Source organism: Amycolatopsis sp. 195334CR (genome assembly GCF_017309385.1).
In the GTDB taxonomy this organism is placed as follows: Bacteria; Actinomycetota; Actinomycetes; order Mycobacteriales; family Pseudonocardiaceae; genus Amycolatopsis.
In genome coordinates, this window is sequence record NZ_JAFJMJ010000001.1 from 1,971,303 (window position 1) to 2,081,607 (window position 110,305).

The window sequence follows — 110,305 nt, forward strand, 5'->3', positions numbered from 1 at the left end:
ACGGCCAGGAGGACCGCTGCGTGCTGCCGCGCACGGTCACCGCCTCCGAACGCTGGCTGGGCCCGGACTCGGTGCTGGCCACGCTCGCCGGCGTCGGCCACTACCCGCACCTGGAAGCCCCTCAGCGCACCACCGAAATCCTGACCCAATTCCTGACCAAGCGCTGAGCCGAGCCGACCAGCGCTAGGCCGCGCAGGGGCCGGTGCTGACGGCGGCGCCGTAGCCCGAAGCGGCCGCCACCTCCGGCGCCACCTCCGCGGCGGTCAGCGTGAAGCCGGTGTCCGGGTCCTCGACCGCGGCACCGAAGACCACACCGATCACCTCGCCCTGCGGGTTCACCAGCGGACCACCGGAGTTCCCGCTACGGATCCCGGCGCGCACGGTGAACACGTCCCGCTGCACGGTGTTGGTGTCGTAGATGTCCGGTCCGCGCAGGGTGATCTGCTGCCGCACCCTGGCCGAGGTCGCGGTGTACGGGCCGTCGAGCGGGTAGCCGAGCGCGATCGCGTCGTCCCCGGCGCGGGCCGGCTGGTCGGCGAACTCCAGCGGTTCGGCCTCCAGCCGCGGCACGGCGAGGATCGCGACGTCGGTGGCCGGGTCGAAGTGGACCACCCTGGCCGGGAGCTTGCCTTCCGGCGTCTCGACCGCGGTCTCATCAGTGCCCGCGACCACGTGCGCGTTGGTCATCACCCGCTGCGGCGCGATCACGAAGCCGCTGCCCTCCAGCGCGCGCGAGCACGCGGGCGCGTTGCCCCTGACCTTGAGCACGCTGCCGCGCAGCTGGCGCACCACGGTGCTCGCCTGCAGGTTCTCGTCGGGCGGCGCCACATCGGCCTTCGGCGCCTGCTGGAACGGGGCCACGATGGACGGGAAGCCGGACGCGTCGAGCAGTTTGCGCAGCTCGTTCGGCAGGCCCTGCGCCGAATCCGGCATCACCTGGTCGACCCCGCCGAGCACGGTCGAGTTGTTGATCGCCTTGGACAGCCCGGGCAGGCCGGCCACGCTGGTCAGCGGCACCGCGATCAGCCAGGCGACCACGAAGACCACCAGGCCCTGCACGATCGCGCCGAGCGTGTTGTCCACTCCGGACAGCTTCGGCGAGCTGATCTTGTTCCGCAGCTTGCGCCCGGCCCACACGCCGAGCGTTTCCCCCAGCGCGACCAGGAACACCACCACGCCGACCACCACCGCCACGCGCAGCGCGGGGTTGTCGAACAGGTCCACGATCAGCGGCGCCAGCCGGATGCCGAGCACGGCCCCGGCCAGCACCCCGAGAAAGGCGGGCAGCGCGACGAGCACGCCCTGACGCGCACCGGAGATCGCCGCCAGCACGGCCAGCAGCACCACGAGCACGTCGACCCAGTTCACGATTGCTCCCTCTCCCTGGAGCCACCGTTGTACACCGCCCGAGCCCGCGCCGCGTGCGCGGCCAGTGCTTCATCGAGATCCCGTACGTCGGTTTTGTCCCACTCCCGGTCCCAGCCGCCGAGCCCGAGCACGGTGGCCAGCAGGCCCGCGGTGAAGCCCCACACGAACAGCCCGTCGACCTCGAACACCGGTCCCACCCAGTCGTATCCCTTCCGGCGCACCTGGAACCGGTTGGCCGGGTCGAGCAGGTCCACGACCGCGACCCGCGCCACCGCCGCGGTCTCCCCCGGATCTACGGCGTGCACCGGGGAAGGGTTCACCCAGTGGGCCAGCACGGGGGTGACGGAGAACCCGGACACCGGCACCCACAGGTCCGGCAGCACGGCAACCGGGCGCACACCGGACGGCAGCACCCCGGTCTCCTCCTCGGCCTCCCGCAACGCGGTACCGACCGGACCGCCGTCGCCCTCGTCGGCGCCACCGCCGGGGAACGCGACCTGACCGGCGTGCGAGCCGAGCGTGTCGGCCCGTCGCAGCAGCAGCACGTCCGGGCCGCGCGGCCCCTCGCCGAAGAGCACCAGCACCGCCGCAGGGCGCGTCTTCGTGCCCCGCGGCGGGCGGAACCGGGTGAACGCCGACGCGTCCACCTGGCCGCTCGCGGCGACGAGCCCGCGCAGCCACTCCGGCACGCTCTCGGTGTCGACCAGCGGCCCCTGTTCGCTCATGCGGAGTACCTCGCGACGGCTTCGCGCACCTGCCCCACATCGGCGAGCAGGCGCGGGTTGTCGATGAACCGGACCTCACCGCCCGGGGTGACCAAATAGGACGCGGGCAGCGCCGGCGGCACCTTCAGCGCGGTGCGCACCGGACCGGTCTGCCCTTCTCCGTCATACACGGCGGGCAGGCGGACGCCCAGCTCCGCGAGCAGCTCCAGGCCGTCCGACGGGGAGCTGGCGACCTGGACGGTGAGCACCCGCGCGGCCCCCGGCTCGGCCGCGTAGGCGGCGAGCACCGGCAGCTCGGTGCGGCACGGCTGGCACCAGGTCGCCCAGATGTTGACCAGCGTGGGGCCGGACCCGAGCGCCGCCGCGAGGTCCAACTGGCCGCCGTCGCCGAGGCATTCGGTGCCCACGCCGACAAGAGCCGGGCTCGGCTGACCGGTGGTGCACGCGGCCAGCGCCGCCTTCGCGCGCGCGGGCCCGAGGTCCTCGCTCGGCGCGGCGCCCTGGTTGCGCGGCAGCACCGCGACGATCACCGCGAGCACCAGCACCGCGACCGCCAGCGCCCATTTGGTCGCCGTGGTCAAGACTTCGTCACCATCGCCAGCAGGTGTTCGCGCTCCTCCCCCTTGACCAGCTTCGCGGCCTCTTCGAACTCGGTCGGCCCGGCGCCGTAGGACGGGCAGTCGCGGGCCAGCGGGCAGGCCCCGCAGGCCGGTTTCCTGGCGTGGCAGACGCGCCTGCCGTGGAAGATCGTCCGGTGGGACAGCATCGTCCACTCCTTGCGCGGGATCAGCTCGCCGATCGCGTGCTCGACCTTCACCGGGTCGTCCAGCTCGGTCCAGCCCCAGCGGCGGACCAGCCTGCCGAAGTGCGTGTCCACGGTGATGCCCGGCACACCGAAGGCGTCCCCGAGCACCACGTTCGCCGTCTTGCGGCCGACGCCGGGCAGGGTGACCAGGTCCTTCTGGTTGCCCGGCACCTCGCCGTCGAACCGCTCGACCAGCGCCGCGCCGAGACCCATCACCGAGTTCGCCTTGGCCCGGAAGAACCCGGTCGGCCGGAGGTATTCCTCGAGCTCGGTGCGGTCGGCGCCGGCGTAGTCGGCGGCGGTGCGGTAGCGGGCGAACAACGCCGGGGTGACCTGGTTCACCCGCACGTCGGTGGTCTGCGCCGAGAGCACCACGGCGACCAGCAGTTCCAGCGGCGTGGTGAAGTCCAGCTCGCAGTGCGCGTCGGGATACGCCTCGTCGAGGCAACGTTTCATCCGTCGCGCGCGTCTCACCAATGCCAACCGGCTTTCGCCGTCGACGGAACGGGCGGAGGCGCCACCCTTACGGGGGGCTTTACGGGCTTCGGGCGGCACCCCGATAGCCTACGGGCGCCATCAGTTCAGGCGCGAAAAGGACCGAGCCGCAAGCGAGGATCTGAAAGCTATGACCGTCTGGTTCGTTATCGCGGTACCGCTCGTGATCATGTTCTTCGCCCTGATCATGGAGCGCGTGGAGAGCCGCCTCCGGCATGTCGCCGTGCAGGAGGAAGAGGTCGAACAGTTCCTGGAGCAGGCCCAGCCCAACGAGATCAGGGCGCTGCACGGCCACGGGATCGGGCGCGCGCTGGAGCTGTTCCGGCTCCGCCGGCTCGGCGGACGGGCGGCCAAGCTGCGGCCCCGGAAGGTGCGGAGTTAAGCTCTGCCGCCGACCGAGATCGTCTTACTCCTCTCGTCCCAGCGACGAGCGGTGTCCGGGTGAACACCGATCGCCCTGGCTTCGGCGAGCCATGAGGCGATCTCGCTGGCACGCCCTACACTGCACGCAAGTGATCGGCGACACGCTCATCCGTCCTGGACCGCGGGTCGCCACCGATGAGGAGGCACGAGGTGGACGAAACCCTGGCCCGCGCGGGCATCTTCCAGGGGGTGGAACCTGCCGCAGCTGAGGCGCTGGCGCAGACCTTGGAGAGCGTCGAGTTCCCCCGCGGCCACGTGATCTTCAGTGAGGGCGAACCCGGCGACAAGCTCTACATCATCCAGTCCGGGAAGGTGAAGCTCGGCCGCAAGTCCGCGGACGGGCGGGAGAACCTGCTCCAGATCATGGGCCCGTCGGACATGTTCGGCGAACTGTCGATCTTCGACCCCGGCCCCCGCACCTCCAGCGCCACCACGGTGACCGAGGTGCGCGCGGTGATGATGGACCGGCCTGCCCTGCGCCAGTGGATCTCCACCCGGCCCGAGATCGCCGAGCAGCTGCTGCGCGTGGTCGCGCGGAGGCTGCGCCGGACGAACAACATGGTCGCCGAGCTGATCTTCACCGACGTTCCCGGCCGCGTCGCGCGGGCCCTGCTCCAGCTGGCCCAGCGCTTCGGCAGCCAGGAGGCCGGCCTGCTGCGGGTCACCCACGACCTGACGCAGGAGGAGATCGCCCAGTACGTCGGCGCCTCGCGGGAGACCGTGAACAAGGCGCTGGCCGACTTCGCCCACCGCGGCTGGCTGCGGCTGGAGGGCAAGAGCGTGCTGATCCTGGACCCGGAGCGACTGGCTCGACGGGCTCGCTGAGCTGACGCAGCATGAGGGGCCGGGCGCCACCCCCGACGTGGCGCACCGGCCCCTCATGCTGTGCGCGGACCATCCCCCGACGATCCGCGCTCCCCGCCCTCCGGTCGCAGGCCCCGACCCTTATGCCGGAGGGAGCAGAGAAGTCATATGCAGTTCTGGCTATCCATCCACCATGAACGGCCTACCGGCCTCACATCAAGGCCGTTCACTCTCAAGGACGCCAACCGCCGTAGTTTGTTGCGCCGTTTCGCGCAAAAACTTCGGGTTGTTACCCAACCGAGACACGAACGGCCCAACGCGGTGGCGTGGACCTTGTCCATCTTGCCCGTTCAACGCCCCGGCCGCCGGATTCATTCCCGTCTCGCCCCGGCCTCGTGGAAGATTTCTGGTCACAGCTTGGTGACGAAGGTCGCCAGGAAATAAGTGGTACTGACGTACCAGTCGGCGCATACTGGTACGCATGTCCCACTCTGCCTCCGGCGGCACCACGCTGGCCGACTACCGCAGCGCGCTGACCGCTCCCGGCTCGCGCGGCCCGGTGTTCGCCTCCGTGCTGGCCCGCCTGCCGATCGCGATGATCGGCATCGCCGCACTGCTCTACGTGCAGCGGGAGACCGGCTCGTTCGCCGCCGCCGGACTGGTCTCGGCCGGTTCGCTGGTGGGCGTGGCGGCCGGTTCGGTGGTGCAGGGACGGCTGATCGACCGGTTCGGCCCGACGCGGCCGCTGCTGATCACCACGGTGCTGTTCGCCGTCGCGGTCACCACGCTGATCACCTTCATCGAGGCCGGTGCGCCGACCGCGCTGCTGGTGCTGCTCGCCGGCGGGATCGGGATCACCGAGCCGATGGTCGGCTCGGCCTCGCGCGCGCTGTGGGGGCGGCTGGTGCCCGCGGGTCCGGCCAGGGCCGCCGCGTACTCCTACGAGGCGATCAGCATGGAGGTCTTCTTCATCCTCGGGCCCGGGTTCGCCGGTGCGCTCGCGGCCGCGCCGTGGGCCGGTACCGGGCTGGTGGTCGGCGCTTCGGTGATGATCGCCGGTTCGACGTTGTTCGCGCTGAGTCCGGTCGTCCGCGCCTGGGGCGCGATGCCGTCGTCCGGCCGCCGCCCGCTGCTGGGCGCGCTGGCCAGCCCCGGCATGCGCACGCTCGCCATCGCCGCGCTCGGGTTCGGTGTGGTGATCGGCTTCGTCGAGGTCGCGGTGCCCGCCTCGGCGACCAACGCCGGGCACGCCACGATCGGCGGGCTGCTGCTGTCGGCCTGGTCGGTCAGCTCGGTGGTGTTCGGCGTGGCGTACAGCCTGCGCCCGTGGCCGCGGTCGATGGGCCTGCGGTTGCCGGTGCTGCTGGCCGCGTTCGGCGCGATGGTGGCGCTGCTCGCGGTGCCCGGTTCGCTGTGGGGGCTGGCGCTGGCCATGCTGGGCGCGGGCGCGCTGATCACACCGCAGTCCACCGCCCACTCGGCGGCGATCGAACTGGTCGCGCCGAAGGGCACCGCCGCGGAGGCGTTCGGCTGGGTGATCACCGCGGTGACGCTGGGGCTGGCGTTCGGGCAGTCGGTGAGCGGTTACCTGGTGGAAGCGAGCGGGCCGCCCGCTTCCTTCCTCGCCGCCGGGGTGGCCGCGGTCGCGCTGGCGGCCGTCGTGTGGAGCCTGCGCGGCACGATCCGCCCGGTCACCACCCCCGCCCCGGCCGAACTGGTCACGGCCGCCGCCTAGGGTGGCAACGCAGTGAATGTGGCTTTCACTGCGTCTGACGCAGTGAAAGCCACATTCACTGCACCGGGCTCACAGCGTGCGGAGGTAGTCCAGTTGGGCGCGCACGCTGTGTTCCGCGGGCACCCACAACGCCCGGTCCACATCCGCGTAGACCAGTTCCACGACCTGCCGGGGCGTGGCGTCCGGCCCCAGTTCACGCAGCGCCCCGCGCACCTGGTCCAGGCGTTGTTCCCGGTGCGCCAGGTACTCGCGGGCCGTCGCGCGGAGGTCCGGGAGTTCCGGGCCGTGCCCCGGGAGGCCGGGCGTGCCCTCGGGCACCGAGGCCAGCAGGCGCAATGAGCCCAGGTACGCGCCCAGGTCGTCCAGCACCGTGGTGCCGCGCCCGAGGATCGTGTCGCCGGTGAGCACCTCGCCGCCGACCCGGAACGACACCGAGTCCGCGGTGTGCCCCGGCGTGTGCAGCACGCCGATCTCCAGCCCCGCCACCGAAAGGACCTCGTCCGCCTGGAGCGGTTCGCCGTCCTGGCAGAGCGAAGCGTCGAACGCCCGCACCGGCGCGGAGACCTTCGAAGCCAGCCAGGGCGCCCCATCGGCGTGGTCCGGGTGGTGGTGCGTCAGCAGGATCAGCGCCAGCGGGGCCGACGCGGCCAGCAGTTCGAGGTGCTCCCGATCGTCGTAGCCGGGGTCGACGACCACGCACGACGAAGCACCCGGCGCACGCAGCACCCAGCTGTTCGTCCCCTCCAGCGTCATCGACGACGGGTTGTTCTCCAGCAGCACCGAGGCGGTCGGTGAGACCTGGCGCAGCACACCGTAGGCGGGATGGGTCACGACGGCTCCAGCACGATCCGGGCCCGGTCGCCTTCACGGACCAGGGTCGGCGTGATCTTCTTGATCGAGCGCTCCGCCGTCAACGCCTCCCGCACGCTGGCGAACTCGCCGATCTCGGTGAGGGTGAACCAGGTCGGCGGCATCAGCGTGCTGCGACCGGCCGCCGCGTCGCCGAGCGCGTCGGCGGCGAGCTGCCAGCCGGAGGCGTCGGCTTCGGTGGTGGCCCCGTCCGCGCGCTGGCCCTCCGGCAGCGCCGCGACGAAGAACCTGGTGTCGTACCGCCGTTTCTCCTGCGGCGGGGTCACCCAGTTCGCCCACGGGCGCAGCAGGTCCGCCCGCAGGGTCAGGCCCGCTTCGGCCAGGAACCCGGCCAGCGACTGGTCCCGCGAGATCAGCCGGTCCCGCACGCCGGCGAATTCGGCGGTGTCCGCGACCACGCTGGTCTCGGTACCGGCCAGCAGCACGCCGGACTCCTCGAAGGTCTCCCGCACGGCGGCGCACACCAAGGCGCGAGCGAGCGACTCGGAGCAGGAGAACTTCGACGCCCACCACGCCGCGTCCGGACCCGCCCAGCTGATCGACGCGTCCGCGTCCCGCTTGTCCACCCCGCCGCCGGGAAACACGGTCATCCCGGCGGCGAAGGCCATCGCGGCCACGCGGCGCTGGAGGAACACCTCGACGCCCGCGCCGCCTTCGCGGAGCAGGACCACCGTCGCGGCGTCCTTCGGAGTGGCCGGTGGCCCCTCCGGGGTCGGCAGGTCCGAAGAGGACGTCAGCGGCATCTGGGTCAGGTCGACGATGACCTCGTCAGGTAGTTCGGCCACGTCCCGCAACATACGTCACGGAGTCAATGCCGTCTCCGGAAGCGTTTCAGGCGCCGGAGAAACCGTCCACCCAGCGCCGGTTCTCCGGCCCCCGGCCCGCCCCGTTCAGGCGCAGCCTGGCCGCTTCCGCCCGCTCCCGCTGGGCCAGCTCCGCGTGGAGCTCCCGGAGGAGCTTGCGGTCCCGGTCGCTGAGTTTTGGGTCGTTCAGATCCAGCTCGGGCAGCTCGACGACGTCCCCGCCGGGCAGCTTCGCCGAAGCGATCGCGCGCCCGGTCTCCGGGTCTTCGGCCAGCGCCCGCCGCAGCTGCGCGACCTCGGCCGAGCTCATGTCCGTGGTGCTCTCCACGCCGCTGGAGTACTCGGCCTGGTGGCTGAGTGCCTCCTGCCGTGCGGCGGTGATCGCAGGAGGCTCAGCTTTTCCCACCGGGGCCGGCTCGGGCGCCGGGTCGGGTCGCTGGACCTCTTCGGTGCGGTGCTCGACCGGGGCCGGGGGTTCCGGGGTGCGCCGGTCGTCGGCCAGCTCGTGCCGCGGCTTCGACGCCTCGGCGGGTGCCGGGGCCGAGGCCACCGGGGCCGGCGCGTGCGACGCCGCCTTGGCGGGCGGCGGCACCGAGGGCGCCTGCCCGCCCGACGGCGCGGTGCCGGCGTGCCAGGCCCGGTTCGCCGAGGTCATCGCGTGCTTGTAGTAGCCGGTGCGGTCGGCGCCGGGGCCGGTCACCTCGACCACCGACCGGATGCCCACCCGCCGCAGCGCGGTGTCCACCCGGAAGGCGACCGCGGGCGGGTGGCCCTCGGGGCCGATCTCCACCAGCACCACCCGCTGCGGGAGCGGGCCGGGCACGCTGCCGGCCGGCGTGTTGCGCCAGACCGCGTGCACCGACCGCAGGTCCGGCAGCACCTGCAGCGCCCGGTCCAGTGCGTCGGCGATGCCGCGCTCCGGCTCGTTCTCGCCGGTGAACCGGTGCGATACGTCGGGCTCGTTCTCGTCGATGAGCACCTCGTCGACCAGTGTGGCGTCCGAGCGGCTCATCTCCAGGATCAGCGCGAGCTCGCGCTGCTCGACGGAGCGGACCGGGATCTTGCCGGCGATCAACGCACCGGCGGTCAGCTCCGCGGCCTCGTCGAGGCGCGAACGCGCGACCAGTTCCCGTGCCTCGGACAGCGCACTGTCGTCGAGGCGGCCGGCCATGGCGAGCAGCAGGTTGTGCAGCCGGAGCGGCACACCGAGCCCGTCGTGGGCCTCCACCATCGCGATCTCTCCCTCCAAGCTCGCTGGAGGAGCGAGCCGTTACGCGGCGACGAGTCGGTGCCCGGCGTCCACGGCGCCCACGCAGACCAGTTCGGAGTTCGCCAGCGCGGCTCGGTGGTACTCGGGGAGCTCGAACCGCGGCGGAAGCACTTCGATGCTGGGTTCCTCGTCCCCCAGCACACGCAATACCCGCTGCAGCTCACCGGTCAGCCGCGGCATTCCGGACACCGCGCTCACCAAGAGGACCCTCTTGGGCTCGCGATCACCCGGAGTGCCGTTATGCCGCCAGCTCGCCCGCACCTCACCCACGTCTGGGCGACCACGCAACGTTGCGTGCACGACCACGGACACAGAGTCGACGGAGTTCACCCGATCGGGGGCACTCTTCGTGAATGTGTACCGGTTCTCGCTGCCGTCGTCCACCCCCAGCGTGGAACTGACCTGGTGCCAATCCGCGCCGTGCGGAATCAATCCAGCCACGAGCAGGCGATACTCCGGCTGGTCCAGGTCGATGCTGTGCTTCAGCAAAGATCTTGGAATGGTCCGCGCGAGGGTGGCCATCGCGCCCTCGGCGAGCCAGTCCCGGAAGCGCCACAGCGTCTTGTCCGGCAGGCGCCCGGCCAGCCGGAGGAGCAGCTCGTGCGTCGCCTGCTCGATATCGGGGTCCATCACGACACCTCCACGATGACTTCGATCTCCACCGGCGCCCCCAGCGGCAGTTCGGCCACGCCGACCGCGGACCGGGCGTGCACCCCCGCCTCGCCGAAGATCTCGCCGAGCAGCTCGGAAGCGCCGTTGATCACGGCGGGCTGCCCGGTGAAGCCCTCGGCGGAGGCGACGAAGCCGACCACCTTGACCACGCGGGTGATCGAGTCGACGCCGGCGAGCGCGTGCACGGCGGCGAGCGCGTTCAGCACGCAGGTGCGCGCGTGCGCCTTGGCCTCCTCGGGGCTGACCTCGGCGCCGACCTTGCCGGTGGCGGCGAGCTTGCCCTCGACGAACGGCAGCTGACCGGAGGTCAGCACCTGCGAGCCGCTGCGCACCGCCGGCACGTAGGCGGCCACCGGCGCGGCCACCCCGGGCAGCTCGATGCCCAGTTCGGCCAGCCTGGCACTCCAGCTCATGCTCAGCCCTTCTCCCGCTTCAGGTAGGCGACGTGCTGCTCGCCGGTCGGGTTCGGCAGCACGGTGACCAGTTCCCAGCCGTCCTCGCCCCACTGGTCGAGGATCTGCTTGGTCGCGTGGATCAGCAGCGGAACGGTGGCGTACTCCCATTTGGCGCTCATGGCCGCGAGCGTAACGACCCCGTCCAGACCGGCGGGGACGAACCCGCATTCGGCCAAGATGGTGAATCTTCGCCGACATATGGTCAGAATGTGTTTCACTTCACACCTACTCACGAGTAGATAGGAAGTGAAGATGCGGACAACGAGGTCCCTGGGCGCTGTGGCCCTGTCCCTGCTCCTGCTGATCGGGCTCGCCCCGGCCGGGCAGGCGGCGCCCCGGTACTTCGTGCCGTGGACGCTCGCCGCCGCGGTGCCCGCCCAGCTCGCGAATCCCGGCGGCCCGCCACCCGGCGCGAACGACTGGTCCTGCCGCCCCGGCGACGAGCACCCGAACCCGGTGGTGCTCACGCACGGCCTCGGCGCGAACCAGACGGTCAACTGGCAGACCTTCAGCCCGCTGCTGGCCAACGAGGGCTACTGCGTGTTCTCCCTGACCTACGGCGTGCCCGGCACGCCGAACCCGATCTACCAACCGGGCGGGCTGCTCCCGATGGAACAGAGCGCGGCCCAGCTCGGCGCGTTCATCGACCGGGTGCTCGACCGCACCGGCGCGACCAAAGTGGACATCCTCGGCCACTCCGAGGGCACGCTGATGCCCAGTTATTACGTGCAGTTCCTCGGCGGTGCGGCCAAAGTGGACAAGTACGTCAGCCTGACCCCGCTGTGGCAGGGCACCACGCTGGCCGGTCTGTCCACCCTGTACCAGTGGGGCCAGGTGCTCGGGCTCGAGCCGGTGGTCGACGGGGTGCTCAACCCGATCTGCGGCTCGTGCCCGCAGTTCCTCAAGGGCTCGGACTACCTGGCGAAGCTGCACGACAGCGGCACCTTCGCGCCGGGGGTCGAGTACACGAACATCGTCACCAAGTACGACGAACTGGTCCTGCCCTACACCAGCGGACTTGGCACCGGGCCGAACGTGCACAACGTCGTGCTGCAGGAAACCTGCGGACTCGACTTCGCCGAGCACGCCGGGGTCGCCGCCGACCGCAACACCGCCGGTCACGTGCTCAACGCGCTCGACCCGGCCAACGCCGGGCCCGTGCCGTGCGTACCGGCGGGCCCGCTCGGCAGCTAGGTGTCACGAATGTGGCTTTCGAGACGCGAGACGTCTCGAAAGCCACATTCGTGACACTCGGCTAGGTTCGACCGGGTGGAGACCTGGCGGATAGTCGCGGCCGTGCTGCTGGTCCTTCCCGGGCTCGTGGCGGTGCCGGTGATCATGGCGAAGGTGCGTGATCGGACACAGTCCTCGGCGTCGGTGGCCGTCTCCGGCGCCGTCTCGGTGACCGCGCTCGCCGTGCTCACCCTGCTGGTTCTCACCGTGCTGCCGCCGATCCCGAGCTGGGTGGCGGCCGTGACGGTGGTCGCCGCGGTCGGCGTTCTGCTGCTCACCGGGTAGTAGCTCAATTAGGCTGGCGGGGTGACCACACCCCTGGCCGGCTGGACCGACGAACTCGCCAGAGCCCGGCTCCACTTCGTCACCGGCAAGGGCGGGACGGGGAAGACCACGCTCGCCGCCGCGCTGGCGCTGGCGCTCGCCCACGGCGGCCGCCGGGTGCTGCTGGTCGAGGTCGAGGGCAGGCAGGGGGTCGCCCAGCTCTTCGACACCGAGCCACTGCCCTACGCCGAGCAGCGGATCGCCTCCGCGCCGGGTGGTGGTGAGGTCCGCGCCCTGCACATCGACGCCGAGGCCGCGCTGCTCGAGTACTTCGAGATGTTCTACAACCTGGGCTTCGCCGGCCGGACCCTGCGCCGGATGGGCGCCATCGAGTTCGCCACCACGCTCGCGCCCGGCCTCCGCGACGTGCTGCTCACCGGCAAGATCAAGGAGTGCGTCCGGCGCACCGAGTCCGACGGCCGCTACGCCTACGACGCGGTGATCGTGGACTCGCCGCCCACCGGCCGCGTGGTCAAGTTCCTCGACGTCACCAAGGCGCTCACCGACCTGGCCAAGACCGGCCCGATCCGCGGCCAGGCCGAGGGCGTGGTCCGCCTGCTGCACTCCGGCGAAACCGCCGTCCACCTGGTCACCCTGCTCGAAGAGATGCCGGTGCGCGAGACCGTCGAGGCGGTCGCCGAACTCGACGGCGCCGACCTGCGTCCCGGTGCCGTACTGGTGAACAGGGTCCGGCCGCCGCGGCTGCCCGCCCGCTCGGTCACCGCCGCGGCCGACGGCCGGGTGGACGCCTCGCGCGTGCGTGCCGGGCTCACCTCGGCCGGGCTGGAACTGGGCGAGGAGACCCTGGACGCGCTCGTCGAGGAGACCGTCGAGCACGCCATCCGGGTGGCCGCCGAGCAACGCGCCCGCGAGCAACTGGCCGAGGCCGACCTGCCGACCGTCGAACTGCCCGACCTGACCGACGGGGTGGACGTGGCCGCGCTCTACGACCTCGCCGAAGCACTGCTCGAGCAGGGGGTGCGCTGACGTGGCCGAGACGCTGGACATGGACGCCCTGATCGACGACGAGAACACCCGCGTGATCGTCTGCTGCGGGTCGGGCGGCGTCGGCAAGACCACCACCGCGGCCGCGCTGGCCCTGCGCGCGGCCGAACGCGGCAGGCAGACCGTGGTGCTCACGATCGACCCGGCCCGGCGGCTGGCCCAGGCGCTGGGCCTGCGCGAACTCGGCAACCACCCGCGGCAGGTCAGCGTCGACGGCTTCGAGCCCAAGGGCGAGCTGTGGGCGATGATGCTGGACATGCGCCGCACCTTCGACGACATGGTGCGCGTGCACGCCGGCCCGGAACGCGCCGAGCAGCTGCTGGCGAACCCCTTCTACCAGACCATCTCCACCTCGTTCTCCGGCACGCAGGAGTACATGGCGATGGAGAAGCTGGGCCAGCTCGCCGCCACCGGCGACTGGGACCTGATCATCGTCGACACCCCGCCGAGCCGGTCGGCGCTGGACTTCCTGGACGCGCCGACCCGGCTGTCCACCGCGCTCGACGGCCGGATGATCCGGCTGCTCACCGGTCCGGCGAAGGCGGGCAGCTGGGGCCTGCGCAAGGTGGTCGGCGCCGGGTTCAGCATGTTCGCGAAGGCCGTCTCGACGATCATCGGCGGCCAGCTGCTGACCGACGCGTCGGCGTTCATGCAGGCCTTCGACACCATGTTCGGCGGCTTCCGCGAGCGGGCGCGCAAGACCGCCGAGCTGCTGCGCTCGCAGGGCACCGCGTTCCTGGTGGTGGCCGCGCCCGAGCCGGACGCCCTGCGCGAGGCCAGTTACTTCGTCGAGCGGTTGTCCGAGGAGTCCATGCCGCTGGCCGGGCTGGTGGCGAACCGCACCCACCCGGTGCTGGCCGAGCTGTCCGCGCCGAAGGCGCTGGCCGCGGCGGACTCGCTGGAGCGCGCGGCCAATCCGGCACCGCTGGCGGTGGCCGTGCTCCGGTTGCACGCGGACCGGGTGGCGCTGGCCGAGCGCGAGCGGCGGCTGCTGGCCAGGTTCACCAAGGCCCATCCGGGGGTCCCCGTGGTGGGGGTGCCCGCACTGCCGAGTGACGTGCACGACCTCGACGGACTGCGTGACATCGGGGACCGCCTCGCCGGCGGTTAACCGACCCGCGCGGCTTCTTCCTCGTCGATCCCGGCGAACTCCCGTTTCGCCGTCATCAGCAGTTCCTGCCAGGACGCCACGTCCGGGCGGCGGCGCAGCAGCGCGCGGCGCTCCCGTTCGGTCATGCCGCCCCACACCCCGAAGCTGATCCGGCTGTCCAGCGCCTCGGCCAGGCATTCCGTGCGGACCGGGCACCCCATGCAGACGAGCTTCGCGCGGTTCTGCTCGGCACCCCGGACAAAAAGCTCGTCCGGATCGGTGTCCCGGCAGGACGCGTGGACTCGCCAATCCGACTGGTTGTTTTCCATGCCCCCAAGCTCCCTACCTGTTCGATCCCCGCAGGCGGGCCTCCCCCGGGGTGCAGCATAGACACCCCCAGGTGGCCGCGAGCCGGGCTCTCCCTCTGCTCACGTCGACCCGGGGCCCTCCCTTGGCCACCGGTACCGCCGAACCGACTAGTCCACCTGGTGGAGGACTAACCCATCCGTTGGCTCTTTCCGTGAGTTGTGACGGACTGTATTGGCCATCGGTTCCCCCGCCAAGTTGCCGGTGGTCTTTCGTTACCTCTGCACACGCCCGGCGGAGGTCACTGGAGCCACACGCGGCACGCGTAGGCTGGGGCCCGTGCGGAAAGCGGACGGACTGTTCAAACTGCTCGGCCTCTGCCTGCTCGCGGGGGTGCTGGTAGCCGGGGTGCTGTTCCCCGTCGCCGGTGCCGCCGGGGTGGTCTCCAACCAGGCGAGCGAGACCGTCGACAGCATGTCGTCGGATCTCGCCACCGACCCTCCGCCGCTGGTCACGACGGTGACCGACAAGGACGGCAAGCCGATCGCGACGCTGTACTCGCAGTACCGGATCCCGACCGCGGCGAACGAGATCTCCGACGCGATGAAGTACGCGCTGATCTCGGTCGAGGACCGCCGGTTCTTCGAGCACCGCGGGGTGGACTGGAAGGGCACCATGCGCGCGGCGATCTCCAACGCCAGCGACGGGGACACCCAGGGCGCGTCCACGCTGACCCAGCAGTACGTGAAGAACTACCTGATCAACGTGGTCTACCGGGACAACAAGGTCGGGCAGGAAAAAGCCCAGGAAGCTTCCATTGCCCGGAAGCTCAAGGAAGCGCGGATCGCGATCCAGCTCGAAACGAAGATGAGCAAGGACCAGATCCTGGCCGGCTACCTCAACGTGGTCGAGTTCTCCCGGCAGATCTACGGCATCGGCGCGGCCGCCAAGGCCTACTTCAACAAAACGCCGAAGGAACTCGACGCCAAGGAATCGGCGTTGCTGGCCGGCCTGGTGAACAACCCGATCATGTTCGACCCGTGGAAGAACCCGGAGCGCGCCACCGAGCGCCGCAACCTGGTGCTCGACCGCATGGTGGACAACGCGAAACTGGCCCGCCCCGACGCCGACCGGCTCAAGGCCGAACCGCTCGGCGTGGTCGAGGGCGCCCCGACCAAACCGGCCGCGAACTGCACCGGCGCCGGTACCGAGAACGGTTTCTTCTGCCAGTACGTCGAGGACTACCTGCTCAAGAGCGGAATGTCCAAGGACGACCTCTACACCGGCGGGTACACCATTCGCACCACCATGGACCAGAAGGCCAACCACGAGGCCAAGGTGTCCGCGGAAACGCAGGTGAAGAAGAACCAGAAGAACGTCGCGAACACGCTTTCGTTGATCAAGCCGGGCAAGGACCGCCACGAGGTGGTGGCGCTCGCGGCGAATCGCGACTACGGGACGGACGCCAGTCGCGGGCAAACCACGTACGCCCTGCCGTCGGGCATCTACAACACCGGTGGCGCGGGCTCGAGCTACAAGATCTTCACCGCCGCGGCGGCGCTGGAAAAGGGTGTCTCCGGCATCTACAGCACCATTCAAACCCCGGGTTCCTACACCTCGAAGGTGTTCACCGGTGGTGGTCCGCAGTGCCCGACGGTGGCCCGCGGTACCCGCGCCTATTGCCTTACCAACGCCGGTGAGGGTTATGGCGCTTCGATGAGCCTGCAGAACGCGCTGGCCACCTCACCGAACACCGGTTTTGTCATTCTCGAGGAACAGACCGGAATGGGGCCGGTGGTGGAAATGGCCAGCCGGCTCGGCATGCGCGAGACGATGGCCAGCAACCTCGGCGGTGGCACGGTGAAGCCGGAATCCTCGGAATCCGGCGAGAACGTCAGCCAGAGCACCTTCTTCGGCCCGAGCGAGCGGTCGCCGGGGCAGGGCTCGTTCACCCTCGGCCCGAGCCCGACCTCCGGGCTGGAGCTGGCGAACGTCGCGGCTACCATCATGAGCGGCGGCGTGTGGTGCCCGCCGACGCCGATCGCGCAGGTGCTCGACCGCGACGGCAAGCCGATCCCGATCAAGGAGCAGGGCTGCGAGCAGGTGATCGAGGAGCCGCTGGCGAACTCGCTGGCGATCGGCATGAGCAAGGACGACATCGCGCCGGGCACCTCGGCGGGCGCGGCGCAGGGCGTCGGCTGGACCCGGCCGATGATCGGCAAGACCGGCACCACCCAGGGCAACGGCTCGGCCACCTTCGTCGCCGCCACCCCGCAGCTCGCCGGCGCGGCGATGGTGTTCCGGCCGGAGGGCGGCCGGGGTGGTATCTGCGACGGTGGCGTCGGGAACGTTTACACCTGTGGCAACGGCACCATGTTCGGCGGCAAGACCCCGGCCCGCACCTGGTTCGGGGCGATGTCGAAGATCCTGGAGGGCCAGGAGGCCCTGCCGCTGCCGCCGTCCGACCCGCGGTTCGAACGCGCGGGACGCCGATAGGTGGCAGGACTAGGAATCGCGGTCGAGTCGTCCCGGCGGCCGCCGATAGGCCGCTTGGACGACATCGTCACCCGGGCAGGGCGTTGACACCGTATTGTGGATGACGTGAGCACGCAGGGTAGCACTGGGAACAACGGACAGCAGGGCAAGCGGATCCGCAACCTCGCACTGGGCACGGTCGCCGTCGGCGCCGCCGGGCTCGGGTACGCCGCCGGTATCGAGCGCAGGCGCTGGACCCTGCGCACCGAGGAAATCCCTGTGCTGGCACCGGGTTCGCGCCCGATGAAGGTGCTGCACATCTCCGATCTGCACATGGTGCCGGGCCAGCGCTCCAAGCAGGAGTGGGTGGCCGCGCTCGCCGAACTGAAGCCCGACCTGGTGGTCAACACCGGCGACAACCTCGCCCACCGCCAGGCCGTGCCGTCGGTGCTGCGCGCGCTCAACCCGCTGCTGGAGGTGCCCGGCATCTTCATCTTCGGCAGCAACGACTACTACGGTCCCAAGCCGAAGAACCCGGCGCGGTACCTGATGCCCAAGGGCCGCAAGAAGCTCATCCACGGGCTGCACCTGCCGTGGCGGGACCTCCGGGCCGCGCTCATCGAGCACGGCTGGCTCGACCTGACCCACGTCCGGCGCACCATCGAGGTGGCCGGGCAGCAGGTGTTCGCCGCCGGCGTCGACGACCCGCACCTGCACCGCGACCGGTACGCCGACATCTCCGGCCAGGCCGACCGCGGCGCCGCGCTGCGCATCGGTGTGACGCACTCGCCGGAGCCGCGCGTGCTCGACCCGTTCGCCGCCGATGGTTACGACCTGGTGCTCGCCGGGCACACCCACGGCGGGCAGCTGCGCATCCCCGGGTACGGCGCGCTGGTCACCAACTGCGAGCTGGACCGCAGCCGCGCCCGCGGCCTGTCCCGCTGGGGCGCGAACATGTGGCTGCACGTTTCCGCTGGTCTGGGCACGTCACCGTACGCGCCGGTCCGGTTCGCCTGCCCGCCGGAGGCCAGCCTGCTCACCCTCGTCGCACGCGACCAGCAGGCGGCCAAACCCCAGAAGGCCACCCGCCGCGAGGCCCGTACCGACGTCCGCTAGACTTCTCCACGACCCAGTAAGCAGTACCTCGGGGTGTGGCGCAGCTTGGTAGCGTGCCTCGTTCGGGTCGAGGAGGTCGTGGGTTCAAATCCCGCCACCCCGACGTGTGAAGGTGAAGGCCCTGTGTTCGCAGAAAGCGCGAACACAGGGCCTTCACTACGTTGTGCTCTCTGGGGGTCGGACCCCCAGACCCCCGCCAGGGGGCTAGCCCCCTGGACCCCCATAGGTGGGGGTGAGGGTGGGCGTGGGCGGGTGCAGGTGGGTCAGCAGGTGCCCATGTTGGCGGCTTCTAGGGCGAAGTCGGTGACGCGGCCTTGGTCGAAGGCGAAGCGGTAGTAGCGGTCCGGGTGGCCCGGTACTGGGGTGCGCATCACGTTGGGCACCGGTGGGACTGGTTCCAGGTGGGGGTATGCCTTGCGTACCTGGAATTCTCGGGTGCCTAGGGTGACGCCTTCTGGGGTGTGCGAGGTGCTGGTGCCGCCGATCATGACCAGGCCGATCGTGGGGTCGGCGAAGACGCCGCTGCCGACGTTGGTTTGGCCCTCGTTCGGGTGCAGGTAGTACAGGTGGCACCTGTTCGTGGCGTCCTTGTCGATCAGTAGGCCCGTCGACTCCGCGGCGGCTTCGGGTTGGTTCAGGTGTAGTGACTTGTAGCCGCCCGGGCCGAGTACGGCGCCTCCATCCGCTGGGGTCACCAGCAACCCCGAGGCCAGTAGGGCGGTCAGGCCGGTTGTGATCGCGCTCATCCCTGTCTCCCTCCGTGTGGATAGGGAGACGTCTCCGATCAGCGCAGGTTGCTTATTGACCGGTGTGGGTGATAGTTGGTTAGCGAGTGGCGACCACGTCCACCCAGCACTGGCTGAACTGGCCGTCTCCCCCGCGCGACCACACCCAGGCGCTCCGGGCGGCGCTGGCCAGCTGCGGGTGGTCCGCCCCGGCCGACTCCAGCCCGGCGATCAGGCCGTTCTCCACCTCGCGCGACAGCTCCCGGTAGGTCAGGTCCGCCCGGTGGCGCACGTGCTCGCGCACGTCACCGAAACCCGCCCGCGCCACCGCGGCGGCGATCCCGCGACCGGCGAAGGGGTCCCCGCCGTCGCGCCGCCGGAGCAGGTAGTAGCCGCGCAGCGCGGCGACCACGTTCGCCGTCTTCGGCCGCAGCTTGGCCCGGCTCCAGTCCGGAGTGGACAGAGCGAGCACGCCACCGGGCCGCAGCACCCGCCACAGCTCGGCCAGCACCGCGTCCGGCCGGGCCACCGTCTCGAACAAGCCGTGCGCGAAGGCCAGGTCGAAACCGCCCTCCGGCAACGGCAGCGCGTACTCCGAACCGGCCACGAAGTCCACAATGGACGAGCCGACCGCGTAACCGGCGGTCTCGCCGACCGGGCCCGGCACGTGGTCCACCCCGACCACCCGCAGCTCGTCGGCCGCCGAGGCCAGCCCGTGCGTGGTCACCCCGGTACCGCAGCCGAGGTCGAGCACGCGCATGCCCGGCCTGATCCAGCGCAGGGCGAACGCCGTCCGCTCGGCGCCGACGCGCGCGGACACCTCCGAGAGCTCGAACGGGGGCCGTCCCGGCGCGAATGCCTCCTGCACCCCGCACACAGTACGGCCAGCACGACCCCGGTTGGCGAAAAAGATTCCCGAACCCCGGGGTCCCCACCCCGATGGCCCAAGCTGGCAGGATCGAGCCGTGAGCACCCAGTACCCGCCCGCACAGGTCCCCGACCGGCTCTTCGACGACGAGGCGGCCGAAGCGCGGTGGCGCGCCCGCTTCGGCGCGCCACGGATGTCGGTGCCCGAGTGGGCCATCGACGCGCCCGAAGCCAACATCTACGTCTCCAACGCCAGCGGCGTCTGGGAGGTCTACGCCTGGGACCGCGCCACCGGCGCGCACCGCCGGGTCACCGACCGGCCCAACGGCACCATGCACGCCGTGCCCTCCCCCGACGGCCGCTGGATCTGGTGGTTCAACGACACCGACGGCGACGAGTTCGGCTCGTGGGTGCGCCAGCCGTTCGACGCGGAGCCCGGCGCGGCCACGCCCGCGATCCCCGGTGTGCACGACGGCTACCCCGCCGGGCTGGACATCGGGCACCGGATGGTGGTGGTCGGCGTGTCCACCGACGACGGCAGCGAGCTGTTCGCGCACACCGGCGGTGAGACGAGGACCTTCTACCGCCACGCCGACGACGCCGGGGTGGCCGGGCTGTCCCGCGACGAGACGCTCGTCGCCATCTCACATTCCGAACACGGTGACTCCCGCCACCCGGCGGTCCGCGTGCTGCGCACCGAGGACTTCACCGCCGTCGCCGACAAGTGGGACGGCGAGGGCAAGGGCCTGACCCCGTTGGAGTTCTCGCCGGTGTCCGGCGACCAGCGGCTCCTGCTGCTGCACGAACGCCGCGGCCGCGAGGAGCTGCTCGTCTGGGACGTCGCCGCGGACACCGAGACCGAGTTGAAGCTGGACCTGCCGGGCGAGGTCAGCGCCGGCTGGTACCCGCAGGCCGACGCCCTGCTCGTGGTGCACTTCCACCAGGGCCGCAGTTCCCTGTTCCGGTACGACCTCTCCACCACCGAGCTGTCCTCTTTGGACACCCCGCCGGGCCGGATCGGCGGCGCGGGCGTGCGCCCGGACGGCACGGTCGAGTACTCCTGGTCCAACGCCGCGAAGCCGCCGGTGATCCGCGCGCGGACGGCCGACGGCGCGGAGAACGTGCTGCTCACGCCGCCGGGTGAGCGTTCGCCGGAGTCGGCGCCGGTGGTGGACGCCTTCGTCGAAGGGGTCGGCGGGCGCATCCACGCGCTGGTCTCGCGGCCGGTCGACGCGCCGGACGGCCCGCTGCCCACGGTGTTCGCGCTGCACGGCGGCCCGCACGCAGCCGACGAGGACCGGTTCTCCGCGTACCGCGCGGTCTGGCTGGACGCCGGGTTCGCCGTGGTCGAGGTGAACTACCGGGGCTCCACCGGGTACGGCTCGGCGTGGCGGGACGCGATCGAGGGCCGCCCCGGGCTGACCGAGCTGGAAGACGTCGCCGCGGTGCACGACTGGGCTGTCGAAAGTGGACTGGCGGACCCGGAGAAGTGCGTGGCCAACGGCGCTTCCTGGGGTGGGTACCTGACCCTGCTGGCGCTGGGCACGCAGCCGTCGCGCTGGGCGGCGGGCGTGGCCGGGGTGCCGGTGGCGGACTACGTCGCCGCCTACGAGGACGAGATGGAGCAGTTGCGCTCGTTCGACCGGGCGCTGTTCGGCGGTTCCCCCGACGACGTGCCCGCGGTGTACCGCGAGTGCTCCCCGATCACCTACGTGGACGCGGTCGCCGCGCCGGTGCTGGTGCTGGCCGGGGACAACGACCCGCGCTGCCCGATCCGGCAGATCGAGAACTACCTGGACAAACTGGACGCGCGCTCGGCGCCGTACGAGTTCTACCGCTACGACGCCGGGCACGGCTCGCTGGTCATCGCGGAGACGGTCAAGCAGAGCTCCATCGAGGTGCACTTCGCCCTGCGGGCCCTCGGCCTCCGCTGAACGCTATGAGTGGGGCATTACTTGCAATCAACGCAAGTAATGCCCCACTCATAGCATTGGCCCGGGGGGTCAGGCGGCTTGGGCCTGCCACATCCAGTGGGCCTCTTCGAGCTTGTTGGTGATCTCGATCAGCAGATCCTGGGTGACCAGGTCGCTCTTGTCGGTCTCGTCGATCCGCTTGCGCAGGCGCTGGATCAGGTCGGCGAGGATGTCCACGATGGCGGCCACGGTCGCCTCGTCGGACTGCCAGTTGTCCGGGAAGTCCGCCAGGCCGGAGCTGGCGACCACGGTCTTGGCCTTGCCGTTCGGCGAGACCCCGATCGCGTTGGCGCGCTCGGCCACCGAGTCGGTGTAGGTCCGCGCGGTGTCCACCAGCTCGTCGAGCTGCAGGTGCACGCTGCGGAAGTTCTTCCCGACCACGTTCCAGTGCGCCTGCTTGGCGATCAGGGACAGGTCGATGAGGTCGACCAGGGTCGCCTGCAGCGCGTTGCCGGTGACCTCCTTGTCGCTCTCGCTGAGCGGACTCTTGATCGGCGCGTTGGCCATGGGTTGGTGTCCTCTCACTTCGTGGTGGTGGCGGTGACCTTGACCTCGATGTTGCCGCGGGTGGCGCTGGAGTACGGGCAGATCTGGTGCGCCTCGGCGACCAGTTCGTCCGCCTTGCCCTGCTCCATCCCGATCAGCTTCGCGTCGAGTTCGACGGTCAGTTCGAACTTGCCCTGGTCGTTCTTGCCGATGCCGACCCTGGCGGTGATCTCGGAGTCGCCGAGGTCGGCCTTGTGCTGCCGGGCGGCGACCTTGAGCGCGCTGTGGAAGCAGGCCGCGTAACCGGCCGCGAACAGCTGCTCCGGATTGGTGTGCTCCCCGCCGGGACCGCCGAGTTCCTTCGGCGTGGCGAGGGTCTCGTCGATGATTCCGTCGGTCGAGGTGACTTCGCCGTCGCGACCTTCGCCGCGGGCGATCGCCTCGGCGGTGTAGAGCGCCTGGACCATCGTCGCCTTCCTCCGTTGTCCGGTGTCCACCTGGTATAACGCCAGGCGGCCGGAGTTGCATGCCGGGTCATGACGGGTGTCACCCGTCCGGTTACCCCGGCACCGGAAGATCAATCAGCGGCCGGCGCGGAACCGCGCGAACTCCACCACCTGGCTGCCGATGGTGCGCAGCGTGAACTCCGCCTTCTCGGAGGAACAGCCGCCGCTCTCGTCGAACTTGACCTCGGCGGAGTTGATCGCGCCGCCGAGCGGCGTGGGCCAGCCGCGCAGCGAGTGCGTGATCGTGCGCAACTGGGCGAGCGTGGCGACCGAGGCCTGCCAGCCGAAGGCGATCGAGGCGAGGCCGACCGCGCGGCCGTCGAGGTACGGGCGCTCGTCGCCGCGCAGGTCCTCGATGTAGTCGAGGGCGTTCTTGACCAGGCCGGACAGCGCGCCGTGGTAACCGGGTGAGGCGATGATCACGCCGTCGGCGGTGCGCAGGGTCTCGACCAGGTGGGCGGCTTCCGGGCCGCGGTCGACGTCGGTGGCGTCGTAGAAGGGCAGCACCAGGTCGGATCCGGTGATCGCGACGGTCTCGGCGCCCGCGCTCTCGGCACCGGCCAGCGCCAGCCGGAGCGCCCGCTCGGTCTGGGAGCCGTCCCGCAGCGAGCCGCCGACGCCCACCACCTTGATGGCCATCCCCATCACCGCGCCTTCCCGTCCCCGACCAGCCTGACACCCTTCACTCATTCGAGGCTAGTCCCTCCACTTAACTGGAGGACCAGTCATTCCACCGGAGTTCCCCGTCACACCCGCCGCTTGGCCCCGAGGGCTACTGACGAGTAGCCTCATACCGCCAGTATCTCGGCCGGGAGGAAGCTGATCATGACCGTGCCCGTGCAGATCCGCGTGCAAGCCGCCGCGGCCCAGGCCCTCTACGCCCTGCCGACCCCGGTCAAACGGCTGATCGCCGGGCGCCCGATCCGGCTGGACGGGCAGGAACTGGCGCTGGACGCGCAACTGCTGCTCCGGCTGCAGCAGCTCACCGGCGCCGAACTCGCCGGACAGTCGGTGGAACGCTCACGCGCCGAACTCGACGTGTCCCGCCACCTGGTCAGCGGCAAGCCGATCCAGCCGGTGCACACCCGCGAGCTGCTCATCCCCGCGGAAGCCGGTGGCATCCCGGCGACGCTGTACACCCCGGAAGGCCTGCCGGAACCGTCCGGCCTGCTGGTGTTCTTCCACGGTGGCGGCTGGGTGGTCGGCACCAGGAACAGCCACGACAACACCGCGCGCTTCCTGGCCAAGCACGCCGGGGTGCGGGTGCTGTCGGTGGAGTACCGGCTGGCCCCGGAGCACCCGTTCCCGGCGGCCGCGGACGACGCGGTGACGGCCTTCGACTACGCGTACGCCAAGGCGAGTGAACTGGGCGCGGACCCGGCGCGCATCGCGGTCGGCGGGGACAGCGCGGGTGGCAACCTGGCCGCGGTCACCGCGCTGGTGACCACCCGGCGCGGCGGCCCGGCCCCGGCGTTCCAGCTGCTGCTCTACCCGGGGGTGGACATGAGCACCCGGCGGCGGTCGCGGGAGATCTTCGGCAACGGGTTCTTCCTCACCGACGCCCAGATGACCTGGTTCGCCGACCACTACGCACCCGAGGGCGTCGACCGGACCGACGTGCGGGTGTCGCCGCTGCTGGCCGAGGACCTCAGCGGACTGCCGCCCGCCTACCTGGCCACCGCCGGCTTCGACCCGCTGCGCGACGAGGGCGAGCTGTACGCGGAGAAGCTCGAAGCCGCGGGCGTGCAAGTGGCGCTGCACCGGCAAGAAGACCTGATCCACGGATATGTGAACTTCCTCGGCATCGGCCGCCGTTTCCGCGAGGCAACCGCCGAAGCGGCGGGTGCGCTCCGCCTCGGATTGAGCAAGAAGAAGAATTGAACAACCGTAATCCCGGCGCGGGATTTCTCCCGCGCCGGGATTACGGATCCCCCCGATTCATCGGGTCGGATTCCAGCGTGTTCTGCGGTGGGATCAGGGTGCGGGCAGTGCGGGCACGGCGGGTACCGCGGGCACCGGCAGCGGCACGGCCGGGATGGCGGCGCCACCGAGCAGGCTGCCCAGCAACGTCGACAGCGTGGTCAGCAGCGACTGGAGCAGACCCTGGACCAGGGTCAGCGGGTCCGGCAGCGGGGGCAGCCCCGGCACCGGCGGCACCTGCCGCGGTTCGGTGCCCGGCGTCTTCAGCACCCGGGACACCTCGGAGTTGTAATCCCGGGCCACACCAGCGGTTTCCTGGGCTTCGGACTGGATCGTGTAGCGCTTGCCGTCGGCGAGATCGGTGAGCAGCGGATCGAGCTGGCCGACCGCGCCCTCCGTGCCCGCCACGTCCCCGGCGTAGGCGACCCTGGCGAGCTGGTCGCGCAGTTCGAGCACCTTGGCGCCGGCGGCCTGGGTGCTCGAGGCGCCCTTGCCGTTGTCCAGGACGCTCGCCGCGGCGACTCCGGACGAGGCCACCGCCAGCAGACTGCCGACCGCGATCGCGGCAATCGAGCGGGCAATAATGCCTTTCATTTCCTACCTCCGGCCTCTGAATGTCTCAGACCTGACCCGGTAATGGATACCAACCGTGTTGGCCCATGGCCACCCGATCACCGGCGAAGCAGTTTTTCCAGCGCTCACTTGATGAATTTGTTTCACCGGAATTCGCCCGCAAGTGATGACGCTGAAGAGCTTGAGCCTCGCTAGGTTGATCATCCGGACGGCGCCGGATCGCCACGCACAGCCACCGGGCCACCCGTTCGAGGCGCCCGGCCACCCGATGGACCTAATTGGATGATCAATTCCCGCCATCACCCCGTGGTGCAGGCGTGTCGGCTAGACCATCGGTGCAGCACTCACCCACGTTCGTCGCAATCTTCCCAGCCGTCCCAGCGCCGGGTGAGCCCGAACGAGGGCGGCCCGGCGGAGTCCGTTGTGGACTCCGCCGGGCCGCGTGTGGTGGGAGCGTCCGCCCGAGGGCGGGGGTCTACTGCCGGAACGCCGCGGCGACCTTGTCGCCGAGGTTCTTGTCCACGTTGCGCCAGTACTCGAACACGCGCTCCAGCACCGGCTGGGACACCTCGTTCGACGCGTGGCCGATGATGTTGTTCGCCAGCCGCTCGCGCTGCGCGTCGTCCATCACCTCGCGGACCAGGGTGCCCGGCTGGCCGAAGTCGTCGTCCTCGGCGTGCAGCTTGTACGCCGAGCGGATCACCTCGTCCTCGACGCCGTACGCGGAGGCCGTCTCGCTCGCGTCGGCGTGCGGGCCGCCGAACGAGTTGGGCGCGTAGACCGGGTCACCCGGGTTGCTGTACCGCATCTGCCCGTCGCGCGAGTAGCTGTTCACCGGGGACTTCGGCGCGTTGACCGGCAGCTGGGTGTAGTTCGCGCCGATCCGGTACCGGTGCGCGTCCGGGTAGGCGAACAGCCTGCCCTGGAGCATCTTGTCCGGGGACGGGCCGATGCCCGGCACCAGGTTGGCCGGCTCGAAGGCGGCCTGCTCGATCTCGGCGAAGTAGTTCGACGGGTTGCGGTCGAGCACGTACCGGCCGACCTTGATCAGCGGGTAGTCGCCCTGCGGCCACACCTTGGTCAGGTCGAACGGGTTGAACCGGTAGTCCGCCGCCTCGGCGTAGGGCATCACCTGGACGTGGAGCGTCCAGCTGGGGTGGTTGCCCTTCTCGATGTTCTTGAACAGGTCGCGGATGTAGAAGTCGGCGTCCGCGCCGGCGATGCGGTCGGCCTCGTCCTGGGTCAGGTAGCCGATGCCCTGGTCGGTCTTGAAGTGGTACTTGACCCAGAACTTCTCGCCGCCGGCGTTCTCCCACAGGTAGGTGTGCGAGCCGTAGCCGTTCATCTCGCGCCAGTTCGACGGGATGCCGCGATCGCCCATCAGCCAGGTCACCTGGTGCGCCGACTCCGGGCGCAGGGTCCAGAAGTCCCACTGGATGTTGTGGTCGCGCAGGTGGTTGTCGGCGCGGCGCTTCTGCGAGTGGATGAAGTCGGGGAACTTGATCGGGTCGCGGATGAAGAAGACCGGGGTGTTGTTGCCGACCAGGTCGTAGTTGCCCTGGCTGGTGTAGAACTTCACGGCGAAGCCGCGCGGGTCGCGCCAGGTGTCCGGCGAGCCGTTCTCGCCGGCGACCGAGGAGAAGCGGATGACGCTCTCGGTGCGGGTGCCCGGCTGGAACAGCGCGGCCTTGGTGAACTGGCTGACGTCCTCGGTCACCTCGAGGAAGCCGAACGCGCCACCGCCCTTGGCGTGCACCACGCGCTCCGGCACGCGCTCGCGGTTGAACTGCGCGTTCTTCTCGATGAGGTAGTGGTCCTGCAGCAGGATCGGGCCGTTGGCGCCGAGCGTCAGCGAGTCGTTGTCGCTGGCGACCGGGATGCCCACGTTGTTCGTGGTCGGCTTCGTCACGCCGATGCCTCCTCTTGGTGGTGGGTGCAGTCCGGGCAGAGCCCCCAGAAGACGACCTCCGCCTCGTCGACGCGGAAGCCCGCGGTCGCGGACGGCTCCAGGCACGGGGCCTCGCCGTGCACGCAGTCGACGTCCTCGGTGCGGCCGCAGGTGCGGCACACCAGGTGGTGGTGGTTGTCGCCGGTCCTGGTCTCGAACCTGGCCGGGTGCCCGGCCGGTTCGATCCGCCGGACCAGCGCGGCCCCGGCGCAGGCACCGAGCACGTCGTAGACGGCCTGGGTGGACACCGAGCCGAGCCGCTCGCGCACCCCCGCCGCGACCTGGTCGGCCGTGGTGTGCGGGTGCTCCGCGAGCCACTCGAGCACGGCCACCCGCGGCGCGGTCACGCGGAGACCGGCCGCTCGGAGGTGGTGCCGCACGGGGCTTTGCTGATCTGACATGGCCCCTCCACCATGACGCGTTTTCTGGAATGAGTCAAGAAAACTAAAAAAGTTGCACGGGTGTACCAGGAATTGGTGTCATCGGTCACGTGCCGCTCCAGCCCTACCGCCGACTGCTCGCCGTGCCGTCGGTGCCCACCTCGATGCTGTTGATGTTCTTCGCCCGGCTGCCGATCACCGCCATCGGCATCACGCTCACCCTGCACGTGGTGACCGACCTCGGCCGCGGGTACGGCGAGGCCGGGCTGGTCGGCACCGCGACCACGGCGGGCAGCGCGCTCGGCGCCCCGCTGATCGGCCGGGCGATCGACCGGTACGGCCTGCGGCCGGTGGTGGCCGTGTGCGGGGTGGTCTCGACGAGCTACTACCTGGCCACGCCGCACCTGCCGTACCTCGCGCTCGTGCTGGTCGCGTTGCCCGCCGGGCTGCTGGCGGTGCCCGCGGGTTCGATCGCCAGGCAGGTGCTCGCCGCGCTGGTGCCCACCGAACAGCGGCGGACGGCGTACTCGCTGGACACGGTGTCGGTGGAGGTGACCTTCATGGTCGGCCCGAGCCTGGGCATCCTGATCAGCACGCAGTTCTCCTCGACCGCCGCGCTGACCTCGATCGGCGTGGTGTCCGGGCTGGTCGCGGTGCTGCTGTACCTGATGAACCCGCCGGTGCGCGCGGGCCACGAGGCGATCACCGGCGTGCGGCCGCCGCTGCGGTCGTGGCTGAGCCGGGAGCTGGTGGCCACCCTGCTGATCGCCGCCGCCGCGACCTTCGTGCTGGTCGGCATGGAGCTGGCGGCGCTGGCCTCGCTGCGCGCGAACGACGAGGTCGACTGGACCGGCGTGGTGATCTCGTTGATGTGCGTGGCTTCACTGGTCGGCGGCATCGTGCACGGCGCGGTGCACCGGTCGCTTTCGCAGGTGACGCTGATGGTGTTGCTGGCGGTGCTGACCATTCCGGTCGGCCTGGTGGACACGCCGTGGTGGTTGCTGGCGCTGGTGCTCGTGCCGTCGAACCTGGTGTGCGCGCCGACGCTGGCCGCGACCACCGAGGCGGTGAGCTCGCTGGCCCCGGCGCGCGTGCGCGGGGAGGCGATGGGCCTGCAGGACTCGGCCACCCGGATCGGCCTGGCCGCGGGTGGGCCGGTGGTCGGGTTCGTGATGGACCATTCGGCGCCGGGCTGGGGTTTCGTGGCCTCCGGCCTCGGCGGGCTCGCGCTCGCCTCGGTGGGTATCGCGCTGCGGTTCCGGTTCGGCGCCCGCACCGCGGTACGGGCGCCGAGCGGGTCCTAGAGGCAGGCCTTCTGCAGTTGCTCGAGATTGGTCAGGCTGCGCTGCAGCCAGTCGTTGACGTTGCCGAGCTGGTCGGACTTGCGCTGTTCGAGTTCGACGTAGGAGTCGGCCATCGCGAAGAGCGTCTGCTGGACGTCCTGCTCGGCGACCTGGTTGCCGAGTTCGCGCAGCTTGGTGGCCTTCTCGCCGGCTTCGGCCTGCAGCTGCTCGGGGTTGATGTTCGGATCGAAGTTCGCGATCCCGAGCGCCTCGGTACAGGCGGCGGCTTTGCTGGTGGCGTTGTTGGCCTGATTCACCGCCTGTGACACCTCGTCGCACCCGGCGAGCACCAGCCCCAGCACCGCGATCCCGATCAGGTGTCGTCCAGCGAATTTGGTCATAGCGCCCAACCTACTCGAAACCGGCACGTGGGTGGTGTCTTGGTCCAGCGTACCGAGGTGCTCGGGCGGGCGGGCTCCGATTGCGAGGTCGGCGAGTGTCACGAATGTGGCTTTCGAGGCGTTGCGCGTCTCGAAAGCCACATTCGTGACATGGCTCAGCCCTTCACACAGATGACCTGCTTCAGGTGGGCCACCACCTCGACCAGGTCCGACTGGGCGGCGATCACCGAGTCGATGTCCTTGTAGGCGGCCGGGATCTCGTCCACCACGCCCGCGTCCTTCCGGCATTCGACGCCGTCGGTCTGGGCGGCGAGGTCGGCAGCGGTGTACAGCTTCTTCGCCTTGTTCCGCGACATCCGCCGCCCCGCCCCATGCGAGGCGGACTCGAAGGAGTGCGAGTTTCCCAGCCCGCGCACGATGTACGAACCGGTACCCATGCTTCCCGGGATGATCCCGAGATCACCCGAACCCGCGCGGATCGCACCCTTGCGGGTCACCAGCAGGTCGACACCGTCGTACGTCTCCTCCGCCACGTAGTTGTGGTGGCAGCTGATCGCGTCGTCGAAACCGGTGCTGGGGATCTCGTCCTTCAGCGCCTGCTTCACCAGCGCGACCATCGTCGCCCGGTTGCGGGCGGCGTAGTCCTGCGCCCAGAACAGATCTCGCCGGTACGCCTGCATTTCCGGCGTCCCCGCGACGAACACGGCGAGGTCGCGGTCCGGCAGGTCGGCGTTGTGCGGCAGCTTCCGCGCCACCGCCATGTGCCGTTCGGCCAGTTCCTTGCCGATGTTCCGCGAACCCGAGTGCAGCATCAGCCACACCCGCCCCTCGTCCGGCCCACCATGTTCGAGGCAGACCTCGATGAAGTGGTTGCCCCCACCGAGGCTGCCGACCTGCAGGTGCGCGCGCTTGCGCAGGTCCTGCACGCCGGAATGCAGTTCACCGAACCGGTTCCAGAACTCCGCCCAGCCACCGACCCCGTGCACGCGCGCGGTGTTCACGGGATTGCGGTGCATGTTGAAGCCGACCGGCACCGCGGATTCGATGCGGCGCCGCAGCTTGCCGAGGTCGTCCGGGAGGTCCGACGCGGTGAGCGAGGTCCGCACCGCGCTCATCCCGCAGCCGATGTCGACCCCCACCGCCGCCGGGGAAACGGCGTCGCGCATCGCGATCACGCTGCCGACGGTGGCGCCCTTCCCGTAGTGGACGTCCGGCATCACGGCCACGCCGTGCACCCACGGCAGGTTGGCGACGTTGTGGAGTTGGCGCATCGCCTGCTCCTCCACCGAATGCGGGTCCGCCCACATCCGGATCGGCACGCGAGCACCCTCCACCGCGGTGTACATGGCTGGTTCCTTTCCCCAGGAAGTTCTTGACCCCCACAGAATCACCGCAAATGTCGATCAGCTCAACCGGATTTGCAACGAACACCCGGCCGGGCCCGATACAGGATCGACATTCACGAAGACTGGAGCACTCCTTGTCCCTGCGGTCCCTGCCCCGTGAAATCCGGCTCATGCGCGCGATGTCGCGCGAAGCGAAGCGCCGCGGCATCAGCTACGACGAACTCAGCGACCAGCTCACCCCCGAAGAGCTGTACCTGTTGTCGGAGAACCTGCCCGACGTGACGCGCTGGGGCCTGGTCCCCGACGCCGAAATCACCGTGGAGCCACCGGAAAACCGCCTGGTCGCCGCGGCGAGATCCGGGGACTGGTGGCCGGCCGCCGCCGCGCTGGCCGAGCGCACCGACTGGGACCGGCGGTCGGCGCTGGTGGAGGCGCTGGCCGAAGCCGCCGCCGAGGACAAGGACTGGCTGAGATCCTGGCGGGCGGAGGCGCCCGGCGACGTCAACGGGTTGGTGGTGCAGACCGAGGCACTGGTCCGCCTGGCCTGGAAGGTCCGCGGTGCGGCACCGGCCAAGGACACCACCGACGCCCAGTTCGCCGGCTTCCACCGCCTGCTCAACGAAGCCCACCAGAGCGCGGAACGCGCGTGCGCCGCCGCGCCGGAGGACCCCACGCCGTGGGTCAGCCTGCTCACCATCGCCCGCGGCCTGCGGGTCGGGCACGAACGGTTCCGCCAGTGGTGGGCCGAGCTGATCGCCCGCGCCCCCGCCCACCGCTCCGGGCACACCCAGGCGCTGCAGTTCTGGTGCGCGAAGTGGTCCGGTTCCGACGAGCAGATGTTCGGCTTCGCCGAGGCGGCCGCCGCCGACCACCCGTCGCTGGCCGCGCTCCCGTTGGAGGCCGCGTTCGAAGCCTCGTTCGGGCACCCGAAGATCTGGCAGGAACGCCGGATCCGGACCCAGACCGACGCGCTGCTGGCCTGGCTCGCCGAGGGCGGCGCCACCGGCCCGTACGCCCGCACCGAGCACAGCATCGCCGCGCTCGCCCTCGTCGAGACCAAGCGGTACGACCTGGCGGTGGCGCAGTTCCGCGCGATCGGCAGGCACGCCGACGCGTGGATCTGGCACTACACCGAGCTGCCCCGGCTGAAGTTCCTGCTCGCCCGCGGGGAGGCCTGCCGCAAGGCCAAGCGGCCCTGAGGCACGGAAAAGGCCGTGGGCGCCTCGCACCCACGGCCCTTTCCCTGACGCCTCAGCCCAGTTGCGGGGCCAGCGTTTCGGCGATCTCGTAGGTGTTCAGCGCCGCGCCCTTGCGCAGGTTGTCCCCGCACACGAAGAAGTCCAGCGTGTTCGGGAAGTCCAGCGCCTGGCGCACCCGGCCGACGTAGGTCGGGTCCTCGCCGACGACCTCGCCCGGGGTCGGGAACACGTTGTTCTCCGGGTCGTCCACCAGCACGATGGTCGGCTGGGCTTCGAGCACCTTGTGCGCCTCCTCCACGGTGACCTCACGCGCGAAGGTGGCGTGCACCGCCAGCGAGTGCGTGGTGACCACCGGGACGCGCACGCAGGTCGCCGAGACCTTCAGGTCCGGGATGCCGAGGATCTTGCGGGATTCGTTGCGCACCTTGAGTTCTTCGGAGTACCAGCCGTCGCCCTTGTAGGAACCGGCCGAGGGCACCACGTTGAACGCCAGCGGCGCCGGGAACGGGGAGTCCGAAATGGACAGACCGGCCGCCTCCAGCGTCCGGCGCACGTCACCGGCGGCGACCCCGACCGGCTTGCCCGCGACCGCCTCGAGTTCGGCGTAGAGCCGGTCGACGCCTTCCTTGCCCGCGCCGGAAACCGCCTGGTACGAGGCGACCACCAGCTCCTTCAGCTCGAACTCGCGGTGCAGCGCGCCGAGCGCCGCCATCATCGACAGCGTGGTGCAGTTCGGGTTCGCGATGATGCCGCGCGGGCGCTCGCCGACCTTGTCGGCGTTCACCTCGGGCACCACCAGCGGCACCTCGTCGTCCATCCGGAAGGCGCCGGAGTTGTCCACCGCCACCGCACCGCGGGCCGCCGCGACCGGCGCCCACTCCGCGGAGATCTCGTCGGGCACGTCGAACATCGCCACGTCGACGCCGTCGAACGCCTCGGCGGTCAGCTCGATGACGGTCAGCTCCTCACCGCGCACGGTGAGCTTCTTGCCCGCCGAGCGCGCCGAGGCGATCAGCCGGATTTCGCCCCACGGCACGGATTCCCGGTTGTTGATGATGTCGATCATCACCGTGCCCACCGCGCCGGTGGCACCGACCAGAGCCAGTACAGGAGCCATTTCTACCGCCCACTTCCCGCGTAGACGACGGCCTCTTCGTCGCCGCCCAGTTCGAATGCGTCATGGATGGCGCGCACCGCGTCGTCGAGCTGCGCGTCCCGGATCAGCACGGAGATGCGGATCTCGGAGGTGTTGATGATCTCGATGTTCACGCCGACCTTGGACAGCGCTTCGCAGAAGGTGGCGGTGACGCCGGGGTGCGAGCGCATGCCGGCGCCGACGAGCGAGACCTTGCCGACGTGGTCGTCGTAGAGCACCGAGGAGAAGCCCAGCTCCTCCTTGATCTTCTCCAGCGCCGCGACCGCCTTGGGGCCGTTGGCCTTCGACAGCGTGAAGGTGATGTCCGTGCGCCCCGACGAGGTGTTGGAGACGTTCTGCAGCACCATGTCGATGTCGATCTCGGCGTCGGCGATCACCCGGAAGATCCGGGCGGCGGCACCGGCGTGGTCCGGCACCCCGGTCACCGTGATCTTGGCTTCGGAGCGGTCGTGCGCCACACCGGTGATCAACGCTTGTTCCACGGGGATCTCCTCGATCGATCCGGCCACCGTCGTGCCCGGCTTGTCACTGTAGGAAGAACGGACTCGGATCGGCACGCCGTAGCGGCGCGCGTACTCCACCGAGCGGAGGTGCAGGATCTTCGAGCCGCTCGCCGCGAGCTCCAGCATTTCCTCGTACGGCACGGTGTCCAGCTTCCGCGCGTCCGGCACGATCCGCGGGTCCGCGGAGTACACACCGTCCACATCGGAATAGATCTCGCACACGTCGGCGTTCAGCGCCGCGGCCAGCGCCACCGCGGTGGTGTCCGAGCCACCGCGGCCGAGCGTGGTGATGTCCTTGGTGTCCTGCGCCACGCCCTGGAACCCGGCGACCAGCGCGACGTAACCCTGTTCCAGTGCTTCGCTGACCCGGCTCGGTGTGACGTCGATGATCCGCGCGTTGCCGTGCACGGCCGTCGTCACCACCCCGGCCTGCGATCCGGTGAACGACCAGGCCTGCGCGCCCTGGGCGGAGATGGCCATCGCGACCAGCGCGTTGGAGATGCGCTCACCCGCGGTGAGCAGCATGTCCATCTCCCGCTCCGGTGGAACCGGGTTCACCTGCTGGGCCAGGTCGAGCAGTTCGTCGGTGGTGTCGCCCATCGCGGAGCAGACCACCACCACCTCGTTCCCGGCCTTTTTCGTGGCCACGATCCGCTCGGCCACGCGCTTGATCCGATCAGCGCTCTCCAACGACGATCCGCCGTACTTCTGGACTACGAGCGCCACGGCCCGAACCTCCTCGCCGAGCGGGCCCCGAGCCCGCTCCATCGAATTCGACTCAGTCGGGGAGCCTACCGGGATCGGGCAGTTCAGGCGTGCCGTCATGTGGCCCCGACCACTGCGAATGGCCTGCTCGACTAGGCTGGCCGGCGTGTCCAGCACCTCGGTGACCGACCTGACTGGCGCCGCCGATGCCGGGCGGGGCGGGAATTCCGGCGGCGCGCACCACCGCCGGCCGGACGAACGCCGGGAGAGGCTGCGCAGAGCAGGTTTCTTCCTGCTGCCCGCGCTCCTCTTCCTCGGCGTGCGACAGCTCGGCGTGGTGGTGCTGTCCGTCCTTTCCGGAGTGAACAACACCACAACCGAGGCCGCGCTGCGGTCGTGGGACGGTGAGTGGTTCCTCGGCATCGCGCAGGGCGGGTACGCCGGGGTGCCGCAGGGGCTGGTCGACGCGTTCGGCAACCGCAGCTTCGAGACCCCGCTCGCGTTCTTCCCCGGTTACCCGACCGCCGTGCGCTGGCTCACCGACCTCACCGGGCTGTCGCTGCCGACCGCCGCGTTCTTCCTCAGCGGCTTCTTCGGTGTGGTCACCGCCTACGCGCTGATGCGCCTGGGCAGCATGATCCGCGGTGGCTCGGCGAGGACCGGGCTGATCCTGGTGGTGCTGTTCGCCGCCTCGCCGATGGGCGTGGTGCTGTCGATGGCCTACTCGGAGTCGATGTTCTGCGCGGCTGCCGCGTGGGCGCTGGTTTTTGTGCTGGAGCGGCAGTGGCTGGCGGCCGGGGCGTGCACCGCGATCGCCGGGCTGGTGCGCCCGACCGCGGCCGCGGTGCTGTTGGCCATCGGCGTCGCCGCGGTGGTCCACCTCGTGCGGAAGCGGGAGGTCTGGCACCCGCTGGCCGGGTTGCTGCTCGCCCCGGTCGGCCTGGTCGGCTACCTGACCTGGGTGGGCACGCGGCTGCGGCCCGGCGCCGGCTGGTTCGACCAGCTGCAGGCCTGGACCGATCTGCAGCAGCGCGGCTGGGACTCGCGCTTCGACTGGGGCGTGGCGACGGTGACCTTCGCCGGCAAGGCGCTCGGGCGGTCGGGGAACGTGCTGGAGATCGCCACCGTCGCGATCCTGGTGCTGGCGCTGGTGCTGGTGGTGATCGCGATCAAGCGGCGGCTGGAGCTGCCGCTGGTGCTCTACGGGGTCGGTGTGCTGGCGATGGACCTCGGTTCGAACGGGCTGATGAACTCGAAGGCCCGGTTGCTGGTGCCCGCGTTCACCCTGCTCATCCCGATCGCGCTGGCGCTGGCCAAGCGGCGGACGTCGACGGTGGTGCTCGTGCTGGTCGGGGCGGCCGTGGCCAGCGCGTGGTTCGGCGCGTACTCGCTGACGATTTGGCAGTATGCGATCTGATGAAGGACGCCGAGACGAGTGTGCCGGTCCACGACCTGATCCGGCGGCGCTGGAGCCCGCGGGCGCTGGACGAGACGGCCGAGGTGAGCCGGGCGCAGCTGACCGCGCTGCTGGAGGCGGCGCGGTGGGCGCCGTCCTACGGCAACACGCAGCCGGCGCGGTACCTGGTCGGCTTTCGCGGGGACAGGACGTTCGCCGGCATCCTGGGCGCGTTGAACTCGGGGAACCAGGCGTGGGCGCACCGGGCCGGGGCCCTGCTGATCGGGGCCGTGGTCACCGCGAACGAGAAGGGGGACATCCCGTACGCCGAGTACGGGCTGGGCCTGGCGAGCGAGAACCTGGTGCTGCAGGCGATCGCGGAGGGCCTGGTCGCGCACCAGATGGCCGGGTTCGACCCGCACCGGGTGCGCCGCGAGTTCGACCTGCCGGACGACGTGAGCCCGCTGGTCGCCATCGCCGTCGGCACCCCGGGCGACCCAGCCCTCCTGGACGAGCGACGGCGGGACCGCGAACTGGCCCCCCGGCGGCGGGTGCCGCTGTCGGAATTCGCCTTCACCGACCGCTGGGGCCGGTCCTTCTAGACCCCGCCGAGCTTGCGGAAGATCTTGGCCACGATCGACGAGACGATCAGCCAGAAGATCGCCGCGATGCCGTAGTTGACCAGGACCTGGGCCTTCGGGTCGGAGATGTTGGTGAACAGGTCGCCGAAGCCCAGTGACAGCGGCTCCGCCCAGCTCCGGATGAACTGGGTGATGCCGTTGTCCGGGTTCGCGCCGCCGACGGTCAGGATCACGTGGACCGCCAGCACCAGCGCGAAGACGAGGCCGATCCAGCGGACCACCGCGGCCAGCACGCTGCCGGTCTTCGCCCTGGTCGCGCGCCAGTTCGACCGGCGGCGCTCCTCGGCCGCCACCACCTCTTCGTCACGGAACATCTCCGCGCGCGCCGGCGTGCCCGCGACCGGCGGCAACGCCTGCGTCGGGGCCTCTTCCTCGGCCTTCGCGGACCTCTCGGAGTGCTCTCCCATGACTGGCAGTTTCGCACGCGGACCGGGGTCGAGGCTACTTGTGAGTAACTGCCGCGGGTTTGTTCCCGAGCCGTAACCGTGGTTAAGCTGACCGGCGTGGCACGCGCTCTCCTGCTTCGCTGCCGCGACGGGGCCTGACCAGACCGGCTCCTCGTCGCGGGGCTTTGTGGTGCTGGCAAAACACCGCGCCGGTCGTTCCCCCGCAGTCACGAAGCAGCAGGAGTAGCCAGATCATGAGCACGCCCGAGAAGCCCGCGGCCAGCCGGATCCGCAAGCCGTCCCGGCCCGCGCCCGCGGACCAGCCCCAGTGGAACCCCCAGCGCGGCACCTCCATGCCGGTGCACCGCTACCGCCCGTGGTTCGAGCTGGTGGAGAACATCGAGGTAGCCGACCGCACCTGGCCGGACCGCCGCATCGAGCGCGCGCCGCTGTGGTGCGCGGTCGACCTGCGCGACGGCAACCAGGCGCTGATCGACCCGATGTCGCCCGCCCGCAAGCGCAAGTTCTTCGAACTGCTGGTGCGCATGGGGTACAAGGAGATCGAGGTCGGGTTCCCGGCCGCCAGCCAGACCGACTTCGACTTCGTCCGCGAGATCATCGACGAGGGAGCGATCCCGGACGACGTGCACATCCAGGTGCTGACCCAGTGCCGCCCGGAGCTGATCGAGCGCACCTTCCAGGCACTGGAGGGCGCGCCGCGCGCGATCGTCCACATCTACAACTCGACCTCGATCCTGCAGCGCCGGGTGGTCTTCCGCGAGGAGCGCGAGGGCATCAAGAAGATCGCGCTGCAGGCCGCCGAGCTGGTGGTCGAGTACGCGGCGAAGTACTCCGACACCGACTTCCGGTTCCAGTACTCGCCCGAGTCCTACACCGGCACCGAGTTGTCCTACGCGGCCGAGGTGTGCAACGCGGTCACCGACATCTGGCAGCCGACCCCGGCCCGCCCGGCGATCCTGAACCTGCCCGCCACGGTCGAGATGGCCACGCCGAACGTCTACGCGGACTCCATCGAGTGGATGCACCGCAACCTGGAGCGCCGCGACTCGGTGATCCTGTCGCTGCACCCGCACAACGACCGCGGCACCGGCATCGCCGCCGCCGAGCTGGGCTACCAGGCCGGCGCGGACCGGATCGAGGGCTGCCTGTTCGGCAACGGCGAGCGCACCGGCAACGTGGACCTGGTCGCGCTGGGCATGAACCTGTACAGCCAGGGCATCGACCCGCAGATCGACTTCTCCGACATGGACGAGATCAAGCGGACCGTCGAGTACTGCAACCAGCTGCCGGTACCCGAGCGCAGCCCGTGGGGTGGCGACCTGGTGTTCACCGCCTTCTCCGGCAGCCACCAGGACGCGATCAACAAGGGCCTGGACGCGCTGGCCAAGCAGGCCGAGAAGGCGGGCGTCCCGGTGGACGAGCACCCGTGGGAGGTGCCGTACCTGCCGATCGACCCGAAGGACGTGGGCCGCAACTACGAGGCCGTGATCCGGGTCAACTCGCAGTCCGGCAAGGGCGGCGTCGCCTACATCATGAAGAGCGAGCACCAGCTGGACCTGCCGCGGCGGCTGCAGATCGAGTTCTCCAAGACCGTCCAGCGCCACACCGACACCGCCGGTGGCGAGGTGGACCCGACGACCATGTGGAACGCGTTCTCGGCCGAGTACCTGGAGCCGAAGGTGCCGCTGGAGCTGGTCCGCCAGCACGTGACCGACAGCGGCGGCGGGGAGTACGAGATCGCCGCCACGGTCCGGGTGGACGGCGACGAGCACGACATCACCGGCCGCGGCAACGGCCCGATCGCCTCGTTCTTCGACGCGCTGGCCGGGGTCGGCTTCGACCTGCGGCTGCTGGACTACAGCGAGCACACGCTCTCCCCCGGCGACGACGCGAAGGCGGCGTCCTACATCGAATGCGCGATCGACGACCGCGTGTTCTGGGGCGTCGGCGTGGACGCGTCGATCGTCACCGCTTCGCTGCGTGCCGTGGTCTCCGCGGTGAACCGCTCGCACCGGTAGCCGTGCGCGCCGAGCGACTGGTCGCCCTGCTGTTCACCCTGCAGCGCAAGCGGGGCGCGACGGCGGCGGAACTGGCCGGTGAGCTCGGCGTGTCCGAGCGCACCATGCACCGCGACCTGGCCGCGCTCCGCGACGCGGGCGTTCCACTGTGGACGGAGCAGGGGCGCAACGGCGGGGTGCGGCTGGTCGACGGCTGGCGGGCGCGCCTGGACGGGCTGACCTCGCGCGAGGCGGTGGCGATCTTCGCCTTCGGGGTGCCGGAGGCGCTGGGCGCGCTCGGCCTCGGGACCGCGGTGTCGGCCGCGCACGCGAAGGTGTCGGCGAGCCTGCCGAAGGAGTTGCGCGAGCAGGCGGAACACGTGGCCGGGCGCTTCCACCTGGATGCGCCCGGCTGGTTCCGCGGGGAGGACTCGGCGGGTGCGCTGGCGACGGTGACCCGGGCGGTCTGGGAGTCGCGGCAGCTCCGGGTGACGTACCGGCGGCGGGACAAGCTGGCCGAGCGGTTGCTGGAACCGCTCGGCCTGGTGCTGAAGGCGGGGGTTTGGTACCTCGTCGCCCGCGTCCCGGAGGACGACGCGCTGCGGACGTACCGGGTTGGGCGGATCAGCGAGGCGGAGCTGCTGGACCAGCGGTTCGCGCGGCCTGCGGACTTCGACCTGGCGGCCTGGTGGCGCGAATCCTCGGCGGCTTTCGAACAGTTCGCCATGAAGATCGAGGTGACGCTGCGGTTGAGCCAGCGCGCCTTCCGGCAACTGCCGCGGGTGCTGGGGCCGGAGTCCATGCCGTCGGCGCTGCTGGCCCGGCACGATCTCCCGGACGGCTGGATCGAGGCGCGCCTGGCGATGGAAACCGAGGAGATCGCGATCGGCCAGCTGGTGTCGCTGGGCGGTGACGTCGAGGTGGTCTCCCCGCCCTCGGTTCGAGCGGGACTGGCCGAGATCGGCACGCAGATGGCCGCGCGGAACGCTCCGAGACCGGCCGTTGCCGATCAGGCCGACCATGCGTAGCATATATGTCACACATGGCGGGAGGTGTTCATGATGGCCACGCGTTCCCAGTTCTGGGACGACCTGCTCGACGATCTCCGGGACCCGGAGTTGCTGCGCGCCTACATCGTCGAGAGCGTCCGGATCGAGACCGTCGACCGCCTGATCAACGGCTTGGACCAGGCTCGTCAGGACGATGAGCTGAGCAAGGCCGACCTGGCCAGGGCCATCAGCGAAACCCCTTCCGTGGTGCGGCGGCTGCTGTCGACGCCAGGGCAGCGCAACCCCACGATCGGCACACTGGCCGAGGTCGCGGCGGCCCTCGGCCTCCGCATCACGCTGGAACCGCTCGCGGCCGAAGAGCAGGCCAGGGTCACCAGGCCGCTGCGGACCGGAATGACGGACGAGCCGGAAAAGGTCGCCAAGGACATCGTCGATCGACGCGCACTGATCAGCTGATGGAGCGCGGGTTGCGCTGTCGGTATTCGACCCCGAGGGCGCGGACGGCGGCGTAGTCGGCATCCCTGAGTTCTGTCCGGAATGGTTTGTCACGCCCGTCCACGACCACCAGCAGGGCTTGTCCACCCCTTCGGCTTCGTAGTCGAGCAGGCAGAACAGCCGGTAGTGGTGCCTTCTCGGCCCGTCGCAGCGCACCTCGAACCAGCCGGTCATCTCGCCGTGCATCGCCTCCCACAAACCGCCACCGGCGAAGCGCTTGGGTGGCGCCGCGGCGACCGCGACCAGCACCGCCTGCATCTTCACCCGCACCTTGCCGGGACAGACCTGCCGGAGGAAATCGCGGCCGGGCGTGGCCTCGCCGGGGTCGTCATCGGGGTGGCGGGTGAAATAGACGATGTCATGGGCGTCGTCGGAGGATGGGCCGGTACGGATCACCGGCACCTTCTTCTTCACCATCACCGCGACAACGGTAGGGACCCGACATTTCGCGGGATTGCGGCGGGGGCGGACACCGCGCAACCGCGCAATACCCGCCCCGACCTAGGGAAACCTCATGAATCCCGACGTAAACCACGCATCGGGGTGTTACCGGTACCCGGTGGCGTCGGCGGGTTTGCCGACCGATTCCACCTCCACGATGTACCGCCACGCGTCCGGGCGGCTGCCGTCCACGTCGTCGATCGAGTACAGCTGGGCCAGCTGGCCGCTGCTCACCGTCTTACCGGCGAACCGGCCGTGGTCCGGGTCGGCGACCAGTGCCGCGACCGTCCGGCCCGCGAACGTCGGGGTTTCCGAGATGACGAAGTGCGGGTGCTCCTGACAAGCGTCCCGCCAGTTCTCCTCCGTGACGCCGAAGGCTTCCAGCATCGCCTCCGAACGCAACCACCCCGGTGTGAACCCGATCGCCGTGCACCCGTACGGCTCCAGCTCCGCCGCCTGCCCGATCGCCAGCAGGTGCCCGGTCGCCTTCGCCACGTAGTACGGCAGCGTCGTCCCCGTGCGGTAGTTCGCGTTGTACTCCTGCGTCCCGTCGGTCATCTCCACCACCACCCCACCCGGCTGCCGGATCATCAGCGGCAGCAGGTGGTGACTGGTGATCAGGTGCGAGTGCACGCCCAACTGCAGCTGGCGCAACCCGTTCTCCAGGTTGTGCTTCCAGATCGGCGCGTCCCACTCCAGGTAACCGTCGCCACCCCAGAGGCCGTTGACCAGGATGTCCAGCTTGCCCTGCTCGCGATCGACCCTGGCGGCCAGTTCCGCCACCTGCGTGCTCTCCAGGTGGTCCACCCGGATCGCGATCGCCTTGCCCCCGGCCGCCTCCACCAACTCCGCGGTGTCCTCGATGGACTCCGGACGGTCCACTTCGGACCTCTGCGTCCTGGTGGTGCGGCCCGTGACGTACACCGTCGCCCCCAGGCGGCCGAGTTCGACGGCGATCGCCCGGCTCGTGCCGCGCGTCGCCCCGGCGACCACCGCGACCTTGCCCGACAGTGCTGCTCCCATGCCTGCTCCTTCTCGTGCGTTCCGACGAGGACCAGCATCGAACCGAACCATGACAGAACCTGGCATGGTTTCCGCGAAACCACCTGAGACGGCTCTCAGTGCGGCTCACGTTGAGTTTGGTGTGGACGTTGCCCTGCTGGCGCTGTTCGTGATCGCGGTGGTGCCCCTGCTCCCGACCGAGGTCGCGCTGATCGGCATGGCCGCGACCGTGGCGCAGAGCGACGAGTCCCTCCTCCCGGTGTTCACCGTCGCCGCAATCGGCTGCCTCGTTTCGGACCAGCTCGTCTACCTGGCGGGCGCCCGCGGTACGGGCCTCGTCGACCGGCTGAGAAGCAGGCCCAGCGTGGCGAACGGCCTCCACCGCCTGGCCGAGGCGAGTACCCGGCACCCCCGCGCGCCGCTGGTGCTCATCCGCTGGCTGCCCGGCGGCGGCACGATCGGCGCGCTGGTGGCTGGGGCCCTGCGCTGGCCGTTCCGGCACTTCTTCGTCGCGTCGGCGATCGGGGTCACGCTCTGGTGCGCCTACATCGCCACGATCGGGTACGTGGGCGGCAGCCTGATCGACGAACCGGTCTTCGGGCTACTCGCCTCGCTCGCCGTGGCGGTCGGGCTGGGCTCGTTGATCGCCCTGGTCGACCGGCTCCGGCAGGGTCGTCGCGGCGACCTCGGCGTGTAGCGCGTCCAGCACCGCTGACACCGCCGGGCGGCTGGCCGCGCCCTTGCGCAGCACCACCTCGATGTGCCGGGCGGCGCGGATCCCGGCCAGTGGCCGCCGCGGCAGGCACTCCCCGGCCGGGCGGCTGATCGCGTACCTGGGCAGGAGCGCCACCCCGTGCCCGGCCGCCACCAGCGCCTCGATCACCCGGAAGTCGTTGATCCGCTGGAACACCGTGGGCTGCACCCCGGTGCGCACGGTCAGCGAGCGCAGCACGTCGTCCACCGGGAACCCGACGTCGACGCCGATCCAGCGCTCCCCCGCCAGGTCGGCCAGGTCCACCCGCTCCTCACCGGCGAGCCGGTGCCCCGGCGGCAGCGCCACGTCCAGCGGTTCACGCAGCAGGTGGACCACGTCCAGCCGATCGGAGTCGAACGGCGGCGCGTGCTCGTCCCGGTGGGTGACCACCACGTCGAAGTCGGCGACCAGCCCGGGTACCGCCGACGGGATCATGTCGATGTCGCGCACGTCGACCTCGAGCCCGTCGAACTCGGCCACGCGGTGCAGCAGCCCGGGCAGCAACAGCAGCGCGCCCGACGGGAAGATCGCCAGCCGGACCCGCCCGCGCGGCACGCTGCGGTAGGTGTCCAATTCGGACTCCGCGCGGTCGAGCGCGGCGAGCACCTCGTCCGCCCGGCCGACCAGCGCCCGGCCCGCGTCGGTGAGCCGGAGCCCGCGACCGGCCGGTTCGGTCAGCGGCAGGCCGACCTCCGCCTGCAACGCCCTGAGCTGCTGCGAAACCGCCGACGGCGTGCAGTGCAACGCCCGGGCCGCGGCCGTCACGCTGCCGCGGTCGGCGAACTCGCGGAGGGTGCGCAGGCGGCCGATGTCCATGCGCGCCAGCCTACGACAATCCTGAAGACGCACTTCAAGGTCATTGCAGATATTCTCGCTGGTCCTTCACGATCAGCCACTGCACAGTGGGGGCATGGCCCGCCGAGATCTGTTCACCGCCTTGCTGGTCGCCGTGCTCTGGGGCTGCAACTTCCTCGCCATCCACGCGCTGCTCGGCCACTTCCCGCCGCTGTTCGCCGGCGCGCTGCGGTTCGCCGTGATCGCCGTGCCGACCGTCCTCTTCGTCCCGTGGCCGAAGGTGAAGCTGCGCCACCTGCTCGGGTACGGCCTCGGCTTCGGCACCGGCCAGTTCGCCTTCCTGTTCATCGCGATGGACAACGGCATGCCGACCGGGCTGGCGTCGCTGGTGCTCCAGGCGTCGGCGCCGTTCACCGTGCTGCTCGGCGCGGTGTTCCTGCGCGAGCGGTTCAGCGTCCGCCAGACCGTCGGCATCACCGTCGCGATCGCGGCGATGGTGATGATCGCCGCGCAGCGCGCGGAGAACGCCGCGCTGCTGCCCGTCCTGCTCACCTTGATGGCCGCGCTGAGCTGGGCGGTCGGCAACCTGAGCACGCGCCGGGCCAAGCCGTCGAACGCGCTGCACTTCACGCTGTGGATGTCGGTGGTGCCACCGCTGCCGATGCTGGCGCTGTCGATGGTCGTCGAAGGGCCCGGTGCGGGGTGGCACGCGCTGACCACGATCGGCACCACCAGCGGCTGGACCTCGATGGCCGGGCTCGCCTACATCGTGCTGCTCGGCACGATCGCCGGGTCCGGGCTGTGGACCATGCTCATGCAGAAGTACCCGGCGGGCCGGGTCGCGCCGTTCTCGCTGCTGGTGCCGGTGGTCGGCATGTCGGCCGCGTTCGTGTTCCTCGGCGAGCGGCCGCACCCGGTGGAGATCATCTCGGGGGTGGTGCTGGTGGCCGGGGTGCTGCTCGGGTCAACCCAGGGAGGCCAGCGCCGCGCCGACCGGGACCTCACCGGCGAGGACGTCGAAGCCCCGGTTCTCCGTGAGCGGCTCGTTCAGTGACGCCACCAGCACCGCGGCCACGTCCGGCCGCGACACCCGGCCCGGTTCGAGGTGCCCGGCGACCTTGACCCGGCCGGTGAACGGGTCGTCGGTGAGCGTGCCCGGGCGGACCACCGTCCAGGTCAGGCTGGACCGGCGCAGGATGCTGTCGGAGACCTGCTTGGCCAGCAGGAACGAGCGGACCAGCCGGTCGCCCTGGTCCGGGGAGTCGGCGAACTGCGCGGAGAGCTGGATGAACCGCACCGCGCCCGCCTTCTCGGCGGCGCGGACCGCGGCGATGGCGCCGTCGCGGTCGACCAGGTTCACCGCGGAGGGGTCCGGATCGGCGGCGCCGGCGGTGTTGAACACCACCTCGGACCCGGCGCAGGCGTCGACCAGCGCGTCCGGGAACGAGGCCAGGTCGGCGATCACCGGCTCGGCACCGAGCGCGGCCGCCTCCTCGCCGCGGCGCTTGCTGCGCACGCCCGCGCGCACCGTGTGGCCCTGCCGCAGCAGCAACCGCACCACGTGGATCCCGGTCCGCCCGGACGCCCCCAGCACTGTGATCCGCATAACAGCGATGTTGCCATGAAAACGGCCCCACCGGCGGGAAGCCGGTGGGGCCGTTATCAGCCGTTATCAGCTGCTTGTGCGGACCGGACTAGACGTCCATCGCCTCGACGACCGAGGCCACGTGCGGGACGTCGGGGTTCACGCCGGAGTCGACCTCGACCAGTTCCGCGGACACCGCGTGCGGCTGGATGCGGCCGTCGCGGATGTCTTCGGCCCAGTGGCAGGCGACCCGGTGCCCGGTGGCCGCGCCGTCGAGCACGCGCAGCTGCGGGCGCTCGGTGTCGCACAGCGTCTCCTGCTTCCACGGGCACCGCGTGTGGAAGCGGCAGCCGGTCGGCGGGTTGGCCGGCGAGGGCAGGTCACCGGCGAGCAGGATCTGCTCGCGGCTGTCCTCCACCACCGGGTCCGGCACCGGGATCGCCGACAGCAACGCGCGGGTGTACGGGTGCAGCGGCTCCTCGTACAACGCGTCCGAGTCGGCCTCCTCCACCAGCGAGCCCAGGTACATCACGCCGATCCGGTCGGAGATGTGCCGCACCACGGCCAGGTCGTGCGCGATCACCAGGTAGGTCAGCCCGAGCGAGTCCTGCAGCTCCTCCATCAGGTTGACCACCTGCGCCTGCACCGACACGTCCAGCGCGGACACCGGCTCGTCGGCCACGATCAGGTCCGGCTCCACCGCCAGCGCCCGCGCGATGCCGATGCGCTGGCGCTGACCACCGGAGAACTCGTGCGGGTACTTCCGCAGCGAACTCTCCGGCAGGCCGACCGCGGCGAGCAGTTCGCGCAACCGCGCCGCGGTCTGCTCCTTGCCCTTGTCCAGCCCGTGCGCGCGCATGCCCTCGACCAGGATCGACTCCACCGACTGGCGGGGGTCGAGGCTGGACAGCGGATCCTGGAAGATCATCTGCATCCGCCGGCGCATCTTGCGCAGGTTCTCGCCCTTGAGCTGGGCCACGTCGGTGCCGTCGAAGACCACCGAGCCGTCGGTCGGCTCGGTCAGCCGCAGCAGCGCCCGCCCGAGGGTGGACTTGCCGCAGCCGGACTCGCCGACCAGGCCGTAGGTCTCACCGCGGTTGATGGACAGGTCCACCCCGTCCACCGCGTAGACGTAACCGACCGTCTTGTCGATCACCACGCCGCGCTTGATCGGGAAGTGGACCTTCAGGCCCTCGACGCTGACCAGCACCTCGTTGTTCGCCTCGGTCATCGGGTCCCCTCCCCCGCGGTGGCCGCGGTCGGCAGCTCCACCGGGTTGTGGCAGCGCAGCAGTCCCGGGCCGTCCGGCTCCAGTTCCGGGCTCACCTGGCGGCAGGCGTCCACCGCGTTCGGGCAGCGGGGCGCGAACGCGCAACCGCCGTCCCACGGGATGTTGTCGGCCACCGAACCGCGGATCGGCACCAGCTTCTCCCCGCGCCCGGCGTCCAGCCGCGGGATCGAGGCGAGCAGGCCGTGCGTGTACGGGTGCCGCGGGGTGGCGAACAGCGAGTGCCGCTCGGCCCGCTCCACGATCCGGCCGCCGTAGAGCACGTTGACCTCGTCGCACAGCCCGGCGACCACACCGAGGTCGTGCGTGATCATGATCAGCGCGGTGCCGGTGTCGCGGACCAGTTCCTGCAGCAGCGCCAGGATCTGCGCCTGGATGGTCACGTCCAGCGCGGTGGTCGGCTCGTCGGCGATGAGCAGCCGCGGCCGGCACGCCAGCGCGATCGCGATCAGCGCGCGCTGCCGCATCCCGCCGGAGAGCTGGTGCGGGTACTCCGACAACCGCCGCGTCGGGTCCGGGATGCCGACCTTGGCCAGCAGGTCGCCCGCCTCCACCATGGCCGCCTTGCGGGACATGCCGCGGTGGCGTTCGAGCACCTCGGTGACCTGGATGCCGATCGGGATCACCGGGTTCAGCGAGGACAGCGGGTCCTGGAAGACCATGCCCAGGTCCCGGCCGCGCCGGTCCCGCATCTCGCCCTCGCCCAGCTTGAGCAGGTCGGTGCCCTCGAACTTGACCGTGCCGGTGACCGTGTTGCCGCGCTTGGCCAGCAACCGCATGATCGCCAGCGAGGTCACCGACTTGCCGCAGCCGGACTCGCCGACCAGGCCGACCGTCTGGCCGGGTTCCACGTCGAAGCTGACCCCGTCCACCGCGGTGAACGGCCGCTCGCCCTTGCGCTGGAAGACGACCTTCAGGTCGCGTACCTCGAGCAGAGCCATGTCATCTCACCGCCTGTTCTTCGGGTCGAGTGCCTCGCGCATGGACTCCCCGAGCAGGGTGAAGCCCAGCGCCACGATGATGATCGCGATGGCCGGGTAGAAGGCCAGTTCCGGGCGGATGTCCAGGAACTGCCTGGCCGCCTTGCCCAGCATCAGGCCCCATTCCGCGCGGGTCGGGTCGGGGTCGCCGAGGCCGAGGAAGGACAGCGCGGCCGCCTCGATGATCGAGGTGGCCAGGGTCAGCGTGGCCTGCACGATGACCGGGCCCAGCGAGTTCGGCAGCATGTGCCGCAGCACGATGGTGTGCCGCTTGACCCCGAGCGAGGTCGCCGCCAGCACGTGGTCGCTGGAGCGCTGCGCGAGCATGGTGCCGCGCAGGAGCCTGGCGAAGATCGGCACGCTCACCATGGCGACCGCGATGATCACCGTCCACTGGCTCGGCTTCGCCGCCAGCGCGGCGATCGAGATGGCCAGCAGCAGGCTCGGGATGGACAGCATGACGTCGACCAGGCGCATCAGCACGGTGTCCACCCAGCCGCCGAACGCGCCCGCGATGCCACCGATGATCATGCCGATGACCAGGCCGATCAGCGTGGCCATCACGCCGACCAGCAGGGTCTGCTGCGCGCCGACGAGCATGCGGGAGAGCAGGTCGCGGCCGAAGTCGTCGACGCCGAGCGGGAAGCCGGCCTGCGGGCCGGGGATGATGCCCTGGCCCAGTGCCACCTCGCCCTGGAGGTAGCGCTCGTACGGGTCCTTCGGCGCGATGAACGGCGCGAGGATCGCCAGCAGCACGAACAGCCCGGTGATCACCGCGCCGGTGATCGCCACCGGGCTGCGGGCCATCCGGCGGAAGGCCTGCTGCGCCAGGCTGTGCCCGGCGCTGGCGGCGAGGTCGTCGACCTTGTCCTTCTTGCGGGACAACATGTTGGTCATCGCACACGCACCCTCGGGTCGATGATGCCGTAGGAGATGTCGACCAGCATGTTCACCAGCACGTAGACCACCGCGCCGAGCAGGATCAGCGCCTGCAGCCGCGGGTAGTCACGCCGTTCGATGCCCTCGGCCAGCAGCGAGCCGATGCCGTTGAGGTTGAACACCCGCTCGGTCAGCACGGCCCCGCCGAGCAGCAGCCCGGTCTGCAGGCCGATCGTGGTGGCCACCGGGAGCAGCGCGTTGCGCAGCACGTGGCGCCGGCGGATGGTCGGCGCGCCGAGGCCCTTGGACTGCGCGGTGCGGATGAAGTCCTCGTTCATCACGTCGAGCACCGAGGCGCGGGTGATCCGGACGATCACCGCGAGCGGGATGGTGGCCAGCGCCGCCGCGGGCAGCACCAGGTGCACGATGGCGTCCCAGGAGGCGTCCCATTCCTGGGTGAGGATGCCGTCGAGCACGGCGAAGCCGGTGACGTTGGTGGCCCCGATCAGGGTGTCCTGGCGGCCGCCGACCGGGAACAGGCCCAGCTGCTCGGCGAAGATGAACTGCAGCAGGTAACCGAGGAAGAACACCGGCACGGCGACCCCGACCAGGGTGGCCATGATGGTGGTGTTGTCCAGGAAGCCGCCGCGGAACCGGGCGGCGACGTACCCGAGCGGGATGCCGAGCCCGACCGCGAGCAGCAGCGCGGCGATGGACAGTTCGAGCGTGGCGGGAAGGGCGAAGCCGATCTCGGAGAGCACCGGCTGGGTGGAGATCAGCGAGTTGCCGAAGTCGCCGGTGAGCACACGGCCGAGGAACTTGAAGTACTGGACGAAGATCGGCTGGTCGAGGCCGAGGATCTGGTTCAGCTCGGCGATCTTTTCGGGGGTGGCCTTGTCGCCGAGCAGCGCACCCGCTGGTCCGCCGGGCAAAGCGCGGAGCCAGGCGAAAACCAGGATGGACAGGATCAGGAGCGTCGGAATCGCTTGTAGCAACCGACGCACGATGAATCGGAGCATGGGAAACGGTCTCTCTTAATAGCCCAGAGTGGTGGCGGGCCAAGGGGCGGGACGCAGTGTCGCGCGTCCCGCCCCTGGTCGGCTAGCTGTGATCGGCCCGGGCTATCCGAGGCTCACGGTGTTGAAGCGCTCGTCGGTGAGCGGGCTGGGCACCATGCCCTGCACCTTCGGCCCGACGACCAGCGCCGGGGTCGGGTACGCGATCGGGACCGCGGGCAGGTACTCCATGATCTGCTTGTTCACGCCCTGGTAGGCCTGGGCGTGCGGGCCCTCGCCCTGGGTCCCGTCGGCGGCCGACAGGGCCTGGAACAGCTGGTCGTTCTTGAAGCCGAACTCCGGCTTCTCGCGACCGAAGAACGTGCCGACGAAGTTGCCGGCGTCGTTGTAGTCACCGGTCCAGCCCAGCAGGTGCAGGTCGTGCTTGCCGAGCTTCTGGACGTCGTCCTTGTAACCGCCGTTCCACGGCTTGGCGATCGGCTCGATGTTGATGCCGATGGCCTTGAGGTCCTCGGAGATCGCGGTGAAGGTGTCCGCCGGGTTCGGCATGTAGGGCCGGGTGACCTCGGTCGGGTAGTAGAACTTCAGCGACAGGCCCTCGGCGCCGGCTTCCTTGAGCAGCTGCTTGGCCTTCTCCGGGTCGTACGGGTACTTCGGCACGTCCTCGGTGTACCCGGCGATCGCCTTGGGCACGAACTCGGTGGCCACCTCGGAACCCTCGGCGAGCTTGCTCTTCACGAACTGCTCGCGGTTGATGCCGTGGGCCAGCGCCTGGCGCACCTTGACGTCGGCCAGCTTCGGGTTGCCCGCCTGGTTGATGCCCAGGTAGAGCACGTTGAACGAGGGGCGGATCAGCACGTTCTGACCCTCGTTGCGCAGCAGCTGGTAGTCGGCCGGGGCCGGGTAGTCGAAGCCCTGGATGTCGCCGGTCTTCAGCGCCTGCTTGCGACCGTTCTCGTCCTTGATCACCTTGAAGATGAGCTTGTCGAGCTTGGCCTTTTCCCAGTGGGCGTCGTTGCGGACCAGGGTGATCTCGCCCTTGCCCTGGTCGTAGCCCTCGAACTTGAACGGACCGGTGCCGGTCGGGTGCAGGTTCGCGTAGTCGCTGTAGGAGAAGGAGTCGCCGGTCTGGGTGACCTGGTCGGCGTTGTACTTCTTCAGCGCCTCGGGGCTGGAGATGGACAGCGACGGCAGGGTGAACGCGGCCGGGAACGCACCCTTGGCCTTGTTCAGGTTGAGCACCGCGGTCGAGTCGTCCTTGGCTTCGCAGTTCTTGTAGACCGGGTCACCGGCCGCGTCGCCCTCGTTGGCCGCGAAGCCCTCGAAGACGTCGCCGTAGTAGATCATCTGGCTCTGGGCCGCCTGGCCCTTCATGTTGAACCAGCGGTCGAAGTTGAAGCAGACGGCGGCGGCGTTGAACGGGGTGCCGTCGTGGAAGGTGACGCCCTTGCGCAGGGTGAACGTCCAGGTCTTGCCCTCGTTGCTCGACTCCCACTTCTCGGCGAGCGAGCCGACCACCTCGGCGGTGCCGGGCTTGTTCATCAGCAGCGTGTCGTACATCTGCCGAGTGATGCGGAAGGTCTCACCCTCGTCGTTGAAGATGGGATCGAACATCTTCGGGTTGCCGGCGGCTCCGAAGATGAACGTGCCCGCGTTGTCAGCCCCGGCGTCACGCTGGGATTCGGCACAGGCGGTCACAGAGAGCGCGAGCGCACCGGATAGCCCGATCAGGGCGATACGGCGCGTTCGAGCGCCTCGCGATTGGAGCATGTTGGCACCCCTTGGACATGTTCAGATCGAGACCGCCCGGATATCGGACAACCGGGCGGCACATTGGTGTGGTGGCCGACACTAGTCGGTTATCGGGCGCTCACTTAAGCACGCGAGGTTACGATCGCGCTACGTGAGTGACGCAGTCGGCGCAATGCGCTCACGAATGGTGACTGTGGGTGGCGAATTTCGGCCCCACTGGTACAAACGGACGCACCGCGTTGGACTCGATGCGCACGGTTGCGGCATCCGGGGTGCGGTCGGCGGCAAACCAGCCGAGTTCGAAGTCCTGCCAATCGGAAAGGTGCTTTCGCTCCCTTTCCCCGTCGCGCGAAACGGCGCGTTCCAGCCGCGTGGCCTGGTCCAGACCATCGAGCCAGGCCAGGCACGTTAGGTGAGCGCGCACCGAGGCGCGCCCGGCGGAAACCCCCTCGAGCACCAGCACCTCGGGCACACGCACAGTGATCAACCCACCCGGCACGGGGGTGCCGGAGGCCCAGTCCATCCGGCGGTAGGAGCCGCCGAGGCCGCGCGCGAACGGGCGGAGCACGCCGTCGCGAAGGCGCGGCCACCAGGAAACCGGGTCGTCCCAGGTGGCGAATTCGTCGGTGCCGATGCCGAGCGCGTCGACCCCGCGCTCGGCGAACTCGGCGAGCACGTTCTCGGCGAGCGTGGTCTTGCCCGCGCCGGACGGCCCGTCGATGGCGGCCAGCCGGACCCCACCGAGCGCGGGCCGGCCCGCGAGCACCCGCTCGACGATCACAGGGCGCGGCGTCCCGAAAGCGCCCGGCCCAGGGTCAGTTCGTCGGCGAACTCCAGGTCACCGCCCATCGGCAGGCCCGAAGCCAGCCGGGTGACGGTCAGCCCGGGGAAGTCGCGGAGCATGCGGACCAGGTAGGTCGCGGTGGCCTCGCCCTCGGTGTTCGGGTCGGTGGCGATGATGACCTCCTTGACCTCCTCGCCGCCGATGCGGGCCAGCAGCTCACGCATGCGCAGCTGCTCCGGGCCGATGCCGGACAACGGGTCGAGCGAGCCGCCGAGTACGTGGTAGCGGCCCTTGAACTCGCGGGTGCGTTCCACCGCGAGCACGTCCTTGGGTTCCTCGACCACGCAGATCAGCGAGAGGTCGCGGCGGGTGTCCCGGCAGATGCGGCAGTTCGCCTGCTCGGAGACGTTGCCGCAGATCTCGCAGAACTGCACGCCCTCCTTGACCTTGCCCAGCACCTCCTGCAACCGGCCGATGTCCACCGGATCGGCGCCGAGCAGGTGGAAGGCGATGCGCTGGGCGCTCTTCGGGCCGACCCCGGGCAGCCGCCCGAGCTCGTCGATGAGGTCCTGGACTACCCCTTCGTACAAAGGTCGCTGCCTCTACTGACCGGGCAGACCCGGCAGGCCGAGGCCGCCCAGGTCCGGCATGCCGCCGCCGAGGCCGCCGGCCAGCGGGCCGAGCTTCTCCTCGGTGAGCTTCTGCGCGTTGGCCGTGGCGTCGCGGACCGCGGCCACCACCAGGTCGGCCAGGGTCTCGGTGTCCTCGGGGTCGACCACCTTGGGGTCGATGGTCAGGCTCTTCAGCTCCAGGCCGCCGCTGACCACCGCGGTCACCAGTCCACCGCCCGCGGTGCCGGTGACCTCGGCCTTCGCCAGTTCGTCCTGCGCGCTGACCAGCTGCTCCTGCATCTTCTGCGCCTGCTGCAGGATCTGCTGCATGTCGAAGCCGCCGCCGCCGGGTTGCACCATGTCGATTCCGATCACTAGCTCGGGTGAGTACGCCTACCTCCAGCCTAGCCGGGGCCGCCGGTGTGACACGGTGTCGGTGTGATTCGACGGGCGCTGGCCGTGACGGCGGTCTTGCTGGTGGTCGGCTGCGCTGCGGAAACGCCGGGTCCGGTGCCTGGTCCGGCGTCTGGTCCGGTGCCTGCTCCTTCGGGGCCTTCGGGGCCTTCGGGGGTGCCTTCTCCGGCGCCTTCCTCTTCGGCGGCGCCTTCGTCGAGCGCGGAGGCGCCGGTGGTGGTGCTGGACCCGGGGCACAACGGCGGCAACGCGGCGAACCCGGCGGCGATCAAGCGGCAGGTGCCCGCGGGGCGCGGTCGCACCAAGCCGTGCAACACCACGGGAACCAGCACGAACGACGGTTACCCCGAGCACGAGTTCACCTTCGACGTGGCGCAGCGCGCCGGGAAGTTGTTGGCGGACAAGGGGATCCGGGTGATCTACACGCGGTCGGACGACGACTCGGTCGGGCCGTGCGTCGACCAGCGCGCGGAGATCGGCAACACGGCCCAGGCGGCGGCCGTGGTCTCCATCCACGCCGACGGCAACACCTCCCCCGGTGCCAACGGTTTCCACGTCGCCTATTCGTCACCGCCACTGAACGACGCGCAGGGCGAGCCGTCTGAGCAGTTGACGCGCTCCCTACGAGATTCCTTGCGGGAGAACGGTTTCCGATACTCGGACTACCTCGGCGAGGAAGGCCTCTCAGGCCGCAACGACCTCGCGGGGCTGAATCTTTCCGAACGCCCGGCGGCACTGGTCGAATGCGGGAACATGCGGAACGCCACCGAAGCCGCCCGAATGTCCACTTCGGACGGGCGGCAGCAGTACGCCGCGGGCATCGCCAACGGCATCCTGACCTACCTCGGCGCCTGACTCGCCGGAGCTCTCAATGCTATGAGTGGGGCATTACTTGCGTTGAATGCAAGTAATGCCCCACTCATAGCATTGAACCGGGGTCAGTCGAGGGGGCGGGCGCCCAGCTGTTCCGACAGCAGCCGGTGCGCCTTCTCCTCCACCTCGTCCGCGGCGGGCACGGGCGGCGGCGGGGGCGGCGGCACCGAGCCGTTCGGGGGCGGCGGGGTGGTCGCCGCTTCCAGGTACTCGTCCTCGTCCTCGGGTTCCGGGGGGAGCGGGATGTCCGGCTCGGTGGTGGCCACCTTCGGCTTCGGCGGCGCGGGGGGCGGCGGCGGAGCCTGCCTGCCCTCGGACGGCCGCCGGAACCGCTGCTGCGGCTTCTCCTCGGTCGCCTGCTGCGCGCTGTGCTGCTGCTGGGGCGCCTGCCGCTGCTGCTGCGGCGCCGGGGCGGCCTGCGGTTTGGCGTTGCCGTGCACGCAGGTGACGCGCCAGTCCCCGCCGAGGACGTCGCGGAGAGCGGCGGCGATCTTCTCGGAGTTGTGCGGATCAGCGAGCCGGCGCGCGAGCGGCTCGGCGGTGTGCGTGAGCACCACGGAGTTGCCCTCGACGCTCTGCACGCCGGCCTGGGTCAGCATCGCCTCGGTGCTGCGGCCGCCCGGGATCTTGCGGATGGCCGCCAGCAACTCCGGCCACACCCGGCGCACGGCCGCCGCGTCCATGCCCCCGGCCGCCTCGGGCTCGGCCGCCGCTTCCGGCGCACTCGGCGCCGAGGCAACGGGCTGCTCGGCTGGGCGTTCGACCACCGCCGGAACCGGGCGCTCCGCCGGAACCGGAACTGGAGCCTGAACTGGGCGTTCGGCCGGAGCCGGGGCTTCTGGCGCGGGCGGCGCCGCCTGGCGTTGGGAGGGGCGTTGGAAGCGTTCCGCGCCACCCGCCCCCGGCGAAGCAGCAGACGGCGAAGCAGTAGGCGCCGGAGCAGCAGCGGCCACCGGAGCAGCCGAAGCCGAAGAGCCCGAAGCCGAAGCACCAGCAGCCGAGGCACCCGCGGCAGGCGCCGACTCGACCGGTCCCCCCACCGTGACGCGCCGCTCCAGCCGTTCCAACCGCTGCAACAGCGCCGCCTCGCCCTCCGCGGCGGAGGGCAAAAGCATCCGCGCGCACAGCAGCTCCAGCAACAGCCGAGGAGCCGTGGCGCCCCGCATTTCCAGCAACCCGTTGTGCACGATCTCCGCGTACCGCGACAGCGTGGCGAGCCCCGCCCGCTCGGCCTGCGCGACCATGCGGGTCAGCTCGTCCTCCGGCGCCGCGACCAGGCCGCGCGCCGCGGCGTCGGGGACCGAGCGGAGGACCACCAGGTCCCGCAGGCGGTCCAGCAGGTCCGTGGCGAAGCGGCGCGGGTCGTGCCCGGCCTCGGCGAGGCGCTCCACCGTGCCGAAGACCGCCGTCGAATCGTCCGCGGCCAGGCCCTCGACCATGTCGTCGATCAACGCGACGTCGGTCACCCCGAGCAGCGAGACCGCCCGGTCGTAGGTCACGCCGTTCGGCCCGGCGCCGGCCAGCAGCTGGTCCAGCACCGACTGCGTGTCCCGCGCCGAACCCCCACCGGCCCGGATGACCAGCGGGAACACCGCCGGCTCCACCGGCACGCCCTCGGCCGCGACGTTGCGCTCCAGCAGCTCCCGCATCGCGCTCGGCGGGATCAACCGGAACGGGTAGTGGTGCGTCCGCGACCGGATGGTGGTGAGCACCTTGTCCGGCTCGGTGGTGGCGAAGATGAAGATCAGGTGTTCCGGCGGCTCTTCGACGATCTTCAGCAGGGCGTTGAAGCCCTGCGTGGTGACCATGTGCGCCTCGTCGATGATGAACACCCGGTACCGCGACTCGGCGGGCGCGTAGAACGCCTTGTCCCGCAGCTCACGGGCGTCCTCGACGCCACCGTGGCTGGCCGCGTCGAGCTCGGTGACGTCGATGCTGCCGCTGCCCTCCGGCGCGAGCGCGCGGCACGAACCGCACTCCCCGCAGGGGTCGGGCGTCGGGCCCTTCTCGCAGTTCAGCGACCGGGCCATGATGCGGGCGCTGGACGTCTTGCCGCAGCCGCGCGGCCCGGAGAACAGGTACGCGTGGTTGATCCGGCCGGCCGCGAGCGCGGTGCGCAGCGGGTCGGTGACGTGCTCCTGACCCACCACCTCGGCGAAGGTGGCCGGGCGGTACTTGCGATACAGCGCTAATGCCACGGCGGAAGCCTACCGGCAGCCACCGACACCCCATCGGGCCCCGGAACGTAAGGGGACCCCCGCACCCGTCAGAGCCTGCTTATCCTTGCTGCCTTCCGGCCCTGGGGAGGTTCACAGGGTGGACGCCGCGGGGGTCCGCCATCAGTGTACCTACCGATCACGCCGGTACTGGGCCGGGGAGGTCCGAGTGCCGCGATCCTCGTGCGAACCGGCCTTGCCGCGGTCGACGTGGAACGTGGTCAGCGTGCTGACCGGCGAGTTCGGGTCGCGCCGGTCGCCGATCACCCGCATGTGCGTGCTCCACCGCCGCGGCGTGACCTCGTAGACGTCGTAGCCGTAGCGGTTGCCCTCGAAGTACTTCAGGTGCGGGTTGGCCTTGCCCATCACCGGCCCGTTCTGGGCGTTCCACTCGGGCGAGTAGGCCCCGGACGAGACCGAGTGCGCGGTGAACTCGGTGCCGATCACCGGTGCGTCCGGGTTGTCGAAGTCGGGGCGGATGTCGTCGACGAAGGCCGAGTGCCAGTCGCCGGTGATCACCACCAGGTCCTCCATGCCGGTGTCGTGCACGTGGGTGAGCACCTCGCGGCGCTCGGCCAGGAAGCCGTCCCACTGGTCGGTGAAGTAGTACCCGCCACCCGGTTTGGCCAGCTGGCTCAGCATGATCGAGTTCACCCAGCAGTGCCACGCGTCCCCGGCGTTGCTGACCCGGTCCTTCAGCCACGCCTTCTGCTCGGCCCCGAGGATCGTGCCGTTCGGCAGGTTCTGCGCCGACCGGTACTGCCGCAGGTCCAGGATCGACAGGTCGAGCAGGTCACCCCACGACCGCTGCCGGTAGACCTGCGGCGTGGTCGGGTGGTCCGGCCGGACCGGCAGGTGCTCGAACCACGCCTGGTACCCCGCGTCCCGGCGGGCGCGCAGCGACGGCGTGGTGCCGCTGTAGTCGTTGACGACCTCGTGATCATCCCAGGTGATGAACCAGGGATGGGCAGCGTGCGCGGCCCGCAGCGAGGGGTCGCCCTTGTACAGCGCGTGCCGCCGCCGGTACGCGGGCAGCGTGGTCACCGCGGGGCCCTCGTGGTCGCGGACGTGGTCGCCGCCGACCTTCCCGTGCTCATAGATGTAGTCCCCGAGGTGCACCACGAAATCCAGCTCTTCCCGCGCGATCCCGCGGTGGGCCGCGTAGAAGCCGTCGTGGAACGCCTGGCAGTTGGCCGCGGCGAAGCGCACGCGCCGGACGTGCCCGGCGGGCGCGGTGCGGGTGCGGCCGGTGCGGCTCGTCTTGCCCAGCGCGCGGAAGCGGTAGTAGTACCGCCGCGCCGGTTCGAGCCCGGTGACCGCGATGTGCACGCTGTGCCCGAGCGCGGCGGTGGCGGGCGCCGTGCCGTGGGCGACCCGGTTCCGGAAGGCGGTGTCGGTCGCGACGACCCACTCCACCTCGACCGTCTCCGGCAGCGGTTGTTCCTCGGCGAGCGGCTGCGGCGCGAGTCTCGTCCACAGCACCACGCTCTCCGGCAGCGGATCCCCCGATCCGACGCCGACGGTGAACGGGGCTTCGTCCCAGCTGGCCCCGAGCGCGGCGGCGGCCTCCTCCGCCTGGGCGAGGGTCAGCCCGCCGCTCAGCGGCCAGGCCACCCCCAGTGCTCCCGCGGCGGCGGCCCCGCGCAACAGATCCCGTCGATTCAGCGGCATTCAGCGCTCCTCAGTTCGGCTTCGGACACCGAACCCGGCCTACCTGACGCGTGGACCACCGACAAGTGAACCGCTCATGGCGGTGTGGTCACGGGCAGCACGACGCAGAATTCGGTGCGCCCGGGCTTGCTCCGCACCCACACCTTCCCGCCGTGCGCGGCGATCACCGCGGCCACGATGGCCAGCCCCAACCCGGTGCTGCCCGCCGCCCGCGAGCGCGAGGTGTCCCCGCGGGCGAAGCGCTCGAACACCTCCGGCAGCACGTCACGCGGGATGCCCGGCCCGTCGTCGGCCACCACCAGCCGCACCTCACCGTCCTTTGTCGACAACGAGGTGCGGACGGTGGTGCCCGGCGGGGTGTGCGCGCGGGCGTTGCTCAGCAGGTTCAGCACGACCTGCTGCAACTGCCCGGACTCGCCGACCACGCTGATCGGCTCGGCGGGCAGGTCCAGCAGCCACCGGTGGTCCGGACCGGCCACGTGCGCGTCGGCCACGGCGTCGGCGACCAGGCCGGACAGCTCGACCGGGGCGTGCACCACCGGGCGTCCTTCGTCGAGCCGCGCCAGCAGCAGCAGTTCCTCGACCAGCGTGGTCATCCGCGTGGACTCCGATTCGACGCGGCTCATCGCGTAGACGAAGTCCTCGGGCAGGTCGGCGGTGCTGCGGCGGGTCAGCTCGGCGTAACCCCGGATCGACGCGAGCGGCGTGCGCAGCTCGTGGCTGGCGTCGGCGACGAACTGCCGCACCCGGCTTTCGCTGCGCTGGCGTGCGGCCAGTGCGGCGGAGACGTGGTCGAGCATCCGGTTCAGCGCCGCGCCGACCTTGCCCACCTCGGTCCGGGTGTCGGTGTCCACTTCGGACACCCGCATCGGCAGCGCGGGCTCACCCCGGTCCAGCGGCAGCCTGCTCACCTCCGCGGCGGTGGCCGCCACCCGGTCCAGCGGCCGCAGCGTGCGGCGCACGGTCAGCGCGGCAATGCCGCCGGCCAGCACCAGCCCGCCGAGCGCGACACCGCCGAAGATCCAGCCGAGCCGCCACAGGGTGTCGTTGACGTCGGCCAGCGACAGCGCCTGGAACCGGATCTCCCCGGCCGGCCCCATGCCCGCCTGCATCCGGTATTCACCCAGGTCACCGATGGTGATGGTGACCGGGCGGCGCGGCGACGTCAGCCCGGTGAAGGTGGCCGCGTCCGCCGGGCTGAGCTGGATCGCGGACCCGTTGGTCAGGATCTTGGCCTCCACGACCTGCCCGTTGTAGACCGTGCCGAGCACGGAGTCGGGCGGCTGCCCGAGTTCGAAGCGCACCCGCGGCCCCGGCGGCCCGCCCTCCAACGGCGGCGGGAGGCGGTTGTCGATGGTGGTCAGCTGGCGGTCCACGCGTTCGAGCAGGAAGTCCCGCAGGGCGAACTCGGTGACCACGCCGATCACCAGGCACACCAGCGCGAGCAGGGCCAGCACCTGGGCGATCAGGCGGCCGCGCAGCGACCACGGCCGCCGCAGCTCAGCGCGAAGGTTTGAGGACATAGCCCGCACCCCGCATGGTGTGGATCATCGGCGCCCGGTCCGCGTCGATCTTCTTGCGCAGGTAGGAGATGTACAGCTCGACGATGTTCGCCTGCCCGCCGAAGTCGTAGCTCCACACCCGGTCCAGGATCTGCGCCTTGCTCAGCACTCGTTTCGGGTTGCGCATCAGGTACCGCAGCAGCTCGAACTCGGTGGCGGTGAGCGTGATCGGCTCGCCGTCGCGGTGCACCTCGCGGGTGTCCTCGTCCATGGTCAGGTCGCCGACGGTGAGCAGCGAGTCCGACGCCGAGGTGACCACCCGGGCCCGGCGCAGCAGCGCGCGCAACCGCAGGGTGACCTCCTCCAGGCTGAACGGCTTGGTCACGTAGTCGTCGCCACCGGCGGTGAGCCCGGCGATCCGGTCCTCCACCGCGTCCTTCGCGGTCAGGAACAACACCGGCAGGTGCTCGAACTCGGTGCGCAGGCGCCGGATCACCTCGAGCCCGCTGAAGTCCGGCAGCATCACGTCCAGCACCACCGCGTCCGGCCGGAACTCACGCGCGACGCGCACCGCCGTGGTGCCGTCACCCGCCGTGCGGATCTCCCAGCCCTCCATCCGCAGGGCCATCGACAGCAACTCCGCCAGCGGCGGCTCGTCGTCGACGACGAGCACGCGCACCGCGCGCCCAGGCATTCCGGTCATAACCAGCAGTGTCGGCCACCGGCGTAGGCCGCGCCTGTGGAACGCCTGTGCGCCACCTGTGAACGCGGCTTGTGCCAAGCTCGCGGCATGCGGGACATCACCGGATCGCTGGCGCGCCAGGCGTGGCTGATCGCGGTCGTCTGCATGGTCTCCGACGGCAGCATCGCGCTGATGATCGGACCGCCGCTGACCAGCTGGCGGGCCTGGGCGGTGCTGCTCGCCACCGTCGCCGTCGACCTGGCGCTGGCCGGGCCCGCGCGGCTGTCCGGCCTGGTCGCGCTGGGTCACGCGGTGCTCTACCCGCTCACCCCGCTGCTGCTCAACGACCTGCCCGGCGCCGAGGCCTCCAACACCGCGGGCATGCTGATCGCCGGGTACCGCGCGGGTGCCTGGCTGAGCACGCTGCCCGCGGTCGCGTCACTGCTGGCGCTGATCACCGGGTCGGTCATCGGTGAGCTGCTGGAGCGCAACCTGGCCGGGCGCGACTGGCGCCTGCTCAGCGCGATCCTGCTGGCCAACACCGTGCTGCCCTGGCTGGTCGGCCGCTACACCACCGAGCGCCGCGCGCGGATCGCCGAACTGGAACGCCGTGAGGAGGCCGCCGTGCGCCGGGCCGTCGCCGAGGAACGCAGTTCGGTGGCCCGCGACCTGCACGACGTCATCTCGCACCACGTCAGCGCGATCGGCATGCACGCCGGGGCGGCCAGACTCGGGCTCAACGGGGACACGGACACACCCGTGCACCGGTCGCTGTCCGCGGTGGAGACGTCCAGCCGCGCGGCCATGGCCGACCTGCGGCGCATGCTCGACCTGCTGCACGGCGAGCAGGCCGCGGTCCGCCAGCCGGGGGTGGGCAATCTGGAGGAACTGCTGGAGGGCACCCGCGCGGCCGGGCTGCCCGCGCGCCTGCACACCCAGGGCGTGCCCGGCGAGCTGCCCGGGTCCGTGGACGTCGCGGTGTACCGGGTGGCGCAGGAGGGCCTGACCAACGCGCTGCGGCACGGCGCGGGCGGCCCGGTGGACGTGAAGCTGTGCTACCGAACCGAGGAGATCACCTTGAGCGTGACCAATCCGATCACGCCCGGCAGGCCGTCGACCGCCGACGAGGGCACCCGGCGCGGCCTGGCCGGGCTGCGCCAGCGCGTCGCGATGTTCGGCGGTGAGTTCTCCAGCGGGCCGTCCGACGACGGCCGCAGCTGGCTGGTCTCCGCGACCTTTCCGCTGGAGAGCTCATGAGCACGCGCGTCCTGCTCGCCGACGACCACGCGATGTTCCGCTCGGGCATGCGCGCGGTGCTGGACACCCAGCCGGACCTGGAATGCGTCGGTGAGGCGTCCGACGGCCGGGCCGCGGTGGCCGAAGTGGCCCGCCTGCGGCCTGACGTGGCCGTGCTCGACGTGCGCATGCCGAAGCTCGACGGGCTGGCCGCCACCGAGGCGATCCTCGGCACGCCCGGCTGCGAGACGAAGGTGCTGGTGCTCACCACCTACGACCACGACGATTACGTCTACCGCGCGCTGCGAGCCGGCGCGAGTGGCTTCCTGCTCAAGAACCTGCCGCCGGAAGAACTGGTCTCGGCGATGCGCGTGGTCGCGCGCGGGGACGCGCTGATCGATCCGTCGGTCACGCGGCGCCTGGTTTCGCGGTTCACCACCAGCATCGAGCCACCGGCCGGACCCGCCGGCCTGGACCGGCTGACCTCGCGCGAGCGCGAAGTTCTGCTGCTCATCGCGGATGCCCGCAGCAACGCGGAAATCGCCGAGGAACTACACGTCGGGGACGAAACGGTGAAAACGCACGTCTCCCGCATCCTGGCCAAGCTCGGCCTGCGGGACCGGGTGCACGCGGTGGTCTACGCCTATCAGCACGGCCTGGTCAGGGCGGCCCCGAGGGACTGACCCCGGGGGTTGTCCCCCGTGTTGGGGACACCGGAATCCCCCGCCGCTGTGACGCATTGCCGTTTCCCGCTCTATAACTTTCAGAAGCGTGAAGGTCAAGGGGTGGGGCGCGGGGGCGCTGGCCGTTCTGGTGGGGTTGCTGGGTTTCCTGCTGGGCGCGGGGCAGGCGGCCGCGGACGGCGGGCCGATCGGCACCGACGTGCACGTGGCGCAGACGCTGGGCGAGCGCGAGCTGACCGTGGTGATCCGGCGGGTGACCGAGGTGCCGGGGCCGTTGAGCGTGGACGTCATCACGCACGCGGGTACCGCGCCGGGAAAGCTCGACGTAGCCGCCGTTTTCGCCGGTACCGCGGTCTCGCGCACGCAGGTGGACCTCGGCGCGGTGCCGGGCACGTATAGCGGTTTGCTCACCGTCGGCCAGGCCGGCCCGTGGGAGCTGGCCATCGGGGACGGCACGCAGGTGGCCCGCATTCCGTTCGTGGTGCCCGCGCAGGTCCCCGCGCCGTGGGAAAAGGCCGCGTACGGCGGTTTTGTCGCGGCGGGCGCGTTGTTGCTGGTGGCGTTGTACGCCGCCGTGCGGGCGCGGAAGTCCTGGCACGCGCTGGTCCCGGCAACCGGAATGGTGGCCGCGCTCGCCGTCGCGGTCACCGCGGCGCTGCTGTCGTCGAGCATCCCGCCGCCCGCGCGTGACGTGCTCGACCCGACGGTCGACACGGTCAACGACCCGTACGCGCTCCCGCCGTCCACAATGGACACCAATCGGCCGCCGCTGAACCTGGCGGTGAGCGGCAGCCCGGCCGGGTTCACCCTGCGCCTGACCGACAGCGCCACCGGCCGTCCCGCCGACGACCTGGTGGTGCACCACAACGCGTTGGTGCACCTGGTGGCCATCGGGCCGTCGGGACACCTGTGGCACCTGCACCCGGTGCGCACCGCGCCCGGCACCTACACCGCCCGGTTCACCGCCACGGAATCCGGCCGGTACGCGCTGTCGGCCGAGGTCGCCAGGCGCGGCGGCGGCACCCAGCTGCTCCGGTCCACTTTGGACGTCGACGGCGCACCGGGTGCCCCGGTACCGGCGCCGGGCTTCGGCACGCAGACCGTCGGCGAGGTCCCGGTGACGCTGGGCGCGGGTGAGGTCCGGGCGAACGCCGCGACCACCATGACCGCGAAGTTCGGTGACTCCGCCACGCTCCAGCCGTGGCTGGGCATGACCGGGCACCTGATGGTGGTCGGCCCGCTGCCCGAGGGAGCTCCGGTCGGCGCCGCCGCGGCCACCGCGCCGACCTGGGCCCACGTGCACTCGATGACCGGGTTGCCGGTGATGTCCGGCCGCTCGGCGGCCGGGCAGCCCGACGAGACGGTCGCCGCCTACGGCCCCGAGGTGCGGTTCACCTTCACCTTCCCGGCGCCCGGCCGGTACCGCCTGTGGTTCCAGGGGATGCGTGACTACGCGGTGCTCACCGCGCCCGTCGAACTCGTTGTGCCCGAAGGAGACCGCCCGTGAAGAAGCCCGTCGCACTGGCGCTCGCCGGGACCGCGTTGCTCGCCGTGCTGGCGTGGCTGCTGTGGCCGGGCGGTTCGGACGGCGCGGCCACCGCGCAGGCCGCCTCCGCCCGGCACACCGTGCACCTGCGGGTGGAGGAGCCCAAGACCGGGCTGAACGCCTTCGACGTGGAGGTCACCGATCCGCTCGGGCACCCGGCCGAGGGGCTGGAGGTCACCGTCGAGCCGGTGATGGCGCAGATGGGCCACGCGCTGGAGCCGGTGACCGCACCGGCGAAGGGCCCCGGCCGCTACCACGCCGCGGAAACCCTGCTGCCGATGTCGGGCCAGTGGGAGATCACCGTGCGCCTGCGCGACCACACCGGCACCGAAGAACTCGTCTTCCCATTACTCGTGGGGAATTGAGTGGTCACGATCGGAAGTCTGCCGGGGGTCTCGGCGGCCCAGCTTCCCGCTGGACGCACGGCCGGAAGACCCGAGTACGACTCCGGTACGCAGGTCTCCCGGCCGCACGCCCAGCGGAAACCTGGATCCACCGAATACCCCCGACGGACTTCCGATCGCGACCACTAAGGGAGGAACCGATGGATCTCACAGCATCGATGGCTTCGGCGGCCACCGCCGAAGCCAGGGCGGGTACCAAGGCCTGGTTACCGGCCGCCGGGTTGCTGACCGGCACGTTGATCACCCTGGTCGGGCTGACCTGGGACGTGGAGTGGCACGACGACGTCGGCCCGGACACCTTCTTCACCATGCCGCACCTGTTCCTCTACACCGGCAGCGCGATCGCCGGGCTGGTCAGCCTGGTGGTGGTGCTGTCCACCACCGCGGCGCAGCGCGCCGGGCGGCCGGTGGACGCGGCGGTCGGCGGGCAGGCGGTCGGTGTGTTCGGCAAGACCTTCGCCGCCCCGGTCGGGTACCTGGTCGCGGGCACCGGCGGCGCGTTGTTCCTGCTGTACGGCCTGTGGGACCTGTGGTGGCACAGCCTGTACGGCTTCGACGCGGTGATCGACTCGCCCCCGCACATCGGGCTGCTGCTGTCGGTGATGCTGACCATGGTCGGCACGGTGATGGTGTTCGCCGCCGCGCGGGCGCACCGGTGGGGCGTGTTCGGCACGCTGGCCGGCACCGCGGTCCTGCTCTCGTTCAGCTCGGTCACCGTGCTCGGCCTGTCCGATGTGGACACCGCGGTGAACGCGGTGACCATCGGCATGACCTTCCTGTCGGTGATGCTGATCCTGGTGGCACGCGGCTTCCTCGGCCGGCCGGGCGGCGCGCTCGGCGCCGCGGTGCTGCTCGGGGCCTGGCAGGCGTTCTCGTGGTGGTTCTCCCAGTGGGCCGCGCACGCCTACGCCTCGGCGGTCGGCCTGCCGCTGCGCGACAACGTGGACGACGTGGCCTCGATGCCCGCGCTGATGCCGATGTTCCTGGTGGTCGCGGCCCTGCTCGCCGAGCTGGTGCTCTGGGCGGGCGGCAGGCGCGGCACGACCCCGCGCTGGGGCGGTGCCCTCGCCGGCGCGGTCGCCGGGTTCGTGGTCGCGGGCGCGCAGCCGTTCCAGGACGTCCTGATCTACGAGGGCGCGCGCCTGCCCGCCACCGGCCAGCTACTGGCCACCGCCGGGGTGGGGGCCGCGTTCGGCCTGCTCGGCGGCTTCCTCGGCTGGCGCTTCGGCGGAATGCTGCGGCTGCTGGCTCCCGCGCGTGAGAAGGAGACGGTGTGATGCGCAAACTGCTCACCCTGCTGGCCACCATCGGCCTGCTGGTCGCCTCGGCCCCGCTGGCCTCGGCCTACGAACCGGTGAACATCGTGCACACCGAACGGGTGCAGGCCGGGCCGTACGGGCTGACCGTCGGGTTCAGCACCTGGCCGCTGAAGGCCATGCAGTCACTGGACTTCACCTTCATTCCGGACGGTGGCATCGCGGACAAGTCCGGGGTGTTCGCCACCACCAATCCCGAGCTCGGCCGCGAGGGCCGGGAGAACCCGCTGACCAGGCACCCGCGCAAGCTCGACGTGTGGGGCCTGGACATCAGGGCGCTGAACAGCCAGGGCGACTGGAAGTTCCGGTTCGTCATCGACGGCCCGGCCGGGCGCGGGGAGGGCGAGCTGAGCAAGCTGCCGGTGCTCGAACAGCCCGGCCCGCCGATGGCGCTGAGCTGGTCGATCAGCGTGCTGCCGCTGGTCGGCCTGATCGGTTTCCTGGCCGTGGCATGGCGGCGCACCCGCGGCCGCCTCACCAGCCGAGCCGGCTGAGTCGGCTGATCCACCTGCCGCCGGGAGAGACAATTCAGCAGGTCGTGAAAATTCTCTGACCAGATCTGTGAATTAGCGCACGCTCTTCCACGGGCTGAGAATGCGCGGCTCTCCCGGCGGGATTTCAGCGCAGGTCGAACTGACCTGCCTTCACCGCGGTCAGGAAGGCGTTCCATTCACCGGCGTCGAAAACGAACACCGGACTCTCCGTGAGCTTGGTGTCGCGTACCCCGACCAGTCCGGGCACGCCGAGGTTGACCTCCACGCAGTTGCCCCCGTTGGGCTCGCTGGCGAAGGACTTCTCCCAGGCCGAGGCCTCGAACCGCGCCACGGCCGTGCCCGGGTCGTAATCGGTGACCCGGGGATAATCCGCCATCTGACCTACCTCCATGCATGTATCAGGGACCCGCCACGCCCGGCCCAGGTGGACCTGCTCCTGGCAACCCTCCGTGAGAAAACCGCCCTGTGGGTGGGGCCACCCGGGTGATCACCCGTCGATCGCTCGACAGCAAGATTAATCTAGGAGTAGGATTATTCCTAGCGGGATGGGGGGCACGGTCAGGATATCGCCGCACGGCGGACCCGACCGGCCAGCGGATCCTCAGGGGAGGACACAGGGGTGGACGTTTTTTCGGATCGCACCGACAACATCGACAACATCCGTGCCAACGGAGCCGGAAGGAGCTGACCCATGACCGTGCGCCTGCTGGCCCCGACCGAGCGCCACGAGGAGCCGGACTCAGCCCTTCCTGGCGACCCCGCCGAGCATGAAGGACGCTGGCGGATTATGCGCGACCTCGGCGGTAGCCTCGGATTCCGCCTCGTCAAGACGCCACTCCGGAAGCCAGACCACCCCCGGCTCCACCAGGTCGAAGTCGCCGAACAGCGCGCTGAACTCGGCGCGGGTGCGCAGGCTGATGGGGGTGCTGGACTGCTTGTACTGCTCGTGGACGGACTGGAGCTGAACCAGATGCTCGGGCGGCACCCCGTCGGTCGTGCCGTGTGACATGATCAACAACGAGCCCGGCGGCAGCAGTTCGCGATAACGCGCGACGGCGGCTTCCCCGCCGTCCTCCGGCGAGACGAAGTGCAGCACCGCCACCATCAGCAGGCCGATCGGCTTCGCCGGATCGAGCACCCCGGTGCGGAAAGCCTGCTGCCACACGTGCTCCACGTCGCGCAGGTCGCCGTTGATCACCGCGTGCCTGCTCGGATCGCCGTTCTCCTCCAGCAGGATCCGGCTGTGCGCCACGGCCACCGGCTCGTTGTCCACGTAGACGCAGCGGCTGCCGTGGTCGAGCTTGTCGGCCACCTGGTGCACGTTCCCCACGGTCGGCACGCCGGAACCGAGGTCGAGGAACTGGGTGATGCCGTTGCGCACGGCGTAGGTCACCGCGCGGCCGAGGAACTCGCGGTTCACGTGGGCGTTGAGCTTGCCGTGCGGCACGGCCTTGAGCGCCTTCTCGCCGAATTCGCGGTCGATCGCCCAGTTCGCGGTGCCGCCGAGGAACCAGTCGTAGATGCGGGCGGCGTTCGGCCGCTCCAGGTCGATGCCCTGCGGGGCGAAGGCGGGTTCGTCGTTGTCGGTCATCGCGCGGCTACCCCCTGTGCGGTCACCGGACCAGCTTATCCCCGTCGCCCTAGGCCCACCCGTCACCCGCCGCCGCCCTCAACGGAGCGCTTCGCGCCAGCGCTAATTCTTGGCGGCGCTGTCCTTCGCCAGCTGCGCCCGGTAGTGCTCGGCCAGTTCCTTGAAGAACTGGCGGGTGTCCTGGTGCTCCAGCGCCGCCCCGCGCAGCCGGTCCCACGAGTCGACGAAGAGCTGGAAGTCCTTGACGTCGTCCAGGTACAGCCCGCCCGCGGAGTGCTCGATGTAGACGAAGTCCCTGGTGCGATCGGGAAAGCGCATGATGGTGAAGTCGTTGGGCACCGAGGCGAGCCGGGCGTCGAAGGGCAGCACGTGCAGGTAGACGCGGGCGCGCTTCTCCAGCTCCAGCAGGTGTTCCACCTGGTCCAGCATCACGCCGGGGGAATGCCCGCCCGGCGCCCGCCGCAGCGCGGCCTCGCTCAGGATGAACCGGTAGTACGGCGGCTGCTGCTGGTCGAACACGGCCTTGCGGTCGAGCCGGTTGCGCACCAGCGAGGTGACGTCGGTGGCGCCGGCCTCGGTGAACTGCTTGAGCATGTAGTGCTCGGACTGCAGCGGGCCGGGGATGCGCTCACCGTGCCAGGTGAGGATCTCCGCGGCGGCCGGTTCGAGGTCAGTGAAGGTGCGGAACCAGTGCGGCACCACGGAGCGGTAGCCGGACCAGTGGCCGCGCTGCCCGGCCGCGGCGCGGGCCAGGTTCATCAGGGTCTCGGCCTCGTCGCCGACGATGCCGAAGGCGTCCAGCATCGCGCGCACGTCACCGAGCTTGACGCCGACCGCGCCCGACTCGATCTTGTTGACCTTGCCCTGGGTGCAGCCGAGCACGTCGGCCACCGCCTGTTGCGTCATCCGCGCCGCGTTGCGCGCGTGGCGGAGTTCGTTGCCCAGCTGCTTGCGGCGGGAGGTGATGGTGCTCGCCATCAGCTATCCCCGGACCGACCGGCCAGTACCACGGCACCCCACACAGACGTTTCGAATTAATCGCGCGATGACGCTCTGACATTACCCTCTCACGCAGCGGAAATCGACCGGCCGCAGCGGGCGGGTTCGGTGACTCGCCCGTAACCGGGAGTACGCGACTAATCTGCGGAGCAGGTCCCATACGGAAGGCGGCACATGAGCAAGAAGGCGAGCATCGGGGTCACCGGGCTGGCGGTGATGGGCCGGAACCTGGCCCGGAACCTGGCCCGGCACGGGCACACGGTTGCCCTGCACAACCGCTCCGAGCAGCGCACGCGTGACCTGGTCGAGCAGTTCGGCTCGGAGGGCGAGTTCATCCCGGCGTACTCGGCGCGGGAGTTCGTCGACTCGCTGGAGCGCCCGCGCCAGGTGGTGATCATGGTCAAGGCGGGTGCGCCGACCGACGCGGTCATCGAGGAGTTCGCCCCGCTGCTGGAAAAGGGCGACGTGATCGTCGACGCGGGCAACGCGCACTTCGCCGACACCCGCCGCCGCGAAGCCGAGCTGCGCGAGCGCGGGCTGCACTTCGTCGGCACCGGCGTCTCCGGTGGCGAGGAGGGCGCGCTGCACGGCCCGAGCATCATGCCGGGTGGTTCGCCGGAGTCCTACGAATCGCTGGGGCCGCTGCTGGAGGACATCTCCGCGAAGGTCGACGGCACGCCGTGCTGCGCGCACATCGGGCCGGACGGTGCCGGGCACTTCGTGAAGATGGTGCACAACGGCATCGAGTACGCCGACATGCAGCTGATCGCCGAGTCGTTCGACCTGCTGCGCGGTGCCGCCGGCTACGAGCCCGCCCAGATCGCCGAGGTCTTCCGCACCTGGAACACCGGCAGGCTGGACTCGTACCTGATCGAGATCACCGCGCAGGTGCTCGCGCACACCGACGCGGCCACCGGCAAGCCGTTCGTCGACGTGGTCGCCGACCAGGCCGAGCAGAAGGGCACCGGGCGCTGGACCGTGCAGATCGGCCTCGACCTCGGGGTGCCGATCAGCGGGATCGCCGAGGCGACCTTCGCGCGTTCGCTGTCCGGGCACGCCGGGCTGCGGGCCGCCGCGCGCGGGCTGGCCGGTCCGTCGCGGTCGAAGCTGACCGGGTCGGAGGCGGAGAAGTTCGCCGACGACGTGGAGCAGGCGCTGTACGCGTCCAAAGTGGTCGCCTACGCGCAGGGCTTCAACCAGATCCAGGCCGGGAGCACCGAGTACGGCTGGGACATCGACCTCGGTCAGGTCGCCACCATCTGGCGTGACGGCTGCATCATCCGCGCGAAGTTCCTCGACGACATCCGGTCCGCGTACGCCGCCGAGACCGAGCTGCCGACCCTGCTCACCGCGGGTCTGTTCCGCAAGGCCGTCGAGGACGCGCAGGACGCCTGGCGTTCGGTGGTCTCCACGGCCGCGCGCCTCGGCATCCCGGCGCCGGGCTTCGCCACGTCACTGGCCTACTACGACGGCCTGCGCGCGGAACGCCTCCCGGCGGCGCTGATCCAGGGCCAGCGGGACTACTTCGGCGCGCACACCTACCGCCGCGTCGACCGGGACGGCTCGTTCCACACCGAGTGGGCCACCGACTCGCGCCCGGAAAAGCCCGCCTGACCCTCCCCCCAATGCTATGAGTGGGGCATTACTTGCGTTGATTGCAAGTAATGCCCCACTCATAGCGTTCAGCTACCGGGTCAGCCGACGTTCTGCGAGATCCAGTCCGAGTACGCCGGGGCCGAGGTGTAGATCGACGGGCCGGTGGCGCAGGTCGGGTCGCCGTTGCCGGTGCGGCTGGTGACGCCGATCAGCTCGTACTTGCCGCCGGCCTCGACGACCTGCGGGCCGCCCGAGTCGCCGTAGCAGGCACCCGCGTTGCCACCCGGGTTGTCGGTGCACAGCTCGAGGCTGCCGTCGATGCCGGTGCACTTGTCGGCCTCGACCACCTGCGTGTCCAGCTGCTGCAGCTTGATCGGGGCGTCGCAGCCACCGCGCTCGGGGCAGGTCTGGCCCCAGCCGAGCAGGCGGGTCTTGGTGCCCGCGTCGGTGGTGGTGCCCAGCGAGACCGGGGCCGAGGTGGCCGGCGCGGACAGCTTGACCAGCGCGATGTCACCGCCCGCCCCGGTGCCGGTGTAGTCCGGGTGCACGATGACCTCGGCGGCCTGCGCCTCCTCGCCACCGGTGGTGCGGTCGTTGCTGCCGATCCGCGCGCTGATCGAGTCGGCGGAGGAGCCCTGCACGCAGTGCGCCGCGGTCAGCACCCACTCCGGGGAGATCAGCGAACCGCCGCAGAAGTGGTTGCCGCCCTCCTGGAGCGAGACCATCCACGAGTACTCCTGGTCGGCGTCGTTGCCGCCGACGATGAACGGGGTGACGTCGGCGCCGGCCGGCGCCGCACCGGCTACCGCGGCCACCGCGGCGCCCACGCCGGTGAGCAGGCCGACGACCAGAGCACGTACCTTCATCCGCATCTCCTTCTCCCTGCCCCCTAGCCTCCCGTGGGGGATGAGACGCAGCGTAAGCAATGTTGGTAAATCATTAACACCCTTCGAAAGTTCCTATTCACCCGACGGACTGACCAAAGGAACCTTGCGTGAGCGTCCCGTTTGCACTAACGGGTGTCGGCTAGGTTTGGGCGGGTGAGCTACCACCTGCAGACCCGCGGCCCCGCCTATCGCTGGTGGCGGCCGCTGCTCGGTGCCGCGGTCCTCGTCGCGGTCGGTTTTGCTTTGCTGGCAACGTTTTCCGCGGTCACCGCGGCGATCTCGCAGAGCACCGACCAGCGCTGGGAAATGGTGCTGAGCTTCGGCGCGATCGCGGTCACGCTGCCCGCCGTGTTCGCCGCGGCCCGCTTCGGCGAAGCCCGCAAACCCGGCACTTTGTCTAGTGTGGACGGTCGGCTGCGGTGGCGGTGGCTGACCGAGTGCACCGGCTGGGCGGTGGCCGCCTTCGCCCTGGCGGCCGCGGTGGACCTGGCGCTGGGCGCCCGCTGGGACGGTTTTCCCGGCCTGTCCACCTATCTCTCGATCGTGGCGCTCACCCTGCTGCTGGTGCCGTTCCAGGCGGCGGCCGAGGAGTACGTCTTCCGCGGCTGGCTGGTGCAGGCCTTCGGCGCCTGGTTCCGCACGCCGTGGCCGGGTGCGGTGCTCAGCTCGGCCGCCTTCGTCGCCACGCACGGCTACACGTCGGCACCGATCCTGGCCGAGTTGTTCGTCTTCGCGATGATCCTGTGCTGGCTCACCGTGCGCACCGGTGGCCTGGAGGCGGCGATCGGCCTGCACGCGGTCAACAACATCGCCACCATGGTGCTGGCGGGCGGGGCCCCCATTCCCGACCAGAGCACGGTGACCGCGACCTGGGGCGACGCCGTGCTCATCGCGGCGCCCTCGATCCTCTACGCGGGGATCGCCGACCTCAGGTACCGGAAGCGGACCGCTCGGCCAGCACCTGTGCCACCGCCTGGGTGACCACGGCCTCGGCGTTCTCCTTGGTGATCCCCGCGCCGGCGAGCACCTCGGCCACGTCGCCGTCCCCGAGTTCCAGCAGGCTCAACAGGAAGTGCTCGGCGCCGATGTAGTTGTGGCCGAGCCGGAGCGCTTCCCGCGCGGTCAGCTCGAACAGCTTCTTGCCGCGCGCGCTGATGGTGGCCTGCGCGGGCGGTTCGCCCGCGGCGGGCTCGAAGCCCTCGACCAGCTTCGCCCGCATCTCGTCGGGCGAGGCGCCGAGGGCGACCAAGGTGCGGGTGGCCAGGTTCTCCGGATCGCTGATCAACGCGGCCATCAGGTGCTCCGGGTCGATCCGGGCGTTCCCGGCGGCGAGCGCGACCTGCTGCGCGCCGACCACCGCCTGCCGCGCGCGGTCGGTGTAGCGGGTGAAGGTCTGCATCAGCTCGGCCAGCGGCTGGCCGTCGTTCTCCTTGGGCACGAAGCGCTTCTGCACGGCCTGCTTGCTCACGCCCATGCTGCGGCCGATGTCGGTCCACGAGGCGCCGGACCGCCTGGCCTGGTCGACGAAGTGCCCGATCAGGTGGTCGGCCACCTCCCCGAGGTGATCGGCGGCGAGCACCGCGTCGGACAGGTGCTGCAGCGGGTCGGCTTCGGGGTGCTGGTTCTTGATGTGCTCGATCAGTTCGTCGAGCTTCACAGGATTGCTCATACGTCAACCCTAGGTTGACGACCAGCGGCCGTCAACCCCAGGTTGACCAGTTCAGCCCCGGCCGCCGACCACCAGGCCGGCTCGTTTGGCGCGCGGCGCGCCCAGGGTGCGGGAGATCCCCCGGGCCGCCGCGCGCACCGCGGGCACCAGCGTGCGCGGATCGGTCCCGGTCGCCGGGACCGCCACCGAGATCGCCGCCACCGCGGTGTCCTCGGCGCCGAACACGGGTGCGGCGACGGAGAGCCCCACCAGTTCGATCTGGCCGTCGCTGATCGCGATGCCCTCGCGGCGCACGTCGGCGAGTACCCGCCGCAGCCGCTCCGGGGACGCGATCGTCTTGTCGGTGAACCGCTTCATCGGCCGCGCGAGCACCCGCTCGGCCACCCCGGCCGGCGCGTGCGCCAGCAGCGCCAGCCCCACCCCGGTGGCGTGCGCGGGCAACCGCCCGCCCGCTCGCGACGGCATCGGGCTGTGCCCGGAGATCCGCTCCAGGTACACCACGTCGGGTGCGTCCAGCACGGCCAGTTGCACGTTCTGCCGGGTGGCCTCGTGCAGGTCCTCGAGGAAGGGCATCGCGGTGTCGCGCAGGCCGAGGCCGTGCGGCGCCAGCGAGGCCACCTCCCACAACCACAGGCCGACCCGGTATCGCCCGGATTCGGCACGCTCGAGCGCACCACGCCGGACCAGCCCGCCGACGATGCGGTGGGTGGTGGACAACGGCAGGCCGGTGCGCCTGCTCAGCTCGGACAGGGTCAGTTCGGGGCGCTCCGTGCTGAACGCGTCGAGCACGTCCAGCACCCGGTCCGCGACCGATGGAGTTCCCGGGGCGTTGTGCCGCATTAAGCCAGCCTCGGTGGTCAGTGCGCGACTGAACGGCCCAGCGGGTTGCCGGTCCGCTCGGCCTCCGGCCCGCTCTGCTCCCCCAGCACCCCGACGGACTGGGCCGGAACGACCACGACCGCCACGGGACCCCCGGTGGAGCGCCATCCCGAAGGCGCCTGCACCGAAGCGGTGAGCAGTACCGCGAGCACGGCGAGCGTGCGCAGGTACATGGGTATGTCTTCGACCTGGATCACTTTTCTCATCGGCGCTCTCCCCTGCTAGCCGAGGATCGCTCCCAGCTTTCAATGTCCGCGGCTGACCGGCCAGGGCCCCATGCCCCGCACCGCTCAGGGTCCAAAGGCCCTACCGCGAGCACCACGGAAACAAGGAGGCGCGCGAATACCCGCCAGATACACCGGAACGCGGGGTTTTTCTCAGACCCAGTACCGACCGGTCTCGGCCACCTCCGCGCTGCCGCCGGTCAGATCCGCCAGCCAGGCCAGGAAACCGGGCACCTGGTCGGGGCGGACGCCGATCTCGAAGCGCGCCGCGTCGTCGTAGTGCGTGCCGGTGACCTGGTACTTCGAGGCGTGCAGTTCGCCTTCGACCCGACCGGCCCGGCCGTAGTCGACGCTCACCCGCAGCAGGCACAGGAGCCGCCGCTCGACCGTGCCGACGGCGTCGATCGCGTCCGCGACCGCCTGCCCGTACGCGCGGATCAGCCCGCCCGCGCCGAGCAGCACCCCGCCGAAGTGGCGGCTGACCACCGCGACGGTGTCGGTCAGCTCGCGCCGCCGCAGCACCTCCAGCATCGGGGTGCCCGCGGTGCCGGCCGGTTCGCCGTCGTCGCTGGAGCGCTGGGTGCGGCCGTCCGGGTCGAGCACGAAGGCGTGGCAGTGGTGCCGGGCCGCCGGTTCCGCGCGACGCCGTTCGGCGATCACCTCGCGCGCGGCCTCGGCCGAGTCGACCGGCGCCAGGGCACACAGGAACCGCGACCGGCGCACCTCGATCTCGTGCACCCCCGCCGCGGCGATGGTGCGGTAGGTGTCGCGGTCAGGGATGGGACCGCCTGCGCTTGGTGGCATACACCGCGGCCTCCGTCCGGCGTTCGAACCCGAGCTTGTGCAGCAACGACGATACGTAGTTCTTGATCGTCTTCTCCGCCAGCCCGAGCCGCCCGGCGATCTGGCGGTTGGTCAGCCCGGCCGCGATCAGGTCCAGCACCCGCAGCTCCTGCGGGCTGAGCTGGGCGTACCCCGGATCGGCCGGACCGTCGTCCCCGCGCAGCCTGCTCATCACCGACGCGGTCAGGTGCGCGTCGAGCAGCGAGCCGCCCGCCGCCACCGTGCGCACCGCGTTGACCAGGTCACCGCCGGAGACCTGCTTGAGCATGTACCCCGCCGCGCCGGCCATGATCGCGCCGAACAACGCCTCGTCGTCGGAGTACGAGGTCAGCATCAGGCAGGCGGGCGGCGGCTCGACCGCGGCCCGGATCTCCCGGCACACCGAGATGCCCTCACCGTCGGGCAGGCGCACGTCGAGGATCGCCACGTCCGGTCGCGCCGCCGGGATCCGGGCCAGCGCCTCGGCGGCGGTGGCCGCCTCGCCGCAGACCACCAGGTCGCCGCTGGCCTCCAGCACCGTGCGCAACCCGGTGCGCACCAGCTCGTGGTCGTCCAACAGGAACACCGAGACCGTCATCGGACCTCCGGTAGCCGGATCACCCAGTCCAGGGTGGTTCCACGATCGGGTTCGCCCCGCACCACGCTGGTGCCCCGCCAGCGCTCGGCCCGCGCGGCCAGGTTCGCCAGCCCGCTGCGGCGGGTGGTCTCGGCGGGCAGGCCGATCCCGTTGTCCACCACCGTCAACCGCAGCCCGTCGCCGCGGCCGTCGACCGCCACGGTGACCGACACCTTCGTCGCCTTGCTGTGCCGCGCCACGTTCGACAGCGCCTCCCGCAGCGTGGCGAACAGGTCCGCCTCGACCGCCGACGGCACCGCGGCGTCCACCGCACCGGTGAAGCCGACGCGCGGTTCGAAGCCGAGGCTCCCCGCCGCCTCGGCACAGGCGCGCGCGATCCGCGAACGCAGTCCCTCGGCAGGCTGCTGCAGGGCGAAGATGCTGTTGCGGACCTCGGTGATGGTGGCGTCGAGGTCGTCGACGAACCGCCGCAGCCGCTCGGCCACCCTCGGCTCGTCGAGCAGCAACCCGGTCGACTCCAGCCCGAGCGCGATCGCGAACAACCGCTGCACCACCAGGTCGTGCAGGTCGCGCGCGATGCGGTCGCGGTCCTCCAGCACGGCGAGGCGCTGCCGGTCCTGCTCGGCCCTGGCGAACTCCATGGCCAGCGCGGCGTGCGCGCCGAAGGTCAGCGCGAGCCGGACCTCGGTGTCGGTGAACGGCACCTCGTCACGCAGCTTCGCCACCACCAGCACCCCGAGCGACTCGCCACCGACGCGCAGCGGCACGGCCACCGCGGAGTCCAGGTCGCCGACCACCGGCGGCAGGTCCACCCCGGTGCCCGCCTGCTGCGCGGTCACGTGGTCGCCGTAGCGGCGCACCACCACCGGTTCCCCGCTGGTGAAGGCCATCCCGGTGGCGGTGCCGTCGGCGGGCACGGTCAGCCCGGTCAGCCGGTCGGCATCGGGTCCCGGTGGTTCGACCACCTCGAACACCAGCACGGTGCCGTCAGCGGGGTCACTGCCGGGCCGGGCGATCCCACCCGCGGTGGCCCCGGCGACCTGCCGCGCCCGTTCGGCGATCAACCGCAGGGTGGCCTCGGGATCCTCACCGGCCAGCAGCGCCGAGGTCACGTCGTGCGAGGCACGCAGCCAGCGTTCGCGCTGCTCGGACTGTTCGAACAGGGCCGCGTTGCCGATCGACCCGCCCGCCGCGGTGAGCAGCGTGCGCACCAGCTCGGCGTCGGCCTCGGTGAATTCCTTGCCGGTCAGCCGGACCTCGCCGAAGCGCTCCCCGCGCACCTCGATCGGCACCACCAGCGCGTCCCCCGCGCTCGGCGGCGCCGCCCCGGCCCGCAGCACCACGCCTTCGGGCGCACCGGTCAGCGCGCACGCGGCGCCCGCCACCCGGTCCAGGATCTCGGGCACGGTCGCGCCGTGGGCGATGCTGATGACCGCGTCCAGCATGCGCTGGGCGCTCAGGTCGTTCACTGGGTGCGCACCGGTCCCGTTCGGCAGGGGGATCTTCCGCCAGAATGGTCGACTTCGGCGGACTGTTCGTTACTGGCCCACGCGCATCCGGCGCCCGGTCACCACTTCGAGGGATATCCGCACCAGGCACTCGCCGGCGGTCACCTCGGCCGGGCTCGCGTGCCCGAGCACGGTGACCCACCACCCGGACCCCAGTTCCGGGGTGAGCGAGTCGGCCTCGAAAGCCAGCACGTTGCCGCGGGCGGCGGCCGCGAGCACGCTCCCCGCCGGCACCTCGAAGCGGAGCGCGTGCTCGTCGAGCGCGAACCGGACCGGCTGCACCGCGGGCATGCCCCGGTCGGTGAACACCACCCGGCCCACCCCGGTGCTGCCCAGCAGTTCCAGCGACTGTGCCCGGTTGAGCACCTCCTGGCCGAACGAGTCGAGCATCGCCTTCCCACCCGTCCTCACCGCCGCGAGTTCCCCCATGGCGACACCGTGCCGGGAACCGCGGCGGTCCACTAGGGCCGTTGGACCCGATGCCGGGGCGGTGCCTTGTCACCCAGCATCAACCAGGTCACCAGCGCCACCATCACCACCGACGAAACCGCGGCCAGCACCACCGCCATCACCAGCACGCCACCGCCGCCCTCGGCACCCGCGGTGGTGGCCAGGTAACCGGTCCCGGCGACCAGCACGGGCACCAGCAACGCGACCGCCTGCCCGCCGAACGAGGCCGTGCGCTGCGTGCCGCGGAACGCGATGGCCAGGCAGCACAGCGCGCTGACCAGGAACACCGCGCCGAGCGTGTCGCTGAGCCGGTGCCAGCCGAGCACCACGGTGGACGCGGCGACCCAGGCCACGCCGACCGCGCCGGGAACCGCGGCCCAGAGCCGGAACCGGCGCGGCAGCACCAGCATGGTGGCCAGCAGCACGGCGATCGCGGCGGTGACGTGCCCGCTCGGGAAGCTGTTGTGCCCCGGCGCGCCGTCGCTTTCGCCGAGCTGGGGCCGCGGCAGCACGGCGAGCTTGAGGAACTGCGCGGCCGCCAGCGAACCGAGCAGCGTGACCAGCGCCCCACCGGCGAGCGCGTACCGGCGCCTGGCCAGCGCGAGCAACGGCAGCACCACCGCGGTCACCCCGAGCAGCGGCACGAAGTCCACGTCGCGCAGCAACCCGGCGATCGAGTCCGTTGTGGACGGACGACCGGCGAGCAGGGTGGTGTTCTCGATCCGCTGCCCGGCCGGGGTGAGCACGAAGAACCAGTAGGTGTAGGCGAAAGCGAGCACGCAGCCGAGCGCCCCGAGCAGCGGCGTGGTGGCGACCCGGCGGCGTCGCCTGCCGTGCCGCGCCGGGTAGGCGTGCACCTTCTCGGCGGGCGCGCCGGCGGGGCCGGTTGCGTTCTCCAGAACCAGACTGACCTGCATGAATCCCATGCTGACCGCGCTGTTTAGCGGTCTCGTCCGGGTAATGTCATGGTTTTGCCACAAAGGCGGGCACGGATCGCGGGCCCGGCGGGTCGTCGGTTTAATGACCGGGTGGCCATGGTGTTACTGGTGGAGGACGACGACGCCGTGCGTGAGGGCCTCGGGCTGGCCCTGCGCCGCCAGGGGCACGTCGTGCACGCCGCCGAATCCGGCGAGCGCGGGCTCGACGAACTGCGTGAGCACCGGCCCGACATCGTGGTGCTGGACCTGATGCTGCCGGGGATCGACGGGTTCGAGACCTGCCGCCGGATCCGCGCCGGCGGGGAGACGCCGATCATCATGCTCACCGCGCGCAGCCACGACTTCGACGTGGTGGCCGGGCTCGAGGCCGGTGCCGACGACTACGTGGTCAAACCGGTCGAACCCCGGGTGCTCGACGCCCGCATCCGCGCCGTGCTCCGGCGTGCGGTCAGCGAGCAGCAGAGCGACACCGAGCGCTACGGTGACCTGGTGATCGACCGCACCGGCCTGGTGGTCACGCTGCGCGGGGAGGCGGTGCAGCTGACCCCGACCGAGCTGAAGCTGCTGCTCGAACTGTCCCGCACCCCGGGGCGCGTGCTCAGCCGCCAGCAGATCCTCGAAGCCGTCTGGGAGCACGACTACCTCGGTGACTCGCGGCTGGTGGACGCCTGCGTGCAGCGCCTGCGGTCGAAGATCGAGGACGTGCCGGCGAGCCCGCGCCACGTGGAGACCGTACGCGGGTTCGGGTACCGCTTCGCCCGCCCATGAACCGGAACCGCCCGTGGCAGTGGCTGTCCGGACTGCGGCCGCGGCTGCTGGCCGCCTTCGCGCTGGCCACCGTGCTGGGCGCGGCCGCGGCCAGCGGCGCCAGCTACGTCTCGGCCCGCAACACCATGCTCGCCACCGCGCAGGACGACTTCATGAACGAGGTCAAGCAGCGGGTGACCGACACCCTGTCCCAGTTGTCCGTACCACCGGGCCAGGCCGACCTGGACACGCTCGCCCGGCGGATCGACGGCGCCGCGGTGGTGGTCTACCAGGGCCGCAGCTCGGCCAGCCAGGGTCTGCCGATCACCTCGGTGCCCGCGGTGCTGCGGTCCGCGGTCGGGTCGGGAGAACGCATCCAGTTCCAGCGGGTGGACCTCAACGGCACGCCGATGTTCTTCGTCGGCATGCCGGTGCTGGGGCCGGACGCGACCGGCCGGAGCACGCCGACCGGGATCGAGGTGTACGCCTCGATGTCGCTGTCCGACCAGCAGACCGCCATCGAGGAGCTGGCGCGGTGGGCCTGGCTGACCGTCGCGCTGGTGTTCCCGCTGGCCGCCGGGCTGGCGCTGCTCGCCGCCCGCGGCGTGCTGCGGCCGGTCCGCCAGCTCAACCTCGCCGCGCGGCAGCTGGCCGAGGGCAAGCTGGACACCCGGTTGCGCGCCCGCGGTTCCGACGAACTGGCCGAGCTGGTGGCCACCTTCAACGAGACCGCGGTCGCACTGGACCGGACCGTGGGTGAGCTGCGCGAGATGGAGGCCGCGGCCCGCCGGTTCGTCGCCGACGTGTCGCACGAGCTGCGCACCCCGCTGACCGCGATGAGCGCGGTGACCGGGGTGCTGGACGAGGACGCCGGTCAGCTGCCGCCGGACACCGCCGTGGCCGCCCGCCTGGTCTCGGCGGAGACCCGCAAGCTCGCGCGCCTGGTGCAGGACCTGATCGAGATCTCGCGGTTCGACACCAACCGCGCCGACCTGCAGCTCGACGACTGGGACCTGGCCACCGCGATCACCGACAGCATGGCCGCGCGGGGCTGGCGCGAGGGGCCCGAGCTGGTGCTCGACCTGCCCGAGGGGGTGAGCACCAGGGTGGACCGCCGCCGCCTCGACGTGATCGTGGCGAACCTGGTCGGGAACGCGCTGCGTCACGGGGGCCCCCCGGTCGAGGTGAAACTCCGGGCGAACGACACGATGGTGTCGGTGGAGGTCAGCGATCAGGGTCCCGGCATCGATCCGGCCGTGCTGCCGCACGTGTTCGAGCGCTTCTACAAGGCCGACAGCGCCCGCACGCGGTCCGACGGCAGCGGACTCGGCCTGGCCATCGCGCTGGAGAACGCGCGCATGCACGGCGGCGGCATCCAGGCGGAGAACCGGCCGGACGGCGGCGCGCGGTTCACCCTGTTCCTGCCCCGGTTCCTGGCGGTGCCGTGATGAAGCGCGTGCTGGCGGTCCTGCTGGTGTTCCTGCTCACCGCGTGCGGGGTGCGGCCGACCGACGGTCCCATCCCGGCTGGTCCCGGTCCCGCTTTCCCGGACCGGAACCAGGCGGAAATGACCCTTTATTTCCTGTTCGGCGGACGCATCTACCCGATCACCCGGTCGACACCGGGACTGGCGAGCCCGGAAAGCGTGCTGAGCGCGCTGGTGAGCGGGCCCACCGCGGAAGAACAAAAGCGCGGCCTGTCCTCGGAGGTGCCGCCGGGCGGCAAAGTCGGGTTCAGCGGCCAGCTGGGGGTGGTCTTCCCGGTGCCGCTGGCGGCGGTGTCCGAGGCCGCGTTCAACCAGCTCAGCTGCACCACGGTGACCACCGGCCTGTGGGGCGCGCTGCGCGTGACCGGCACCGACGGCAGTCGCGACCTGGTCGGCTGCCCGGCGGGCTGAGCGGGTGTTCGCCCAGCTCAGACCCCGCAACCGGGGGCCGTGCGGGGGTCCTGTAGCCTTCTCGGCGGAGGATTGGCCGAGCGGCCTAAGGCGCACGATTGGAAATCGTGTTGGGTGTAAAAGCCCTCACGGGTTCGAATCCCGTATCCTCCGCCAGCCAGCGAGGTCCCCGGTGAGCACCGTGCCGGGGACCTCGCTGCGTGTGAGCACGGCCAACCCGTTCGCTGGATTCTCCGTGCCACCTCCCGGCACGCATACTGCATTGACACTAGTGCCGCCGCCCATAGTTGGAGTCCGCCGATGAGGCCACGAACTCGCGCGGCCGCGGGCTTCCCACCCCGGGCGCGAAAGGCGCCGACGCTAATACTGTCAGCCGGACGATCTTGCCGGGGGATCGGTACTGGCTTGCCGTGCGCTGGCACTAGTGTTTCGGCCGTCTACCGGCCCCGGACGGCACCTCGTCCGGGGCTTGACCCGTTCCGGGTCGCGGCCGGGCACCCTCGCCGAAGACCGGACACAACCACGCACCAGCCCCGATTTCTCAAGGAGTCCGCAGCCCCATGCCCGGAGTGGATGAGATCCGCGCGGGAATCGCGCTTTCCAAGGAGAAGGCGACCGCCAGCGTCGCCGCGCTCCAGCAGGCCGCCCAGGCACTCGAAGAAGCCCAGCTCTCGCTGGCGCAGGCGACTTCCGGCAGCAGCCAACCGGAGGTGGGCCAGGCCCACGGCATGTTCGCCGAGGCGCTGCAGGGCATCACCGGCACGCAGAGCACCATCCAGGCGGCCATTTCCGCCGCCGATTCCTACTCGGCGCGTCTCTGACGATGTCCGTCTCCGAACTGCACGAACGGCTGACCGCGGTGCGGGCCGCCGCGGAGACCGCGGTGGCGCACCTCGACCGGGCGGGCGAACTGCTCGCCGAGGCACGCCGTGCGATCGTCGATCCGCAGGCACAGGCGGACCCCTGGGTCCCGCCGCAGCTGGCGCAGGCGGTCGACCAGCTGGACACGCACAAAGCCCGGATCGCCGGGGCCGACGAGGCGCTGGGTACCTATCTGGCCATGCTGTAGTCGTAGTCGTGAGGCGGAGATGAACAAGCGCAGCGAGCAACGCGGACGCGTGACGGCGGCACTGGATCAGCTCCGCCGTCACCTCGGCCTGGCGCTGGGCGCCGCGGCGGGCGCCCGGGAGACCGCCGAATCCGACCTGGCCAAGCTCGAGCTGGAGCGGATGATCGTGCGGGCAGGCATCGAGCGGGCCGGCGCCGACGAGGCGATCGCCGACCGCGCCCGCCAGCCGGGCATGGCCGAGGTGGTGAACTGGCTGCACACCGTGCGCGGCCAGTTCTACAGCGACTGGGCCGAGGGGCCGAACACGCTGCGCGAGCTGGTCGCCTCGGCGGCACCGGGCCCGGCCGGGCAACCGCCGGGCCACTGGCTCGGCCGCGTCGGCACCAACCCCGGTGACCAGGTGCCCGAGCTGTGGCGGATCGGCACGTCCACAGTGGACAGCAAAACCACCGGCGTGGCGCAGACCTTCGACGTGGCGGTCCCGCTGCTCGACGAGTCGCACCTGTCCATCACCTCCGCGCCGAAGACCAGGGCGACGGTGGACGCGCTGGTGGAGAACCTGCTGATGCGGGTGCTGTCCACCTTCGAACCGGGTGCGGTCCGGGTGCACCTGTGGGACGTCGGCCAGCTCACCGCGGTGCTGCCGAACCTGTACCCGCTCAGCCGGACCGGCGCGCTCAACATCTGCGACCCGACCCGACTGCAGGACCTGCTCGACGAACTGGCCGGGCACATCCGCCGCATCCACGCGCACACCATGCAGGGCGGGCACACCTCGTTGCGCGCCATGCGCCTGGCCACCGGCAAGCGGTCGGAGCCGTGGCGGATCGCGGTGCTGTTCGGCAACGGCGAGGAGTTGCAGCCGGAGCGCCTGCGCGACCTGCGCCGGGTGGCCAGCGGCGCGCTCTCGGCGGGCATCTCGCTGATCCTGGTGGACGTGCCGACCACGCTCGGCGGTTCGGTCGAGGGCATCAGCCTGAAGTCCGAGGAGCGCAAGGCGATCACCAGCATGACCGGCGCCGACCTGGTGGTCACGCTGGATCCCCCGCTGCCGTCCGGGCAGGTCAGCACGGCCGCGACCCGGATCGCCGAGGCGTTGATCCAGAAGCAGGGCGGCCCGCGCACCTTCGCCGACCTGCTGCCCGGCGAACTCGGCCAGGAGCGCTCGGCCCACGAACTGCGGGCCCCGGTCGGTTTCCACGAGGGCGATCCGGTCGAGGTGGTGATCGGGGACGCCAGCCCGCACGCGCTGATCGGCGGGCCCAGTGGGTCCGGCAAGACCAACTTCCTCTACGCGCTGCTCGGCAGCCTCGCCGCGCGGTACTCCCCCAGCGAACTGGCGTTGTACCTGCTGGACTTCAAGGAGGGCGTGTCCTTCGCCGGGCTCGCGCCCGGCCGCAAGGACGCCAGCTGGCTGCCGCACGCGCAACTGGTCGGGGTGAACGTCAACACCGACCGCGAGTTCGGCCTGGCCCTGCTGCGCTTCCTCGCCGACCAGCTGCGCAAGCGCTCGGCCGCGGCCAAGGACCACGAGGTGACCAACCTCGCCGACCTGCGGGAACAGGATCCGAACGGGCACTGGCCACGGATCGTCGCGGTGATCGACGAGTTCCAGTACCTGTTCGCCGGCCGCGACACGGTGACCGCGCAGGCGACCTCGCTGCTGGAGGACATCGCGCGGCGCGGCCGGTCGCAGGGCATCCACCTGGTGCTGGCCAGCCAGGACGTGGCCGGGATCGAGGCGTTCTGGGGCAAACCGGCCATCTTCGAGCAGTGCACGCTGCGCATCGCCATGCCGAAGGCGCGCCGGGTGCTGGCCGAGACCAACGAGGCGGCCGTCTCCGCGCCGCGCTGGCACGCGGTGATCAACCACGATTCCGGGGTGTCACACGGGAACCAGCTGGCCCACGTGCCGGATGCCTCCACAAAGGACGTTTTCCCGACGCTCCAGCGCCAGCTGTGGGAGCGCTACGCCAGCGGCACGGCGGTGCCCCGGCTGTTCGACGGCGCGATCTCCCCGTTGCTGGAGGACAACGAGGAGTTCAAGGACCTGCGGCACAACACCCGGCCGCGCACGCTCGTCGGGCAGACCATCGACGTGCAGAACGCGGCGCACGGCGTGGAGCTGTCCCCGACACCGGGGCGGAACTTCGCGGTGCTCGGCACCGCCGTCCGGGAAGCACTGTCCATCATGGACTCGTGTGCCCGGTCGCTGGCGCAGCAGTACTCGACCGGCTCGGTCGAGTTCGTGGTGTGCAACCTGGTCGAGCGGGTCGAGTCGTCGGTCGAGGAGATCGCCAAGAAGCTGGCCGGCCAGGGGCACGAGGTGACCACGATCGCCGGGCCCGAGCTGCCCGAGAAGCTGGCAGAGTTCGTCGAAGGGCTGTCCTCAGTGGACAAGCAGCGCATCCTGCTGCTGTTCGGCGCCGAGGCCGCGCTGCCCGCGCTGGAGGCGAAGGCCCCCGGCGTGCTCAAGAGCGGACTGGACCACTTCCGGGTGCTGCTGAAGCAGGGGCCCGGTGCGGGTTTCCACACGATCGGCTGGTGGCGGGCGATCGCCAGGTTGAAGGACACGCTCGGTTTCACCGGCACCGACGACATCGGCGCCTGGGCGGCGCTGGACGTGCAGGGCAGCGAGCTGAGCCCGTTCTGCGCCGGGCAGGTGGTGCACTGGTCACCGCGGCCGGGGCGCGCGTTGTTCTTCGACCGCACCACGCACGCCAGTCCCGAAGTGCTGATCCCGTTCTTCCACCCCGATCCGGAGCAGGTGAGCGCATGACCGGGACCGCCGCCATGCGGTACAAGGAGATCATCGGCCTGGCCAGGGGCGCGGAGGAGAACCTCCGCACCTGGGAGCTGGCCAGGGCCGACGAACTGGAGCGCGTACTGGCCGACGCGCACGAGGCCGTCGCCGCCGCGAAGGAACGCGAGGCGCAGACCATCGAGCGCGTCAACCGCTGGTGGCGCATGGCCGACGACAACGTCTCGCGGCTGTCGTGGCTGGAGGTCGGCCTCCCACCGGAGCCGAGCCCCTCGGCCCGCGGCGCGTACCTCGACCGGTATCTGGAAGAGGTCCGCGCCGCGTACCAGGACCTGGTGCAGGCGATACTGAAGCTCGGCTGGCGCGCCCGCTAGACGCCGGGCTTCTTCGCGAGGATCTGCTCGAGCCAGTCGAGCAGGTCGAAGATGCCGTCCTGCACGGCGTTCCCGGTGCCCGGCCGGAACCGGACCACCTGCGGGTCGTGGTCACTGGCCTGCACGGCGAACTCGGCGTTGATGTGCACCACGTCGTAGTCGACACCGCGCGGCGCCCGCGAGGCGAGGATGTGGTCCAGCACCTGCGAGTTGCCCTCGAACACGTAGCTGTACCGCTCGTTCTCCGGCAGCGTGTCGATCAGCGCCGTGAGCGCACCACCCGCGGTCAGCTTCCGCACCGAGGGCGAGAACGGGAAGTCGTTCAGGTCACCGGCGACCACCACGTTCGCGTTGCGGTCCGCGGCCAGCAGCTGGTCGACGAACCCGCGCAGCACCTCGGCCTGCTGGAGCCGTTGCGTCTCCGAACCGCGTGACGGCGGCTGGTACCGGCCGTGCGTCGGCTGGTCACCGCCCTTGGAGGCGAAGTGGTTGGCCACCACAAAAACCTTGCGCCCCTGGAAGACGAACTCGCCGGCCAGCGGCTTGCGGCTGTTCGCCCAGGCCGCGTTCGCCGGGTCGACCCGGCCGGGCGAGACGGTCAGCTTGGCCTTGCCCCGCTCCTTCTCCACGCCCACCGGGGTGGTCGCGTCGCCGCCCGGGCGGTCCACAAAGGACACGCGCGCCGGGTTGAACAGGAAGCCGACGCGGATGTTGCCGCCCGGCTCACCGCCGTCGCTGACGTCGACCGGGTCGATCTGCCGCCATTCGTAGCGCGGGCCGCCCTTCGCCGCGATGGCGTCGGTGAACCGCTTGAGCGTCTGGTCGGCGGCGACCACGCCGTCCCCTTCGGCCTCGGCACCGTTGTTGTCCTGGATCTCCTCCAGGGTCACCACGTCCGGCGCCGCCAGGTGGGTCACGATGCCGTCGGCCAGCGCGTCGAACTTCGACTGCTCGTCGACCGCGGACAGGTTCTCCACGTTGTAGGTGGCCACGGCCAGCTCCCCGGTGCGCTGCTTGCGCGTGGTCTCGCGGACCAGGCCGTTGTCCTTGACCTCACCGAGCGCGGTGGCGAACAGCGTGTAGCCGCCGAAGCTGTCGTACTCCACCGGGCCCGAGGTCAGGCCGGTGAGCACGTCACCGGTGTTGGCCTGCGGGAACGGCCGCTCGGCGAACGGGATCAGCGACTCGATCTTGAGCACGCCGGTGTTCGGCCGGTCGTAGCCGAGGTAGGCGCTGCCACCGCGGGCGGTCGCGTTCTCCTCGGGCTTGGTGGTCACGTACAGCTCGTTGTACTGGGTGCTGCGCCCGACGATCCGCGTGTCGGAGATCTGCACGATCTCGCTCTCGTGGGCCTCCCAGAAGTCCAGCGAGTACTTGGCGGGCTCCAGGTCGAGGCCTTCGATGCTGCCGCCCGGCTGCGCCACCAGCGCGCCCGGCACGGTGTCCGGACCGGCGACCGTCGGCGCGGGCAGGGCGTTGCCGCCGGAGGTGACCGTCCACTGTGCACTGGTCAGCTCGGTCAGCGACTGGTAGTTCGAGCTCGCCGGGTTGTCCGGGTAGAACTCCTTGACCGTGCCCGCCGCGCTCACCGCGTCGCCCACCTTGACCGCGGGCGTGGTGCTGCCGGTGAAGACGAACAGGCCCTCGCTGGTGCGCGGGTCGTCGTCCGGGTTCGGGTCGGTCAGCCAGAAACCGCGGGCGCTGCCGAAGGTGCGCAGCGCGGTGACCACGCCGGTGACGTCCTTGACCCGCTTGCCGTCGAACGGCGAAAGGCGCTTGGTGCCCTGGATCTCGTGGATCCGCGCGGGGGTGCCGGGGTCGGCGCCGCCGGGGGTCTCGCCCTTGCTGTTCACCGGGGTCGGCTCGCCGGTGGTGAAGTCGGCCGCGTTGTTGTCGGTATCGGCCAGGGTCGCGCGCGCCGAGGAGGTGCCGTTGGCGGTCGCCGCGGCGGCGGTGCCCTCGCGGACCACGGCCGAGCCGTACCCGACGAGGTCGCGGACGCGGGGGTCGGCCGCGCAGTCGGCGGCCGTGCGGCAGGTCAGCCGTTCGGTGCCGTTGACCAGCGCCACGGTGCCCGCGGTGGCGGACATCGCGATGGTGCCGGTCGCGTCGGCGGACGGCAGCTGCGTGGTGCCCCCGGCACCGCTCGCCTCGGCGACCAGGTACCGGCCGCCGGGCTGGAGGCTGCCACCCAGCGGGGTGACCTGCCACTGGCTGGACGGGCTCGCCGAGGCGGGCAGGTACTGCACGCTCCAGCCGTCCAGCGGTACCGCGGCCGAGGCGGTGGCCAGCTCGATGAAGTCCGAGGTCAAGGTGGCTCCGGAGTTGCCGCCACCCCCGTAGACTTCGGTGATCACCGCGTCCGGGCTGGGCACGGCCAGCGCGGCGGGGGCGAGCGTGACGGCAAGGGAGACGGCCACCGCACCGGCGGTGGTGGCCGCCGCGGTTCGTCTGCGTCGGAGCGAGGTCACCCGCATTCCTCTCGTTCGGAAGTACGGGAGGCATCTTTACCCAGACGGGTGAACGAGGGAAGTCGTTCGCACAACGGTTACCAGCGAGGGGGACCGGCGACGAACAGCGAAGGCGGGCACCGGGAGATCCCGGTGCCCGCCTTCGTCGGTGCGTCGAGGAGGGTGGTGCTTAGAGGCCGAGGCCGTCGGTGAGGTCGCCGACCACCGGCAGGTTGCCCACCTGCGGGGCCAGGTCGCCCACCGGGGTGCTGTCGACCAGGCCGCCGACCGGGCTGTCCTGGACCGCGCCGGTCACGGTGCCGGTCACGTCGCCGACGGTGTCGGTGAGCTCGCCGACCGCGGGCAGCTCGTTGGCCACCGGGAGGTCGACCGGGAGGTCCGTGGGCAGCTCGGTGGGCAGGTCGACGGGCAGCGCCGACAGGTCGGTCGGCAGGTCCACCGGCAGCGCGGAGGTCAGGTCGCCGAGGCCGTCGAGGCCGAACGAGCCCAGGGCCGAGTCCGCGGCGGGCAGCTCGGTCGGGAGGGCGGAGGTGAGGCTGTCCACCGGCAGGGCCGAGGTGAGCGAGTCCACCGGCAGGGCCGAGGTGACGTCGCCCAGGCCGTCGACCGGCAGCTTCGAGGTCACGTCGTCCAGGCCGAACGAACCCAGCGGCGAGTCGATCGAGAGGTTCAGCGCCTCGGTCGGGTCGCCGGTCACGGCCGCGCCGACGCCAACGCCGAACTCGCCGAGCGGGGTGTCCAGGCCGCCTTCGACGCCCACACCCTCGGTGCTGGCGGCGAGCGCGGCGTCGCCGCTGACCACGCTGGCGTCGAGGCCGGTCGAGGCGGACAGACCGCCGAGGCCACCGGCCGCGGCCAGGCCCGCGCCCACGGCGTCGGTGCCGACGCCACCGCTGGCGGCGAGGCCGTCGAGGCCCACCGCGGTCGCGCCCTGGGCGGCGAGGCTGTCGTTGCCGAAGCCGAGGCTGCCGGCCAGGCCCTCGGAGCCACCGGCGGTGGCCAGGCCCAGGTCACCGAGGGCGGTGCCCACGCCCTGGCTGGCGGCGAACTCGGTGCCGTCGGCGGCGATGGCGCTGCCACCGGTGAGGAGCTCGTTGGCGAAGCCGAAGCTGTTGGCGAACGCGCCGTCCTCGACCTGGGTGGCGGAGGCGAAGTCGCCCAGCACCGGGGCGACCTGGCCGGTCACCTGGTGGGCGAAGAACTCGAGGGTCTGCACGACGTCCCCGGCCCCATCGGTGGGGAGCGCGCCGAGCAGGTCGGTGGTCGGCAGCCCGGCCTGGTCGGCGACCAGCGGCAGCACCTCCTGCACGTCCTGCGCGGTGACGTCACCCAGGCCGGCGTCGCTCAGCACGGCGGTGGGGTCGGCGGCGAAGGCGGACCGGGCAGCGTCGTCGGTCAGCAGGTTGAGCACGAAGTCGTGCAGGGTCACGTCCTGGAGAGACAAGGTGGAACTCCTCATTGGCGGGAAAGCGTCCAGGCACGACGGCGAAAACCGGCCCGCGTGCCGGATCTGACGTTATGGACTCGAGACCGAACGGTCATCGGGGATCACGCGCGGCGATCCCCCTCATCCGAACGAGGGGTCACCCACTCACCCATTAGGGGGTTAGGGGATCACCAACTGGGTGCGTCCGCCCCACTAGGACTTTTGCCACAGCCCGACCGGGTGGACCGGTAATTCCGGCACCGGTGGCCGGGTGCCGTGGCTAGCATGGCGCGATGCTCCGGGCTGATCAACTCCGCTGGACCGGGTTCGCGGGCGTGCTGCTGCTGGTGGTGACCGCGCTGATCAAGGGCCCGGTGCTGGCGGTCGGCATCGCCGGGATGGGCCTGCTGGTGCTGTCGTGGTTCCTGCTCGGGCGGGAGCTGCCGGACGCGCGGTGGCTGCGGTGGACGCAGGTGCTGTGGACGGTGCCGTTGCTGGCCGCGCCGCCCCTGTTCAGCGGGGACCTGCACAGCTATCTGGCCCAGGGGGAGATCGCGGCGCGCGGGCTCGACCCGTACACCGTGGGGCCGTTGGAGGGTCTCGGCGCGTCCGCGATGACCGACCGGGTCAGCGGTTACTGGCGCGAGTCGCCGTCGCCGTACGGGCCGCTGTTCACCGAGTTCCAGGAGTGGATCGCCCGGCTGGTCGGCGAGAACCTGGTCGCGGGGTTGCTGGCGCACCGGTTCGTCGAGCTGGTCGGCCTGGCGCTCATCGTCTGGGCGACGCCGCGCCTGGCGGAGGCGGCCGGCGTGCCGGAGCGGGTGGCGCTGTGGCTCGGCGTGCTGAACCCGTTGGTGCTGTGGCACTTCGTCGCCGGGGTGCACAACGATTCGCTGATGCTGGGGCTCATGCTGGCCGGCACGGCCCTGGCGCTGGCGGCGCTGGGCGACCGCATCGAATGGGCGCGGTTGACGTGGGGCGTGGTCCTGGTGGCGGCCGGGGCGTTGGTGAAGTTGCCCGCCATCGTGGCGCTCGCGGTGATCGGCACGGCGCTGGCCAGGCGGTACGGCGCCACCTTCGGCCGGTTGGTGCTGTGGGGGTCGGGCATGGTGCTGGCGATGGCGTTCGTCACGACCGCGGTTTCGCTCGGCACGGGTTTCGGCTTCGGCTGGCTGCGGACGTTGACCACCTCCGGCACGGTGAACAGCTGGATGGCCCCGACGAACTGGTTCGGCTTCCTGACCGGCGGCGTCGGTTCGCTGTTCGGCGCGAGCATCCTGCAGACGATGATCGGGGTCGGCAAGGTCATCGGTTACGTGGTGATCGCCGTCGGGGTGGCGTTCGTGATCCACCGCCAGCTGACCGGGCGCCTGGCCTTCGTGCCCGCCCTGGGCGCGATGATGGCCCTCGTCGTCGTCTTCGGCCCGGTGGTGCAGCCTTGGTATGTGCTTTGGGCCGCGATCCCTTTGGCCGCCTGCCTTCCAGCCGGTCGCCCGCGGACGTGGCTGACTCTGGGGCTGGCGCTTTTCTCGGTGCTGCTGCCGCCTTCTTCGGGCAACGTGGTCGCTTTGATCGGTGGCTACCTGGGAGGCGCGGTGGTCGTCGGTGTCGGGTACGTACTGCTTCAGCGAACTCGCCGGCCCGAACCAACTGGCGCGGACAGTCCGCAATAGCCGGTCACCCCGGTTCAGCCACGCCGCTCAGCACTCGATCATTTCACGGACGTAGCAGGTAGGCGCGTTGGCAGTGGATGTTGTCCGGAACGGGGCACCGTTGTTGTCGATGGTTGTGGTACCCGTTCTCCCTTGTGACGACCACGACAGCTCGACCACCCAGTCGCAGTCGCACCTCTCTGTTTCGCCCTCGATCACGAAGCTCTCCGGGTCTTCAAGGGCCACGGTGTAGGGGAATTTGATCGGCTTGGTTTCGTACTCCGGGGCACCGTCCATGACATTCCCCGTGTCGAACTTCGGCAAGACAGCAGGGGGAGTCTTGTCAAGATCCACCGTCATGCTGCGGAAAACCCCATCTCCACCGCATTCTCTTTCCAAGGTGTTGCCCACGACGGGCGGTCGCCTGGCCAGAACCCTGACCACCACTTTGGTCAGCACGACCCGCGCATCGCCCTTCCCCTGGATGATCAGATTTTGTCGCCCACCCGAACCTTGCACTCCGTCGGCTACTGCCGCCCACGCCCTCCACCCGACTGAGCTTGCTTCCGAGGGCATCGGTTCTCTGATTTCGGTGGCATCCTTGCCCACCACCCACTTGTTGCCGAGCCCACAGGTCACGTCCATCATTTCCACCGTGCAGGTGAATGGCAGGTCACCGACGGCGGCCTCACTTCCTTCCTTCTGGCACGAGGTTGACCTGGTGCCCGCTGGCGATGGGCTTGCCGATGGAGAACTCACCCCTGGGCCGGGCGTCAAAGTTCCAGTCGTAACGGCGGTGGGAACCGAGGGGAGAGCGCCCGCCCCGGCCCCACCGGTTCCCGTGCTCGCGACGATCACCAACGCCGCGGTGAGAACCACAGCCAGTCCGAGCACGAGAGCGAGGACGACCTTCGGAGTCGGGCCGATCGTGACATCGCGTGCCTGCCCGCCGATCGACACGCTGGCGCCAGCTCCACCGTTGTGACTGACGACGCCACCGTCATGTGCCATCGCCTGCTCGACAGGAGCAGTGTCGGCGCTCGCCGCCCCCACGGCGCGGCGACGTTTTTCGACGAATAACCCGACGCCGAAACTGACCGCGACCAGGATACCGACGGCGCCCCACGCCCACACGTTCGCCACGTGCTCCGTCGCCAGATTGATCGCAACGCCGAGCGCCGCACTGATAACAGTCGCAAGCAGCGGAAGCAGGTGCGACTTGAGCCAGGTCTTGATGACATCACCCCGAAATCACCAGGCGCGGATATCTGGGTTGTGAGTCGCCCGGGGCGTCGACGGAGTTACAGCTCGGCAGTGGAAGTTACAGGCACGCCGCGGGGGGTCGTCCGCGCGGCGTGCCTGACATCCTGACTGTCAGCCGTCGGTCAGCTGGTGCTGCCGGTAGCGCAACATGTAGATGAAGCCGATCAATCCAACAGCGGTCTGCAAACCGGTTTCACCCAGCAGCATGGCCGCGGCCACCAGCACCGCCGTGGTCATCAGCAAGACTCCGAAGACGCGGCAGGCAGTGCTCCGGCGACCGTAGAAGAGCTGATGGGTGATGGCATGCCAGCTCACGCACTGTCGACGAGCCTGCGGAGGTGCCGATTCGGCGGCGGTGAGCAGTTCCTCGATGCCGACGAAGGTTGTTTCGTTGGCCCGCAAGGCGCGGCGGCCGCGAGCAGGGTCGACCCGACCGGGCCGTTCGTTCTCTGGCCAATCGCCTGCAGCCAAAGCTATCGTTGTCACGCTTGTTCCTTCCTGTGGTTCTCAACGGCTGACGAAGGTGCAAGCACCTATGTGGCCCCCTGGTGCAACAGGGGGCCACATCTCTTACCAGCGTGTACGGGTGCCCGAGCTCCGTTCACGGAACACATGATGGCGAAGGCCGACCCGGCCGGTCGAGCTGATCAAGGCATGAAGCGCCAAGCGGTTGCCGAGCTATCAACCTGCGACCAGGCGGGCCGAAACTGATCACTCAATCGACATTGCTCACCCGTTCAGGGAGCCACTTTCCTGATTCAGTACGCACTGCCAGGTGCTCCATCACCCGATTTCGTGAATCACCTTCCGGCGAATGATCCTTCCGGGCGCACCGACTTCGCACCGAGGTAGATCTTGATGTGCATGCGCACGTGCAGACGCCCGTTCCATGTTGGCAAGACCGTTCGTCGCGCTATAACGACCGTTAGTCGGCGACGCGCCTTGGCTTCCCCGCCCGCGAACAGCAACCGCGAGGGGCTGCCCGCGACGGCGACTCCCGCCCGTTCGAGCGACTCACGCAAGCCCCAGCCCGAGCCGATGGAAAGCTCATGGGCGAGGCCGGTGGTGCGACTGTTCGTCGTACCCGACACGCCGCTGCCGGGCCTGCTCACTTCCGCTGGTACCCTCGGTCAGCAGTTCGCAGGTTGTCCAGGTCAACCAGCTCATGGCGAGGCTTCGTGTCTGAGGACAGCACGGTTGGACAAGTTGAGGCCGAACTGCGCCAACTCGCCCAAGGCGACGGACTGGCCGCCGGCAAACTCGTCGGTACGAACATCTTCAGGCTTGCCTCCCCGCCGGAGAGTTGGCGAAAAGAAGACATCTGCAGTGCATTAGTACGCCTTGTCGACGACCTGGCCTCTTCCCTGCCGAACGAAAATCACAAGATGGCGGTCCAGACCAGTCTCAACATCGGCACGCATCCGGTCTCCGGCAGATTGCTGGAGCGGCAGACCGTTCTCGCCAGGAAACTCGATGTGCACGCGGACACAGTGCGCACGTGGTGGCAAACCGAAGCTGGCCAGCTTGCGTCGCTGCTCACGCAGCGAATTCGCGAACTAAATATCGACCAAGCGCTCTGGGATGAATACCACCCATTTTCCCTTGGCGACAACTTCGACTCGGACGACCACCCGCCAACTTATTCATTCGACCGCATAGAGGTTTCTTGGCTGTTCCGAAAGCGGACCGCCACGGAGTTGATGACGCAACGGTGGATAGTAGCTCACGAAGACAACGTGACAGGCGTGGAAGCGGCATCGTGGTACTTCAGCGATGACAGTCCGGAAAGCTGCGAAGTCGAGCCGATCATGAACTGCGAAAAGGGCGAGGTTTCCCTTTACGGCAGAGGACTGCGGCACACCGAATTGAAGTTCGCCAGGACACTACGGCGAGGCGAAGGCTACTTCTACGCCTATCGAGTCGCGGTTCGCTCCCAGAAGGAAATGGAACCCCTCTTCTACCACGGCGTGAGATCAGCTGGGGTGAAGCACCTCCTGTGCAACGCCCAGTTCGATCCAAGCTGCCTACCCGTCAAGGTGTGGAGTTTCGCGGCTCGTTACGATGCTCAACCCTACATCGAGCCTCCGCCGGGATCTCCAAGGTTCGTGACAGTGAATCGACTGGGTTTCGCTCACAAGGAGTTCAAGAGCTGCCAGCACGGCGTCAAGTACGGCCTGGCGTGGAAGTGGCAAAAGACCCCGGGGGCCCCTCCGTCTCAGAGGGGAGGGCTCGACGTGCACGACGAATGACGCGGGGGGCGGCCACTAACACTGGCCGCTTTCTCACTGGAATCCGGCAAATCAACCCACAAGAAGAATTTTCTGCACCGATTCGCCGTCGTTCACCTGCAGTTCGTGACCAGCGGCCAGTTCCTCGTCGACGAACTTGAGTATGGCGATAGCCCGACGAATCGCCTCGGTGTAACTGATGTTTCGCTTGCTGGTGTACTCCTTGAGTGCTGCCGCCGCCTCCGGATTGAGGTAGACGCTCAGCTTCGTGTAGTCGTCGGCCGAGGCTGGACCACCCTGCGGCGGCTGCTGCTCCATGATCCACTCCCTTGCTCGATGCAGTCCTTGTACCGTGAAGCAAGCTCCGGTCCGCGCCAGCGAGCCGTTGGACGTCCCATGGTGAGCTTGCCAGGCTCAGGTGTCGTTTTGGGAGCTGATTTTGGCAATTCCCGTGGCTGGGTGGGGACCAAGGTGGGCGTCGGTGGGCACCAATCATCCACACGGCTCGGCCACAATGTCAATGTTTTCCCGATGTCGAGTTGACGGCGTCGCCGCAGGTCAGGTGCACTAATGGGAACCATCGGACCACCTTGATCCAGACGACGTAAAGGGCCAACGACGCTCTCCCTGCATCGCTCGCCCTGTGATCGGAGGCCGGCCCATGTCAGCACACGCCTACCCGCGTTCGACGGCATCGGGTTCGCACGACGATCACCTCGGCACCGCTCACGAGGTGGACGAAACGATCTTCATCGGTGGTGGTCTCGACGGCGTCGTCACGTTGATCGCTGAGGGCGGCGAGCAAGATGGCTGAGCCCATCGAGGAACCAACCCCCGCTGACGGCCCGGCGATCGACGAGACGGCGGCCACCGAACCGGCCAAGGGTCTGACCTACGTCCAGAAGGCGCCGGAGTACGACCCGCAGGAACGCCTGGACACCGTGCGAGCCAAGCTGGCTTTCTGCCTGATGGGGCTGCTGGCGCTGGTGATCGTCGGCGCGTTCGCCCTCGCCTTCACCACGAGTCTCACTCAGCTCACCTTTTCCGACTTGCGCCTGATCATCGAGCTACTCGCAACGCCGGTCGTCACCCTGGTCGGCGCGGCGACCGGCTTCTACTTCGGAGCCAATCTCGGAAGCGCCCGGCGCACCGGTCGACGTCGTTAGGAGAGGCGGAACTGGCCTGAGGCAAAACAAAACCCCCGTCCCGGCTTACCGGGCGGAGGTTTTGTGTGGCGGTAGCGGTGGGATTTGAACCCACGGACGGGGGTTACCCGTCACACGCTTTCGAGGCGTGCTCCTTCGGCCGCTCGGACACGCTACCGCCGACTAGGTTACTGCATGCCCCACACCGGGGTCATCCGGGGGCCGTCACCGGTCCCGCTTCAGGTCCTGCACGGCGCCCTTCGCCTTGTCCCGGAGGTCGTGACCCGCCTCCTTGACCTCGCCCTCGGTGCGGTCGGCCTTGCCCGAGTCACGCAGGTCCTCGTTGTCCGTGGCCCGGCCGAGCTTCTCCTTGGCCGCGCCCATCGCCTGCTGGGCCTTGTCCTTGGCCTTGTCCGCGAGGCTCATCGGGGTTCCTCCTTCGGTCGGTGTCCCACCCGGGTACCCACCACGATGTGGAACAACCACCCGATCACTCGCCGGGGTGAGCCCGCCGCCCGGTGAAGAACTCGGCCAGCAGCCCGGCGCACTCCGCCTCCAGCACCCCGCCGTACACCTCCGGCCGGTGGTTCAACCGTGGGTCCCGCACCACGTCCCACAGCGAACCGACCGCGCCCGTCCGCGGCTCCCACGCACCGAACACCAATCGCGACACGCGCGAAAGGACCAGCGCGCCGGCGCACATGGTGCACGGCTCGACCGTCACCGCCAGCGTGCAGCCGTCCAGGCGCCAGCCGTCGCCGAAAACACGCGCCGCCGCGCGCAGGGCCAGGATTTCCGCGTGCGCGGTCGGGTCGCCCAGTTCCTCACGGGCGTTCCGCGCGCGAGCCAGCACCGAACCGTCCGGGGCGAACACCACCGCGCCGATCGGCACGTCGCCGGTGACGAACGCCTCACGCGCCACCTCCAGCGCGGCGCGCACGGAACCTTCGAACCGCATCACACTTCGTCGAGCAGCTTCGCGAACTCGTCGCCGAAACCGCAGCGCTGCGCGATCATCAGGAGCTGCTCGTCGGGGTAGCGGTCCACCTCACCGACGATCACCTGCAACTCCACCGCGGGCAGGCCGAAGTCCGCGAGGATCTCCAGGTCGCCTTCCGGCCAGATCGCGTCGTCGTCCTCCTCGGGCGGATCCACCCGCAGCAGGTCGAGCACGTCGGCCGCGATGTCGTAGTCCAGCGCCGCCGCGGCGTCCGAGAGCAGCAGCGACGCGCCACGCGGGCTCGGCCGCACGATCACGAAGAACTCGTCGTCCACCGCCAGCAGGCCGAAAACGGCCCCGGTGGACCGCATTTTCGCCAGCTCGGTGATCGCGGCGTCCAGCTCCGCCAGCGCCCCGGTGTCCAACTGCGAGCAACGCCAACGGCCGTCCTCGCGCACCACGGCCACCGCGAACCCGGTGATCGCCTCCTGCCCCGCCATGCGCACACCGTATACCGCGCGCTGACCGCACTGCGCCCGCGAAACACACCTCGGGCACCACTGATGCCACTATCGGGACATGAGCCCTTCCGGTCCCACCGATCTCCCGCCCCTGCCGGGTGCCCGTTTCGCCGGGTTGCTGGCCGCGGCCAAGGCGTTGCAGCCGAAGACCGTCGACCTCCGCCGGGCCCTGCACCGGCACCCCGAGCAGGGCCTGCACCTGCCGAAAACCCAGGCCGCGATCGAGCGCGCGCTCGACGGCCTCCCGCTGGAGATCACCCGGGGCAAGTCGACCACCGCGCTGACCGCGGTGCTGCGCGGCGCCCGCCCCGGCCCGTCGGTGCTGCTGCGCGGGGACATGGACGCGCTTCCACTCACCGAAGACACCGGCCTGGACTACGCCTCCGAGGTCGAGGGCACCATGCACGCCTGCGGGCACGACACGCACGTGGCGATGCTGGCTTCGGCCGCGCACCTGCTCGCCGAGCGCAAAGAGGACCTGGCCGGTTCGGTCGTGTTCATGTTCCAGCCCGGTGAAGAGGGGTACCACGGCGCGCGCCACATGATCCACGAAGGCGTGCTGGACGCGGCAGGCGAGCAGGTCAGCGCGGCCTTCGCGCTGCACACCTACGCGAACGCCGAATCGGGAAAGATCCTCACCCGGCACGGCCCGATCCTCGCTTCGGCGGACAGCTTCCTGGTCCGGGTGACCGGCAAGGGCGGCCACGGTTCGGCCCCCCACCAGGCACTCGACCCGGTACCGGCCGCCGCCGCGATGGTCGGCGCGCTGCAGACGATGATCACCCGCCGGATCAGCGTGTTCGACCCGGCGGTGCTGTCGGTGACCCGCATCTCGGCGGGCACCACCTCCAACATCATCCCGGAGACCGCCGAACTCGAGGGCACCATCCGCACGCTCTCCGAGCGCACCCGCGCCCTCGTGCGCGCCGAACTGCCGAAGGTCTGCGAGAGCATCGGCGCCGCGCACGGCTGCCGGGTCATGGTGGACATCGAGCCCGGATACCCGGTCACCGCCAACGATCCGGCGCAGGCGGACCTGGTGACCTCGCTGGCCGAAGAGGTGCTCGGCGTGCAGTACGCCCAGCCGATGCCGGAACCGGTCATGGGCGCCGAGGACTTCTCCTATGTGCTGCAACGGGTTCCGGGTGCCTTCGCGTTCATCGGCGCCTGCCCGCCGGAGACCTCTTTGGACGACGTGGCGCCGAACCACTCCAACCGCGTCCAGTACCACGAGGACGCGATGGCGAACGGCGTGGCGATGCACGCGGCCTTCGCGCTCGCGCACCTGGGCGGCTAGAACTGGCAGGATGTCCCCCGTGCGAGACGTCTGCGTGATCGGGCTCGGGTTGATCGGCGGTTCGGTGCTGCGCGCCGCCGCCGCGGCGAAGAGGACGGCGTGGGGTGCCACCACGTCCGAATCGGACGCCGCGGCGGCCAGAGCGCAGGGCTACGACGCGGAAACCGACGTGGCCGCGGCGCTGCGCCGGGCCGCCGAAGCGGATGCGCTGGTGGTGCTGGCGGTACCGCTGCCCGTCATCGACGAGACCCTGCACCTGCTGGCCGAGCACGCGCCGAACGCGCTGCTCACCGACGTGACCAGTGTGAAGGCACCGGTGCTGCGGGCGGTCCGGCGCTGGGCGCCGGAAGCGCGGTACGTCGGCGGGCACCCGATGGCGGGCACGTCGCGGTCCGGTTGGGACGCCGGTGACGCGGAGTTGTTCCGCGATGCCGCGTGGGTGGTGGAGATCGAGGACGACACCGACCTGGCGCTGTGGGCGGAGGTCGCCGAGTTCGCCGTTTCGCTGGGTGCGCACGTGGTGCCGTTGTCGGCGACCGCGCACGACGAGGCGGTGGCCCGGATTTCTCACCTGCCGCACCTGCTCGCCGCGGTGCTGGCCGCGGTCGGCGCGGAGGGTGGGCCGGTGGCCATGTCGCTGGCCGCGGGCTCGTTCCGGGACGGCACCCGGGTGGCGGGCAGCCGCCCCGAACTGGTGCGGGCGATGACCGAGGGCAACCGGGACGCGTTGCTGTCGGTGCTCGACGACGCACTGGGCAGGCTCGGCGCGGCCCGCGGCTCGCTGGCCTCGACCGGTGGGCTGGCCAAGACCATCCAAGCTGGTCACCAGGGTTCGCTGGCCTTCACCGAGCATCGCGAGCAGGATCGGGTCGGCGTCCAGCTGAGCCTTTCGGCGCCGGACGCCAGGGAGGCGTTGCGCGCGCTGGGTGAGCGGGGCGGCCGGATCACCGGGATCTCCGGCGACCAGGCCACCGCCGAATCAAGCTAGCTTCACTGCGCGGGAGGCGGCTGCGGCGGCGGGGTCTGCCCGCCCGGTGGCTGCTCACCGCCACCCTGGTTCTTGTGCAGGAAGTCCTTCGCCTTGCCGGTGGCGTTGTCGATCTTGTCGGAGTGCTTGCCGAACTTCGACTTCGCCACCCCGCTGGCCTTGTCGAGGCCCTGCTCGATCTTCTCGCTGTTCTTGCCCAGCGCGTCCTTGGCCTTGTTCTTCAACTCGTCGAAGTTAATGCCCATGTACCCATGGAACCGCAGTTCAGCGATACCGCAAGCGGAGCCGTCAGGTCCAGCGATCGATGAGGAACCGCCGGACGAACCGCATCGGTGAGCGTTCGGTCAGATCCGGGCCGCGCACCGCGTCGAACACCGCGGTCAGCCCGTCGACCACGCCGGACAGCTGGTCGCCGCCCGGCATCGCCATGCTGGCCGGTTCTCGCTGCTCGCGGACCGCCGCCGCCAGCTCGGTCAGCGCCGCCGTGACGTGCTCGACCGCGTCCGGTTCCGGTGGCGCCACGCCGTGCTCGACGGTGACCACCACCTCGGTGATCGCGTCGGTGAGCCGTTCGAGCTCGACGATCACCGGCCACCACGCCACGGCCTGCCGTCCCGCCGCCGACGGTTCCACGATGACCTGCTGGAACGTGGTCCGCAGGTCGGCCAGCGCCCGGTACGCCCGGCGACGGCCCCGTGAGCGTTCCGCCCGGTCCTCGGCCGATTCGACCGGCTGCAGCGCGCGACCGGCGTAGGTGGTCACCTTGTCCAGCGCGTCGGCCAGCTGCCCGCCCACCCGCGGCCGCATGCTGCCCGGCCAGAGCAGGTAGCCGAACACCAGCACGATGGCGCAGCCGAGCACGGTGTCCACCAGCCGCGCCAGCACCACCGACCAGTCGCCGTGGCTGGACAGGTCCATCTGCAGGATGATCAGCGGGGTGACGAAGGTGGCCAGCAGGCCGTAGTTGCGCACCTTGCCGATGGCCACCCCGGCGGCGAACACCGCGCTGAACACCACCAGCCACCAGCCCTGCGCGCCGAGCCCGAGCACCGCCGCGCCGATGGACACGCCGGCCACCGTGCCGATCCCGCGCAGCACCGCGCGCCCGAACACCGAGCCGAAGTCGGGTTTGAGCACGATGCCGACGGTCAGCGTGATCCAGTACGACCGCTCGAACGGCACCAGCAGGCTGACCACCTCGGCGATCGCCACGCACAGGGTCAGCCGCAGGGTCGCGCTCCAGGTCACCGGCCCGGCGAGCTCGCCGAAGTAGTCGCGCAAGCGTTTGCGCAGCGGGACCGGTTCGCGGCGCTTGCGCTCCTTGCCCTTGCCGATCTTGACCAGCCCGGCCCGCAGCGCCACGGCCATCGGCTCATCGCTCTCGATCTCCGGGACCGGTGGCAGTCCGGCGTCCATCCGGACCGCGGTGGCCAGCCGGACCAGGTGGTCGACCAGCTCGCGCGGCGGGCGCTCGCCCGCGTTGACCATGGCCACCGCCGCCTCGACCGCGGGCGTGCTCGCCGACAGCAGGGTGAGCAGCTTGCGGTAGGTCTCGTCGCGCCCGGACAACCACGAGCGCGCGGTGAGCAGCCGGTCGTAGGCGGTGTTGAGCGCGGAAGTCAGCTGGTGGCGGGCGGCGCGCTGGGTGTCCTCGTCCTCGGCGGAGAGCATCGCGGCCAGTTCGATGAACACCTGCGTGACCGCGGTCCGCTCGGGTGAGGTGGCGCGGACCGTCCAGCCGAACAACGCGACGCCCAGCCCCCAGACCGCGCCCACCACGAAGCAGAGCAGCGAGATCTCCACCTGGACGCCGAGCAGGTGCTGCCCGGTCCCGAGCACGCAGAAGACGAACATCTGCAGCGCCGCGATCGAGGCGTTGCTCCCGGCCGCGCTGATCAGCGCCGACAACGCGGCGACCACGATCACCACCGGCACCGACACGGCCGGATTGCCGCCGCTGAGCAGGCCGGCGGTGTACCCGGCGAAGGCGGCGACCGCCGCGCCCGTGATCCGCCGCGCGCGGTACCGGTACGGACCGGCCGCCTCGGAGAGCACGGTCGGCAGCGCACCGGTCGAGACCACCGCGCCGAGCGTGATGTCGCCCAGCGCGAAGCCGATGGCCAGCGGCAGCGCCAGCGCGATCGGCGCACGGATCGCCCGGGTCCACGGGGTCGGGTCCGGCTTGCTGCGCAGGAGGTGCACGAGCCAGTTCGGGGCGGACAGATCGCGCGAGCTCACGCGCTCACTGTCTCATCCCGACACGAGGTAATCAGCCCAGATCCGGTACCCCTCCGGTCCCGGGTGGAACCCGTCGGCGGCGAACGCGGCCGCGGTCATCCGGTCCACCGGCATCACCACGTGCCGCACGCCGGGCAGCGCGGCCAGCGACGCGGCGGCCGCGTCCAGCGCGACCGACCGCAGGCCGAGCACGTCGCGCAGCGGCCGGGGCAGCGCCGGGAAGCGGCCGAGGTGCGGCACGCCGGTGAGCACGACCGGCACCGGCCCGAGCGCCCGCCGCACCCCGCAAACCAGCCGCAGCAGGTCACGCCGGTAGCGCGCGGGCGAGTGCAGCTCGATCGTGTCGTTCACGCCGAGCGCGATCACCACCAGGTCGGCGGGCTCGGTCACCGCGTCCGGCAGCAGTTCGTCGTGCACCACGCGGGCGTTCGCGCCGGTTCGCCCGGCCACCCGCCACGCCACCCCGCGCCCGGTCTTGGCGGCCAGCGCGACCGCCAGCCGCCCGGTGAGCGCCTCCTCGTGGTCCCGCGCGCCCACGCCATCCACAGTGGACTCCCCGAGCACGAGCAGCCGCAGCGGATCGGGGCCGGGCACCAGCCCGCGCACCGGGCCGGCCGCACCCGGCAGGCGCGGCGTGTCGCGGCGGACGCGCAGGCCCTGCCGGATCAGCACCGGGGCGAGCAGCAGCGTGGCCAGGTCGGCCCGCCGTCTCATCCGCGCCGCTCCTGGCGCCAGCGGTCGATCAGGATCGGGATCTCCTTGCTGATGAACTCGAAGAAGTCCTTGGTCTCGGCGATCCGCCTGCCCGCCGGGGTGTCCGCGCCGACCGCGTCCACGCCGCGCCCGAGCACCTCGGTGAGCTGCTGGTAGATGGTGTCCTTGCGGCCGAAGCCCTCGTACCACTGGTCGTCGCTGATCAGGTAGTGGTCGCGTCGCTCCCCCGGCTCGCGCGCGCGGGTGACCAGGCCGACGTGCGTCAGGTACCGCACCGCGCCGGAGACGGCGGCGGGGCTGATCTGCAGTACGTCAGCCAGCTCACCCGCGGTGAGGCTGCCCTTCTGGGTGGCCAGCAACGCGGTGAACACCCGCGACGCCATGCGCTGCAGGCCGGCGTCGGTCATCATGATCGCGAAGTCCTCGATGAACTTCCTGGTCTCCGCGTCACCTGGCGGACCGTGCTCCTCTGGGGTGGTCGACATGCTTCCCATCCTTCCCGACGAGGTGAACAAGACTCACGTGGTCCATACGTTTTCTTAACTTCACAACTTTGTGAAAACAGTGTAGCTTCTGCCGCATGGACAACGCCATCTCCATCTCCGGCCTGGTGAAGACCTTCGGCCGGACGAAGGCCCTCAACGGCCTCGACCTGTCCGTCGCCTCGGGTGAGGTGCACGGATTCCTGGGCCCGAACGGCGCCGGGAAGTCGACCACTGTCCGCGTCCTGCTGGGGTTGCTGCGCGCCGACTCCGGGAACGTCCGCCTGCTCGGCGGCGACCCGTGGCGTGACGCGGCCACCCTGCACAAGCGGCTGGCCTACGTACCCGGCGATGTCAACCTGTGGCCCAACCTCTCCGGCGGCGAGGTGATCGACCTGCTGGGGCGCCTGCGGGGCGGGCTCGACCAGCGCCGCCGCGCCGAGCTGATCGAGCGGTTCGACCTCGATCCGAAGAAGAAGGGGCGCACCTACTCCAAGGGCAACCGGCAGAAGGTGGCCATCGTCGCCGCCCTGTCGTCCAAAGTGGACCTGCTGATCCTGGACGAGCCGACCTCCGGGCTGGACCCGCTGATGGAGGCCACCTTCCAGTACGCCATCCAGGAGGAGCGCGAGCAGGGCCGCACGGTGCTGCTGTCCAGCCACATCCTGGCCGAGGTGGAGGCGCTCTGCGACCGGGTCAGCATCATCCGCAACGGGCAGAACGTGGAGACCGGCACGCTGGCCGAGCTGCGCCACCTGACCCGCACCTCGATCACCGCCGAGCTGGCCGGCCACCCGAACGGCCTGTCGAACCTGCCCAACGTGCACGACCTGCACGTCGAGGGCAACCGCGTGCGGTTCGACGTGGAGACGCACTCGCTGGACGAGGTGCTGCGGCAGCTGACGAACGTCGGCGTGCGCAGCCTGGTCAGCCAGCCGCCGACGCTGGAGGAGCTGTTCCTCCGCCACTACACGACCGAGGCGCAGCAAGAGGCGGCGGTCCGATGACGCACCCGTTGCTCGGCACGCGGCACCTGGTCCGCCTCGCGCTGCGCCGCGACCGGATCACCATGCCGGTCTGGATCGTGCTGCTCGGGGTGATCCCGGCGGCGGTCGCCGGTTCCTACGGCGAGCTGTACAGAACCGAGGCCGAACGGCAGTCGCTGACCACCGGCATGGCGGCGAACCCGTCGCTGAACCTGATCTACGGGCCGCCGTTCGACCTGTCCGACGCCGGTGGGTTCACCGTCTGGCGCTACGGCACGATCATCCCCTTCTTCCTGGCCATGGCCTGCGTGTTCACCGTGACCAGGCACACCAGGCAGGAGGAGGACACCGGGCGGCAGGAGCTGCTGTCCTCGGCCGTGCTCGGCCGGTTCGCCGCGCTGACCGCGGCGGTGCTCACCGGCGCCCTGACCGCGTTCGGCACCGGCCTGCTCACCGTGGTCGCGTTGACCGGAGCCGGGGTGCCCGCCGCCGGCGCGGTGGCCTTCGGCGCGGCGATCTCGTTGACCGGACTCGTTTTCACCGGCGTCGCCGCGGTCACCGCGCAGCTCGCCGAATACGCGCGTACAGCCAACGGGCTGGCCATGGCGGTGCTCGGCATCGCCTTCCTGCTCCGCGCCATCGGGGACGCGGCGAAGGACGTGGGCTGGCTGTCCTGGCTGTCACCGATCGGCTGGTCCACCCAGGTCCGGCCGTTCGCGGGGGAACGGTGGTGGGTGCTCGGGCTGCTGCTCGGAGCCGCGATCGCGACGGGGGCGGTCGCCTACTTCCTGAGCACGCGCCGGGACGTGGGCCTCGGCCTGCTGCCCGCGCGGCCCGGCCCCGCCACCGCCGCCACCGGCCTGCGCAGCCCGCTCGCGCTGGCGTGGCGGCTGCACCGCGGTTCGTTCGTCGGCTGGACCATCGCGTTCGCGGTGATGGGCGCGTTGTTCGGCTCGCTCGCGGCCGGGATCGGCGACGTGGTCGGCGAGAGCCAGGCGACCAAGGAGATCTTCGAGCGGATGGGTGGCGCCGACAAGATCGTCGACGCCTTCCTCGGCACGCTCGGGCAGATCTTCGCCATCATCGCGTCGATGTACGGGGTGCAGGCGGCGCTGCGGATGCGGTCGGAAGAGGTCGCGGTCCGGGTGGAGCCGGTGCTGGCCACCCGGGTCGGGCGGCTGCGCTGGACCGCCGGTCACCTGCTGTTCGCGTTGCTCGGCTCGGCGGTGATGATGGCGGTGGCCGGGGCGCTGGCCGGGCTGCTGCACGGGCTGCGGGTCAGCGACGTGGCGAACCAGGTGCCGTCGGTGCTCGGCGCGACGATGGCGCAACTGCCCGCGGTGTGGGTGGTGATCGGGGTGACCGTGCTGTTGTTCGGCCTGCTGCCGAAGTACGCCGCGGTGGCGTGGGCGGTGGCCGGGGTCTTCGTCACGCTGAGCCTGTTCGGGCCGGTGCTCCAGCTGAGCCAGACCGCGCTGAACCTCTCGCCGTTCACGCACATCCCCAAGCTGCCGGGTGCCGAGTTCACCGCGACGCCGCTGGTGTGGTTGACCGGGATCGCGGTGGTGGTGTTCGGCGCCGGGCTGATCGGGTTCCGCCGGCGCGACATCGGCTGAGTTTCCGATCTAGCGGACGCGGACGGCCCCGCTCGCCTCGACGACGAGGTTCTGCTGGGGGCCGCCCGCGCCGCAGTCCGGACCGTTCGGGAAGGTCTGCGCGGCGGTCATGAGCAAGCTCTGCTCGACGAGTCGCTCACCCGCCGCGCCGGCCAGCCGGACGGTCGCGCTCATTTCCGTCAGCGGCAGGTCGGGCACGTCGGCGAAGCCGTCCGTGCCGTGGCGCAGGCCCAGGTCGTGGGTCTTGCAGCGGTTGTCCCAGCAGAGTTCCAGGGTGCCGGTGGCCGCCCTGAGTGCCGGATCGACTTCGACCCCGACGCCGGTGCGGGTGGCGATCAGCGTGCAGGCCTTCCCTTCACCGACGCAGGCGGTGAGCACGGCGAGCAGGAACACCAGCGGGACCAGAACGCGCATACCGCCAAGACGTGCACCGGGCCTTCTTCGGTTGCCTCGGTTACCGTGACCGGATGGACCGGCGGCAGGCGATGCGGATCCGGCTCGCGGCACACGGCCTGGTGTCGCGCGACTCCGACCTGCTGACCGCCGCCGGACGCGTCGGTGTCCAGCAGACGCCGCCCGGGTCGGCGGAGCAGGCTTTGTCCCTGCGGGTTCGCGAGCTGTCCGGCGTGCGGGACCTGGTGCAGTTGTGGAGCATGCGGGGTGCGCCGCACGTGATGCCGTTCGCCGACGCGGGGATCTTCACCGAGGGCCTGCGGCCGGACGACGAGGCGTCCTGCCGTCACTTCATCCGCGGCGCCGGGGACCACCTCGATCGCTTCGGCCTTTCGGCCACCGCGTTGGTGGACTTGGTGCTGGAGGCGATTCCGTCGGTGCTGCGGGGCCGGGAGCTGACCAAGGACGAGCTGGGCGTCGAACTCGCGGCCGCGTTGCCGTCGCCGCCGGGCTGGACCGAGCCCGACGGGCTGCGGCAGAACACCTACGGCGAAAGCCTGGTGCGGTTCGGCCTCTACGTCGCCGCGTTGCACGGCACGTTCTGCTTCACGCGAAATTCGCGGTTCACGCTGCTGGCGGAACCGGTGCCGCCGCGCGAGGACGCCGGGGAGGAGCTGGTGCGCCGGTACGTCCGCTGCTTCGGTCCCACCACCGTGACGGAATTTGCTTCCTGGGCCGGGGTTTCCCCGGATTTCGCGCGTCGCTCGTGGGAGCGGGTGGCGCCGGAACTGTCCGAAGTGGACTACAACGGCCGGTCCGGCTGGGTGCTGGATCCCGTCGATGCCGAGGTCCGCGGTGTGCTCCTGCTTCCGCCGTACGATCCGCTGCTCGCGCTCCGGGACAAGGGCGCACTGGTCGAGGACACCGCGATGCAGCGGAAGGTGTGGCGCACCACGGCGAATCCGGGCGTGATCCTGCACAACGGCGTCTTCGCCGGGCTTTGGCGTCCGCGCAAGCAGGGCCGTCGGCTGACCGTGCGCATCGAGGCCGTGCGGAAGCTGCCGAAGCGCGCGGTCGAGTCGGAGGCCGAGGCAATGGGCCCGATTCGGGGCGCCACCTCGGTCGCGATCGACTGGCAGGCTGGGGATCATGGCGACCTGGGGGCTGCTTCGGAATCCTGATTTCCGGTCCTTCTGGACCGCGGACCTGCTGAGCCAGTTCGGCACGCGCGTGGCGTTCCTCGGCGTGCCGTTGCTGGCGACCACCACGTTGAACGCCAGCGCCACGCAGGTGGCCCTGCTGCGGGCCCTGGAAACCAGCGCGTACCTGGTGCTGGGCCTGCAAGCGGGCGCGTGGTGCGATCGGCTGCGCGTCCGGCCGGTGCTGATCATCGCCGACCTCGGGCGGGCGCTGCTCATCGCGTCGGTGCCGGTGTGCGCGGCGTTCGGCGTGCTCACGTTGTGGCAGCTGTTCGCCGTGGTCCTGCTGACCGGGTTGCTCACCGTGTTCTTCGACGTCGCGCACCAGACCTACCTCCCCCGGCTGGTCGACCGCGACGACCTGCTCGAAGGCAACGCGAAGCTGCAGACGAACATGTCGATGGCGGCCGTCGCCGCCCCCACCGCGAGCGGGTTCCTCGTGCAGTGGCTCGGCGCGCCCGCGGCGCTGGGCGCCACCGCGCTCGGCTACCTGTCCTCGGCGGGCTGGCTCGCCCGGATCCGCGCGCGCGAAACCCGCCCGGTGGTGGCGAAACGCAAGCTGCGCACGGAAATCGGGGAAGGCCTGCGCCTGGTCTTCCGGCACCCGGTCCTCCGCGCCCTGGCGTTGAGCGGCGCGTCGATCTCGGTGTTCCAGTCGATGCACATCGCGAGTTCGGTGGTGTTCCTGATCCGCGACATCGGCCTCGACCCCGGCGCGGTCGGTCTCCTCGGCACCCTCGGCCTGACCGGCGCGCTCACCGGCGCCTTCAGCGCGCGGCGCCTCGCGAGCGCCCTCGGGCACGCACGCGCCCTGTGGCTCACGACGCTGCTGCTGGGGCTCGCCTCGCTGCTCTACCCCCTGACCACGCCCGGGTGGGGCCTCGTTTTCTGGTGCCTGGCCGGTTTCGGCACGGCGTTCGGGGTCATCGTGGTCAACGTCCTGCAGTTGACCTACCAGCAGCTGACCGTGCCGGAGGACCTGCTCGGGCGGGCCAACGCCACCGTGCGGTTCCTCGCGCTCGGCATGGTGCCGATGGGCAGTGTCGCCGCCGCGGCGCTCACCCCGTTCATCGGCCTTCGCGCGACCCTGTGGACAGCGGCGCTCGGCATGCTCCTGTCCGCGGGCTGGGTGATCTTCTCGCCGTTGCGCTCGGGCGAACGGACGCCGAGCAACACCCGAACGGGGTAACAGCCAAGCCTGGACCGTACGCCCGGTCAGCCGTTACGGTGACCGCGGTAACAGCTCAACGACGTGCTGTGAGCCCCGACCCCGCCCGGCGGCCGCCCGCGGGTGTGGCTTGGCGCCCGCAGGAGGAGTCCTGATGGCTACCCCCACCACGAACGAAAGCGGCCAGGAGACGGGCTCGGGCTTCGGCCGGCGCGGTTTCCTGGCCTTCCTGGTCGCCGCGCCGACCCTGACCATCGCCGCCGACGTCGCGATCGACCAGCCGGCCGAGGCGCAGATCCCCAGCCTGCCCGGCCCGGCCGACATCGTCGACCTCGGTGACGTGCTCATCCTGGCCGGCACCCCGACCGCGCACATGCTCGTCCTCGAAGTCGCCGAGGACGGCCGGATCCGGTTGCAGCTCCCCCGCGCCGAGGTCGGCCAGGGCATCACCACCGCGGTGGCGATGCTGGTCGCCGAGGAGCTCGGCGTTCCACTGTCCCAAGTGGAGGTTCCGCTCTCCGACGCGCGCTCGGAACTGTTGTTCAACCAGTTGACCGGTGGTTCGAACACCATCCGCTCGGTCTACGGCCCGGTGCGCGCCGCCGCCGCGGCCGCCCGCGCCAGGCTGGTCACCGCGGCCGCCGAGAAGTTCGGCGGTGACGCGGCGAAGTACACCGTGCGCAGCGGTTCGGTGGTGGCGCCGGACGGCCGGAAGGCCACCTTCGGCTCGCTCACCACCGCCGCGGCCAAGGTGCAGCGGGCCGCGGTGGGCACCGAGCCCAAGGCCGAGTCCGAGCACCAGCTGGTCGGCAAGCCCACCTCGCGCATCGACGCGCTCGCCATGGTCACCGGCAAGAAGCAGTACACATTGGACCTGGACGTGCCCGGCGCGCTGCCGACCGTGCTCAAGCGGCCGCCGACGATCCGCGGCACGGTCAAGTCCTTCGACGACTCGGTGGCCCGCGGCATGCCGGGCGTGGTGGACATCGTGGCCATCGACAGCGGGGTCGCGGTCATCGCGGAGACCTTCGGCCAGGCCATCAACGCCAAGGACCAGCTCAAGGTCACCTGGAACAAGGGCACCGTCGACGACCTGTCCGACGCCGACATCAAGAAGAAGCTGCGCGCCGCCGCGCTGCCGTTCGCCGTGCCGCCGCTGCTCACCCAGCACGTGGACGCCGAGTTCGACTTCGCCTTCGTCAGCCACGCGCCGCTGGAGACCAACTCCGCGATCGCCGACGTGCGCGCCGACCGCGCCGAGATCTGGTCCGCGCTGAAGTCACCGGTGGTGGCCAAGCAGACCATCGCGGCCGAGATCGGGTTGCCGGAGAACAAGGTCACCGTGCACGTGGTGCAGGGCGGCGGTTCGTTCGGCCGACGACTGTTCTTCGACGGCGCACTCGAAGCCGCCAAGGTGTCGAAGAAGGCGGGCCGCCCGGTCAAGCTGATGTGGACCCGCATCGACGACATGCGCCACGGCCGCGCCCGCGCCGCCACCCACCACAAGGTGCGCGCCACCTTCGCGCTGGGCAACGTGCTCACCTACGAGCACCGGGTGGCCAGCGTCGAGACCGACTTCCGGCACGGCCTCGGCGAGATCCTCACCGCGACCGCGGCGAGTCTGCCGGTGGCCGGCAACCTCAGCTTCGCGCAGACGGTCTTCCTCACCACGGTCAAGGTGCCCTACAACTTCGGCGTGGTCACCGAGTTGCTCAACGAGGTGGCGTTGCCGATGAACACCGCGAGCTGGCGGTCGGTGTACTCGGCCACCACGCGCGGCGCCGAGGAGATCGTGGTCGACGAGATCGCGAAGAAGCTCGGCAAGGACCCGTACCAGTTCCGGCGCGCGTCGCTCAAGGACGACAAGCAGCGCGCGGTGCTGGACAAGGTCGCCGAAGCCGGTCAGTGGGGCAAGAAGCTGCCCGCCGGGTTCGCGCAGGGCATCGCCTTCCACGAGGAGTACAAGTCGCGCACCGCGTGTCTGGTCGAGATCGACGCGCGCAATCCGAAGAAGCCGCGCGTCACCAAGGCCACCATCGCGGTCGACGTGGGCAAGCCGATCAACCCGCGCGGGCTGGAGGCGCAGATGCTCGGCGGCCTCACCGATGGGATCGCCACCGTGCTCACCGCGGGCCTGCACCTGGACAAGGGACTGCCGCTGGAAGGCAGTTACTCGCAGTTCCACTACGCGCGGCAGAAGGACATCCCGCAGGACGTGCAGGTCTTCGTGATGCCGGCGAACGGGGAGCCGGGCGGCGCCGGGGAACTGGGGCTGCCCGCCGCGGTCGGCGCGGTGGCCAACGCCTACGCCAGGGCGACCGGCACCCAGCCGCGCAGCTTCCCGATCAACTTCGACGTCGACTTCGACCCGTTCCCCCGCTGAGGAGTGCTCCCGTGCCCAACTACACCTTTTCCGTGAACGGGAAGACCGTCACCGTCGACGCCCCGGCCGACCTGCCCCTGCTGTGGGCGCTGCGGGACAAGCTCGGCGTGAAGGGCCCGAAGTACGGCTGCGGCATCGACGTCTGCAAGGCGTGCACCAGTCACCTCGACGGCGAGGCGATCAACCCGTGCGTGACCCCGCTCGCCGAGGTGGAGGGTCGCGAGGTCACCACGATCGAGGGGCTCGCCGACGGCGACAAACTGCACCCGGTGCAGGAAGCCTGGTTGGAGCTGGACGTGGCGCAGTGCGGTTACTGCCAGCCCGGCCAGATCATGGCCACCGTCGCGCTGCTGAAGAAGAACCCGAACCCGACCGACGCCGAGATCGACGAGATCGAGAACGTCTGCCGCTGCGGCACCTACTTCCGGATCAGGGAGGCCATCAAACGCGCGGCGGCGAAGTGAGCACAATGGGGGGATGAGCACCCCGGGATGGCCGGTCGCTGGCAAGTCACCGGCCATCCTGGCCGCCTTCACCCGCAGCGTCGCCGAACGTGGCTACGACGGCACGAACTTCGGGGACATCGCCGGTGAGCTGGGCATTTCCAAGGGCACCATCGTGCACCACTTCGGCACGAAGGACCGCCTGCTCGCCGCGCTGCACGAGTCGTACATGCAGCGGCGCCTCGCCGAGGCGCGGCGCATCGTCGATCGGCTGGGCACCCCGCCCGAGCGACTGGCCGGGCTGCTGTTCGCGTTCATGCTCTACCAGGTGCACGACCGGGCGGCCACGGTCGCCTTCCAGCGTGAGATCGCCCGGCTGGCCGAACACGAGTCGATGGCCGAAGGGGTGCGGCTCCGGGAGGAGTACCTGGCGCTGGTGCGGTCGGTCCTGGCCGCCGGCCAGGACACGGGTGAGTTCCGCGAGGGTGATTTCCGTCTCCGGAGCCTGTTGATGTTCGGCTCCGCGCAGTGGGCGTGGACCTGGTTCGACCCGGCCGGTCCGGACAGCGCCGAACAGGTCGGGGCCTGCTTCGCGGACCTGGTACTGGGCGGTTTGCTCACCCGGCCGGAGCAGTTGGCCGCACTGACCTCTTTGGACGGACCGGTGCTGGCGACGGTCCGCGACTGCCTGGCGTGACCCGTTTTACGGTGGTGAGCACGGCTCCGGACAGGGAGACTGGTACTGGACAGACCAGAAGAAGTGACGGAGGCCCGCATGCCCAGTACCGGAAGTGAACAGGGCGGTACACAACTCAGCCCCGCCGCCAGGGAGCGGCTGGAGGCGGAACTCGCGCGCCTGCGTGAGCAGCGCGCGGTGAACGCGCCCAACTTCCGGGACGAGGACCCGATCGGCGACAGCGCCGACCAG

115 protein-coding genes, 3 tRNA genes and 1 other RNA gene (2 of these 119 only partly in view) are annotated in these 110,305 nt (G+C 70.6%); 53 read left to right on the forward strand and 66 right to left on the reverse strand.

The genetic code is table 11. The features are described from left to right. Positions 1–167, forward strand: partial view of an alpha/beta fold hydrolase gene (locus tag JYK18_RS09605; protein WP_206801750.1) — the 3' portion only. Its footprint begins 775 nt before the window's first position; 167 of the gene's 942 nt are visible here — the last part of the coding sequence; its start codon lies beyond the left edge, outside the window; its stop codon occupies positions 165–167. Positions 168–183: 16 nt separating this feature from the next. Here JYK18_RS09605 and JYK18_RS09610 read toward each other — a convergent pair whose 3' ends face one another. From JYK18_RS09610 to nth, 4 genes are read right to left on the reverse strand one after another with little or no spacing between them, the layout of a single operon-like run. After that, positions 184–1,368 (reverse strand): MarP family serine protease, encoded by a 1,185-nt coding sequence (locus JYK18_RS09610; RefSeq protein WP_206801751.1) that lies wholly within the window; start codon positions 1,366–1,368, stop codon positions 184–186. Beyond that, on the reverse strand, positions 1,365–2,093 hold the full coding sequence (locus JYK18_RS09615; protein WP_206801752.1) for a CoA pyrophosphatase: 729 nt from the start codon (positions 2,091–2,093) through the stop codon (positions 1,365–1,367). The genes JYK18_RS09610 and JYK18_RS09615 overlap by 4 nt, the downstream gene beginning before the upstream one ends. Then, a complete protein-coding gene (locus tag JYK18_RS09620; protein WP_206801753.1) occupies positions 2,090–2,674 on the reverse strand; it encodes a TlpA disulfide reductase family protein in 585 nt (194 codons plus the stop codon). The genes JYK18_RS09615 and JYK18_RS09620 overlap by 4 nt, the downstream gene beginning before the upstream one ends. After that, entirely contained in the window at positions 2,671–3,354 is a 684-nt protein-coding gene (nth, locus tag JYK18_RS09625) for an endonuclease III (RefSeq protein WP_206801754.1), read from the reverse strand. The genes JYK18_RS09620 and nth overlap by 4 nt, the downstream gene beginning before the upstream one ends. Before the next feature lie 169 nt (positions 3,355–3,523). On the opposite strand from nth, the gene JYK18_RS09630 reads away from it, so the two are divergent. The 3 genes from JYK18_RS09630 (at position 3,524) to JYK18_RS09640 (ending at position 6,355) form a co-directional block, all read left to right on the forward strand. Beyond that, a complete protein-coding gene (locus tag JYK18_RS09630; RefSeq protein ID WP_153028739.1) occupies positions 3,524–3,775 on the forward strand; it encodes a hypothetical protein in 252 nt (83 codons plus the stop codon). A 191-nt stretch (positions 3,776–3,966) separates the two neighbouring features. Beyond that, positions 3,967–4,641 (forward strand): Crp/Fnr family transcriptional regulator, encoded by a 675-nt coding sequence (locus JYK18_RS09635; RefSeq protein WP_113694953.1) that lies wholly within the window; start codon positions 3,967–3,969, stop codon positions 4,639–4,641. Positions 4,642–5,101: 460 nt separating this feature from the next. After that, on the forward strand, positions 5,102–6,355 hold the full coding sequence (locus tag JYK18_RS09640) for an MFS transporter (protein WP_206801755.1): 1,254 nt from the start codon (positions 5,102–5,104) through the stop codon (positions 6,353–6,355). 69 nt (positions 6,356–6,424) lie between these two features. On the opposite strand, the gene JYK18_RS09645 is transcribed toward JYK18_RS09640, so the two are convergent. The 6 genes from JYK18_RS09645 to JYK18_RS09670 all read right to left on the reverse strand — a co-directional run bounded on the left by JYK18_RS09645 (position 6,425) and on the right by JYK18_RS09670 (position 10,544). Continuing rightward, entirely contained in the window at positions 6,425–7,186 is a 762-nt protein-coding gene (locus JYK18_RS09645; RefSeq protein ID WP_206801756.1) for an MBL fold metallo-hydrolase, read from the reverse strand. After that, the gene (locus tag JYK18_RS09650) at positions 7,183–7,968 is read right to left on the reverse strand and encodes an NUDIX domain-containing protein (RefSeq protein ID WP_242580224.1); all 786 of its coding nucleotides are present in this window, start codon (positions 7,966–7,968) and stop codon (positions 7,183–7,185) included. Before JYK18_RS09650 ends, JYK18_RS09645 begins: the two co-directional genes overlap by 4 nt. An 88-nt stretch (positions 7,969–8,056) precedes the next feature. Beyond that, positions 8,057–9,259 (reverse strand): hypothetical protein, encoded by a 1,203-nt coding sequence (locus tag JYK18_RS09655; RefSeq protein WP_206801758.1) that lies wholly within the window; start codon positions 9,257–9,259, stop codon positions 8,057–8,059. A gap of 39 nt (positions 9,260–9,298) precedes the next feature. Then, entirely contained in the window at positions 9,299–9,928 is a 630-nt protein-coding gene (locus JYK18_RS09660; protein WP_206801759.1) for a hypothetical protein, read from the reverse strand. Further along, entirely contained in the window at positions 9,928–10,383 is a 456-nt protein-coding gene (locus JYK18_RS09665; protein ID WP_206801760.1) for a RidA family protein, read from the reverse strand. Before JYK18_RS09665 ends, JYK18_RS09660 begins: the two co-directional genes overlap by 1 nt. 2 nt (positions 10,384–10,385) lie before the next feature. After that, positions 10,386–10,544, reverse strand: coding sequence for a DUF4177 domain-containing protein (locus tag JYK18_RS09670; protein ID WP_206801761.1), 159 nt, complete (start codon positions 10,542–10,544; stop codon positions 10,386–10,388). Positions 10,545–10,677: 133 nt separating this feature from the next. Here JYK18_RS09670 and JYK18_RS09675 point away from each other — a divergent pair, with 133 nt between their 5' ends. The 4 genes from JYK18_RS09675 (at position 10,678) to JYK18_RS09690 (ending at position 14,098) form a co-directional block, all read left to right on the forward strand. Beyond that, complete coding sequence (locus JYK18_RS09675; RefSeq protein WP_206801762.1) at positions 10,678–11,619, forward strand: triacylglycerol lipase; 942 nt, start codon at positions 10,678–10,680, stop codon at positions 11,617–11,619. A 75-nt stretch (positions 11,620–11,694) separates the two neighbouring features. Next, positions 11,695–11,943, forward strand: coding sequence for a hypothetical protein (locus JYK18_RS09680; RefSeq protein WP_206801763.1), 249 nt, complete (start codon positions 11,695–11,697; stop codon positions 11,941–11,943). A gap of 21 nt (positions 11,944–11,964) precedes the next feature. Next, positions 11,965–12,969: an ArsA-related P-loop ATPase gene (locus JYK18_RS09685; protein WP_206801764.1), complete on the forward strand. Its 1,005-nt coding sequence runs from the start codon at positions 11,965–11,967 to the stop codon at positions 12,967–12,969. A 19-nt stretch (positions 12,970–12,988) separates the two neighbouring features. After that, positions 12,989–14,098 (forward strand): ArsA family ATPase, encoded by a 1,110-nt coding sequence (locus tag JYK18_RS09690; protein WP_242580233.1) that lies wholly within the window; start codon positions 12,989–12,991, stop codon positions 14,096–14,098. Here the strand turns inward: JYK18_RS09690 and JYK18_RS09695 are convergent. Next, entirely contained in the window at positions 14,095–14,406 is a 312-nt protein-coding gene (locus JYK18_RS09695; RefSeq protein ID WP_206801766.1) for a WhiB family transcriptional regulator, read from the reverse strand. The two genes, JYK18_RS09690 and JYK18_RS09695, sit on opposite strands and share 4 nt — an antisense overlap. Before the next feature lie 316 nt (positions 14,407–14,722). Here JYK18_RS09695 and JYK18_RS09700 point away from each other — a divergent pair, with 316 nt between their 5' ends. From JYK18_RS09700 to JYK18_RS09710, 3 genes are all read left to right on the forward strand, one after another. Further along, positions 14,723–16,879: a transglycosylase domain-containing protein gene (locus tag JYK18_RS09700; protein ID WP_206801767.1), complete on the forward strand. Its 2,157-nt coding sequence runs from the start codon at positions 14,723–14,725 to the stop codon at positions 16,877–16,879. A 168-nt stretch (positions 16,880–17,047) separates the two neighbouring features. Then, the gene (locus JYK18_RS09705; protein WP_242580236.1) at positions 17,048–17,974 is read left to right on the forward strand and encodes a metallophosphoesterase; all 927 of its coding nucleotides are present in this window, start codon (positions 17,048–17,050) and stop codon (positions 17,972–17,974) included. Positions 17,975–18,003: 29 nt separating this feature from the next. Continuing rightward, positions 18,004–18,077, forward strand: a tRNA-Pro gene (locus JYK18_RS09710). A gap of 160 nt (positions 18,078–18,237) precedes the next feature. Here JYK18_RS09710 and JYK18_RS09715 read toward each other — a convergent pair. Both JYK18_RS09715 and JYK18_RS09720 read right to left on the reverse strand, forming a co-directional pair. Next, on the reverse strand, positions 18,238–18,720 hold the full coding sequence (locus tag JYK18_RS09715; protein ID WP_206801768.1) for a hypothetical protein: 483 nt from the start codon (positions 18,718–18,720) through the stop codon (positions 18,238–18,240). Between the two features lie 79 nt (positions 18,721–18,799). Further along, positions 18,800–19,567 carry a methyltransferase domain-containing protein gene (locus JYK18_RS09720; RefSeq protein ID WP_307795841.1) on the reverse strand — a complete coding sequence of 256 codons (768 nt, stop codon included), beginning with the start codon at positions 19,565–19,567 and terminating at the stop codon, positions 18,800–18,802. Positions 19,568–19,664: 97 nt separating this feature from the next. Here JYK18_RS09720 and JYK18_RS09725 point away from each other — a divergent pair, with 97 nt between their 5' ends. Then, complete coding sequence (locus tag JYK18_RS09725) at positions 19,665–21,500, forward strand: prolyl oligopeptidase family serine peptidase (RefSeq protein WP_206801770.1); 1,836 nt, start codon at positions 19,665–19,667, stop codon at positions 21,498–21,500. A 69-nt stretch (positions 21,501–21,569) separates the two neighbouring features. Here the strand turns inward: JYK18_RS09725 and JYK18_RS09730 are convergent, their stop codons facing one another. The 3 genes from JYK18_RS09730 to JYK18_RS09740 all read right to left on the reverse strand — a co-directional run bounded on the left by JYK18_RS09730 (position 21,570) and on the right by JYK18_RS09740 (position 23,170). Continuing rightward, positions 21,570–22,046, reverse strand: coding sequence for a Dps family protein (locus JYK18_RS09730; protein WP_206801771.1), 477 nt, complete (start codon positions 22,044–22,046; stop codon positions 21,570–21,572). 14 nt (positions 22,047–22,060) lie between these two features. Continuing rightward, positions 22,061–22,492: an organic hydroperoxide resistance protein gene (locus tag JYK18_RS09735; RefSeq protein ID WP_206801772.1), complete on the reverse strand. Its 432-nt coding sequence runs from the start codon at positions 22,490–22,492 to the stop codon at positions 22,061–22,063. Between the two features lie 114 nt (positions 22,493–22,606). Then, entirely contained in the window at positions 22,607–23,170 is a 564-nt protein-coding gene (locus tag JYK18_RS09740) for an NADPH-dependent FMN reductase (RefSeq protein ID WP_242579043.1), read from the reverse strand. Between the two features lie 186 nt (positions 23,171–23,356). Here JYK18_RS09740 and JYK18_RS09745 point away from each other — a divergent pair, with 186 nt between their 5' ends. Next, positions 23,357–24,412, forward strand: coding sequence for an alpha/beta hydrolase (locus JYK18_RS09745; RefSeq protein WP_206801774.1), 1,056 nt, complete (start codon positions 23,357–23,359; stop codon positions 24,410–24,412). Positions 24,413–24,505: 93 nt separating this feature from the next. Here the strand turns inward: JYK18_RS09745 and JYK18_RS09750 are convergent, their stop codons facing one another. The 3 genes from JYK18_RS09750 to JYK18_RS09760 form a co-directional block, all read right to left on the reverse strand. Beyond that, complete coding sequence (locus JYK18_RS09750) at positions 24,506–25,045, reverse strand: hypothetical protein (protein ID WP_206801775.1); 540 nt, start codon at positions 25,043–25,045, stop codon at positions 24,506–24,508. 454 nt (positions 25,046–25,499) lie between these two features. Next, entirely contained in the window at positions 25,500–26,933 is a 1,434-nt protein-coding gene (locus JYK18_RS09755) for a catalase (protein ID WP_206801776.1), read from the reverse strand. Then, positions 26,930–27,373 carry a Fur family transcriptional regulator gene (locus tag JYK18_RS09760; protein WP_206801777.1) on the reverse strand — a complete coding sequence of 148 codons (444 nt, stop codon included), beginning with the start codon at positions 27,371–27,373 and terminating at the stop codon, positions 26,930–26,932. Before JYK18_RS09760 ends, JYK18_RS09755 begins: the two co-directional genes overlap by 4 nt. A gap of 89 nt (positions 27,374–27,462) precedes the next feature. On the opposite strand from JYK18_RS09760, the gene JYK18_RS09765 reads away from it, so the two are divergent. Beyond that, a complete protein-coding gene (locus tag JYK18_RS09765; RefSeq protein WP_307795842.1) occupies positions 27,463–28,656 on the forward strand; it encodes an MFS transporter in 1,194 nt (397 codons plus the stop codon). Here JYK18_RS09765 and JYK18_RS09770 read toward each other — a convergent pair. Both JYK18_RS09770 and JYK18_RS09775 read right to left on the reverse strand, forming a co-directional pair. Next, positions 28,653–29,036, reverse strand: coding sequence for a hypothetical protein (locus tag JYK18_RS09770; protein WP_206801778.1), 384 nt, complete (start codon positions 29,034–29,036; stop codon positions 28,653–28,655). The two genes, JYK18_RS09765 and JYK18_RS09770, sit on opposite strands and share 4 nt — an antisense overlap. A 155-nt stretch (positions 29,037–29,191) precedes the next feature. Next, the gene (locus JYK18_RS09775; protein WP_206801779.1) at positions 29,192–30,382 is read right to left on the reverse strand and encodes an RtcB family protein; all 1,191 of its coding nucleotides are present in this window, start codon (positions 30,380–30,382) and stop codon (positions 29,192–29,194) included. A gap of 170 nt (positions 30,383–30,552) precedes the next feature. Between JYK18_RS09775 and JYK18_RS09780 the strand changes: the two genes are divergently transcribed. Beyond that, positions 30,553–31,581 (forward strand): DUF4034 domain-containing protein, encoded by a 1,029-nt coding sequence (locus JYK18_RS09780; protein WP_206801780.1) that lies wholly within the window; start codon positions 30,553–30,555, stop codon positions 31,579–31,581. Positions 31,582–31,633: 52 nt separating this feature from the next. On the opposite strand, the gene JYK18_RS09785 is transcribed toward JYK18_RS09780, so the two are convergent. Then, positions 31,634–32,698, reverse strand: coding sequence for an aspartate-semialdehyde dehydrogenase (locus JYK18_RS09785; protein WP_206801781.1), 1,065 nt, complete (start codon positions 32,696–32,698; stop codon positions 31,634–31,636). Between the two features lie 2 nt (positions 32,699–32,700). Further along, complete coding sequence (locus tag JYK18_RS09790) at positions 32,701–33,966, reverse strand: aspartate kinase (RefSeq protein ID WP_113694976.1); 1,266 nt, start codon at positions 33,964–33,966, stop codon at positions 32,701–32,703. Between the two features lie 145 nt (positions 33,967–34,111). Between JYK18_RS09790 and JYK18_RS09795 the strand changes: the two genes are divergently transcribed. Together JYK18_RS09795 and JYK18_RS09800 are read left to right on the forward strand one after the other, a co-directional pair. Then, positions 34,112–35,362: a hypothetical protein gene (locus tag JYK18_RS09795; protein ID WP_307795843.1), complete on the forward strand. Its 1,251-nt coding sequence runs from the start codon at positions 34,112–34,114 to the stop codon at positions 35,360–35,362. Next, complete coding sequence (locus JYK18_RS09800) at positions 35,362–35,943, forward strand: nitroreductase family protein (protein WP_206801782.1); 582 nt, start codon at positions 35,362–35,364, stop codon at positions 35,941–35,943. The genes JYK18_RS09795 and JYK18_RS09800 overlap by 1 nt, the downstream gene beginning before the upstream one ends. Here the strand turns inward: JYK18_RS09800 and JYK18_RS09805 are convergent. Further along, the gene (locus JYK18_RS09805) at positions 35,940–36,389 is read right to left on the reverse strand and encodes a hypothetical protein (RefSeq protein WP_374195003.1); all 450 of its coding nucleotides are present in this window, start codon (positions 36,387–36,389) and stop codon (positions 35,940–35,942) included. The two genes, JYK18_RS09800 and JYK18_RS09805, sit on opposite strands and share 4 nt — an antisense overlap. 233 nt (positions 36,390–36,622) lie before the next feature. Here JYK18_RS09805 and leuA point away from each other — a divergent pair, with 233 nt between their 5' ends. Genes leuA through JYK18_RS09820 form a run of 3 tightly spaced genes read left to right on the forward strand, consistent with a single transcriptional unit; the run spans position 36,623 to position 39,852 of the window. Next, entirely contained in the window at positions 36,623–38,407 is a 1,785-nt protein-coding gene (leuA, locus tag JYK18_RS09810) for a 2-isopropylmalate synthase (protein ID WP_206801783.1), read from the forward strand. Positions 38,408–38,409: 2 nt separating this feature from the next. Next, a complete protein-coding gene (locus JYK18_RS09815) occupies positions 38,410–39,414 on the forward strand; it encodes a YafY family protein (protein WP_206801784.1) in 1,005 nt (334 codons plus the stop codon). A 33-nt stretch (positions 39,415–39,447) separates the two neighbouring features. Continuing rightward, positions 39,448–39,852 (forward strand): helix-turn-helix transcriptional regulator, encoded by a 405-nt coding sequence (locus JYK18_RS09820; RefSeq protein ID WP_206801785.1) that lies wholly within the window; start codon positions 39,448–39,450, stop codon positions 39,850–39,852. Positions 39,853–40,437: 585 nt separating this feature from the next. Here JYK18_RS09820 and JYK18_RS09825 read toward each other — a convergent pair. Continuing rightward, positions 40,438–41,355, reverse strand: coding sequence for an SDR family oxidoreductase (locus tag JYK18_RS09825; protein ID WP_206801786.1), 918 nt, complete (start codon positions 41,353–41,355; stop codon positions 40,438–40,440). Positions 41,356–41,476: 121 nt separating this feature from the next. Here JYK18_RS09825 and JYK18_RS09830 point away from each other — a divergent pair, with 121 nt between their 5' ends. After that, entirely contained in the window at positions 41,477–42,031 is a 555-nt protein-coding gene (locus tag JYK18_RS09830; protein WP_307795844.1) for a VTT domain-containing protein, read from the forward strand. On the opposite strand, the gene JYK18_RS09835 is transcribed toward JYK18_RS09830, so the two are convergent. Continuing rightward, complete coding sequence (locus JYK18_RS09835; RefSeq protein WP_206801788.1) at positions 41,936–42,904, reverse strand: LysR family transcriptional regulator; 969 nt, start codon at positions 42,902–42,904, stop codon at positions 41,936–41,938. The genes JYK18_RS09830 and JYK18_RS09835 overlap by 96 nt on opposite strands. 94 nt (positions 42,905–42,998) lie before the next feature. On the opposite strand from JYK18_RS09835, the gene JYK18_RS09840 reads away from it, so the two are divergent. Continuing rightward, positions 42,999–43,937 (forward strand): EamA family transporter, encoded by a 939-nt coding sequence (locus tag JYK18_RS09840; RefSeq protein ID WP_206801789.1) that lies wholly within the window; start codon positions 42,999–43,001, stop codon positions 43,935–43,937. On the opposite strand, the gene JYK18_RS09845 is transcribed toward JYK18_RS09840, so the two are convergent. The 9 genes from JYK18_RS09845 to JYK18_RS09885 all read right to left on the reverse strand — a co-directional run bounded on the left by JYK18_RS09845 (position 43,848) and on the right by JYK18_RS09885 (position 52,138). Beyond that, positions 43,848–44,489 (reverse strand): SDR family oxidoreductase, encoded by a 642-nt coding sequence (locus JYK18_RS09845; RefSeq protein ID WP_206801790.1) that lies wholly within the window; start codon positions 44,487–44,489, stop codon positions 43,848–43,850. The two genes, JYK18_RS09840 and JYK18_RS09845, sit on opposite strands and share 90 nt — an antisense overlap. 88 nt (positions 44,490–44,577) lie before the next feature. Then, positions 44,578–45,699, reverse strand: coding sequence for an ABC transporter ATP-binding protein (locus JYK18_RS09850; RefSeq protein ID WP_206801791.1), 1,122 nt, complete (start codon positions 45,697–45,699; stop codon positions 44,578–44,580). Next, positions 45,696–46,697 (reverse strand): ABC transporter ATP-binding protein, encoded by a 1,002-nt coding sequence (locus tag JYK18_RS09855; protein ID WP_206801792.1) that lies wholly within the window; start codon positions 46,695–46,697, stop codon positions 45,696–45,698. The genes JYK18_RS09850 and JYK18_RS09855 overlap by 4 nt, the downstream gene beginning before the upstream one ends. Before the next feature lie 6 nt (positions 46,698–46,703). Continuing rightward, the gene (locus JYK18_RS09860; protein WP_206801793.1) at positions 46,704–47,633 is read right to left on the reverse strand and encodes an ABC transporter permease; all 930 of its coding nucleotides are present in this window, start codon (positions 47,631–47,633) and stop codon (positions 46,704–46,706) included. Beyond that, complete coding sequence (locus tag JYK18_RS09865; RefSeq protein ID WP_206801794.1) at positions 47,630–48,634, reverse strand: ABC transporter permease; 1,005 nt, start codon at positions 48,632–48,634, stop codon at positions 47,630–47,632. Before JYK18_RS09865 ends, JYK18_RS09860 begins: the two co-directional genes overlap by 4 nt. 102 nt (positions 48,635–48,736) lie before the next feature. Further along, positions 48,737–50,401 (reverse strand): ABC transporter substrate-binding protein, encoded by a 1,665-nt coding sequence (locus tag JYK18_RS09870; RefSeq protein ID WP_206801795.1) that lies wholly within the window; start codon positions 50,399–50,401, stop codon positions 48,737–48,739. A 160-nt stretch (positions 50,402–50,561) separates the two neighbouring features. Next, positions 50,562–51,164, reverse strand: coding sequence for a uridine kinase (locus JYK18_RS09875; protein ID WP_307795845.1), 603 nt, complete (start codon positions 51,162–51,164; stop codon positions 50,562–50,564). After that, the gene (gene recR, locus JYK18_RS09880) at positions 51,161–51,757 is read right to left on the reverse strand and encodes a recombination mediator RecR (protein ID WP_113694990.1); all 597 of its coding nucleotides are present in this window, start codon (positions 51,755–51,757) and stop codon (positions 51,161–51,163) included. The genes JYK18_RS09875 and recR overlap by 4 nt, the downstream gene beginning before the upstream one ends. A 12-nt stretch (positions 51,758–51,769) precedes the next feature. Beyond that, complete coding sequence (locus JYK18_RS09885; protein ID WP_153028700.1) at positions 51,770–52,138, reverse strand: YbaB/EbfC family nucleoid-associated protein; 369 nt, start codon at positions 52,136–52,138, stop codon at positions 51,770–51,772. A 267-nt stretch (positions 52,139–52,405) separates the two neighbouring features. On the opposite strand from JYK18_RS09885, the gene JYK18_RS09890 reads away from it, so the two are divergent. After that, entirely contained in the window at positions 52,406–53,047 is a 642-nt protein-coding gene (locus tag JYK18_RS09890; protein WP_374195004.1) for an N-acetylmuramoyl-L-alanine amidase, read from the forward strand. Positions 53,048–53,130: 83 nt separating this feature from the next. Here the strand turns inward: JYK18_RS09890 and JYK18_RS09895 are convergent, their stop codons facing one another. The 5 genes from JYK18_RS09895 to JYK18_RS09915 form a co-directional block, all read right to left on the reverse strand. After that, positions 53,131–55,263: a DNA polymerase III subunit gamma and tau gene (locus JYK18_RS09895; RefSeq protein ID WP_206801796.1), complete on the reverse strand. Its 2,133-nt coding sequence runs from the start codon at positions 55,261–55,263 to the stop codon at positions 53,131–53,133. A 45-nt stretch (positions 55,264–55,308) separates the two neighbouring features. Beyond that, positions 55,309–55,405, reverse strand: an RNA gene (gene ffs / locus JYK18_RS09900) — signal recognition particle sRNA small type. A gap of 8 nt (positions 55,406–55,413) precedes the next feature. Then, the gene (locus JYK18_RS09905) at positions 55,414–56,952 is read right to left on the reverse strand and encodes an alkaline phosphatase (RefSeq protein ID WP_206801797.1); all 1,539 of its coding nucleotides are present in this window, start codon (positions 56,950–56,952) and stop codon (positions 55,414–55,416) included. A 74-nt stretch (positions 56,953–57,026) separates the two neighbouring features. Next, positions 57,027–58,475 (reverse strand): cell wall metabolism sensor histidine kinase WalK, encoded by a 1,449-nt coding sequence (locus tag JYK18_RS09910; protein ID WP_206801798.1) that lies wholly within the window; start codon positions 58,473–58,475, stop codon positions 57,027–57,029. Next, positions 58,453–59,157, reverse strand: a complete 705-nt coding sequence (locus tag JYK18_RS09915; RefSeq protein WP_206801799.1) for a response regulator transcription factor — start codon at positions 59,155–59,157, stop codon at positions 58,453–58,455. The genes JYK18_RS09910 and JYK18_RS09915 overlap by 23 nt, the downstream gene beginning before the upstream one ends. Positions 59,158–59,244: 87 nt before the next feature. On the opposite strand from JYK18_RS09915, the gene JYK18_RS09920 reads away from it, so the two are divergent. From JYK18_RS09920 to JYK18_RS09945, 6 genes are all read left to right on the forward strand, one after another. Further along, positions 59,245–60,393: a sensor histidine kinase gene (locus tag JYK18_RS09920; protein WP_206801800.1), complete on the forward strand. Its 1,149-nt coding sequence runs from the start codon at positions 59,245–59,247 to the stop codon at positions 60,391–60,393. Continuing rightward, entirely contained in the window at positions 60,390–61,055 is a 666-nt protein-coding gene (locus tag JYK18_RS09925; protein ID WP_206801801.1) for a response regulator transcription factor, read from the forward strand. The genes JYK18_RS09920 and JYK18_RS09925 overlap by 4 nt, the downstream gene beginning before the upstream one ends. 88 nt (positions 61,056–61,143) lie before the next feature. After that, positions 61,144–62,562: a hypothetical protein gene (locus tag JYK18_RS09930; protein WP_307795847.1), complete on the forward strand. Its 1,419-nt coding sequence runs from the start codon at positions 61,144–61,146 to the stop codon at positions 62,560–62,562. Further along, positions 62,559–62,966 carry a FixH family protein gene (locus JYK18_RS09935; RefSeq protein WP_206801802.1) on the forward strand — a complete coding sequence of 136 codons (408 nt, stop codon included), beginning with the start codon at positions 62,559–62,561 and terminating at the stop codon, positions 62,964–62,966. The genes JYK18_RS09930 and JYK18_RS09935 overlap by 4 nt, the downstream gene beginning before the upstream one ends. A gap of 179 nt (positions 62,967–63,145) precedes the next feature. Further along, positions 63,146–64,282, forward strand: a complete 1,137-nt coding sequence (locus JYK18_RS09940) for a hypothetical protein (protein WP_206801803.1) — start codon at positions 63,146–63,148, stop codon at positions 64,280–64,282. Then, on the forward strand, positions 64,282–64,815 hold the full coding sequence (locus JYK18_RS09945; RefSeq protein WP_206801804.1) for a hypothetical protein: 534 nt from the start codon (positions 64,282–64,284) through the stop codon (positions 64,813–64,815). Before JYK18_RS09940 ends, JYK18_RS09945 begins: the two co-directional genes overlap by 1 nt. A 124-nt stretch (positions 64,816–64,939) precedes the next feature. Here the strand turns inward: JYK18_RS09945 and JYK18_RS09950 are convergent, their stop codons facing one another. From JYK18_RS09950 to JYK18_RS09960, 3 genes are all read right to left on the reverse strand, one after another. Next, positions 64,940–65,191, reverse strand: coding sequence for a DUF397 domain-containing protein (locus JYK18_RS09950; RefSeq protein WP_206801805.1), 252 nt, complete (start codon positions 65,189–65,191; stop codon positions 64,940–64,942). A 363-nt stretch (positions 65,192–65,554) separates the two neighbouring features. After that, the gene (locus tag JYK18_RS09955) at positions 65,555–66,406 is read right to left on the reverse strand and encodes an SAM-dependent methyltransferase (RefSeq protein ID WP_206801806.1); all 852 of its coding nucleotides are present in this window, start codon (positions 66,404–66,406) and stop codon (positions 65,555–65,557) included. Positions 66,407–66,508: 102 nt separating this feature from the next. After that, a complete protein-coding gene (locus JYK18_RS09960) occupies positions 66,509–67,384 on the reverse strand; it encodes a helix-turn-helix transcriptional regulator (RefSeq protein ID WP_206801807.1) in 876 nt (291 codons plus the stop codon). 195 nt (positions 67,385–67,579) lie between these two features. Here JYK18_RS09960 and gndA point away from each other — a divergent pair, with 195 nt between their 5' ends. Further along, positions 67,580–69,019, forward strand: coding sequence for an NADP-dependent phosphogluconate dehydrogenase (gene gndA / locus JYK18_RS09965; RefSeq protein ID WP_206801808.1), 1,440 nt, complete (start codon positions 67,580–67,582; stop codon positions 69,017–69,019). Positions 69,020–69,099: 80 nt separating this feature from the next. Here the strand turns inward: gndA and JYK18_RS09970 are convergent, their stop codons facing one another. Continuing rightward, positions 69,100–69,867, reverse strand: a complete 768-nt coding sequence (locus tag JYK18_RS09970) for a trypsin-like serine protease (protein WP_206801809.1) — start codon at positions 69,865–69,867, stop codon at positions 69,100–69,102. A gap of 174 nt (positions 69,868–70,041) precedes the next feature. Here JYK18_RS09970 and JYK18_RS09975 point away from each other — a divergent pair, with 174 nt between their 5' ends. Continuing rightward, positions 70,042–70,869 (forward strand): CPBP family intramembrane glutamic endopeptidase, encoded by an 828-nt coding sequence (locus JYK18_RS09975; RefSeq protein WP_206801810.1) that lies wholly within the window; start codon positions 70,042–70,044, stop codon positions 70,867–70,869. On the opposite strand, the gene JYK18_RS09980 is transcribed toward JYK18_RS09975, so the two are convergent. From JYK18_RS09980 to JYK18_RS10015, 8 genes are all read right to left on the reverse strand, one after another. Beyond that, positions 70,817–71,557 (reverse strand): Clp protease N-terminal domain-containing protein, encoded by a 741-nt coding sequence (locus tag JYK18_RS09980; RefSeq protein WP_206801811.1) that lies wholly within the window; start codon positions 71,555–71,557, stop codon positions 70,817–70,819. The genes JYK18_RS09975 and JYK18_RS09980 overlap by 53 nt on opposite strands. Before the next feature lie 51 nt (positions 71,558–71,608). After that, positions 71,609–72,397 (reverse strand): IclR family transcriptional regulator, encoded by a 789-nt coding sequence (locus JYK18_RS09985; protein ID WP_206801812.1) that lies wholly within the window; start codon positions 72,395–72,397, stop codon positions 71,609–71,611. 17 nt (positions 72,398–72,414) lie between these two features. Beyond that, the gene (locus tag JYK18_RS09990; RefSeq protein WP_206801813.1) at positions 72,415–72,642 is read right to left on the reverse strand and encodes a hypothetical protein; all 228 of its coding nucleotides are present in this window, start codon (positions 72,640–72,642) and stop codon (positions 72,415–72,417) included. A gap of 171 nt (positions 72,643–72,813) precedes the next feature. Beyond that, on the reverse strand, positions 72,814–73,464 hold the full coding sequence (locus tag JYK18_RS09995) for a YigZ family protein (protein WP_206801814.1): 651 nt from the start codon (positions 73,462–73,464) through the stop codon (positions 72,814–72,816). Further along, entirely contained in the window at positions 73,433–74,080 is a 648-nt protein-coding gene (locus JYK18_RS10000; protein WP_206801815.1) for a response regulator transcription factor, read from the reverse strand. Before JYK18_RS10000 ends, JYK18_RS09995 begins: the two co-directional genes overlap by 32 nt. Continuing rightward, on the reverse strand, positions 74,077–75,525 hold the full coding sequence (locus tag JYK18_RS10005; protein WP_206804140.1) for a GAF domain-containing protein: 1,449 nt from the start codon (positions 75,523–75,525) through the stop codon (positions 74,077–74,079). The genes JYK18_RS10000 and JYK18_RS10005 overlap by 4 nt, the downstream gene beginning before the upstream one ends. 93 nt (positions 75,526–75,618) lie before the next feature. Further along, positions 75,619–76,017 carry a pyridoxamine 5'-phosphate oxidase family protein gene (locus JYK18_RS10010; RefSeq protein ID WP_206801816.1) on the reverse strand — a complete coding sequence of 133 codons (399 nt, stop codon included), beginning with the start codon at positions 76,015–76,017 and terminating at the stop codon, positions 75,619–75,621. Between the two features lie 32 nt (positions 76,018–76,049). Beyond that, the gene (locus JYK18_RS10015) at positions 76,050–76,955 is read right to left on the reverse strand and encodes a phosphatase PAP2 family protein (RefSeq protein WP_206801817.1); all 906 of its coding nucleotides are present in this window, start codon (positions 76,953–76,955) and stop codon (positions 76,050–76,052) included. A gap of 111 nt (positions 76,956–77,066) precedes the next feature. Between JYK18_RS10015 and JYK18_RS10020 the strand changes: the two genes are divergently transcribed. From JYK18_RS10020 to JYK18_RS10055, 8 genes are all read left to right on the forward strand, one after another. Continuing rightward, the gene (locus JYK18_RS10020) at positions 77,067–77,744 is read left to right on the forward strand and encodes a response regulator transcription factor (RefSeq protein WP_206801818.1); all 678 of its coding nucleotides are present in this window, start codon (positions 77,067–77,069) and stop codon (positions 77,742–77,744) included. After that, entirely contained in the window at positions 77,741–79,171 is a 1,431-nt protein-coding gene (locus tag JYK18_RS10025) for a HAMP domain-containing sensor histidine kinase (protein WP_206801819.1), read from the forward strand. Before JYK18_RS10020 ends, JYK18_RS10025 begins: the two co-directional genes overlap by 4 nt. Then, positions 79,171–79,620 (forward strand): hypothetical protein, encoded by a 450-nt coding sequence (locus tag JYK18_RS10030; RefSeq protein WP_206801820.1) that lies wholly within the window; start codon positions 79,171–79,173, stop codon positions 79,618–79,620. Before JYK18_RS10025 ends, JYK18_RS10030 begins: the two co-directional genes overlap by 1 nt. 66 nt (positions 79,621–79,686) lie before the next feature. Next, positions 79,687–79,776: transfer RNA gene (locus JYK18_RS10035), tRNA-Ser, on the forward strand. 404 nt (positions 79,777–80,180) lie between these two features. Further along, positions 80,181–80,441 (forward strand): hypothetical protein, encoded by a 261-nt coding sequence (locus tag JYK18_RS10040; protein WP_206801821.1) that lies wholly within the window; start codon positions 80,181–80,183, stop codon positions 80,439–80,441. A 2-nt stretch (positions 80,442–80,443) separates the two neighbouring features. Then, on the forward strand, positions 80,444–80,689 hold the full coding sequence (locus tag JYK18_RS10045) for a hypothetical protein (RefSeq protein WP_206801822.1): 246 nt from the start codon (positions 80,444–80,446) through the stop codon (positions 80,687–80,689). 19 nt (positions 80,690–80,708) lie between these two features. Next, positions 80,709–83,468 (forward strand): FtsK/SpoIIIE domain-containing protein, encoded by a 2,760-nt coding sequence (locus tag JYK18_RS10050; protein ID WP_206801823.1) that lies wholly within the window; start codon positions 80,709–80,711, stop codon positions 83,466–83,468. Then, positions 83,465–83,824, forward strand: coding sequence for a hypothetical protein (locus tag JYK18_RS10055; protein WP_206801824.1), 360 nt, complete (start codon positions 83,465–83,467; stop codon positions 83,822–83,824). The genes JYK18_RS10050 and JYK18_RS10055 overlap by 4 nt, the downstream gene beginning before the upstream one ends. On the opposite strand, the gene JYK18_RS10060 is transcribed toward JYK18_RS10055, so the two are convergent. Together JYK18_RS10060 and JYK18_RS10065 are read right to left on the reverse strand one after the other, a co-directional pair. Continuing rightward, on the reverse strand, positions 83,821–86,301 hold the full coding sequence (locus JYK18_RS10060; protein ID WP_206801825.1) for an endonuclease/exonuclease/phosphatase family protein: 2,481 nt from the start codon (positions 86,299–86,301) through the stop codon (positions 83,821–83,823). The two genes, JYK18_RS10055 and JYK18_RS10060, sit on opposite strands and share 4 nt — an antisense overlap. 163 nt (positions 86,302–86,464) lie before the next feature. Continuing rightward, positions 86,465–87,739, reverse strand: coding sequence for an IniB N-terminal domain-containing protein (locus JYK18_RS10065; RefSeq protein ID WP_206801826.1), 1,275 nt, complete (start codon positions 87,737–87,739; stop codon positions 86,465–86,467). A gap of 275 nt (positions 87,740–88,014) precedes the next feature. Between JYK18_RS10065 and mptB the strand changes: the two genes are divergently transcribed. Then, positions 88,015–89,394, forward strand: coding sequence for a polyprenol phosphomannose-dependent alpha 1,6 mannosyltransferase MptB (gene mptB, locus JYK18_RS10070; RefSeq protein ID WP_206801827.1), 1,380 nt, complete (start codon positions 88,015–88,017; stop codon positions 89,392–89,394). 27 nt (positions 89,395–89,421) lie between these two features. On the opposite strand, the gene JYK18_RS10075 is transcribed toward mptB, so the two are convergent. Then, positions 89,422–90,516, reverse strand: coding sequence for a hypothetical protein (locus JYK18_RS10075; RefSeq protein WP_206801828.1), 1,095 nt, complete (start codon positions 90,514–90,516; stop codon positions 89,422–89,424). A gap of 231 nt (positions 90,517–90,747) precedes the next feature. After that, positions 90,748–91,122 carry a hypothetical protein gene (locus tag JYK18_RS10080; RefSeq protein ID WP_206801829.1) on the reverse strand — a complete coding sequence of 125 codons (375 nt, stop codon included), beginning with the start codon at positions 91,120–91,122 and terminating at the stop codon, positions 90,748–90,750. Between the two features lie 692 nt (positions 91,123–91,814). Here JYK18_RS10080 and JYK18_RS10085 point away from each other — a divergent pair. Beyond that, complete coding sequence (locus JYK18_RS10085) at positions 91,815–92,885, forward strand: hypothetical protein (protein WP_206801830.1); 1,071 nt, start codon at positions 91,815–91,817, stop codon at positions 92,883–92,885. Positions 92,886–92,936: 51 nt separating this feature from the next. Here the strand turns inward: JYK18_RS10085 and JYK18_RS10090 are convergent, their stop codons facing one another. Then, positions 92,937–93,182: a CopG family transcriptional regulator gene (locus JYK18_RS10090; RefSeq protein ID WP_206801831.1), complete on the reverse strand. Its 246-nt coding sequence runs from the start codon at positions 93,180–93,182 to the stop codon at positions 92,937–92,939. A 343-nt stretch (positions 93,183–93,525) separates the two neighbouring features. On the opposite strand from JYK18_RS10090, the gene JYK18_RS10095 reads away from it, so the two are divergent. Beyond that, complete coding sequence (locus tag JYK18_RS10095; protein ID WP_206801832.1) at positions 93,526–93,678, forward strand: hypothetical protein; 153 nt, start codon at positions 93,526–93,528, stop codon at positions 93,676–93,678. Then, positions 93,671–94,030, forward strand: coding sequence for a hypothetical protein (locus JYK18_RS10100; RefSeq protein ID WP_206801833.1), 360 nt, complete (start codon positions 93,671–93,673; stop codon positions 94,028–94,030). The genes JYK18_RS10095 and JYK18_RS10100 overlap by 8 nt, the downstream gene beginning before the upstream one ends. A gap of 66 nt (positions 94,031–94,096) precedes the next feature. Here the strand turns inward: JYK18_RS10100 and JYK18_RS10105 are convergent. The 4 genes from JYK18_RS10105 to JYK18_RS10120 form a co-directional block, all read right to left on the reverse strand. Continuing rightward, positions 94,097–94,187, reverse strand: a tRNA-Ser gene (locus JYK18_RS10105). A 47-nt stretch (positions 94,188–94,234) separates the two neighbouring features. Then, positions 94,235–94,435 (reverse strand): CsbD family protein, encoded by a 201-nt coding sequence (locus JYK18_RS10110; RefSeq protein WP_206801834.1) that lies wholly within the window; start codon positions 94,433–94,435, stop codon positions 94,235–94,237. Positions 94,436–94,499: 64 nt separating this feature from the next. Then, complete coding sequence (locus tag JYK18_RS10115) at positions 94,500–94,967, reverse strand: nucleoside deaminase (protein ID WP_206801835.1); 468 nt, start codon at positions 94,965–94,967, stop codon at positions 94,500–94,502. Next, positions 94,967–95,449, reverse strand: a complete 483-nt coding sequence (locus JYK18_RS10120) for a tRNA adenosine deaminase-associated protein (protein WP_206801836.1) — start codon at positions 95,447–95,449, stop codon at positions 94,967–94,969. Before JYK18_RS10120 ends, JYK18_RS10115 begins: the two co-directional genes overlap by 1 nt. A 79-nt stretch (positions 95,450–95,528) precedes the next feature. Here JYK18_RS10120 and JYK18_RS10125 point away from each other — a divergent pair, with 79 nt between their 5' ends. Further along, on the forward strand, positions 95,529–96,767 hold the full coding sequence (locus tag JYK18_RS10125; protein WP_206801837.1) for a M20 family metallopeptidase: 1,239 nt from the start codon (positions 95,529–95,531) through the stop codon (positions 96,765–96,767). A gap of 10 nt (positions 96,768–96,777) precedes the next feature. Next, on the forward strand, positions 96,778–97,755 hold the full coding sequence (locus tag JYK18_RS10130; RefSeq protein WP_242579048.1) for a prephenate dehydrogenase: 978 nt from the start codon (positions 96,778–96,780) through the stop codon (positions 97,753–97,755). 2 nt (positions 97,756–97,757) lie between these two features. Here the strand turns inward: JYK18_RS10130 and JYK18_RS10135 are convergent, their stop codons facing one another. The 4 genes from JYK18_RS10135 to JYK18_RS10150 are packed head-to-tail and all read right to left on the reverse strand — an operon-like array spanning position 97,758 to position 101,192. Then, positions 97,758–98,000, reverse strand: a complete 243-nt coding sequence (locus JYK18_RS10135; RefSeq protein ID WP_206801838.1) for an antitoxin — start codon at positions 97,998–98,000, stop codon at positions 97,758–97,760. Positions 98,001–98,043: 43 nt separating this feature from the next. Continuing rightward, on the reverse strand, positions 98,044–99,993 hold the full coding sequence (locus JYK18_RS10140; protein WP_206801839.1) for an FUSC family protein: 1,950 nt from the start codon (positions 99,991–99,993) through the stop codon (positions 98,044–98,046). Between the two features lie 12 nt (positions 99,994–100,005). Then, positions 100,006–100,707, reverse strand: coding sequence for an SGNH/GDSL hydrolase family protein (locus JYK18_RS10145; protein ID WP_206801840.1), 702 nt, complete (start codon positions 100,705–100,707; stop codon positions 100,006–100,008). After that, entirely contained in the window at positions 100,704–101,192 is a 489-nt protein-coding gene (locus JYK18_RS10150; RefSeq protein WP_206801841.1) for a GbsR/MarR family transcriptional regulator, read from the reverse strand. Before JYK18_RS10150 ends, JYK18_RS10145 begins: the two co-directional genes overlap by 4 nt. A gap of 95 nt (positions 101,193–101,287) precedes the next feature. Here JYK18_RS10150 and JYK18_RS10155 point away from each other — a divergent pair, with 95 nt between their 5' ends. Then, on the forward strand, positions 101,288–102,196 hold the full coding sequence (locus tag JYK18_RS10155; protein WP_206801842.1) for an ABC transporter ATP-binding protein: 909 nt from the start codon (positions 101,288–101,290) through the stop codon (positions 102,194–102,196). Beyond that, the gene (locus JYK18_RS10160) at positions 102,193–103,791 is read left to right on the forward strand and encodes an ABC transporter permease (RefSeq protein WP_206801843.1); all 1,599 of its coding nucleotides are present in this window, start codon (positions 102,193–102,195) and stop codon (positions 103,789–103,791) included. The genes JYK18_RS10155 and JYK18_RS10160 overlap by 4 nt, the downstream gene beginning before the upstream one ends. Positions 103,792–103,800: 9 nt before the next feature. Here the strand turns inward: JYK18_RS10160 and JYK18_RS10165 are convergent, their stop codons facing one another. Beyond that, a complete protein-coding gene (locus JYK18_RS10165; protein ID WP_206801844.1) occupies positions 103,801–104,205 on the reverse strand; it encodes a hypothetical protein in 405 nt (134 codons plus the stop codon). 53 nt (positions 104,206–104,258) lie between these two features. Between JYK18_RS10165 and JYK18_RS10170 the strand changes: the two genes are divergently transcribed. The 6 genes from JYK18_RS10170 to JYK18_RS10195 all read left to right on the forward strand — a co-directional run. Next, entirely contained in the window at positions 104,259–105,365 is a 1,107-nt protein-coding gene (locus JYK18_RS10170) for a DNA glycosylase AlkZ-like family protein (protein WP_206801845.1), read from the forward strand. Further along, positions 105,334–106,572 carry an MFS transporter gene (locus tag JYK18_RS10175; RefSeq protein ID WP_206801846.1) on the forward strand — a complete coding sequence of 413 codons (1,239 nt, stop codon included), beginning with the start codon at positions 105,334–105,336 and terminating at the stop codon, positions 106,570–106,572. The genes JYK18_RS10170 and JYK18_RS10175 overlap by 32 nt, the downstream gene beginning before the upstream one ends. 133 nt (positions 106,573–106,705) lie before the next feature. Continuing rightward, a complete protein-coding gene (locus tag JYK18_RS10180) occupies positions 106,706–108,934 on the forward strand; it encodes a xanthine dehydrogenase family protein molybdopterin-binding subunit (protein WP_206801847.1) in 2,229 nt (742 codons plus the stop codon). Between the two features lie 11 nt (positions 108,935–108,945). Continuing rightward, positions 108,946–109,398 carry a (2Fe-2S)-binding protein gene (locus JYK18_RS10185; protein ID WP_206801848.1) on the forward strand — a complete coding sequence of 151 codons (453 nt, stop codon included), beginning with the start codon at positions 108,946–108,948 and terminating at the stop codon, positions 109,396–109,398. 13 nt (positions 109,399–109,411) lie between these two features. Further along, on the forward strand, positions 109,412–110,074 hold the full coding sequence (locus tag JYK18_RS10190) for a TetR/AcrR family transcriptional regulator (RefSeq protein WP_206801849.1): 663 nt from the start codon (positions 109,412–109,414) through the stop codon (positions 110,072–110,074). A gap of 78 nt (positions 110,075–110,152) precedes the next feature. After that, positions 110,153–110,305 carry the 5' end (the start) of a GreA/GreB family elongation factor gene (locus JYK18_RS10195; RefSeq protein WP_206801850.1) on the forward strand. 342 nt of this gene lie beyond the right edge of the window, so only the first 153 of its 495 coding nucleotides appear in the window; its start codon is at positions 110,153–110,155; its stop codon lies off the right edge, out of view.

Coding starts and splice junctions, on each gene's coding strand:
- JYK18_RS09615 (WP_206801752.1), bottom strand. CDS start 2,093: ATGAGCGAACAGGGGCCGCTGGTCGACACCGAGAGCGTGCCGGAGTGG.
- nth (WP_206801754.1), bottom strand. CDS start 3,354: ATGAAACGTTGCCTCGACGAGGCGTATCCCGACGCGCACTGCGAGCTG.
- JYK18_RS09630 (WP_153028739.1), top strand. CDS start 3,524: ATGACCGTCTGGTTCGTTATCGCGGTACCGCTCGTGATCATGTTCTTC.
- JYK18_RS09640 (WP_206801755.1), top strand. CDS start 5,102: ATGTCCCACTCTGCCTCCGGCGGCACCACGCTGGCCGACTACCGCAGC.
- JYK18_RS09650 (WP_242580224.1), bottom strand. CDS start 7,968: ATGCCGCTGACGTCCTCTTCGGACCTGCCGACCCCGGAGGGGCCACCG.
- JYK18_RS09655 (WP_206801758.1), bottom strand. CDS start 9,259: ATGGTGGAGGCCCACGACGGGCTCGGTGTGCCGCTCCGGCTGCACAAC.
- JYK18_RS09660 (WP_206801759.1), bottom strand. CDS start 9,928: ATGGACCCCGATATCGAGCAGGCGACGCACGAGCTGCTCCTCCGGCTG.
- JYK18_RS09665 (WP_206801760.1), bottom strand. CDS start 10,383: ATGAGCTGGAGTGCCAGGCTGGCCGAACTGGGCATCGAGCTGCCCGGG.
- JYK18_RS09670 (WP_206801761.1), bottom strand. CDS start 10,544: ATGAGCGCCAAATGGGAGTACGCCACCGTTCCGCTGCTGATCCACGCG.
- JYK18_RS09675 (WP_206801762.1), top strand. CDS start 10,678: ATGCGGACAACGAGGTCCCTGGGCGCTGTGGCCCTGTCCCTGCTCCTG.
- JYK18_RS09690 (WP_242580233.1), top strand. CDS start 12,989: ATGGACGCCCTGATCGACGACGAGAACACCCGCGTGATCGTCTGCTGC.
- JYK18_RS09695 (WP_206801766.1), bottom strand. CDS start 14,406: ATGGAAAACAACCAGTCGGATTGGCGAGTCCACGCGTCCTGCCGGGAC.
- JYK18_RS09715 (WP_206801768.1), bottom strand. CDS start 18,720: ATGAGCGCGATCACAACCGGCCTGACCGCCCTACTGGCCTCGGGGTTG.
- JYK18_RS09730 (WP_206801771.1), bottom strand. CDS start 22,046: ATGGCCAACGCGCCGATCAAGAGTCCGCTCAGCGAGAGCGACAAGGAG.
- JYK18_RS09735 (WP_206801772.1), bottom strand. CDS start 22,492: ATGGTCCAGGCGCTCTACACCGCCGAGGCGATCGCCCGCGGCGAAGGT.
- JYK18_RS09740 (WP_242579043.1), bottom strand. CDS start 23,170: ATGGCCATCAAGGTGGTGGGCGTCGGCGGCTCGCTGCGGGACGGCTCC.
- JYK18_RS09745 (WP_206801774.1), top strand. CDS start 23,357: ATGACCGTGCCCGTGCAGATCCGCGTGCAAGCCGCCGCGGCCCAGGCC.
- JYK18_RS09750 (WP_206801775.1), bottom strand. CDS start 25,045: ATGAAAGGCATTATTGCCCGCTCGATTGCCGCGATCGCGGTCGGCAGT.
- JYK18_RS09760 (WP_206801777.1), bottom strand. CDS start 27,373: ATGTCAGATCAGCAAAGCCCCGTGCGGCACCACCTCCGAGCGGCCGGT.
- JYK18_RS09770 (WP_206801778.1), bottom strand. CDS start 29,036: ATGACCAAATTCGCTGGACGACACCTGATCGGGATCGCGGTGCTGGGG.
- JYK18_RS09775 (WP_206801779.1), bottom strand. CDS start 30,382: ATGTACACCGCGGTGGAGGGTGCTCGCGTGCCGATCCGGATGTGGGCG.
- JYK18_RS09780 (WP_206801780.1), top strand. CDS start 30,553: ATGCGCGCGATGTCGCGCGAAGCGAAGCGCCGCGGCATCAGCTACGAC.
- JYK18_RS09785 (WP_206801781.1), bottom strand. CDS start 32,698: ATGGCTCCTGTACTGGCTCTGGTCGGTGCCACCGGCGCGGTGGGCACG.
- JYK18_RS09800 (WP_206801782.1), top strand. CDS start 35,362: ATGAAGGACGCCGAGACGAGTGTGCCGGTCCACGACCTGATCCGGCGG.
- JYK18_RS09805 (WP_374195003.1), bottom strand. CDS start 36,389: ATGGGAGAGCACTCCGAGAGGTCCGCGAAGGCCGAGGAAGAGGCCCCG.
- leuA (WP_206801783.1), top strand. CDS start 36,623: ATGAGCACGCCCGAGAAGCCCGCGGCCAGCCGGATCCGCAAGCCGTCC.
- JYK18_RS09820 (WP_206801785.1), top strand. CDS start 39,448: ATGGCCACGCGTTCCCAGTTCTGGGACGACCTGCTCGACGATCTCCGG.
- JYK18_RS09825 (WP_206801786.1), bottom strand. CDS start 41,355: ATGGGAGCAGCACTGTCGGGCAAGGTCGCGGTGGTCGCCGGGGCGACG.
- JYK18_RS09835 (WP_206801788.1), bottom strand. CDS start 42,904: ATGGACATCGGCCGCCTGCGCACCCTCCGCGAGTTCGCCGACCGCGGC.
- JYK18_RS09840 (WP_206801789.1), top strand. CDS start 42,999: ATGGCCCGCCGAGATCTGTTCACCGCCTTGCTGGTCGCCGTGCTCTGG.
- JYK18_RS09845 (WP_206801790.1), bottom strand. CDS start 44,489: ATGCGGATCACAGTGCTGGGGGCGTCCGGGCGGACCGGGATCCACGTG.
- JYK18_RS09850 (WP_206801791.1), bottom strand. CDS start 45,699: ATGACCGAGGCGAACAACGAGGTGCTGGTCAGCGTCGAGGGCCTGAAG.
- JYK18_RS09855 (WP_206801792.1), bottom strand. CDS start 46,697: ATGGCTCTGCTCGAGGTACGCGACCTGAAGGTCGTCTTCCAGCGCAAG.
- JYK18_RS09860 (WP_206801793.1), bottom strand. CDS start 47,633: ATGACCAACATGTTGTCCCGCAAGAAGGACAAGGTCGACGACCTCGCC.
- JYK18_RS09865 (WP_206801794.1), bottom strand. CDS start 48,634: ATGCTCCGATTCATCGTGCGTCGGTTGCTACAAGCGATTCCGACGCTC.
- JYK18_RS09870 (WP_206801795.1), bottom strand. CDS start 50,401: ATGCTCCAATCGCGAGGCGCTCGAACGCGCCGTATCGCCCTGATCGGG.
- JYK18_RS09885 (WP_153028700.1), bottom strand. CDS start 52,138: ATGGTGCAACCCGGCGGCGGCGGCTTCGACATGCAGCAGATCCTGCAG.
- JYK18_RS09905 (WP_206801797.1), bottom strand. CDS start 56,952: ATGCCGCTGAATCGACGGGATCTGTTGCGCGGGGCCGCCGCCGCGGGA.
- JYK18_RS09910 (WP_206801798.1), bottom strand. CDS start 58,475: ATGTCCTCAAACCTTCGCGCTGAGCTGCGGCGGCCGTGGTCGCTGCGC.
- JYK18_RS09915 (WP_206801799.1), bottom strand. CDS start 59,157: ATGACCGGAATGCCTGGGCGCGCGGTGCGCGTGCTCGTCGTCGACGAC.
- JYK18_RS09920 (WP_206801800.1), top strand. CDS start 59,245: ATGCGGGACATCACCGGATCGCTGGCGCGCCAGGCGTGGCTGATCGCG.
- JYK18_RS09925 (WP_206801801.1), top strand. CDS start 60,390: ATGAGCACGCGCGTCCTGCTCGCCGACGACCACGCGATGTTCCGCTCG.
- JYK18_RS09940 (WP_206801803.1), top strand. CDS start 63,146: ATGGATCTCACAGCATCGATGGCTTCGGCGGCCACCGCCGAAGCCAGG.
- JYK18_RS09945 (WP_206801804.1), top strand. CDS start 64,282: ATGCGCAAACTGCTCACCCTGCTGGCCACCATCGGCCTGCTGGTCGCC.
- JYK18_RS09950 (WP_206801805.1), bottom strand. CDS start 65,191: ATGGCGGATTATCCCCGGGTCACCGATTACGACCCGGGCACGGCCGTG.
- JYK18_RS09955 (WP_206801806.1), bottom strand. CDS start 66,406: ATGACCGACAACGACGAACCCGCCTTCGCCCCGCAGGGCATCGACCTG.
- JYK18_RS09960 (WP_206801807.1), bottom strand. CDS start 67,384: ATGGCGAGCACCATCACCTCCCGCCGCAAGCAGCTGGGCAACGAACTC.
- gndA (WP_206801808.1), top strand. CDS start 67,580: ATGAGCAAGAAGGCGAGCATCGGGGTCACCGGGCTGGCGGTGATGGGC.
- JYK18_RS09970 (WP_206801809.1), bottom strand. CDS start 69,867: ATGAAGGTACGTGCTCTGGTCGTCGGCCTGCTCACCGGCGTGGGCGCC.
- JYK18_RS09980 (WP_206801811.1), bottom strand. CDS start 71,557: ATGAGCAATCCTGTGAAGCTCGACGAACTGATCGAGCACATCAAGAAC.
- JYK18_RS09985 (WP_206801812.1), bottom strand. CDS start 72,397: ATGCGGCACAACGCCCCGGGAACTCCATCGGTCGCGGACCGGGTGCTG.
- JYK18_RS09990 (WP_206801813.1), bottom strand. CDS start 72,642: ATGAGAAAAGTGATCCAGGTCGAAGACATACCCATGTACCTGCGCACG.
- JYK18_RS09995 (WP_206801814.1), bottom strand. CDS start 73,464: ATGCCACCAAGCGCAGGCGGTCCCATCCCTGACCGCGACACCTACCGC.
- JYK18_RS10000 (WP_206801815.1), bottom strand. CDS start 74,080: ATGACGGTCTCGGTGTTCCTGTTGGACGACCACGAGCTGGTGCGCACC.
- JYK18_RS10005 (WP_206804140.1), bottom strand. CDS start 75,525: ATGCTGGACGCGGTCATCAGCATCGCCCACGGCGCGACCGTGCCCGAG.
- JYK18_RS10010 (WP_206801816.1), bottom strand. CDS start 76,017: ATGGGGGAACTCGCGGCGGTGAGGACGGGTGGGAAGGCGATGCTCGAC.
- JYK18_RS10015 (WP_206801817.1), bottom strand. CDS start 76,955: ATGCAGGTCAGTCTGGTTCTGGAGAACGCAACCGGCCCCGCCGGCGCG.
- JYK18_RS10025 (WP_206801819.1), top strand. CDS start 77,741: ATGAACCGGAACCGCCCGTGGCAGTGGCTGTCCGGACTGCGGCCGCGG.
- JYK18_RS10030 (WP_206801820.1), top strand. CDS start 79,171: ATGAAGCGCGTGCTGGCGGTCCTGCTGGTGTTCCTGCTCACCGCGTGC.
- JYK18_RS10040 (WP_206801821.1), top strand. CDS start 80,181: ATGCCCGGAGTGGATGAGATCCGCGCGGGAATCGCGCTTTCCAAGGAG.
- JYK18_RS10045 (WP_206801822.1), top strand. CDS start 80,444: ATGTCCGTCTCCGAACTGCACGAACGGCTGACCGCGGTGCGGGCCGCC.
- JYK18_RS10050 (WP_206801823.1), top strand. CDS start 80,709: ATGAACAAGCGCAGCGAGCAACGCGGACGCGTGACGGCGGCACTGGAT.
- JYK18_RS10055 (WP_206801824.1), top strand. CDS start 83,465: ATGACCGGGACCGCCGCCATGCGGTACAAGGAGATCATCGGCCTGGCC.
- JYK18_RS10060 (WP_206801825.1), bottom strand. CDS start 86,301: ATGCGGGTGACCTCGCTCCGACGCAGACGAACCGCGGCGGCCACCACC.
- mptB (WP_206801827.1), top strand. CDS start 88,015: ATGCTCCGGGCTGATCAACTCCGCTGGACCGGGTTCGCGGGCGTGCTG.
- JYK18_RS10090 (WP_206801831.1), bottom strand. CDS start 93,182: ATGGAGCAGCAGCCGCCGCAGGGTGGTCCAGCCTCGGCCGACGACTAC.
- JYK18_RS10095 (WP_206801832.1), top strand. CDS start 93,526: ATGTCAGCACACGCCTACCCGCGTTCGACGGCATCGGGTTCGCACGAC.
- JYK18_RS10100 (WP_206801833.1), top strand. CDS start 93,671: ATGGCTGAGCCCATCGAGGAACCAACCCCCGCTGACGGCCCGGCGATC.
- JYK18_RS10110 (WP_206801834.1), bottom strand. CDS start 94,435: ATGAGCCTCGCGGACAAGGCCAAGGACAAGGCCCAGCAGGCGATGGGC.
- JYK18_RS10115 (WP_206801835.1), bottom strand. CDS start 94,967: ATGCGGTTCGAAGGTTCCGTGCGCGCCGCGCTGGAGGTGGCGCGTGAG.
- JYK18_RS10120 (WP_206801836.1), bottom strand. CDS start 95,449: ATGGCGGGGCAGGAGGCGATCACCGGGTTCGCGGTGGCCGTGGTGCGC.
- JYK18_RS10125 (WP_206801837.1), top strand. CDS start 95,529: ATGAGCCCTTCCGGTCCCACCGATCTCCCGCCCCTGCCGGGTGCCCGT.
- JYK18_RS10130 (WP_242579048.1), top strand. CDS start 96,778: ATGTCCCCCGTGCGAGACGTCTGCGTGATCGGGCTCGGGTTGATCGGC.
- JYK18_RS10135 (WP_206801838.1), bottom strand. CDS start 98,000: ATGGGCATTAACTTCGACGAGTTGAAGAACAAGGCCAAGGACGCGCTG.
- JYK18_RS10145 (WP_206801840.1), bottom strand. CDS start 100,707: ATGAGACGGCGGGCCGACCTGGCCACGCTGCTGCTCGCCCCGGTGCTG.
- JYK18_RS10150 (WP_206801841.1), bottom strand. CDS start 101,192: ATGTCGACCACCCCAGAGGAGCACGGTCCGCCAGGTGACGCGGAGACC.
- JYK18_RS10155 (WP_206801842.1), top strand. CDS start 101,288: ATGGACAACGCCATCTCCATCTCCGGCCTGGTGAAGACCTTCGGCCGG.
- JYK18_RS10160 (WP_206801843.1), top strand. CDS start 102,193: ATGACGCACCCGTTGCTCGGCACGCGGCACCTGGTCCGCCTCGCGCTG.
- JYK18_RS10165 (WP_206801844.1), bottom strand. CDS start 104,205: ATGCGCGTTCTGGTCCCGCTGGTGTTCCTGCTCGCCGTGCTCACCGCC.
- JYK18_RS10170 (WP_206801845.1), top strand. CDS start 104,259: ATGGACCGGCGGCAGGCGATGCGGATCCGGCTCGCGGCACACGGCCTG.
- JYK18_RS10175 (WP_206801846.1), top strand. CDS start 105,334: ATGGCGACCTGGGGGCTGCTTCGGAATCCTGATTTCCGGTCCTTCTGG.
- JYK18_RS10180 (WP_206801847.1), top strand. CDS start 106,706: ATGGCTACCCCCACCACGAACGAAAGCGGCCAGGAGACGGGCTCGGGC.
- JYK18_RS10190 (WP_206801849.1), top strand. CDS start 109,412: ATGAGCACCCCGGGATGGCCGGTCGCTGGCAAGTCACCGGCCATCCTG.